We start from the raw sequence: 115,343 nt of genomic DNA, 5'->3' as shown, positions 1-115,343 counted from the left end.
ACCGCGCCGCGTACCGCAGCAGCTCCCCGTCGATCCGGTGCGGAATCCGGGGGTACTCCGTGGAGATCTGCTGAAGGTGTGACGCGTCGGACAACCGTTCCGTCCAGCGGCGGGCGAAGACCTGGCCCACTTCGAAGGGGTCGCCGCTGACCGCCGTGATGTCCTCCTCACGGTCCGCCCAGCGCTGCTCCGCACTCGTGAGCTGGGCGAGCGTCGGCAGGGACGCGGTTTCGGGGGGTTCGCCGACGGGACCGCCGCGCTCGACCCAGCCCTTGTCGGAGGACCACCGCAGCGTCGCGCTCGGCACGGGCGCCGGCGTCGCGGTGGCCCCGCCGGGCCCGGCTCCGGGGCCGCGGTTGAGGTCGGCGAGATCTTTCGGGGTGGGCACCGAAGCGCTCCGGCCACCGGCCGGCCCGCTCCCGCCGTCCCGGTCATCCGCGTCCGACCGGGCGCACCGCTCCGCAGGCACGCGCTCGGGCCGGGCCGTACCGTTCGTGCCGTTGCGCTCGTGGCCGCCGCCCCGGTCCGTCTCATGCGCGGCGGACGCCGCGGCCGCAGCCGCGGCCGCCGCGGCGACGGCGGACTCGGGCAGCGGGGCGGAGAGGATCGCGGCGATCTCCGGCCGTGGCGCGGGCGGCGCCGCGCAGGGCCCGCCGAGTTCCTTCAGGCGTACGGCGCGAGTGATCCACTCCCGGTCCAGCACGCGCCGCTCATCGGCCTCGGCGACCAGGTCCTCGGACTGGTTGTAGTCGCCGTCGGCCGCCTGGACGGCCCACAGGTGCACGGCGACGCCGTGTTCCTTGGCCGACATCAGGCCGGGCAGCAGGTCGCCGTCGCCGGTGACGAGCACGATGTCGGAGCAGGCCCGGTTGCGCGCGAGCTCGGTCAACTCCGCGTGCATCGCGGCGTCCACGCCCTTCTGGGCCCAGCGTCCGTCGCTGCGGGTCAGCGCGCCGAGCCGGACCGTGACGCGGGACATCACGCGCAGCCGCCGGTGTTCGGGCTGCGGTACGCGGTCGGGCGCGCCGTCGAACCAGTAGATGCGCAGCAACGGCCGTTCGGTGTCGGCTTCGGCGCGCTGGCGCAGACCCTGGATGAGTTCGGCGTGATCGACGGTGATGCGGGAGCGGGTGGGCTCTCCGGCGAGCAGGCTCGCGGCGGCGCCCAGCAAGTATCCGGCGTCCACCAGGACGACGCAGCGATCCACGTTCCACCCTCTTCCCTGAGGTGCTGAAGTCGGACGCCCCCCGGCTCGGCCTGTGGCACGAGGTTTTCCTACGGCTTTCCTTCGAGTCTGCCCGACCGTACGGGGGTTAACTGCCCGAACTCGATCATCGGCGTGGCGGATTCGGTGCCAACGGCGAACACACCACGTGACACACCGGATAACTGACGGTAATTGTCCAAAATGCACCCCTCGGCGTTGCGTGTAAGCCTGGTCACGGTTCCGGTCCCAGGATCCCCCTCAGGAGGCACGATCATGGCCAAAAACAAGAATCGCGACCGCAATCAGCAACAGAAGGCCGGGCAGGCCGCCGAGCGCGGCCGCCAGGAAGCCGAGAGGTCGGCGGCGGATGCCCAGGCGTCGGCCCAGCCGTTCGAGGCGACCCCGAGCGATGTTGCCCGTAAGCACCAGCGCCGTTTTGGTCACAACTGATCACTGTCGCGCAGCAGTAGAGGGGCGCACCCGTTTGGGGTGCGCCCCTCTCCGCGCTACAAGGGCCGCCGGGGCACGTCACCCGGCCGGCATCCGGGCTTTGTTCGCCGGGTGAACAAACATGGGGGCGGGCAGCCGCGGCCGCCCGCCCCGCACCGCCTCAGCCCGCCAGGCAGGACGGCCCCAGCAGCACCTTCAGGTCGCCGAAGAGCGACGGATCGGGCGTGACCCGGTGCCGGTCCAGCCGGAGCACCGTCGTCTTGCGTGTCCCCTGGAGCTTGATGCGGACCTCGGTCGCGCCGCGGTGGCTGGTGAGCACCTCGCCGAGCTTCTCGACCAGCGGCGGGGTGACCTTGACCGTGGGGATCGTGATCGTCACGGGCGCGTTGGCGCCGGCCTCGGAGAGGTCGGGGACCATCATCTCCATGGCGACCAGTCGCGGGATGTCCTCGCGCTTGTCCAGGCGTCCCTTGACGAAGACCACGGTGTCCTCGACGAGTTGGGTGGACACCAGCTGGTACGTCGCCGGGAAGAACATGCACTCGATGGAGCCGGCCAGGTCCTCGACGGTGGCGATGGCCCACGCGTTGCCCTGCTTGGTCATCTTGCGCTGGAGGCCGGAGATGATGCCGCCGATGGTGACGATCGAGCCGTCCGAGTAGTCGCCGCCGGTCAGCTGGGAGATCGCCGCGTCCGCCTTGTCGGACAGTACGTGCTCCAGGCCGAACAGCGGGTGGTCGGAGACGTACAGGCCGAGCATCTCGCGCTCCTGGGCGAGCAGGTACGTCTTGTCCCACTCGACGTCGGAGAACTCGACGTCCAGGCCGAAGCCGGGGCCGTCCTCGGAGCTGTCGTCGCCCATGCCGCCGAAGAGGTCGAACTGCCCCTCGGCCTCCTTGCGCTTGACCTGCACCACGTTGTCGATCATGGCTTCGTAGTGCGCGGTCAGGCCCTTGCGGGTGTGCCCCATCTCGTCGAACGCGCCCGCCTTGATCAAGGACTCGGTGGTGCGCTTGTTGCACACGACCGCGTCGACCTTGTCGAGGTAGTCGGGGAAGGAGGCGTACTTCCCCTTGGCCTTGCGGCAGCGGATGATCGAGTCGACGACGTTCTGGCCGACGTTGCGGACGGCGGTGAGGCCGAAGAGGATCACGTCGTCGCCCTGGGCGGCGAAGTTCGCCAGCGACTCGTTCACGTTCGGCGGGAGCACCTTGATGCCCATGCGGCGGCACTCGTTCAGATAGACCGCCGACTTGTCCTTGTCGTCGCGCACCGAGGTGAGCAGCGCGGACATGTACTCCGCGGGGTAGTTCGCCTTCAGGTAGGCGGTCCAGTACGTGACCAGGCCGTACGCGGAGGAGTGGGCCTTGTTGAACGCGTAGCCGGCGAACGGGACCAGCACGTCCCACAGGGCCTGGATCGCTTCGTCGCTGTAGCCGTTCTTGCGGGCACCGGCCTGGAAGATGGTGAAGTTCTTCGCCAGCTCCTCGGGCTTCTTCTTGCCCATGACGCGACGGAGGATGTCGGCCTCGCCGAGGCTGTACCCGGCGATGATCTGGGCGGCCTTCTGCACCTGCTCCTGGTAGACGATCAGGCCGTAGGTCAGGCCGAGGGTCTCCTTGAGCGGCTCCTCCAGCTCAGGGTGGATCGGGGTGATCTCCTGGCGGCCGTTCTTGCGCTCGGCGTAGTTGATGTGCGAGTTCATGCCCATCGGGCCCGGGCGGTACAGGGCCGATACGGCGGAAATGTCCTCGAAGTTGTCGGGCTGCATCTGGCGCAGCAGCGACCGCATCGGGCCGCCGTCGAACTGGAAGACGCCGAGGGTGTCACCGCGGCAGAGCAGTTCGAAGGTCTTGGGGTCGTCCAGCGGGACTTCCAGCAGCTCCAGGTCGACGCCCTTGTTCGCCTTCACCATCTTCAGGGCGTCGTCCATGATGGTGAGGTTGCGCAGGCCCAGGAAGTCCATCTTCAGCAGGCCGAGCGACTCGCACTGCGGGTAGTCCCACTGGGTGATGGTGACGCCGTCGGTGTGCCGCACCCAGACCGGGGCGTGGTCGATGATCGGCTCGCTGGACATGATCACGCCGGCCGCGTGCACGCCCATCTGCCGGACCAGGCCCTCGACGCCCTTGGCGGTGTCGATGACCTTCTTCACGTCCGGTTCGTTCTCGTACATCGACCGGACCTCCCCCGCCTCGTTGTAGCGGGGGTGCTGCGGGTTGGTGATGCCGTCCAGGTCGATGCCCTTGCCGAGGACGTCGGCGGGCATCGCCTTGGTGATGCGGTCGCCCATCGCGTACGGGTAGCCCAGCACGCGGGCGGAGTCCTTGATGGCGTTCTTCGCCTTGATCTTGCCGTACGTACCGATCATGGCGACCTTGTCCTCGCCGTACTTCTCGGTGACGTACCTGATCACTTCGACGCGCCTGCGCTCGTCGAAGTCGATGTCGACATCGGGCATGGAGACGCGCTCGGGGTTGAGGAACCGCTCGAAGATCAGGCCGTGGGTGACCGGGTCGAGGTCGGTGATGCCCATGGCGTACGCGACGATCGAGCCGGCCGCGGAGCCACGGCCGGGGCCCACCGCGATGCCGTTGCGCTTGGCCCACATGATGAAGTCGGCGACCACGAGGAAGTAGCCGGGGAACCCCATCTGGATGATGACGTCCATCTCGTACTCGGCCTGCTTCTGGCGGTCCTCGGGGACGCCGCCCGGGTAGCGGCGCTCCATGCCGCGGCGGACCTCCTCCTGGAACCAGGTGACCTCGGTGTACCCCTCGGGGATGTCGAACTTCGGCATGAGGTCGCGCTTCTCGAACATGCCGGTGGTGTCGATCTGCTCGGCGACCAGGAGGGTGTTGCGGCAGCCCTCCTGCCAGGCGTCCGAGGAGTCGATGGCGTACATCTCGTCCGTGGACTTCAGGTAGTAGCCGGTGCCGTCGAACTTGAAGCGGTCCGGGTCGGTGAGGTTCTTGCCGGTCTGGATGCACAGCAGGGCGTCGTGGGCGGTCGCCTCGTGCGCGTAGGTGTAGTGGGAGTCGTTGGTCACCAGCGGCGGGATGCCGAGCTTCTTGCCGATCTCCAGCAGGCCGTCGCGGACCCGGCGCTCGATCTCGATGCCGTGGTCCATCAGCTCCAGGAAGTACCGGTCCTTGCCGAAGATGTCCTGGTATTCGGCGGCCGACTTCAGGGCCTCGTCGAACTGGCCGAGGCGCAGCCGGGTCTGCAGCTCACCGGAAGGGCAGCCGGTGGAGGCGATCAGGCCCTCGGACCACTGGGAGATCGTCTCCTTGTCCATCCGGGGCCACTTCTGCAGCCAGCCTTCCTTGTACGCGTCGGAGGAGAGCTTGAAGAGGTTGTGCAGCCCGGTCTTGTTCGCCGCCCAGATCGTCTTGTGGGTGTAACCACCGGAACCGGAGACGTCGTCGCGCTTCTGGTGCGGCTGGCCCCACTGGATCTTGCGCTTGGTACGCCGCGACTCGGGCGCCACGTAGGCCTCGATGCCGATGATCGGCGTGATGCCGGCCTTCTGCGCGCTGTGGAAGAAGTCGTAGGCGCCGTGGAGGTTGCCGTGGTCGGACATGGCGATGTGCGTCATGCCCATCTCCTTGCACGCCTCGAACATGTCCTTCAGCCGCGCGGCACCGTCCAGCAGCGAGTACTGGGTGTGCACGTGCAGATGCGTGAAGGGCGGCTTGGCCACGGTGGACGACCTCCGGACGGTAGGGGTTGCGGCGCGCGCCGCCTCGATCAGGGGTGGTGGTCGGGCGACGGGCGGGCGGGGCAGGGACGGTCTCGAAGTCTACGGCCCTCCACCGACACCCCGGGGCCCCGGCACGCGGTCCGGGCGGCCGGCCGCCGGGCACCCCTGAGTAGCCTCGGCCGTTGGAAGAGACGGCACACCCGTCTGCATCACCTGCCTCAGGAGGCACACCGCGATGTCGTCCCAGCACGTCCCGGCGCCGGACGCCGATCGGCGCGGCGAGGAGATCCTCGCCGTCTTCGACACCGCCTTCGGACAGCTGCTCGCCGCCGACCCGGCGGCCTTCCGCGTCAAGTTCCGGAAGATGGCCGCGTCCGCCTTCGCCTTCTACCGGGGTACGGCCTGCCTCTTCTACCACGACCTCCAGGAACAGGGCGGCGCGGGCAGCGGCCCGTACGAGGACGAGCGGACCGGCCAGGTGTGGATCCACGGCGATCTGCACGCCGAGAACTTCGGCACGTACATGGACGCCACCGGCCGGCTGATCTTCAACGTCAACGACTTCGACGAGGCGTACGTAGGCCCCTTCACCTGGGACCTGAAGCGCTTCGCCGCCTCGGTGGCCCTGCTCGGCTACGCCAAGGCGCTGAGCGACGGGCAGATCGGCGAGCTGGTCGGCATCTACGCCACCGCCTACCGCGAGCGCATCCGCGCGCTGGCCACGGGGGCCAAGGACGACGACGTGCCGCCCTTCACCCTGGACACGGCCGAGGGCCCGCTGCTGGGCGCGCTGCGCATGGCCCGCTCGCTGACCCGGTTCGGCCTGCTGGACTCGATGACCGAGATCCGCGACTTCGAGCGCCGCTTCACCGACGGCGGCGGCACCGTCGAGCTGGACGCGGCGACCCGCTACAAGGTCCTGGCGGCCTTCGACGGCTATCTGGAGACGCTGCCCGAGTCCAGCCTGACCCGCCCGGACTCCTACCGGGTCAAGGACGTGGTGGGGCGCCGCGGCATCGGCATCGGCTCGGCGGGCCTGCCCTCGTACAACATCCTGCTGGAGGGCAACAGCGACGCCCTGGAGAACGACGTCGTGATCTACATGAAGCAGGCGCAGACCCCGGCGGTGTCGCGGCACATCACCGACCCGCGGGTGCGCGGCTACTTCCGGCACGAGGGCCACCGCACGGTGATCTCGCAGCGCGCGCTCCAGGACCACGCCGACCCGTGGCTGGGCTGGACCGAGCTGGACGGCGCCGGCCAGCTCGTGGCCGAGATCTCGCCGTACGCGGTGGATCTGGACTGGTCGGACATCGACGACCCGGCCGAGATCGCGGCGGTCGTCGCGGACCTGGGGCGGGCCACCGCGACGATGCACGCCGCCGCGGACGACGAGAGCGGCCACTCCCTGGTGCCGTTCTCCACCGAGCGCGCCATCGACGCGGCGATCGCCGCCGACGAGGAGGGCTTCGGCCGGCTCCTGGTGGACTTCGCGCACGCGTACGGGGCCCGGGCCCGCGCCGACCACCAGATCTTCGTGGACCTCTTCCGCAACGGCCGCATCCCGGGGCTGTGAGCCCGGACACCGGGTGAGCCCGGTCACGGAGTGAGCGGGGCGAGGGGCGCGGTCACGTGTTCGCGCCTCTTAGTCCCCTCTTACACCGGACCATGGCAGACTCGCTGCAATGGACATCTCGGCGGCACACCTGCGGGCACTGCGCGCGGCGCTCTTCACGGCGCTGTGCGTGACGCTGTCCGCCGCGGGCCATGTGCTGCTGTCCCGGATGCCGCTGCCCCTGACCCTCGTCGCCGCCCTCTCGGCCGCCGTCTTCACCGTCTCGTACGCGCTGGCCGGCCGGGAGCGCGGCTTCTGGCGCATCGCCGCCCTGCTCGTACCGCTGGAGCTGGCCGCCGACACGGTCTTCAGCACCGGCCAGCACACCTGCTACGGGCGGGCCGGCGGGCCGGTCACCGGTCCGCTGCGGTCCCTGGGCGTGGACCTGCTGTGCGGCGGCGGCAATGTGGGCACGCCGCTGGCGCACCTGTCCGGTGACGATCCGGCGCCCGTCTCGACCTGGCTGCTGCTGCTCGCCGCGCATGTCGCGGTGGGTCTGCTCGCGGCGGCCTGGCTGCGGCGGGGCGAGGCGGCGCTGGCCCAGCTGCTGGGGGCCGTGACCGCGTTCGCGTTCCGGCCGCTGCTGCTGGCGGTGGCGGTCGTCCGGGCGCTGCCCGTGCCGCACCGCCCGACGGCCCGGCCCACGCGTACCGAACCGGCCCCGCGGGCCGTCCCCCTCCTCGTGCACTGTGTCGTACGGCGTGGACCGCCCTGCTCCCTCGCCGCGTAGCCTTCGGGCCGCGGCTCGTCGGACAGGCACCCGTTCACACCTTTCCCAGGAGCAGGACAGTCATGAGCAACCGCAACAGCCAGGCCAACAAGCAGGCAGCCCGTGAGCGGCTGCGCGCCGAGCGCGAGCGCCAGAAGAAGAAGGAGAAGGTCCGCCGGCAGCTGACCGTCGGCGGCGCGATCGTCGCCGTGCTGGCCATCGCGGGCGGCATCGGCGTCGCCGTGGCCAACTCGGGCGGCGGCGACTCGGGCGGCGGCGCCGACAAGTGGGCCAAGGCCGCGAGCGCCAAGCTGGTCCAGCCGGCCAACACCGCCGGCAAGAACGGCACGGACATCACCCTCGGCAAGAAGGACGCCAAGCACACGCTGTCGCTCTTCGAGGACGCCCGCTGCCCCGGCTGCGCCAACTTCGAGCAGAACGTCGGCGAGACGATCCAGAAGGACCTGAAGGACGGCAAGTACAAGGCCTCCATCCACCTGGGCACCTTCCTGGACAACAACCTCCAGGGCACCGGCTCCAAAAACGCGCTCAGCGCGATGGGGGCCGCGCTCAACGTGAGCCCGGACGCGTTCCTGAAGTACAAGGAAGCGCTGTTCTCGAAGAAGTACCACCCGGAGGAGACCGGGCCGGACAAGTTCGCCGACAACGCCTACCTGCTGAAGGTGGCCGACACGGTGCCGGAGCTGAAGGGCAACGACAAGTTCGAGAGCGCCGTGAAGGCCGGTACGTACAACCGCTGGGCGCTGGAGATGTCGGAGAACTTCAACTCCTTCAAGGACGTCAAGAGCACGCCGACGGTCAAGCTGGACGACACGGTGCTGGGCACCGACTCGGCGAACGGCAAGGTCGCGCCGTCCACCCCGGACGCGTTCAACGCGGAGGTCGACAAGGCGATGAAGGGCTGACCTGAGCGTCCCTCCTTGAACACCTCTGCTTGAGCGCATCCGCTTGAGCGCATCTCCCAGAGCGCCCTTCCCGGAGCCCCGGACCGATGTCCCGGTCCGGGGCTCCGGCGTACGCCGATGCCGAATCTTGACCCTGCGGATCGCCGTGCTCATGGCAGACTCCGGGCATGGAGCGGACCGGGGCACGGCCGGGAGCGCCGTCCGGCGGACCGTCCGCCGCCGGCCCGCGCGCGGTACGCCGCCGGATACGTCCCGTCCGCCCGCTCCCCCGGCTCGGGCACTGCGTCGTACGGCGCGGCCCGCCCCGGCCCGCGACCGCCGCGTACTGACATGCACGTACCAAGGGAATCGGGACAGGGAGTCGGGAAGCACCATGAGCGACCGCAACAGCCAGGCGGGCAGGCAGGCAGCCCGCGAGCGGATCCGCGCCGAGCGTGACCGGCAGAAGAAGAAGGAGAAGGTCCGCCGGCAGCTCATCGTGGCGGGCTCGGTGGTGGGTGTCCTCGTCGTCGCCGGCGGGATCGCCTTCGGCATCATGAAGGCGAACGAGCCCACCGGGTGGGAAGCGGCCAAGGAGGCCGATCTGGTCGAACCGGCCCACACCAGCGGCAAGAACGGCACCGAGATCGTCATCGGGAAGCCGGAGGCGAAGGAGACCCTGGAGGTCTTCGAGGACATCCGCTGTCCGGCCTGCGCGAACTTCGAGCAGAGCGCGGGCCCGGCCCTCCTGAAGGGCATGGAGGACGGCCGCTACAAGATCCGTTTCACCATGTACACGTTCATCGACGGCGGACAGGGCGGCGAGGGCTCCAAGAACGCGCTCAGCGCGCTCGGCGCGGCCCTGAACGTGAGCCCGGAGGCGTTCCTCAAGTACAAGGCCGCGCTGTACTCCGAGAAGAACCACCCGGAGGAGGCCGACGACGCGTACGCCAAGGACGCGAAGCTGCTCTCGGTGGCCGACCAGGTGCCGGAGCTGAAGAACAACGAGAAGTTCCGGACGGCGGTCGAGAACGGCACGTACGACCGCTGGACGATGGAGATGACCGCGCTGTTCGGCCGCAAGGGAGTGACCGGCACACCGGCGTTCCTGCACGGTGACAAGAAGCTGAAGCTGCCGCCGGTCCCGCAGCAGCAGATGACCAAGCAGCAGTACTACGAACTCGCCACCGCCAACTTCAACAAGATGATCGACGACGAGTTCGGCCCGGCGAAGAAAGAGGAGAAGAAGTAAGGAAGGGACCGGTCCGGTGGGCGCGGCCGGTTCGGCGGACGGCGGTTTACGGATCGGCGAACTTTGTGCCGCGCCCCTCCCCTCTCGCGCTACGCGACAGTATGGTCATCCGCCGTGACCGACCATGACCAGATATCCCGCCGCACCGCCGTCACGGCGGCAGCCGCCTCCGCCGCCCTGCTGCCCTTCGCCTCCGCGAGCCCCGCCCACGCCACCGGGGCACGCGCCGCCGGCCGGACCCGTACGAGCACGCCGCGGCTCTTCCAGCACGGCGTGGCCTCCGGCGACCCGCTGCCGGACGGCGTCCTGCTGTGGACCCGCGTCACCCCCGAACCCGGCGCGGTACCCGGCTCGGGCCTCGGCCGGGACACCACGGTGGGCTGGGAAGTGGCGGCGGACCAGGACTTCGCCTCGGTGGTCGCGCGGGGAACCGCGACCGCCACGGCCGCGGCCGACCACACCGTCAAGGCCGACGTCCGCGGCCTGGCGCCCGCCACCACCTACTACTACCGCTTCACCGTCGAGAGCACCCGCTCGCCCGTCGGCCGCACCCGCACCGCCCCCGCGCACGACGCCAAGGCGCCCAACATCCGGTTCGGCGTGGTCTCCTGCGCCAACTGGGAGGCGGGCTACTTCTCCGCTTACCGGCACCTCGCGGCCCGCCCCGACCTGGACGCGGTGCTGCACCTCGGCGACTACATCTACGAGTACGCGACCGGCGGCTTCCCCGCCTCCGGCAAGGTCGTACGGCAGCACTCCCCGAAGCACGAGATCATCACGCTCGCCGACTACCGCACCCGGCACGGCGTCCACAAGACCGACCCCGACCTCCAGGCCCTGCACGCCGCGCACCCGATGATCGCGATCTGGGACGACCACGAGTTCGCGGACAACGCCTGGTCGGGCGGGGCCGTGAACCACACCCCGGGCACCGAGGGCGACTGGGCGGCGCGGATGGCCGCCGCCAAGCGCGCCTACTTCGAGTGGATGCCGGTACGGACCTCCACGGCGGGCACCACCTACCGCCGGCTGCGCTTCGGCAGGCTGGCCGATCTGCACCTGCTCGACCTGCGCTCGTTCCGCGACCAGCAGGCCGGGGTGGGCAGCGGCTCGGTGGACGACCCGGACCGTACGATCACCGGGCGGGCCCAGCTGGACTGGCTCAAGGCCGGTCTGGAGCGCTCGGACACCGCCTGGCGCCTGGTCGGCACCTCCGTGATGATCTCCCAGGTCGCCTTCGGGTCCGTACCGGCGCATCTGCTGGCGCCGCTCGCCGAACTGCTCGGGCTGCCCAAGGAGGGCCTGGCGGTCAACACCGACCAGTGGGACGGCTACACCGACGACCGGCGCGAGCTGCTCACGCACCTGCGCGACCGCGGCATCGGCAACACCGTCTTCCTGACCGGCGACATCCACATGGCCTGGGCGAACGAGGTGCCCGTCAAGGCCGCGACCTATCCGGCCGCGCCGCCGGTCGCCACCGAGTTCGTGGTCACCTCGGTCACCTCCGACAACGTGGACGACTTCCTGCACGTCGCCCCGCACACCGTCTCCCTGGTCGGCGTGGCCGCCATCCGGGCCGCGAACCGGCACGTGAAGTGGGTGGACATGGACTCGCACGGCTACGGGGTCCTGGACGTGACCGCCGAGCGCACCCAGATGGACTACTTCACCGTCTCCGACCGGGCCGATCCGCACGCGACCACGGCACCGGCGCGCTCGTACCGGACCCTCTCGGGCACCCAGCGTGTGGAGCGGGTCCGGCAGCCGGTGCGCTGACCTGCGCGTACGCGTTACAGCGAGTCGAGGAAGCCGAGGGCGACCTTCCAGGCGCTCTCGGCGGCCTCCTCGTCGTGGTCCGGCAGGCCGGGGTCGGTGAACAGGTGCCCGGCGCCCTGGTAGCGGAAGACCTCCACGTCCGCGCCGGCCCGCCGCATGCGCAGGTACCAGGCGTTCAGCCAGTCGTGCGGCTCGAACGGGTCCGGGTCCGCGACGTGCAGCTGTACGGGCAGTTCGTCGGCCGCCGCATCGTCGGCGATGTCCGAGGTGCCGTGCATCAGCAGCAGGCCGCGCGCCTTCTCGTCGGCCAGGGCCAGGTTCTGGGCGACCGCGCCGCCGAAGGAGAAGCCCGCGTAGACCACGCCCCGGTCGGAGTACGGGGCCGCGGCCACCACCGCGCGGCGCAGCAGCTCGTCCTTGCCGATCTCGTCCTTGATCACCACGCCGTCCTCGACGGTGTCGGCGGTCCGCCCGTCGAAGAGGTCCGGCACGACGACCTCGTGTCCGGCCGCGCGCAGCCGGTCGGCGGCGGCGTGCACCGCGGGCCGCAGACCGCACACCGAGTGGAACAGAACCACCGTCGAGGGTTTCGCGGACGGCGCGCACGGCGAGGCGGGCGAAGAGGCCACTGAGTTCACTTCCCTGTCATTGAATCGCACTTCCACCATCGTGCCAGTTACGGTCGGGAGGAACCGGCACGAAGCTGACCACAACTAGGAGGACCGAAGTGTCCATGGAGGACGTGCTTCGTCCGCTCATCGTCGTAGGCGGCTCCATAGTCGTGACGCTCATTCTGGGCTGGCTGGTCGATCTGGCGCTGCGCCGGGCCGACACCGCCCGCCCCGACACGCCACTGTGGGGCCTGCTGCGGCGCTGCCGCGTCCCCCTCCAAGTGGTGCTGGTGACCGCGCTGCTGCGCGGCTTCTACGACCGGACCGGTGTGAAGTTCATCGAGGAGCACGAGGGCGGTCTCGGCCAGATCCTCTCCCTGGTCCTCATCGCCGCCACCGCCTGGCTCGCCATCCGCGCGTCGGCGGCCATCGTGGAGTCCTCGTACTCCCGCTACGCGGCGGGCGCGCGGGACGCCGCCCGGGTGCGCCGGGTCCGTACCCAGGTCACCCTGATCCAGCGGGTGGTCACGGCGATCGTCATCGTCGTCGCGGCCGCCTCGATGCTGCTGACCTTCCCCAAGATGCAGACCGTCGGCCAGTCCATGCTGGCCTCGGCCGGACTGGTCGGCATCGTCGCCGGTGTGGCGGCACAGTCCACGCTCGGCAATCTCTTCGCCGGCCTGCAGATCGCCTTCGGCGACATGGTCCGCATCGGTGACACGGTGGTCGTGGACAAGGAGTGGGGCACGGTCGAGGAGATCACCCTGACCTTCCTGACCGTACGGACCTGGGACGAGCGCCGGATCACCATGCCGGTGTCGTACTTCACCAGCAAGCCGTTCGAGAACTGGTCGCGGGGCGGCGCTCAGATGACCGGCACCGTCTTCTTCCACCTGGACCACGCGGCGCCGGTGGAGAAGATGCGGCAGCGGCTGCACGAGATCCTGCAGAACAGCGCCGACTGGGACGGCCGCGGCTGGAGCCTGGTGGTCACCGACACCACCCCGACCACGATCCAGGTGCGCGCCCTGGTCACCGCCCGGGACTCGGACGCCATCTGGTCGGTGCGCTGCGAGGTCCGCGAGCGGATGATCGACTGGCTGCGCGCCGAGCACCCGTACGCGCTGCCGCGGGTCGTCACCGCCGCCGCGCCGGGCGGCGGTGAGGACGCCGCCCGGATGGCGGACGGGCAGCGGACCCCGGGGACGCTCGACAAGGGGCCGGGGCTGGACGGCTGACGGGCCGGGGCCGACGGCGCCGCGCCACGGCAGCGGTGCCCCTACGTCAACGATGCCCTCTACGGCAGCGGCGCGCCCCGCAGGCTGCGCATGTCGAGCTGGCGCAGCACCCGGTCCACGATCTCCGGGTCGGCACCCGGCTCGCTGCGGGCCGCCAGCACCTCGTGCCGGGCGGCCGAGAGCATCTCGCTCTGGATGCGCTGCACCTTCTTCATACGGGTGATGCGCTTCTCGAAGTGCTCGCGCCGGTCGTCGTCCACGATGTCCGGCGCGATGCGGGCGCCCATGTCGTACGCGCGCCGGGCGAGCTGCTCGCTGACCTCCTCCGGCAGCTCCTCGACCTCAAGGATCTCCTTCAGGCGCCGCTTGGACGCCTTGATCACCCGCAGCGCCAGCTCGTGTTCCAGCTTCTCCTCGGCCTCCGAGTCGGCCCGTACGCGCAGCTTCTTGACCAGCGTGGGCAGCGACAGGCCCTGGACGACCAGCCCGGAGAGCACCACCGCGAAGGCGATGAAGAGGATCTCGTCGCGAGCCGGGAAGTCCCCTCCGCCGTCGATCTCGTACGGAATGGCCAGCGCCAGCGCAACGGACGCCACGCCGCGCATCCCCGACCACCACATGATCACGGTCTCCCGCCAGCTCAGCGGGATGTCCTCGTCGAAGTCGCGCCGCTTGTGCATGCGCTTGGCCAGCCAGGCGGCGGGCAGCAGCCACAGCAGCCGGACGCCCACCACGACCACCACGACGGCGGCCCCGATGCCGAGCATCTCGCCCCAGCGGCCGGACGCGGCCTTGATGACGTTGTGCAGTTCCAGGCCGATCAGGCCGAAGGCGACGCCGGTGACCAGGGTGTCGACGATCTCCCAGAAGGTGTAGCCGGCCAGCCGGCCCATCACGTCGTCGGCGTCCACCGCGTACTCGGCGAGGAACAGGGCGGTGGTCAGCACCGCCAGCACACCGGAGCCCTCGAACTCCTCGGCGAGGACGTACGCGACGAACGGCACCAGCAGGGTCAGGCCGATCTGCAGCGTCGGGTCGCCCAGCAGGCCCATCAGCTTGTTGGCGGCCCAGCCCAGCACCAGGCCGACCGCTATGGCGACCACCGCGGACAGCACCAGCGAGCCGACCGCGCCGGGCACCGAGAAGGAGCCGCTGACGGCCGCGGCGAGCGCGACGTGGTAGAGCACGATCGCGGTGACGTCGTTGAACAGCCCCTCGCCCTCCAGGATGGAGACCATGCGGCGGGGCAGCCCCAGCTTGCCCGCGACGGCGGTCGCGGCGACCGGGTCCGGCGGCGCGACCAGGGCGCCGAGCACCACCGCGGCGGCGATCGGCATACCGGGGACGACGGCGTGCGCGACGGCGGCGACGGCGGCCGTGGTCGCGAAGACCAGGGCCACCGCCAGCAGGAAGATGGGCCGGATGTTGGCCGTGAACTGCCGCCAGGAGGTGCGCTGCACGGCGGCGTACAGCAGCGGCGGCAGCACCAGCGGCAGGATGTACTCCGGCGGCACCTCGACGTTCGGTACGAACGGCAGCAGCGCCAGGACCGCGCCCGCGAGCGTCATCAGGACCGGCGACGGCAGGCCCAGCCGGTCGCCGACCGGGACCATGACCACGGCCCCGAGCAGTAGGACGAACATCAGGGCCAGCTGATCCACGGTGGCGCGCTCCGGGGTCGAAATCGATCACTTTCCGCCCCAAGCCTGCCATGGAACGCGCAAAAACCGCTCGGACGAGCGTTGTGATCGCTCGTCCGTCCGGCCTACCTCAGGAAGCGCTGATCAGGCACTCTCGGCCCGCACCCGGTCCAGGGCGCGCTGGAGGTCGTCGGGATAGGCGCTCTCGAACTCCACCCGGCGGCCGTCGGCCGGGTGCTCGAAGCCGAGCCGCACGGCGTGCAGCCACTGGCGGGTGACGCCGAGGCGCTTGGCGAGCGTCGGGTCCGCGCCATAGGTCAGGTCGCCGACGCACGGGTGGCGGTGGGCGGACATGTGGACGCGGATCTGGTGCGTACGCCCCGTCTCCAGCTTGATGTCCAGCAGGCTGGCGGCGCGGAACGCCTCGATGAGGTCGTAGTGCGTGACGGACGGCTTGCCGTCGGCGGTCACCGCCCACTTGTAGTCGTGCTGCGGGTGGCGTCCGATGGGGGCGTCGATCGTGCCGCTGAGCGGGTCCGGGTGGCCCTGCACCAGGGCGTGGTAGCGCTTGTCGACCGTACGCTCCCGGAACTGCTGCTTGAGCAGGGTGTACGCGCGCTCCGACTTGGCCACCACCATCAGGCCGGAGGTGCCGACGTCCAGGCGGTGCACGATGCCCTGGCGCTCGGCGGCGCCGGAGGTCGAGATGCGGAAGCCCGCGGCGGCGAGGCCGCCGATGACGGTGGTGCCCGTCCAGCCGGGGCTGGGGTGGGCGGCGACGCCGACCGGCTTGACGATCACCACGATGTCGTCGTCGTCATGGACGATCTCCATGCCCTCGACGGGCTCGGCGACGATCTCCACCGGCGGTGCGGCCTGCGGCATCTCCACTTCCAGCCAGGCACCGCCGTGCACCCGCTCGGACTTCATCACTTCGGCGCCGTCCACCCGGACCTTCCCGCCGGCCGCCAGCTCGGCGGCCTTCGTACGGGAAAAGCCGAACATCCGGGCCAGCGCGGCGTCGACGCGCTCGCCCTCCAGGCCGTCCGGTACGGGCAGGGTGCGGATCTCGGGAATCGTGCTCACCCCACCGAGTATGGCAGTCCCCGGTGACACTCCCGCCGGGGACCGCTCGCCCACCGGTCCGTCAGCCCCCGTGGGCGGTGCCGTCGGCCCTCTGCGCGGTGCCGTCAGTCCTTGTGGACCGTGCCGTCCGGGTCCAGGCCGCGGAAGGACAGGATCACGATCAGGATGCCGCCGCAGACGATCGCCGAGTCCGCGAGGTTGAACACCGCGAAGTGGGTCGGCGCGATGAAGTCCACCACCGCGCCCTCGAAGACGCCCGGCGTACGGAAGATCCGGTCGGTCAGATTGCCGAAGGCGCCGCCCAGCAGCAGGCCGAGCGCGATGGCCCACGGCAGGCTGTAGAGCTTGCGGGCCAGCCGCGCGATCACCACGATCACGATCACGGCGATCAGGCTGAGGAAGATCGTCAGCGCTTCGCCGATCCCGAAGGCGGCGCCGCGGTTGCGGATGACCTCCAGGCGCAGCAGCGAGCCGATCACCTCGATCGGCGCGTGGTGCTCCAGCTTCGCGACCACCAGCGCCTTGCTGCCCAGGTCGAGGAGGTAGACGATGGCCGCGACCAGGAGCAGCGCGGCGATCCGCCGCTTGCCCCGCCGCGCGGTGGCGCCCGCCTCGGCGGCGCCCGCCCCCGCTTCCTGCTCCGGCCGCTGCTCCCGCGGCGCGGCCCGGTCGCCGTCGTCCTCGCATCCCGGCACCGCCGCCGCTTCCGGCTCGGATTCCGGCCCGGTCTCCGGCGTACCGGTGATGCGCTCCGCCTCTGCCACGTTGTGAGCCCCTCAGCCCGTCGAGTCCGCACGCCAGGCCGCCCCCGGCTGAGGACGAGGGTACGGCACAGGCGTACGGACACCGCCGGTACGGGGGCCATCGGCCTCGGGTGATGTCCCCGCGCCCGGCCGGGCGGCCCGGCCGGGCGGGCCGCCCGGCGCTTAGCGCCGCTCCTGCTTCTGCTTGCACTCCACGCACAGCGTCGCCCGGGGAAACGCCTGCATACGGGCCTTGCCGATCGGCTTGCCGCAGTTCTCGCACAGGCCGTACGTGCCCGCGGCCAGCCGTTCCACCGCGCGTTCGGTCTGGGACAGCATCTCGCGCGCGTTCGAGGCCAGCGCCAGTTCGTGTTCGCGGGTGATGTTCTTGCTGCCGGTGTCGGCCTCGTCGCCGGTGCCCTCGCCGGAGTCCCGCATCAGCCCGGCGAGGGCGCTCTCGGACGCCTCGATCTCCGTACGGAGCCGGGCGACCTCGCGGTCCAGCTCGGCGCGGGCCTCGGCCACCTCCTCGGGCGTCCAGGGGTCCTCGCCGGGCCGTACGGCCAGCTCGCCCGGGTCCGCGGTACGGGCCTTGGGCACCGGCCCGGTCCGGCCGGTCTGCTCCGCCTCGGCGGTCGGTGCCCCGCCCGGAGTTCGCTTCTCCACCACCGTCTTGGCTCCCGTCTTCTTCGCCGGCACCGCCTTCTCGGCGGGTGCGGTCTTCTTCGCCGCCTTCCTGGGCGCGGCCTTCCTGGCCGCGGGTCTGCCGTCAGGAAGGGGATCCCCGGCCTCCTCCAGAGCTTTCCCGGCCGCCGCCTTCCTGGCCGCCGCCTTTTTCGCGGATGTCTTCTTCGCCGTCCTCCCGGCCGCCTTTCCGGCCGCTGTCCCGGCCTCCGGCGGCTCCGGCGCTCCGTCCGGGGCGGCCTCCGCGCTCATCGCCGCGGCGGACGCCCGCTTCTTCGCCGCCGTTTCCGGCTTCCCGGCCGCGGCCTTCCCGGCAGCCGCCGTGCTCTTCTTCGCGGCGGACTTCTTCGCCACCATGGCCGCGACCCCTTCACGTATGTGATCATGCTCGCGAATCGTGACCGGAACGATAAATCGCCTCAAGGCACGCGGCAACGGGACGCACCGCCCTTTCCCACCCGGTCTCCCCACGCGGGAGCCCGGTCTGCATCGGTTGTGCCCCCCTGCCCGCCCGGTAATCCGCCAGCCCAGGGCGCGGGCGGCCGCCGGCACGGCGCGCCCGCCGCGCGGGCGCCGACTCCCGCGCCCTGCGTATCGCCATTCGGGTCACGTCCTCGGCGCCCGCTACCTCAGTCGGCGCAGCCCGGGAAACCGGTCGGTCCGCGCCGTCGGTGCCCCGTACACTGGGGGAAGCGAAAGGCGCGGATGGGACGAGTAGCGTCGTACGCAGCCATCAGCGATCCGGGGACGGTGCGAGCCCGGAGGCGTGCACGACGTGAAGATCAGCCCGGAGCCGCCGGAAGAAAACCGCAGGGGTGCCCGCAGACGGCCCCGACGGCCAGTAGAACCGGCTTCGCGGCCCTAATGAGGGGGCGGTGGACAGCGCACCGCCAAGGAGGGTGGTACCGCGGGAGCCCAGGCTCTCGTCCCTCCGGACGGAGAACGCAGCAGGTGTCCGCCGGAGGAACGCCCCGATGTCACAGCCTCAGTACCGCCAGGTACCCGCCCAGGTAGACCTGCCCGCCCTTGAGCACGCGGTGCTCGACTTCTGGCGGGAACAGAAGGTCTTCGCCCGTACCCTCCAGCAGTCCGAGGGACGGCCCGAATGGGTCTTCTACGAAGGTCCGCCGACCGCCAACGGCATGCCCGGCGCCCACCACATCGAGGCCCGCGTCTTCAAGGACGTCTTCCCCCGCTTCCGCACGATGCGCGGCTACCACGTCGGCCGCAAGGCCGGCTGGGACTGCCACGGCCTGCCGGTCGAACTGGCCGTCGAGAAGGAGCTGGGCTTCAACGGCAAGAAGGACATCGAGGCGTACGGCATCGCCGAATTCAACGCCAAGTGCCGCGAGTCGGTGACCCGCCACACCGACGCCTTCGCCGCGCTGACCACCCGGATGGGGTACTGGACGGATCTGGACGACCCGTACCGCACCATGGACCCCGACTACATCCAGTCGGTCTGGTGGTCCCTCAAGCAGGTCTTCGACAAGGGCCTGCTGGTCCAGGACCACCGCGTCGCCCCCTGGTGCCCCCGCTGCGGCACCGGCCTGTCCGACCACGAACTGGCCCAGGGCTACGAAACCGTCGTCGACCCCTCGGTCTTCGTCCGCCTCCCCCTCACCTCGGGCCCGCTCGCCGGCGAGGCGGCCCTCCTCATCTGGACGACCACCCCCTGGACCCTGGTCTCCAACACGGCGGTCGCCGCCCACCCGGACGTCACCTACGTCGTGGCCACCAACGGCGAGGAAAACCTGGTCGTCGCCGAGCCCCTCCTCGAAAAGGCCCTCGGCGAGGGCTGGGAGACCACCGGCCGGACCTTCACCGGCCGCGACATGGAGCGCTGGGCCTACCGCCGCCCCTTCGACCTGGTCGAGCTGGAGGGCGCCAACTTCGTCGTCAACGCCGAGTACGTCACCACCGACGACGGTACGGGCCTGGTCCACCAGGCCCCGGCCTTCGGTGAGGACGACCTCAAGACCTGCCGCGGCTACGGCCTGCCGGTCGTCAACCCGGTGCGCCCCGACGGCACCTTCGAGGAGGGTCTGGCCCTCGTCGGCGGCCAGTTCTTCAAGAAGGCCGACGAGCACCTCGTCGCCGACCTCGACGCCCGCGGCCTGCTCTTCAAGCACGTCGCCTACGAGCACAGCTACCCGCACTGCTGGCGCTGCCACACCGCCCTGCTCTACTACGCCCAGCCGTCCTGGTACATCCGCACCACCGCGGTCAAGGACGCCCTGCTGCGCGAGAACGAGCGCACCAACTGGTTCCCGGAGTCGGTCAAGCACGGCCGCTTCGGCGACTGGCTGAACAACAACATCGACTGGGCGCTCTCCCGCAACCGCTACTGGGGCACCCCCCTCCCGATCTGGCGCTGCGCCGAGGACCACCTCACCTGCGTGGGCTCCCTCGCCGAGCTCACCGACCTCACCGGCACCGACCACTCGAACCTCGACCCCCACCGCCCCTACATCGACGCCGTCACCTTCCCCTGCCCCACCTGCCGGGGCACCGCGACCCGCGTCCCCGAGGTCATCGACGCCTGGTACGACTCGGGCTCCATGCCGTTCGCCCAGTGGGGCTACCCGTACAAGAACAAGGAACTGTTCGAGAAGCGCTACCCGGCGCAGTTCATCTCCGAGGCCATCGACCAGACCCGCGGCTGGTTCTACACCCTCATGGCGGTCGGCACCCTCGTCTTCGACAAGTCCTCGTACGAGAACGTCGTCTGCCTGGGCCACATCCTCGCCGAGGACGGCCGCAAGATGTCCAAGCACCTGGGCAACACCCTGGACCCGATCCCGCTCATGGACCAGCACGGCGCCGACGCGGTCCGCTGGTTCATGGCGGCGGGCGGCTCCCCCTGGGCAGCCCGCCGCGTAGGCCACGGCACCATCCAGGAGGTCGTCCGCAAGACGCTCCTCACCTACTGGAACACCGTCGCCTTCCAGGCCCTGTACGCCCGCACCTCCAGCTGGGCCCCCAGCGCGTCCGACCCCGCCCCGGCCGACCGCCCCCTCCTGGACCGCTGGCTCCTGTCCGAACTGCACGCGCTCACCCAGGGCGTCACCGACGCCCTCGAAAACTACGACACCCAGCGCGCGGGCAAGCTCCTCTCCTCCTTCGTCGACGACCTCTCCAACTGGTACGTACGCCGCTCCCGCCGCCGCTTCTGGCAGGGCGACGCCGCGGCCCTGCGCACCCTCCACGAGGTCATCGAGACCGTCACCCGCCTGATGGCCCCCATCACCCCGTTCATCACCGAACGCGTGTGGCAGGACCTGATCGTCCCGGTCACCCCCGACGCCCCCGACTCGGTCCACCTCTCCACCTGGCCCGAGGCCGACCCGTCGGCGATCGACCCCGAGCTGTCGAAGCAGATGGTCCTGGTCCGGCGCCTGGTCGAACTGGGCCGCGCCACCCGCGCGGAGTCCGGCGTCAAGACCCGCCAGCCCCTCTCCCGCGCCCTGGTGGCGGCCGCCGGCTTCGAGACGCTCTCCCCCGAGCTGCGCACCCAGATCACCGAGGAACTGAACGTCTCCACCCTCGCCTCCCTCTCCGAGGTGGGCGGCTCCCTGGTGGACACCACGGCCAAGGCCAACTTCCGCGCCCTGGGCAAGCGCTTCGGCAAGGGCGTCCAGGCAGTCGCCAAGGCCATCGCCGAAACCGACGCGGCTGCCCTCTCCCTCGCCCTGCGCGAGGGCACGGCAACCATCACGGTCAACGACGAAACGGTCCCCCTCTCCCCCGACGAGGTCATCATCACCGAGACCCCGCGCGAGGGCTGGTCGGTGGCCTCCGACACGGGCGCCACCGTGGCCCTCGACCTGGAGATCACCCCGGACCTGCGCCGCGCCGGCCTGGCCCGCGACGCCATCCGCCTCATCCAGGAGGCCCGCAAGAACAGCGGCCTGGACGTCGCCGACCGGATCGCCCTGCGCTGGCAGACCACCGACGAGGAGGTCCGCACGTCCTTGACCGACCACCAGTCCCTCATCGGCGAGGAGGTCCTGGCCACCGACTTCGCCCAGGGCGAGGCCGACGACACGTACGGCCCGGCCTTCGAGGACGAGTCCCTGTCCCTGACCTTCCGCCTGCGGAAGACGGAGGCGTAGGCCCCACCGCGTAACCAACGGCCCCCGGCGCAGGACGCGTCGGGGGCCGTTGCCGTACAGGCGAAATGGGCTTTTCCGTGCCACCTATCCCTAAACGTATGGAAAGCCGCATACGGCGCGGGCTCGGGGACACGTAGGGGTCTCCCCGCAGGCGACCGAAGCCCCGGTTGCGTCCATACATTTCGGCCGCACCAGGCAACGTGGGGGTCCCCCCGGCCGGAGGCTGGGGGAGAGTGACCCCTGCGGGGCCCCGAGCCCCCACCCACCGGACAGACCGCGCAGACGCGCACCCCCACCGGACCGGACGAACGCAAAAGAACCGGGTCCCCGGGGGAAACCCCCGGGGACCCGGCCCTGATTGCCGACCACGCGCAACGCGCGCCTACGTCAGTTGTCGTCCTCGTCGATCAGGAACCCACGCATCGGCGAAGGCGCCTGCTGCATCGGCTGCTGCCCCTGCGGCCGCACCGGAGCCATCGGCTGCGTCATCGCCGGCGACATCTGCTGCTGCCCACCGTACGACGGAGCGCTCCCCGAGCCCCCACCGTGACCGCCCATCGACTGCCCGCCACCCATGGAGTGGTTGCCCCCCATGGACCCGGCGCCGGCCGAAGCCATCGACGGCGACGGCGGCAGCGAGGCGGTCGCCGGCGTCCGCGGCGGCGCCAGCGAGTCGTCGGCCTGGTTCTCCAGCTGGCGCAGCTGGCTCTCCAGGTAGGACTTCAGCCGCGTACGGTACTCGCGCTCGAAGCCGCGCAGGTCCTCGACCTTGCGCTCCAGCGTGGCGCGGGCCGACTCCAGCGACCCCATCGCGACGCGGTGCTTCTCCTGCGCGTCCCGCTCCAGCGCGTCCGCCTTGGCGCGGGCGTCCCGCTCCAGACCCTCCGCACGCGACCGCGCCTCACCAACGATCTTGTTGGCCTCGGAACGGGCCTCCGCGATCGCCTGGTCGGCGGTCTGCTGCGCGAGCGAGAGCACGCGAGCGGCGCTGTCACCGCCCGGCCCCTGACCCGGCTGCGGCAGCTGCGGGCCGCCGTGCCCACCGGGACCGCCCATCGGGCCGCCCAGCGGACCACCGGGGCCCATCGGACCCGGGCCGTGCGGGCCCTGCGGGCCGGGACCGTGGCCACCGGGCCCGGCCGGGAGCTGCGGGGCTCCTCCGGTCAGCTGCGGTGGGCCGCCCAACTGCTGCTGTTGCTGCTGTTGCTGCGGCGGCACCGGCTGCGGTCCGGATATGGCGGCGGGCACGGGAGCGCCGGGCCTGCCCTGCTGGTGCTGCTGCTGGTCCTGCTGTTGCTGGTCCTGCTGCTTGCGCATGTTCTGCTGCTGGTTCTGCGCGGCGGCCCGCGTCGCGGCGGCCAGCTTCGCGCGCAGGTCCTCGTTCTCGCGCAGCAGGCGGGTCAGTTCGGCTTCGACCTCATCGAGGAAGGCATCGACCTCGTCCTCGTCATAGCCTTCTCGGAGGCGGACGGTCGTGAACTGCTTGTTCCGCACGTCCTCGGGGGTCAACGGCATCTCTACTTCACCTCAACGTAGTCGTCGGCAATCGGCAAGACCGTATCGTTCACACCAACAACACCGACCTCACGACGGTGATCAGGATGTAGACGATGATCATCAATACGAAGAAGGACAGGTCGAGCGCCACGCCCCCGAGACGCAGCGGCGGAATGAACCGCCGCAAGAGCTTGAGTGGCGGATCAGTGACAGTGTAGGTGGCCTCCAGAACGACCACCATTGGCTTGCCGGGTTGCCATGAACGGGCGAACTGGAAGACGTAGTCCATCACCAGCCGGAAGATCAACACGATGAGGAAGCAGTACAACGCGATGTAGATCACCTGCCCAGCAATGCTCATCCGCGCTGTCCTCTCCCCTTGCCTTGCTGTCGTGTTGGGGCCTTTCGGCCTGGTGTGCCCGGTGTTGCGTCTCAGCTCTGGTTGAAGAACCCGCCCTCTGCGATGCGGGCCTTGTCCTCCGCCGTGACATCGACGTTAGCAGGAGACAACAGGAACACCTTCTGCGTCACCCGCTCGATGCTGCCGTGCAGGCCGAAGACCAGACCGGCGGCAAAGTCGACAAGTCGCTTCGCGTCCGTGTCGTCCATCTCCGTGAGATTCATGATCACCGGAGTGCCCTCACGGAAGTGTTCCCCGATGGTACGGGCTTCGTTGTAGGTCCGAGGGTGCAATGTGGTGATGCGGTAGGGCTCCCGCTCGGACACAACCTTGGGCATGATCACCGGTGCGTTCTTCTCCAGGTTCGGACGGTCGGGTGTGATGGACGCCACGGGGGCGATTCGGGCGGGTCGTCCGCTTTCGGCGGCCGGCGGTGCGGACTCACGCTGCGCGGGAGGCTGGGTGACCCGTACCGGTTCGTCCCGTTCCGGGTGCGGTTCGGTGGGTACTTGGGTCTGCTGTCGCCGTCCCCGATCGGGCTCCGGGTCAAGCTCGGGCTCGAACTCGTCGTCGGGGTCGAACCCCCGGCCGTCGTACCCATCGTCCTCCACGAGGCCGAGGTAGACCGCCATCTTGCGCATCGCGCCGGCCATTCTCTGCGTCCTCCGCTCTGTGGTGGATCGGCTCCGTCACCGGGCGCCGTGAATCCACGTGGTCTGCCCTCCTTTTGGAGGCAATGACCATATTTTGTGCTGTGGTCCGACTTGCTTGGCGACGTTACCCGAGCCGTGGTCGGACTCCGAGTACCGCGGTGCCGACGCGCACATGTGTCGCCCCGGCGGCCACGGCGTCATCAAGGTCCGCGCTCATCCCTGCTGACACCATGTTCGCAGCAGGATGGTTCCCGCGCAGGCCGGATGAGATTTCCATCAAACGCTCGAACGCCGCCCGCGGGTGCCCGGCGTACGGGCCGGCCAGCGGAGCCACCGTCATCAGACCGCCCAGGCGCAGCCCTTCGGCGTCGGCGATCGCGTCGGCGAGGGCGTCGACCCCGGCCGGGGCCACCCCGCCGCGCCGGCCGAGCCGCCCCTCGTTGTCGCCCGACTCGGCGTCAAGTCCCACCTGGATCAGGCAGCCCAGCTCCCGGCCGGCCCGGACGGCTTCCTTCGAGAGCGCCGTCACCAGCTTGACGCGGTCGACCGACTGCACGACATCGGCGTAATTGACCACAGATCGTACTTTGTTGGTCTGCAACTGTCCGACGAAGTGCCAGTTGAGGGACAGATCCGAGCACTCGGCGGCCTTCGGTGCCGCGTCCTGGTCCCGGTTCTCCGCCACGTGGCGGACACCGAGTTCGGCGAGCAGCCGGACGTCGCTCGCCGGGTAGGTCTTCGTGACCACGATGAGGGTCACGTCCGCACGCTTGCGACCGGCTTTGTCACAGGCGGTGGAGATTCGTTCCTCCACGCGCGCCAGGTTGTCGGCCAGTTCCGCCTTACGATCCGTCACAGCTCAGCATCCAGCCATACATAGCTCGCGAGCCGCCCGGTGATGCGGTCGCGCCGGTACGAGAAGTGGTCCGCCGACTCCAGCGTGCAGATGTGGGAATGTTCACCCACCTGTACGCCGTGCGCGGCCAGTTGGGCACGGACCCCGGCGGCCATGTCCACCGCGGGCGTGCCCCAGGAGGTGGTGGCCCATGCTTCGGGCACCACCGCGGCGACCTCGGCGCGCATCGCCTCGGGCACCTCGTAACAGCGCCCGCAGACCGCGGGTCCGGTACGGGCGACGATGCGCGCCGGGTCGGCGCCGAGCGCGGTCATCGCCTCGACGGTCGCCGGGACCACCCCGGCCACCAGGCCCGGGCGCCCCGCGTGGGCGGCGCCGGTGACCCCGGCGACCGGGTCGGCCAGGAGCACCGGGGTGCAGTCGGCGGTCAGCACGGCGAGGGCCAGGCCCCGGCGGGCCGTCACCACCGCGTCGACACGGGGGATCTCGGCGCCGTCGCGCCACGGTCCGTCGACCACGGCGACGTCCCGGCCGTGCACCTGGTTCATCCAGACGACCCCGGCCGGGTCCAGGCCCAGCGCCTTGGCCGCCAGCTCGCGGTTGGTCCGTACGGACTCCGGGTCGTCGCCGACCGCGCCGCCGAGGTTGAGCTCCGCATACGGAGCGGCGCTCACCCCGCCCCACCGGTCGGTGAAGGCGAAGTGCGCGCCGCTCGTGTCGTTCGTCAGCACCGGGTGCTGCTGCCCTATCACGTCGGGACTTCGGTTATTTCAGGAAGTCGGGGACGTCCAGCTCCTCGGCCGTGGTGTCCGAGTACGGACGGGCCGGCGGAACCTGCGGCGAGCTGGTCGGGGGCGGCGGCACTTCGCCCAGCGGGGACGGGTCGGCCGGGGCCGGCTCCTCGTCCCGTACGGGCACCGAGCCCAGGCCGCCGAAGGAGGACGGCCGCGGTTCGGCCTGCGGGGCCGGGCGGCCGGCGGCCGGGGCCGGCTCCTCGCGCTTGCCGGTGTTCTGGCTGCCGAGCACGGTCTGCTGACGGGCCGGCGGCTGCCCGCCGTCGAAGCCCGCCGCGATGACCGTCACCCGTACCTCGTCGCCGAGCGCGTCGTCGATGACCGCGCCGAAGATGATGTTCGCCTCGGGGTGGGCCGCCTCGCTGACCAGCTGCGCGGCCTCGTTGATCTCGAAGAGACCGAGGTCGGAGCCGCCGGAGATGGAGAGCAGCACACCGCGTGCGCCGTCGATGGAGGCTTCCAGCAGCGGCGAGGAGATCGCCATCTCCGCCGCGGCCACCGCGCGGTCGTCGCCGCGCGCCGAGCCGATGCCCATCAGGGCCGAGCCCGCCTCGGACATCACGGACTTGACGTCGGCGAAGTCCAGGTTGATCAGGCCGGGGGTGGTGATCAGGTCGGTGATGCCCTGGACACCCGACAGCAGTACCTGGTCCGCGGACTTGAACGCGTCGAGCACGCTCACCTGGCGGTCCGAGATGGACAGCAGTCGGTCGTTGGGGATCACGATGAGGGTGTCGACCTCGTCGCGCAGGCCGGCGATGCCGTCCTCGGCCTGGTTCGCGCGCCGGCGGCCCTCGAAGGTGAACGGGCGGGTGACCACACCGATCGTCAGGGCGCCCAGCGAACGCGCGATGTTGGCGACGACGGGCGCGCCGCCGGTGCCGGTGCCGCCGCCCTCTCCCGCGGTCACGAAGACCATGTCGGCCCCCTTGAGGACCTCCTCGATCTCCTCGCGGTGGTCCTCGGCCGCCTTGCGGCCGACATCGGGGTTGGCGCCGGCGCCCAGGCCACGGGTGAGTTCCCGGCCGACGTCCAGCTTGACGTCGGCGTCGCTCATCAGCAGGGCCTGTGCATCGGTGTTGATCGCGATGAACTCGACGCCCTTGAGCCCGACCTCGATCATCCGGTTGATGGCGTTCACGCCACCGCCGCCGATGCCGACGACCTTGATGACTGCGAGGTAGTTCTGCGGTGCTGCCACGTCGAAGGCCTCTCGCCTCGAGTTACGTGTCGCCGCCGCACCGGGGTGCGGTCGTCGACTGATGCCGATGGGACGGTTCGTTGTGCCGACCCGAACCCTAACGCTGAAGTTTAGGGTTACCAGTGCCTGTGTTCCTGGGACTCTTTGGAACGAGACACTAAGTCGACAAGTGGCGCACGTTCAACGAACACGCCGAACCTCCCGTTTTTCTTTTCACCCTATGTGATCACCCATAGTGGTAGCCATCCAGGGTGCTGGCCTGCGGGTACGCACGTCAACTCCCGGACACCGCGGGTGCGGTGGGCACACTCACATCGAAGTGGCGCGCGTCACGCGCCGCTTTCAGCGCGGCGGTGAGCACCTTGGCCTTGGCCGTACTGCGTTCCTCGCTCCCCCAGACGACGGTACGGCCGTTCGTCAGCCGCAGTGTGATGGAGTCGTAGGAACGCACCTGAACGGTACGAACGTCCTGGTGGACCGCCTTGGGCAGGGCGGTGACGACGGTCGCGGCCGCGCCGCGGAGCCGGTCGGCGCCGAACCTCCGCAGGCTCGGGCTGTCGCGTACGGCCATTTCCAGAAGCGGGACGCCCTTCGGGGCGGTGGCGACGGTGGCGAAACGCGTCCCTTCGGCGTCCACTTCGACGAACTTTCCGCCCGTTTGAATAAGGAGTTCCGGCTCCCTTTCGGTCACTTTCAAGCTGACCGTGTGCGGCCAGGAGCGCGACACCACAACGGACTTGATGCGCGGGAGTTCCGCGCGCAGCCGCTCGGCGATGGCCCGCTTGTCCACGGAGGCGAGGGGGACGTCCATCGGGACCGCGGCGGCCCGTACGACCTCATCCGCCGTCAGAACCTTGGTGCCGGTGGCCTTGACCTCTTCCGTGCGCAGCCAGGTGGAGCCGTAGAGGGCCCAGGCGCCGAAACCGGCCAGCAGCGCGGCGCCGGCCAGTGTGATGATCAGGACGCGGCGGGGCGGCAGCCGGAACCGGCCGCGCAGCGCGGACCCGCCGTTCTTCGGGCCGGACGACTTTCCGGATTTCCCGCCTCCGCCCCCGCCGCCGGAGCCGCCGGCCTTCCCGGAAGCGGGCGGGCGGGAGCGCCCGGGCTTCTTCTCGCCGCGCCGGGCGGTCGTCGGTCCGGCCACGCTCCCTCTCCTTCCGGCCGCCGCCCCGGGTGGGCCCGGGGCGGCGCCGCGTATTCCGTCAGCGGCCGGCGACCGCCTCGTACACCATGCCGACCAGCAGTTCGTCCGCGTCCCGGCGGCCGAACTCGGACGCCGCGCGGGACATCTCGTACAGCCGGTGCGGGTCGGCGAGCACCGGGAGCACCTGGCTCTGCACCCATTCCGGCGTCAGCTGCGCGTCGTCGATGAGCAGTCCGCCGCCAGCGTTGACCACCGGCTGGGCGTTCAGCCGCTGTTCGCCGTTGCCGATGGGCAGCGGGACGTAGGCGGCGGGCAGTCCGACGGCGGACAGTTCGGCGACGGTCATCGCGCCCGCGCGGCAGAGCATCATGTCGGCCGCGGCGTACGCGAGGTCCATCCGGTCCACGTACGGTACCGGTACATAGGGGGGCATGCCGGGCATGTTGTCCACATGCGGCAATTCGTTCTTCGGGCCGACCGCGTGCAGCACCTGGATGCCGGAGCGCTGGAGCGCGGGCACGGCGGCCTGGATGACCTCGTTCAGCCGCCGGGCGCCCTGCGAGCCGCCGGAGACCAGCAGCGTCGGCAGGTTGGGGTCCAGCCCGAAGGCGGCCCGCGCCTCGGGCCGGACCGCCGCCCGGTCCAGGGTCGCGATGGAGCGGCGCAGCGGGATGCCCACGTACCGGGCGTCGCGCAGCTTGCTGTCCGGGGTGCTGACCGCGACGTACTTGGCGTACCGCGAGCCGATCTTGTTGGCCAGCCCGGGACGGGCGTTGGCCTCGTGCACGATGATCGGCACCCCGCGCCGCTTGGCGGCCAGGTAGCCGGGCAGCGCGACATAGCCGCCGAAGCCGACGACGCAGTCCGCCTTGGTGCGCTCCAGGATCTGCTCGGCGGCCTTGATGGTGCCGCGCAGCCGCCCGGGGACGGTGATCAGTTCGGGCGTGGGCTTGCGCGGCAGTGGTACGGCCGGAATCAGGCCCAGCTCATAGCCCCGCTCCGGCACCAGCCGGGTCTCCAGCCCCTTCTCCGTGCCGAGTGCCGTGATCCCCACGGTCGGGTCCTGCCTGCGCAGGGCGTCCGCGAGGGCGAGCGCGGGCTCGATGTGGCCGGCGGTCCCCCCACCGGCGAGTACGACATGCACCGAAATTCACCGCTCTCCGGACGGCCGCTTCTTGACGCGCCGTCTCATCGTCTTCCGTCTCACCCCAGCCAGTTTCCTGCCGAAAACAGGCTGCCGCATGGCCAGTGCCGCCCGTGCAGCGGGCTCGTCACGCGCGAAGGCGATCAGCAGACCGATGGCGAACATCGTCGGCAGCAGGGCGGAGCCCCCGAAGGAGAACAGCGGCAGCGGGACCCCGGCGATCGGCAACAGACCGAGCACCGCACCGATGTTGATCACGGCCTGGGCCGTGATCCAGGTGGTCACGCCTCCCGCTGCGTACCTCACGAAGGGGTCCTCCGTGCGTCCGGCCACGCGGATACCCGCATAGCCTAGAGCCGCGAAGAGGGCGAGCACCGACAGCGTCCCCGCAAGCCCCAGTTCCTCCCCGGTGATGGCGAAGATGAAGTCGGTGTGCGGTTCAGGGAGTTCACCCCATTTTTCCATACTCGCGCCGAGCCCGGATCCGAAGAACCCGCCGGAGGCCAGCGCGTAGATGCCGTGCACGGCCTGCCAGCACTGGTCCTGCGGCCCGGGGTCGGTCGCGCCGATGCAGGCGAGCCGGGCCATCCGGTTGGCGCTGGTCTTGATCAGCAGCGCTCCTATGACGGTGGCGGCGCCGAGCACGCCCACGAAGAGCCGGGTGGGGGCCCCGGCCAGCCACAGCAGCCCGAACAGGATCGCGGTCAGGATGATCGCGGTGCCCATGTCGCCGCCGAGCATGATCAGGCCGAGCAGCAGGAAGGCCACCGGGATCAGCGGCACCAGCAGGTGCTTCCACTGCATCAGCAGCTTCTTGTCCTGCTTGCGGGCCAGCAGGTCGGCGCCCCACAGAACCAGGGCCAGCTTGCCGAACTCGCTGGGCTGCATCTGGAAGGGACCGCCCAGATTGATCCAGTTCTGGTTGCCGTTGACCGCGACCCCTATCCCGGGAATCTGGACCAGGGTCATCAGAAAGACCGAGACGGCCAGCAGCGGATACGCCAGCGTCCGGTGCACCCGGACCGTCGTCCGGGCCGCCACCAGCATCAGGATGCCGCCGAGCACCGCCGCGAGCAGTTGCTTGCGGAAGAAGTACGTCGGGGCCAGGCCGAGCTGGAGCGCCTTGATCTGGGAGGCCGAGTAGACCATCACCAGGCCGAGCACGGTGATCAGCAGACTGCCGCCGACCACCAGGTAGTAGGCGGTCAGCGGCCGGTCCCAGGCCCGTCTGAGCCGGGTGTACGACCCCCGCGGGGTGCGGGGGCCGCCGCCGCGCGCCGGGCGCGGACCGAAGCCGGTGCGCCGGGCCGGGCGCGGCGGCGCCGCCTTCGCCGATCGGGCCGTCATCGTCGTCCCCTCCACAGGTGCGCTGCGCCGTGCGTCCTCGACGGCGGCGGGGACGTACGGACTACTGTTCCTGAGCGGCCAGCGTGCGGACCGCGTCGGCGAAGGCTTCGCCCCGCTTGTTGTAGTTCAGGTACATGTCCATCGAGGCGCAGGCCGGGGCCAGCAGGACGGTATCGCCCGGCCGGGCCAGGCGGGCGGCTTCCCGGACGGCTTCGGACATCGCCCCAGTGTCGGTCCGGTCGAGGTCGACCACCGGGACATCGGGGGCGTGTCGCGCCAGGGCCTCCCGAATGAGCCCCCGGTCGGCGCCGATGAGGACCGCACCGCGCAGCCGGCCGGCCGACTTCTGTACGAGCTCGTCGAAGGTGGCGCCCTTGGCCAGGCCGCCGGCGATCCAGACGATGTGTTCGTATGCCGCCAACGATGCCTCGGTGGCGTGGGTGTTGGTGGCCTTGGAGTCGTCCACGTACGCGACCCCGGCGACGTCCGCGACGTGCTCGATGCGGTGCGCGTCCGGGTGGAAGGCGCGCAGGCCGTCCCGTACGGACTGGGGCCGCACGCCGAAGGCGCGGGCCAGGGCCGCCGCGGCGAGCGCGTTGGCGATGTTGTGCGGGGCCGCGGGCGTCACGTCCGAGACCTCGGCGAGTTCCTGCGCCTGCTGCTGCCGGTTCTCGACGAAGGCGCGGTCGACGAGGATGCCCTCGACGACGCCCAGCTGCGAGGGGCCGGGGGTGCCGAGGGTGAAGCCGATGGCGCGGCAGCCCTCCTCCACATCGGCCTCGCGCACCAGGTCCTCGGTGGCCTTGTCGGCGACGTTGTAGACGCAGGCCACCGTGTTGCCCTCGTAGATGCGGCCCTTGTCGGCGGCGTACGCCTCCATGGAGCCGTGCCAGTCGAGGTGGTCCGGGGCCAGGTTGAGGACGGTGGCGGAGTGGGCGCGTACGGAGGGGGCCCAGTGCAGCTGGTAGCTGGAGAGCTCGACGGCGAGGACGTCATACGGCTCGTCGGAGAGCACCACGTCCACCAGGGGCACGCCGATGTTGCCGACGGCGGCGGTGCGCAGTCCCTCGGCCTCCAGGATGGCGGCCAGCATCCGTACGGTCGTGGTCTTGCCGTTGGTGCCGGTGACCGCGAGCCAGGGCGGAGCGTCCGGGCCGCGCATCCGCCAGGCCAGCTCCACATCGCCCCACACCGGGACGCCGGCCGCCTCGGCGGCCTGGAAGAGCGGGCTGGTGGGCTTCCAGCCGGGGGTGGTGACGACCAGGTCGGTGCCCTCGGGAAGCGTGTCGCCGTCGCCGAGGCGGACGGTGATGCCCAGCTCCTCCAGGGGCGCGGCCTGGGCGCGCTCCCGCTCGCCGTCGCCGCCGTTGACGACGGTCACGACGGCGCCGAGGCCGGCCAGGGCGCGGGCGGCGGGAACGCCGCTGACGCCGAGACCGGCCACGGTCACCTGCTGTCCGGTCAGGTCCAACGCGCTCACTTGGCGGCCTGCCAGCCGCCGTAGAAGATGCCCAGGCCGACGATCACGCACATGCCCTGGATGATCCAGAACCGGACCACGACAAGGACTTCGGACCACCCCTTCAGTTCGAAGTGGTGCTGGAGCGGCGCCATCCGGAAGACCCGCTTGCCGGTGAGCCGGAAGGAGCCGACCTGGATGACCACCGACATGGTGATCAGGACGAACAGGCCGCCGAGCACGGCCATGAGCAGCTCCGTGCGGGAGCAGATGGCCAGCCCCGCCAGCGCGCCGCCCAGGGCCAGCGAGCCGGTGTCACCCATGAAGATCTTGGCGGGCGAGGTGTTCCACCACAGGAAGCCGAAGCAGGAGCCCATCAGGGCCGAGGCGACGACCGCCAGGTCGAGCGGGTCCCGGACCTCGTAGCAGGCGGGTCCGGCGCTGATCGCGTTGGCGCAGGACTCCTGGTACTGCCAGATGCCGATGAAGGTGTACGCGCCGAAGACCATCACCGAGGCGCCGGTGGCCAGGCCGTCCAGGCCGTCGGTGAGGTTCACGCCGTTGGACATCGCCAGGATCATGAACAGCGCCCAGATGACGAAGAGCACCGGGCCGATCTGCCAGCCGAAGTCCTGGGTGAAGGACAGCCGGTCGGAGGCCGGGGTCTGGCCGCGCATGTCCGCGAACTGGAGCGAGAGCACCGCGAAGGCGATGCCGACGATCAGCTGGCCGGCCATCTTGGCCTTGGCCCGCAGGCCCAGCGAACGCTGCTTGACGATCTTGATGTAGTCGTCGAGGAAGCCCACCAGGCCCATGCCGGCCATCAGGAACAGCACCAGCACACCGGAGAAGGTGGGGTTGCTGCTGGTGATGACCTTGGTCAGCGCGTACGCGATGAGTGTGGCCAGGATGAAGGCGATGCCGCCCATGGTGGGCGTACCGCGCTTGCTGTGGTGGTCGCGCGGGCCGTCGTCACGGATGAACTGCCCGTAGCCCTTCCTGGCCAGCAGCTTGATCAGCAGCGGGGTGCCGATCAGCGTCAGGAAGAGACCGATCATTCCGGAGAAGAGGATCTGCTTCATCGGGTGGCGGCCCCGCCCTCGACACCGTCGTCGCTCAGCAACGCCGCGGCGACCCGCTCCAGACCGACCGACCTGGACGCCTTCACCAGCACGACGTCACCCGGCCGCAGCTCGCTGCGCAACAGGTCGATCGCCGCCTGCGCGTCGGACACGTGCACCGACTCCTCACCCCACGAACCCTCGTTCTTGGCGCCCATGTCGAGCCAGGCCGCTTCCCTGCCGCCGACCGCCACGAGCTTGCTGACGTTGAGCCGGACGACCAGGCGCCCGACCGCGTCGTGTTCGGCGAGTGACTCCCCGCCGAGCTCGGCCATCTCACCGAGCACCGCCCACGTACGGCCTCCCGTTGCCTTGGAGGCTTCGCCCATCGCCACGAGCGCGCGAAGCGCCGCCCGCATCGATTCCGGGTTCGCGTTGTAGGCGTCGTTGACGACCGTCACACCGTCCGCGCGCTCGGTGACCTCCATGCGCCAGCGGGAGAGCGTGCCGGCTTCGGAGAGCGCGGCGGCGATCTCGTCCACGGGCATGCCCAACTCATGGGCGACGGCGGCCGCGGCAAGCGCGTTCGACACGTGGTGCTCACCGTACAGCCGCATGGTCACGTCGCTGCACCCGGAGGGTGTGTGAAGCGTGAAGGAGGGCTGTCCGAGTGCCGTGAGCCGGACATTCTCGGCACGTACGGCGGCGTCAGCGGACTCGCCGAAGAAGACCGTGCGGGCCTTCGTGCGGGAGGCCATGGCCCGTACGTACGGATCGTCCGCGTTCAGTACGGCGATGCCGCCCTCGTCGGCGGTGGGCAGCGCCTCGACCAGCTCGCCCTTGGCCTGGGCGATCTGCTCGCGGCCGCCGAACTCGCCGATGTGCGCGGAGCCGACGTTGAGCACCACGCCGATCCGCGGCGGGGTCAGCTCCGCCAGGTAGCGGATGTGGCCGATGCCGCGGGCGCCCATCTCCAGGACGAGGAACTTGGTGTCGGCGTCCGCGCGCAGCGCGGTCACCGGCAGCCCGATCTCGTTGTTGAGGTTGCCCACCGGGCACACGGTCGGCCCGCTGCGCGACAGCAGCTGGCCGATCAGGTCCTTGGTGCTGGTCTTGCCGGCCGAGCCGGTCAGCCCGACGACGCTGGTGCCCAGGCGGCCGACGACGGCCCGGGCCAGCGCGCCGAGGGCGGCGATCACGTCGTCCACGACGATCGCGGGGACGCCGACGGGACGGACGGCGAGGACCGCCGTGGCGCCCGCCTCGACGGCGCGCCCGGCGTAGTCGTGGCCGTCCACGCGCTCGCCGGCGAAGGCCGCGAAGAGGCTGCCGGGGCGGACCTCACGGGAGTCGAACACGACGGGGCCGGTGACCCGGGCGTCCGGGTCCGGTATGTCGTGCTGCTGCCCGCCGACGATGCTCGCGATCTCGGCGAGGGACAGGGAGATCACTTCTCACCCCCGGCCGTGGGCAGGAAGTGCCGTTCGAAGGGTTTTGCGCGCATGGCGGTGTGTCATCCCTGGTGGTTCGGCTGCTGCGAGTTCAACGAAGCCTCGATGGCCCGGCGCAGCACCTGACGGTCGTCGAAGGAGCGGACCACTCCGGCGATGTCCTGGCCCTGCTCGTGGCCCTTGCCCGCGACGATCACGGTGTCGCCGGGCTCGGCGCGGGCCACGGCGGCCGCGATGGCGGCGGCCCGCTCCTCCTCGACCAGCACGGTGCCGCGCTCGTGGACGGGCACCTCGGCGGCGCCCGCGAGCATGGTGGCGAGGATCGCGAGGGGGTCCTCGCCGCGGGGGTTGTCGGAGGTCAGTACGGCGGTGTCGGCGAGGCGGGCGACCGCCGCGCCCATCGGCTTGCGCTTGTGCGGGTCGCGGTCGCCGCCGCAGCCCAGCACGGCGTGGATGCGGCCCTCGGTGACCTTGCGCAGGGCGCGCAGCACCGATTCGACCGCGTCGGTCTTGTGGGCGTAGTCGACGACCGCCAGGTACTTCTGGCCCGCGTCGACGCGTTCCAGGCGGCCGGGGACGCCGGGCACCGCGGCGACGCCGTCGGCGGCGGTCTGCGGGTCCACGCCGGCCACGGCCAGGGCCGTGATGGCGGCCAGCGCGTTGGCGACGTTGAAGGGGCCCGGGATGGGCGCGGCGGCCCGTACGGACACGCCGTCGGGGCCCAGCACGGTGAAGGTGGAGCCGAGCGCGCCGACCTCGACGTCGGCGGCGCGCCAGTCGGCGTCCGGGTGGCCCTCGGCGGAGAACGTGGTGACCGGCACCTCGGACTCGCCGGCGGCCAGCCGCCTGCCGTACTCGTCGTCGATGTTGACCACGCCGGCCTTGCTGCGGGCCTTGGTGAACAGCTGCGCCTTGGCCTGGAAGTAGTCCTCCATCCCGGAGTGGAACTCCATGTGCTCCGGGCTGAGGTTGTTGAAGATCGCGACGTCGAAGACGCAGCCGTCGACGCGGCCGAGGACCAGCGCGTGGCTGGAGACCTCCATGGTCACCGCGCGCACGCCGCGCTCGCGCATGACCGCGAACAGCGCCTGGAGGTCGGTGGCCTCGGGGGTGGTGCGCTCGGACTTCAGGCGCTCGTCACCGATGCGGGACTCGACGGTGCCGATCAGGCCGGTCTTGCCGCCGCCCGACTTCTCCGCCGCGGCCCGCAGGCCCCCGTCGATCAGGTACGCGGTGGTGGTCTTGCCGGAGGTGCCGGTGATGCCGACCTGGAGGAGGTCCTGGCCCGGGTCCCCGTAGATCGAGACGGCCAGCGCGCCCATCCGGGCCCGCGGCTCGTCCACGACCAGGACGGGCAGACCGGTGGCGGCGGCGCGCTCGTGGCCCGCCGGGTCGGTCAGGACCGCCGCGGCGCCGAGGTCGGCCGCCTGGTTGGCGAAGTCGGCGCCGTGGAAGCGGGCGCCGGGCAGCGCGGCGTAGACGTCACCGGGGCGCACGGCCCGGGAGTCGTGGGTGATGCCGGTGACGGCGACATCGGCCGCGGCCGGCACCGGGGTGCCCAACTGCTCGGCGAGGTCCGCGAGGGGGGTGGCGCGGACCCGCTCTGGGCGGGGCGCTCCCGGGTATTCCCCGGGGGCGTCCTTCTGGGCGTTGTGGGACTGATCAGCGTGTGACACGGCGGTGAGCGTACCGGGCGCGGCGCCCTCGGGGCGAAGTGAGGGCCGGGTCCCGGAACGGTTCCCGGGGTCGGGGGTGATGGTCGTCACGGCGGTGCTGCCTCGTTTTCATTCGCCTGGCTTGAAGGTGACGGGCAGGCGCGGGGGCTGGGCGCCGCTCGGCGGGACCTGGAGCGTCTTGAGCGCGAACTCCATGACCTGCTGGTAGATCGGGCCGCATACCTGGCCGCCGAAGTAGCTGCCCTTCGTCGGGTTCTGGACGGCGCAGTAGACGGTGATACGGGGCTGGTCGGCGGGCGCGAACCCGGCGAAGGAGGCGGTGTAGCCGTGGTAGCGGCCGGTTTTGGGGTCCACCCGGTTGGACGTGCCGGTCTTGCCGCCGACGCGATATCCGTCGATCTTCGCCTTGGCGCCGGTGCCCTCCTTGTCGTCGACCACCGATTCGAGCATGGTGGCCAGCGTCCTGGCGGTCTTCTCGCTGACCACCCGGGTCTTCGCCGGCTTCGGGGCGGCCTGGTACCGGCCGTCCGGGCCGGTACTGCCCCGTACGAGCGTGGGGGCGATGCGCTCGCCGCCGTTGGCGATGGTCGAGTAGACCGAGGCGGCCTGGACCGCGTTGAGCGACAGCCCCTGCCCGAAGGGGATCGTGTACTGCTGCGAGGTGCTCCACTTCTGCGGCGGGGCCAGCAGGCCCGCGGTCTCGCCCGGGAAGCCGAGCCCGGTGGGCTTTCCGATCCCGAACTTGCGCAGGTAGGAGTAGAGCACCTGGTTGGCCTCCTTACGGGTCTCGCCGAGCTGTTCGGTGGCCAGGATGGTGCCGATGTTGCTGGACTTGGCCAGGACGCCGTTGAGGGTCAGGTGCCAGGTGGGGTGGTCGATGTCGTCCGAGAAGTTGCGGTCGCCGCGGTGCAGCCGGTTGGGCACGGTGACGCGGGTGGCGGGGGTCGCCGCGCCCTCCTCCAGTACGGCGGCCATCGACATCAGCTTGCTGGTGGAGCCGGGTTCGAAGGCGTCGGTGAGGGCGGCGTTGCCCAGCGCGTCCGGGTCGGCCTTGGAGATGTCGTTGGGGTCGAAGCCGGGCGCGTTGGCCAGGGCCAGGATCTCGCCGGTCTTGGTGTCCTGGACGACGACGTAGCCCCGGTCGGCCTGCGACTCGGCGACCTGCTTGGTGATGGCCTGCTGGGCCATCCACTGGATGTCGCGGTCCAGGGTCAGCTCTATGTCGGTGCCCGGGACGGCCGGGTGCTCCTGGGTGTCCGCGGTGGGGACGCGGCGGCCGCCGGACTGGGCGTAGACCAGCTTGCCGTCCTTGCCCGCCAGCTGCTTGTCGAGGCGGGCCTCCAGGCCGCCGCCGCCCCGGCCCTCGCTGTTGACGAAGCCGAGGACGCCGGAGGCCAGGTCCTTGTTCGGGTAGACGCGCTTGCTGTGCTTGTCCGCGAAGATCCCGACCAGCACGTTGGGCCGCGGCTTGCTCTTGGGCGCCTTGGCCGCCTTGGCGTCCAGCGCCTTGCGCAGGTCCTTGATCTGCTTCCAGACCTGCGGGGTGCGCTGCCGGGCGAGCCGTACGTAGCGGGAGCCGGGCGTGGCGAGCTTCTTGGCGAGCACGGCCCGGTCCTCGCCGAGGACCGGCGCGAGCAGCGCGGCGGCCTGCTGCGGGGCGTCCGGGATCTTGATCTTGTCGGGCGCGAGCAGGCTGGGGTCGGCGGTGATGTCGTACGCGTCCACCGTGGTCGCCAGGTCCACGCCGTCCCGGTCGGTGATCGCGCCGCGCTCGGCGGCCAGCTTGACCGGGACGTAGCGGTTGACGTTGGCCTTGGCGGCGTAGGCGCCGGCGTCCACGGCCTGCACCTGGAACAGCCGGACCACGAAGATCAGCAGGATCAGCGTGAGCGCGAGGGAGACCAGGCGCAGCCGGGGGCGCGGGCTGCCGAGCCGCAGGGTGGCGGCGCGGGGGCGCGGGGCGCGGGCGGACGGGGCGCGCTTGGCTGCGGGGCGCTGGGCGGCCGGGCGCGGACCGCTGCGGGCCTGGCCCGGGCGTGCCTGGCTGCCGCGTGGCTGGCCGGTGCGGGCCTGGTCGGCGGTTGCCTGGCCGGCGCGTGCCTGGCCGCCGCGGCCGTCGGGCGGGGTGGGGCGGGGGACGCGGCGTGCGGCCGGGGTTCCGGACGTTTTGGCGGCGGATGTTTTGGCGGGGGGCGTTTTGGCGGCGGACGGCTTCGTGCCGGACGGCTTGGCACCGGAGCCTTTGGCGCCGGAATTTTTGGCGCCGGAGCCGGAGCTCGTCGCTCCGGCGCCCCGCGGGCCGGGGCTCTTCGGGCCGGGGGTTCTCGCGCCAGTGCTCTTGGGACCGGGCGTGCCGGGCGTCCTGCCGGGCGTCCTGCCGCCCGTGCCCCTCGCTCCGGGGCCCTTCGGGCCGGAGCCCGAGCCGGAGCCGTTACCGGAGCGGGGGCCCTTGGGGTCGGTCATACGGCGTCCTCCTCCGGTGCGGCCGTCCGTACGGCGGGGGCCGCGGGCGCGGCTTCGGGCAGGGCGTCGGCGCTCTCGCACGTCACGGCGTTCTCGTACGCCACGGCACTCTCGTACGTCACGGGCTCACCTGCCGGAGGCCGTCGGAGCGGGCCCGGCCGCCGCGCCGGGGAACGGACGCCCGTGCGCGGTGAGGGCGGGCATGGGGTGGTCGGGCAGCGGCGCGTCCGGGGCGGTGGGCGCGGCGGACGGCCGCGGGCCTGCGGACGGCCGGGGGCCGGTGGCCGGTCCGGCCGCGGGGCCCGGCGCGGGCCGGGGCCCGGGGACGGCGAGCCGCGACGGGCCGGGCGCGCTCATCGGGCCCACGCCGCCGCCCGGGGCCCTGCTCGGCCTGCCCCGTACCGTGCCGTCCGGCTCCAGGAACGCCGGGCTGCCGCCCGGGACCATGCCCAGCTCGCGGGCGCGCTTCTCCAGGGCGCCGGGCGCGGAGAGGGCGTCCACCTCCTGCTGGAGCGCCTGCTGCTCGTCCTTCAGCTCGTCGGTCCGCTTCTCCAGCTTGCTCAGTTCGAAGGAGCCCTGGTTGAGCGCGGAATTGAGCAGCAGCAGCGTGATCAGTCCGGAGCCGAGGAGCACCACCACGAGGAGCACGAACGGCGTACGCGCCGGTGTGCCCCCCGGGCCGGAGGCGAACAGGCCCGAGAGCCGGCCCGGCCCCGAGCGCGCCCGCCCCGGCCGGTTCACGCGATGTCCTCGCGGATGCGCTCGGCGCCGCGCAGCCGGGCGGGGGCCGCGCGCCGGTTCTCGGCGATCTCCTCCTCGGTCGGCAGCTCGGCGCCCCGGGTGAGCAGCTTCAGACGCGGCTGGTACTGCTCGGGGACGACGGGCAGGCCGGGCGGCGCGGTGTGGGCCGCGCCGGCCGCGAGGACCTGCTTGACGATCCGGTCCTCCAGCGAGTGGTACGCGAGCACCGCGATCCGGCCGCCCACGGCGAGGGCCCGCACGGCGGCCGGCACGGCGCTCTCCACGGCGGCCAGCTCGGCGTTGACCTCGATGCGCAGCGCCTGGAACGTGCGCTTGGCGGGGTTGCCGCCGGTGCGCTTGGCGGCCTGCGGCAGCGCGTCGCGGATCAGCTCCACCAGGCGCGCGCTGTTCGTGAAGGGCTCCTTGGCGCGTTCCCGTACGACCGCCTCGACGATCCGCTTGGCCTGCTTCTCCTCCCCGTAGGCGCGCAGGATGCGGACCAGCTCGCCGGGCGGGTAGGTGTTGAGGACCTCGGCGGCGCTGATGCCGGTCGTCTGGTCCATGCGCATGTCGAGCGGCGCGTCCTGCGCGTACGCGAAGCCGCGGTCGGCCTCGTCGAGCTGCATGGAGGAGACGCCCAGGTCGAACAGGACGCCCTGGACGCGCGGGACGCCGAGGCGGTCCAGGACCTCGGGCAGTTCGTCGTAGACGGCGTGCACGAGGGTGGCGCGGTCCCCGTAGGGGGCCAGGCGCTCCCCCGCCAGCTTCAGCGCGGCCGGGTCGCGGTCGAGGGCGATCAGGCGGACGGCCGGGAACGTGGCGAGCAGCGCCTCGCTGTGCCCTCCGAGGCCGAGCGTGCAGTCGACGACGACCGCGCCGGGCTCGGCGAGCGCGGGGGCGAGCATGTCCAGACACCGCTGGAGCATGACGGGTACGTGGCGATCGTTGCTGCTCATGCGCCTTCCGATGGGGTGGGCGGCAGGTGGGTCCCCCCGGCCGCTGGCTGGGGGAATGCCGCACGTACCGCTTGGTCCCCGCCCGCTCTGAAGGGGAAGTGGCCCTCCGACGACGGGGAAGTGCCGTCGGCGGACCGGTTGGAGCGGGAGGAGGCCGAGCCGTACGTGCAGATCGCACGCGAAAGATTCGGGATCCAAGGAGAGCGTCACGCCTCCCACTTCGCGCCACTTTAGTCCACTGCCGCGCGGGGTCAATCAACCGGTTCCGCGCGTCCCGCACCGGCCACCGGAGCGTTTTCGCGGGGCTTTCGAGCGGCCCCGGAGAGTCGCGGGACAGGCCGGACGAGGGCCCCTGACAAGGGCGAAAAGGCCGCTTTCACCCGATCGGCGGCGCACGGCCGGGCGTGTGGAAAACCTCACAGGACGCCGCAGTGCCCCCGTATGCCCGCTCTCACGTGCGGCCTTACCGGCCGGTGACCCTTACCGTGTTGCTATGTCGATACCTGCCTCTCAGCCGCTGCCCCCGTCCGCCGACAGCGCCCTGGCCCCCGCGGCCGGCACGGTCACCGACCGCCTCGTGGAGGCCAACAAGCAGTACGCCGCCGCCTTCACCGACCCGGGGATGGACGCCCGGCCGGTCCTCAAGGTCGCCGTGGTGGCCTGCATGGACGCCCGTCTGGACCTCCACGACGCGCTGGGCCTCTCGCTCGGCGACTGCCACACCATCCGCAACGCGGGCGGCGTCGTCACCGACGACATCATCCGCTCCCTGACGATCAGCCAGCGGGCGCTGGGCACCCGCTCGGTCGTGCTCATCCACCACACGGGCTGCGGCCTGCTGAACCTGACCGAGGAGTTCCGCCACGAGCTGGCGGCCGAGGTCGGCCAGCGGCCCAACTGGGCGGTCGAGGCCTTCAAGGACCTCGACGAGGACGTCCGCCAGTCCATCGAGCGCGTACGGACCTCGCCGTTCCTGCTGCACACGGACGATGTGCGGGGCTTCGTCTTCGATGTGACGACCGGTCTGCTGCGGGAGGTCGCCCCGAAGTAGGCACCGGAAGGACAGCGGTGGTCCTCGGCCGGGAGGCCGTGATCCACGACAGCGGGGCCGGGCGGTCCGTCCGTCCGGTCCCGCCGTTCGCGCTGCTCCGCGGGCCGCGGCGGGGTGCCGGCGCCGGCCTGCGGGCAGCTCCGGGAGGGTGCGCGGCCGGGCGGCGCCGCCCGGCGCGCGAGTTATCCACAGGCCATGACGCGAAGCGGCGTGGACGGCGAGAATGCCTACGTGGCGTCGCCGCGGCCGAGGGGTCCGGCGGCGCACGGCGGGGAGGGCCGGTCCGTACGGAGGACGTGCGCCCGCAGTTGGGTGTCCCGCGTTCCGCGGGGCGCGGGGAAGGGCCGAGGAGGGCCGGGTGACGACCTTTGACGAGCAAGCGAGCCTTGGGGGTCCCCCCGCGCGGACGGATCCGGGCGCACGGGGCGATCTGACCACCACCGCGGAGCGGGTCCGCCGGTCGGTGGAGGGCGTGATCGAGGGCAAGCCGGAGGTCGTGCGGCTCGCGCTGACCGTGCTGCTCGCGGAGGGCCATCTGCTCATCGAGGACGTGCCGGGTGTCGGCAAGACCATGCTCGCCAAGGCGCTGGCCCGCTCCATCGACTGCTCGGTGCGGCGCATCCAGTTCACCCCCGACCTGCTGCCGTCGGACATCACCGGCGTGAGCGTCTTCGATCAGCAGCGCCGCGACTTCGAGTTCAAGCCCGGCGCGGTCTTCGCCCAGGTCGTGATCGGCGACGAGATCAACCGCGCCTCGCCCAAGACCCAGTCCGCGCTGCTGGAGTCGATGGAGGAGCGCCAGGTCACGGTCGACGGCCAGACGTACGAGCTGCCCGCCCCCTTCATGGTCGTCGCCACCCAGAACCCGGTCGAGATGGAGGGCACGTATCCGCTGCCCGAGGCGCAGCGGGACCGCTTCATGGCACGCGTCTCGATCGGCTATCCGAGCCCGGAGGCCGAGCTGCGGATGCTGGACGTACACGGCGCCGCCTCGCCCCTGGAGGACCTCCAGCCGGTCGCGCACGCCGACGAGATACTGAAGCTGATCGACGCGGTCCGCACGGTCCACGTCGCCGAACCGGTGCGCAGATACGCGGTCGACCTGGTCGCCGCCACCCGCAACCACCCCGAGCTGCGCCTCGGCGCCTCGCCGCGGGCCACGCTGCATCTGCTGCGCGCGGCGAAGGCCGCCGCGGCGCTGGCCGGCCGGGAGTACGCCCTCCCGGACGACGTGCAGGCGCTCGCGGTGGCGGTGCTCGCGCACCGGCTGCTGCCGACCGCGCAGGCCCAGCTCAACCGCCGTACGTCCGAGCAGGTCGTCGTCGAGATCCTGCGCCGCACACCGGTCCCCGACCCCTCGGCGCAGCAGTGGCCCCGGGCCCACGCGCAGCGGCCGCCCGGCATGCGGGGGTACTGATGACGGCCGGGGGGATCGAGGGCGCGCCGGAGCACGGCGGGCTGCGGGCCGCCTTCGCCGGGCTGACGACGCGCGGCCGGTCCTTCCTGGCGGCGGGCGTGGCGGCCGCCGTGTGCGCGTACGCCCTCGGGCAGACGGACCTGCTCCGCGTCGGGCTGCTGCTGGCCGCGCTCCCCCTGGTGTGCGCGATCGTGCTGCACCGCACCCGCTACCGGGTCGCGGGCAGCCGTACCCTCTCCCCCGCCCGGGTGCCGGCCACCGCCGAGTCGCGGGTGCGGCTGCGGGTGGAGAACGTCTCGCGGCTGCCCACCGGCGTGCTGATGCTCCAGGACCGGGTGCCGTACGTGCTGGGCCCGCGGCCGCGCTTCGTCCTCGACCGGGTCGAGGCCGGGGGCCGCCGGGAGGTGTCCTACCGGGTCCGTTCCGACCTGCGCGGGCGCTATCCGCTGGGGCCGTTGCAGCTGCGGCTCTCCGACCCGTTCGGGATGTGCGAGCTGACCCGCTCCTTCAGCGACCACGACACGCTGACGGTCGTGCCGCGGGTCGAGCCCCTGCCGCCGGTCCGGCTCGCGGGCGAGGCGTCCGGGTACGGCGACGGGCGGCAGCGTTCGCTCGCGCTGGCCGGCGAGGACGATGTGATCCCCCGCGGCTACCGCCACGGCGACGACCTGCGGCGCGTCCACTGGCGCTCCACCGCGCGCTACGGCGAGCTGATGGTCCGCCGGGAGGAGCAGCCGCAGCGGGCCCACTGCACGGTCCTGCTCGACACGCGGCGCACGGCCCATCAGGGCGCCGGTCCCGACTCGGCGTTCGAATGGGCGGTGTCGGGCGCCGCGTCGGCGGCGGTCCATCTTCTGGAGCGCGGTTTCTCGGTGCGCTTCCTGACCGACTCCGGCATGTCCGTGCCGGGCCCCGACGGAGCCGGCGGCTGGGCGGGCGGCGCCGAGTCCGCCGACACCGCCGGGCTCCTGCTGGACACCCTGGCCGTGGTGGACCACTCCGACGAGCCCGGCCTGGCGCGGGCCTACGACGTCCTGCGCGGCGGCAACGAAGGGCTGCTGGTGGCGTTCTTCGGCGACCTGGACGAGGAGCAGACCGCGGTGGCCTGCCGGATGCGGCAGCGCGGCGGCGCGGCGGTCGCCTTCGTGCTGGACGGCGACGCCTGGACACGGGGCACCGGGCTCCGCACCGCCGGTGGCCGCCCGCCGCTGCCGCTGGCGGAGCGGCTGCGGATGCTCCAGGAGGCGGGCTGGAAGGCGCTGCCGGTGCGGCCCGGCGACTCTCTGGCGAGGCTGTGGCGGCAGGCGGACCGGGCGGGAGGCCCGGAGAGGCCGGCGGGCGGTGTTCCGGGGGGACCGGCGGGCGGGGGGCCGGGAGGACCGGCGGACGGGGGGCCGGTTGCTCCGGTGGCGGGTACCGACGGTGACACCGGGGGACCCGGGGGCACCGGTACGGCCGAGGGCACCGGTGACACCGGTACGGCCGGGGGCACCGGTACGGCCATGGGCTCCGGGCCGGTCCCGGCGCCGGGAAGCGGGGCGGTGACATGAGCGGGCGGGCACGGCTGACGGTGTGCGCGGCGGTGGCGACGCTGTGCGCGTCCTGCGCGCTGCTGCCGCTGGTGGACCCGGTCGGCTGGATGTTGCAGGCGGCGATCCTGCTGACGATCGTGTCCGCAGTGGGCGCGCTGGCCCGCCGGGTGCCGCTGGCGCGGCCGCTGACGGTGGCGGCCCAGGTGGTGGTGGCGTTGCTGCTGCTCACCGTGCTTTTCGCGCACGACAAGGCAATCGCCTTGGTGCTGCCCGGCCCGGACGTCTTCATGGAGTTCGGCGAGCTGCTGCAGGAGGGCGTCGCCGATGTCAGCCGGTATGCCATACCGGCTCCGGTGACGGCCGGCATCCGCCTGTTGCTGGTCGGCGGGATGCTGGCGGTCGGCCTGGTCGTGGACGCGCTGGCCGTGACGTACCGCAGCGCGGCGCCCGCCGGACTGCCCCTGCTCGCGCTGTATTCGGTGGCGGCGGGCCTCTCGCAGGGCGGGGCGGGCTGGCTGTGGTTCCTGATCGCGGGGGCCGGATATCTGCTGCTGCTTCTGGCCGAGGGCCGGGACCGGCTCTCGCAGTGGGGCCGGGTGTTCGGCGGCCGGGGCACCGGCTCCGGGAGGCCGGCGTTCTCCGGCGGCCAGAGTTACGCCGGTACGGCCGGCGGCCCGGCGCAGGCCCCGGTCCGTACGGGCCGCCGGATCGGCGCGCTGGTGCTGGGCGTCGCCCTGGTGGTGCCCGCGGTGCTGCCCTCGCTCGGCGGCGGGCTGCTGGGCCAGGCGGTGGCGGGCCGCGGGCCGGGCGGCGGAGGCGGCACGATCTCCGCGGTGAACCCGCTGGTGTCCTTGCAGAACAGCCTGAACCAGCCCGAGGACCGACAGGTCCTCAACTACCGCACCACCGCCTCCGACACGCGGGACATGTATCTGCGCATCGTCGCGCTCGACCAGTTCGACGGCACGGCGTGGAAGCCGTCCGAGCGCGCCGTCAAGGACGTGCCGGACCGGCTGCCCGACCCCGCCGGACTGAGCCCGGAGGTGGACGTCACCCCCGTCAACACCAGCATTTCCACCGCTCCTTGGTATGCGCAGAACTGGCTGCCGCTCCCCTACCCCGCCTCCCGCGTGGACATCGCCGGGCGCTGGCGCTTCGAGCCGGAGGGCCGCACGCTGGTCGGCGACCGCGGGCAGAACACGCGAGGCGTGCAGTACCAGGTCGAGAGCCTGCTCGTACGGCCCACCGCGCGGCAGCTGAAGGAGTCGCCCGCGCCGCCCGCCGGGCTGGCGCGCGAGTACACCAAGGTTCCGGATTCGCTGCCCCCGGTCGTGCGCGAGACCGCGAAGCAGGTGACGAAGGGCGCCGCCACGGCGTACGAGAAGGCGGTCCGCCTCCAGGACTGGTTCTCGCTCAACGGCGGCTTCACGTACAACACGGAGGTGCGGGCCGGCAGCGGCACGGAAGCCATCGCCCGGTTCCTGGAGCAGAAGGAGGGCTTCTGCGTGCACTTCGCCTTCTCCATGGCGGCGATGGCACGCACGCTGGGCATCCCCGCCCGGGTCGCGGTCGGCTTCACCCCCGGCACCCGGCAGAGCGACGGCTCGACCTCGGTCGGCCTGAAGGACGCCCACGCCTGGCCCGAGCTGTACTTCGAGGGCACCGGCTGGGCGCGTTTCGAACCGACGCCGAGCCGGGGCTCACTGCCCGACTACACCCTCTCCGACACCCCGTCCGGCGGCGGTTCGAACGTGCCGGCTCCGCAGCCGTCGCGTTCGGCGGCGGAGTCCGCCGGACCGTCCTCCGCGCAGAGCTGTGCCCCCGCCGAGCGGCGCGTCGGCCCCTGCTGGACGCCGCCCGCCCAGTCGGCGGCCGGTCCGACCGGGGGCGGGCCGTCGCCGTGGGCCGTCGTGGCGATCGTCATCGGCGTCGTGGTCCTGCTCCTGCTGGCGGTGCTGCCGCTGCTGTGGCGGCTGCGGACCCGCTCCCGGCGCCTCGGTGGCGGCCGCCCGGGGCCGGGCACCGCGACCGCGACGGGCCCGCGCACGGCCCGCCTCGAACCGGACGGCTCCGGCCGGGACGACGGCGGTGCGCCGGAGCCCCGGAGCGGCATACCGGCCGGGACCACGCGCACGATGGCGGCCTGGCAGGAACTGGTCGATTCCGGCTGGGACTACGGCATCCTGCCGGACGAGTCGCTCACCCCGCGCAAGGCGGCGGAGCGCATCGTGCGGATAGGCGAGCTGCGGGGCCCGGCGGCGGAGGCGGCCCACCGGGTCGCGGCCTCGGTGGAGCAGGTGCTGTACGCACCGCACCCGCACCCGGCGCCCGGCCTCGCCGCCGAGGTGCACCGCGTCCGTACCGGCCTGCACGACGCCGCGTCCCGGCGCCTGCGGCTGCGCGCCCTCCTGGCGCCCCGCTCCGCCGCGCGTGCCGTGTGGGCCCTCTCGTCCCGCTGGTCGGCCTTCCTCGCCCGCTGCGCCACGAGCCCACCGGCCACCGTGGTGCGCAGAGCGGCGGGCGCCCTCCGGCTGTCCCGGGAGCGGACGTAGAAGTACGGGCTGCCGGGCGAGCGGGCGCCAGGGTACGGGCGCGAGCGGGGGCGCCCGGCGAACCGTGGGCGCCGATGACGCTCGCGGAGGGCAAGGTGGAGGCCATAGGGGACGCCAGAGGGGGACGCCTAGCGCCAGAGGGGGACGCCTAGCTGTGTACCAAGGCAACAGCAGCCTGCTAGCAACGCCCTGGCGCACGGTCCGCACCCCGCGTCAACGCCCTCCGCTTTGCTCTCGCGTATGCGACGAACGAGGCGGACCGGCGCCGGACGGGCCCGGCGCCCCGGCCGCCGCGCCCCGGCCGCCGGACTCCGGACCGGTCACCGTGTCCCGGACCGGTCACCCGTCTCCCGGACCGGTCGTCGTACCCCGACGGGTCGCCTCGGGCCGGTCGCCTTGGGCCGGTCGTCTCGGGCCGGTCGTCTCGGGCCGGTCACCGTATCCCGGACATGAGAAGCGGCCGTCCGGAATCCGGACGGCCGCTTTATCAAGTTTTCGGGCGTGGCAGGGCGAGTAGCGAGTAGGAGTTCGGGGTGGCCGGTCGGCCGGTCAGTGGCCCTGTTCGTCGCGGCGGCGCTGCCAGCGGCTCTCGATCCGGTCCATCATCGAGCGGCGCTGCCTGGCCTGGCGCCGGGCCGGACCGCCACCGGGTCCCGCGCGCCCGCCCGCCGCGGCCTGCTGTTCTCCCGGCTTGGGCGCCTTGCGCCAGCCGGTGACCGCGAGCACCGCGCAGCCGAGCATCACGAGGAAGCCGACCACGCTGATCCAGATCTGCTGGGCGACCATACCGGCCATGAGGAGCGCGATACCTACCAGGAAGCCCGCGACCGCTTGGTAGACCCGTCGCCGGGTGTACGTACGCAGCCCGCTTCCCTCAAGCGCTGTCGCGAACTTCGGATCTTCGGCGTACAGCGCTCGCTCCATTTGCTCGAGCATGCGCTGCTCGTGCTCCGAGAGCGGCACGGAGTCCTCCTACTCGTCGGTCGCGGGGGGCGACCGGGTGCGACCCTTTCAGGATAGGCAGGGAATCGCCCCCGTGAAACCCGCCCCTCTACGCCAATTCACCGTCCGGTCCGCCACGGCGGTCGGTGGTGCTTGCAGCCTGCATTCCCCACCCGCCGATCCGTCATGCCGGACGTGACACCCCCGATCATACGGGGCGAAGCGGCTGATCGGGTGGCCTGTGGCCGACTGCACGCAGAGCGTGAGCGGCTCCGGGAAGTCAGCCCCGCTCGGCGAGCACGTGCAGCTGGGTGGCGACCGAGTGGAACGCGGGGTTCTCGGCGGCGGCCGCCTCCAGTTTGAGCAGGGCGTCCATGGCGCCGGGCTCGGTGTCCACGAGCACGCCGGGCACCAGGTCGGCGAAGACCCGCACGCCGTGCACACCGCTGACCTTCAGGCCGGTGTCCGCGACCAGCCCGGTGAGCTGCTCGGCGGTGAAGCGCCGGGGCACCGGGTCCCCGTCGCCCCAGCGGCCCGCCGGGTCCGTCAGGGCGTTCCTGGCCTCGGTGAAGTGGCCCGCCAGGGCGCGGGCGAGCACGGCGCCGCCCAGTCCGGCGGCGAGCAGACTCAGGGTGCCGGCCGGGCGCAGGGCGCCGACCGCGTTGCGCACGCCCTCGGCCGGGTCGTCGACGTACTCCAGCACGCCGTGGCAGAGCACGGTGTCGTAGCCGCCGGGCTCGACCACGTCGAACAGGCCGTGGGCGTCCCCCTGCACGGCGCGCACCCGGTCGGCGACGCCCGCCTCGGCGGCCCGCCGCTCCAGGGCGAACAGGGCGTTGGGGCTGGGGTCCACGACCGTGACGCGGTGGCCGAGGCGCGCGACCGGCACGGCGAAGTTGCCCGTGCCGCCGCCGGTGTCCAGGACGTCGAGGACGTCCTGCCCGGCGGCCGCGGCCCGGCGCTCCAGGGCCTCTACGAGAACCTCCCAGACCACGGCGGTACGAAGGGATGCGCGCGGGCGCAGCGGGTCAGACACGGCGGGTGGCTCCTCGACGGGGGCATGGAACTGATGGGTACCACCCTAATGGGACGCGAGGGGGCGGCCCGGCCTGCAATGGGACGCGAGGGGGCGGCCCGGCCTGCCGTTACCGGCCGACCGGACCGAACGCCCCACCTGCCCAGCAGGCCGGACACCCCGCCTGCCAACCGGCCCGGACGCCCCACCCGCCCAGCAGACCGGACACCCCGCCTGCCAACCGGCCCGGAGACCCCACCTGCCCAGCAGACCGGACGCCCCACCTACCGACCGGCCCGGAGGCCCCGGGGCGCCGACCGGCCGGACGTCCCACGGTGCCGACCGCGCCGAACACCCCACGGTGCCGGTCGGGCCGAACACCCCACGACGCCGACCCGTCCGGACACCCGGCCCGCCCCCGTGCGTGGCCCCGTCCGCTGCCCGCCCATCACCCCGCCCGCTGGGACGGCAGCGTGGGCTGGAGGAGCAGCATCCGTTCGACCAGGCGCAGGAACATCGCCACGTCGCGGATCAGGTCGTCGGCGTCGCGTGGGCCGGCCGCGCCGGCTATGCCCGCCTCGGCGCGGGCGCGGCGCTGGGCGCCGGAGGCGAACAGGGCGCTCCACTCGGCGAGTTCGGGAGCGACCTCGGGCAGGACCTCCCAGGCGCTGCGGATGCGCTGCCTGCGGCGGAGGCTCGTCTCGGGGCGGCCGCGCACGGCGAGGACGGCGGCCGCGGTGCGCAGGGCGGCGAGGTGGGCGGTGGCGTAGCGCTCGTTGGGGGTTTCCAGGTCGCGGGCTTCGTCGATGCCGCGCTGGGCCTGGGCGAGCAGATCGAGGGCGGCGGGCGGCGCCGCCGCCCGGCGCAGGACGGGGTGGACATCGCCCGGAGGGCCGTACGCCGCGGAGCTGCCCGCGGCCGAACTGGCTGCCATGACGAACCTCCTGTCGTCGCATGACGGTTCGGGGACCGTATGGGGCCATCGTGCGGCACACCACTGACAATCGGCTCTGACCTGCTCTTTCCCTGCGTGGGCCGGGTAATTCGGGGAGATCGCGGCTTTCACCGGAAAGCGGGCGGACGGCCGGCACCCCCTTGCGGAGACATGACAAGGCTGCGCATACTTTTTGAACTGACCGGTCAGTTCAAAGGAGGGGATCGTGCACAGCACCCCGCACGGGGCGGCCGTCACCGCCACGGGACTCGGCGTCGAGGGCCCCCGCGGCTGGGCCTTCCGGGACACCGCCCTGACAGCCGGACCGGGCTCGCTGATCGCCGTCGAAGGCCCGTCCGGTTCGGGACGCACCTGCCTGCTGCTCACGCTCACCGGCCGGATGATGCCCTCCGCCGGTACGGCCGAGGTCGCCGGGCTGCCGCTGCCCAAGAAGACGGCGGCGGTACGGGCGATCACCGCACTGGCCCACGTACCCGGTGTCACGGATCTCGAACCCGCCCTGACCGTGGCCGAGCATCTGCGCGAACGCACCCTGCTCCAGCACCGGTTCGGCGATTCCCTGCGCGCGCTGCTGCGACCGCGCCGGGAGCGTACCGCGTCGGCCCGCGCCCGTACCGACGCGGCCCTGGAGGCGGCCGGTCTGGACGTGCGGGCGCTGCCCAAGGGCGTACGGACGGCCGTACGCGACCTGGAGCGCGCGGAAGCGCTGCGCCTGTCGATCGCCCTGGCGCTGGTCGGGCGGCCCCGCCTGCTCGCCGTGGACGACACCGACATGAAGCTCTCCGACGCCGAACGCGCGGACATCTGGGCGACGCTGCGCGCCCTGGCGGAGTCCGGGACGACCGTCCTGGCGGTGTGCAGCCAGGCGCCCGAGGGTGCCGTGGTGGTGCGTACCGGGACGCGCGGCGCGGGTGCGCCGGCCGGCGGCGACAACGACAGCGCGACCGCGCGCGACGACGGGAAGGGGGCGGCGGATGCGCTCGCCGAGGCTGGCCGCGCTTGAGCTGAAGCGGTTCGGGAGGGGCAAGCTGCCGATGGCGGCGCTGATCGCGCTCCTGCTGCTGCCGCTCCTGTACGGCGCGCTTTACCTGTGCTCCTTCTGGGACCCGTACGGGCGCCTGGACAAGATCCCGGTCGCGCTCGTCAACGAGGACGCGGGCGCGGAGGTCAAGGGCAAGAAGGTCGCGGCCGGTGACAGCATCGTGGACGGGCTGCGCGACAGCCACACCTTCGACTGGCACCGGGTGAGCGCCCAGGAGGCGGACCGGGGCGTCGAGGACGGCTCGTACTACCTGTCGCTGACCGTGCCCGAGGACTTCAGCAAGCGCGTCGCGTCCAGTTCGGGCGACCACCCGGAGACGGGCGCCCTACAGGTCCGCACGAACGACGCCAACAACTACATCGTCGGGCAGATCTCCCGCACGGTCTTCTCCGAGGTGCGCTCGGCGGCCTCCGCGAAGTCCTCGCGCAGCTTCTACGACAACATCTTCGTCTCCTTCTCGACGCTGCACGACAAGACGCAGCAGGCCGCGGACGGCGCCGGCCGGCTCAAGGACGGCATCGGGCAGGCCCGGGACGGCACCGGGAAGCTCAAGGACGGCCTCGGTACGGCGAAGAACGGCAGCGGCACCCTGGCCGACGGCCTGAAGGACCTCGACGCGGGCGCCGGCCGGCTCACCACGGGCACCGCCGAACTCGCCCGGGGCGCGACCGCCGCCTCCCGGGGCGCCAACCAGCTGGCCGGCGGTTCCGGCCAGGTCGCCCAGGGCACCCAGCAGCTGGCCGACAAGGTCAACGGCGTGGCGGCGGAGGTGGGGCCGTTCGTCCGGGCGCACGGCAAGGAGATCGGCCGGGTCGCCCGGGTGGTCGCCGACGGCGCGCAGGCCGTACGCGACAACCTGGACAAGCTGCCGCGCGCCGCCGACGCGGGCGCCCGGCTCTCCCGGGGGATGGCCGACCACCTCGCGGCCTTCTACCGCCAGCGCTGCGGGGACACGGCGCGGCCCGACGCCTCCTGCGCCGAGCTGAAGCAGCTCAAGGAAGAGGCGGCGCGCGCGGCGGCCAAGGCCGAGGAGATCAGCGGCTACGTACACGACCAGAAGAACCTCGACCGCCTCGCCCGCGACCTGGACTCGCTGCACCGCCTCGCGGACGAGCTGGCGCGGCGCGGCCCGGACCTCGGCGCCGACCTGGACGCCGCCGTCAAGAAGATCAACCAGCTCAACGCGGGCGCCCACCAGGTCGCCACGGGCGCCGGCAAGCTCGCCGCCGGAACCGGGAAGCTGGCGGACGGCGCGGGGCAGGCGGCCGACGGGGCCAGGAAGCTGCACGACGGCGCCGGACGCGCCGCCTCCGGCGCGGACGACCTCGACCGGGGCGTCGGCAGGCTGAAGGACGGCGCGCAGACCCTGTACAGCGGCATGTACAAGCTGTCCGACGGCTCGCAGAAGCTGGCCGGCGGCCTGCACGACGGAGTACGGCAGATCCCCGACTACGACAAGCAGGACCGGGACGCCCGTACGCGCGTCATGTCCGACCCGGTGCAGCTCGCCTCCCAGGCGACGCACCGCGCGCCCAACTACGGCACCGGTTTCGCCCCGTACTTCATCCCGCTCTCCCTCTGGGTCGGCGCGATGGTCGCCTACATGCTGATCCCGCCGCTCAACCGGCGCGCGCTCGCCATGGGCGCGGGCGCCTGGCGGATCGCGGTATCGGGATGGCTGCCGGTGTTCGCCCTCGGGGTGCTCCAGACGGCCGCCCTGATGACCGTGCTGCGCTTCGGGCTCGGCCTCCGCATGGAGCGGGCGGCCGGCACGGTCGGGTTCCTGCTGCTGGCCACGGCCTGCTTCGCGGCGATCGTGCAGTGGCTCAACGCCCGCTTCGGACCGGCCGGCCGCATCCTGGTGCTGGCGCTGCTGATGCTCCAGCTGACGTCGGCGGGCGGTACGTACCCGGTGCAGACCAGTCCCGGCTTCTTCAACGCGATCCACCCGTTCCTGCCGATGACCTACATCGTGGAGGGGCTGCGGCGGCTCATCACGGGCGGCGAGCTGACGCCCGTGTGGCAGGGCAGCGCGGTGCTGCTCGCCTTCACGGCGGCGGCGCTCGCGCTCACCGCCTGGGCGGCGCGCGGCAAGCAGGTCGTACGGCTGAAGGACCTCCACCCGGAGCTGAGCCTGTGAGCGCGCGGGCCGCCGGGGGCGGCACAATCACCCCCATGGACAGCTCCAGCACGCGCCGCCAGGCCACCCGGCGCAAGCTCTTCGAGGCCGCGGTCACGCTCATCGCCGAACAGGGCTTCTCCTCCACCACCGTGGACGAGATCGCCGACCGGGCCGGTGTGGCGAAGGGCACCGTGTACTACAACTTCGCGAGCAAGAACGAACTCTTCGAGGAGTTGCTGCGGCACGGCATCGAGCTGCTGGCCACCTCCCTCCAGGAGGCCGCGGACGGGGCCGCCGCCCGGGGCGGCACCCGGGTGGACGCGCTGGACGCGATGATCCGCGCCGGGCTGGACTTCATCGCCCGCTACCCGGCGCTGACCCAGCTGTACGTGGCCGAACTGTGGCGGACCAACCGGGCCTGGCAGTCCACGCTGATGGTGGTGCGGGAGCGCGCGATCACGGTGGTGGAGGGCGTGCTCCGGGAGGCGGTGGCGGGCGGCGAGCTGAGCGAGGACATCGACATCCCGCTGACCGCGTCCGCGCTGTTCGGGATGGTGCTGGTGGCGGCGCTGGACTGGCAGTCCTACCAGCCGCACCGGTCGATCGACGATGTGCACGCGTCCCTGTCGCGCCTGTTGCAGGGCCGGGTGAGCGGGCACCCGTAGGCGCCTCGTGCGTACAGAACGCCCGTAGGCGCCTCGTGCACGCGGAAGCGGCGGTGACCGGCACCATGTGCCGGCCACCGCCGCCGTCGTACCGGCGCGCTGCCCCGGAGCGGATCGTTCCCCCGGCGATCCGTCCAGGACAGCGCTTCCCCCGTGGGGCCCCGCTCCCCCGTGCACTCCCTCGTGGAGCCCCCGTGCTCCCCCGTCACGTCCGGGCTGCCGTGCCGTTCCGCCGCCCCGTGTCGGCGGTGCCGGCCCGGCCTCCCTTCCGTGGCCCCCACTCTTCCGTCCGCCCAGGTGGCGGCCCATCCGCGTACCTACTCATCTCAGGGACTGAGTACGGATACTCAATCCTGAGCACCGGCGCGCAGCGGCTGGCTACGATCTCCTGCGTGTCTGTACTCCCTCTCGTCTTCACCAGCGGCTGGGCCAGCGGCATCAACGCCTACGCCGTCGTCCTGCTGCTCGGCGTGCTCGGGGCGACCGGCGTCGCCGACGAGGTGCCCGAGGCCCTCCAGCGTCCCGATGTGCTGATCGCCGCGGGGGTGCTGTTCCTGTGCGAGGCCGTCGCCGACAAGATCCCGTACGTGGACTCGGTGTGGGACGCCGTCCACACGGTGATCCGGCCGGTCTCCGGCGGTGTCGTGGCGGCCCTGCTGGCCGGCCACGACGGGTCGCTGCCGCAGCTGGCGGCGGGTGCGGTGGGCGGCTCCAGCGCGCTGGTGAGCCACCTGGTCAAGGCGGGCACGCGGATGGCGGTGAACACCTCCCCCGAACCGGCCAGCAACTTCGTGCTGAGCACGCTGGAGGACCTCGGGGTCGCGGGCATCGTCGTCTTCGCGGTGTTCCACCCGGTGGCCGCGGCGGTCATCGCCGGGGTGCTGCTGGTCGGCGGGATCCTGCTGGTGGTGTTCCTGTGGTCCCGGGTACGGCGCTTCCTGCGGCGCCGGAAGCAGCGGCGCGAGGAACGGCGGGTGGCGACGGCTCGCGGGGCGGGCACGCACGGGACGGGGACGCCGGTGGCCTGAGCCGCGGCCCGGCCGTACGGGTCCGGGCCCGTCGCAGACGATCCGTGCCGGGCCCCGTGGCGGACCGCTCCGCGGCAGGCCCCGGCCGGGCTGTCGGTGCCGCCGGATAAAGTCGCAGGCATGGCACGGATTGCGGTGATCGGCGCCGGGATGGGCGCGATGGCGGCCGCCGCCCGGCTGGCCGTCGCGGGCCACCGGGTGGCGGTGTACGAACGTGACGGCACGTACGGCGGCGCGGTGCGCCGCTTCGAGCGGGCGGGCTTCGGCTTCGACACCGGCCCCGGGCTGCTGCACCTCCCGGCCGTCTACCGTGACCTGTTCGTCAAGACCGGCCGCGAGCCGCTGGAGAGCGTGCTGGAGCTGTCCCAGGTCGACCCCGCCGCCCGCCATGTCTTCGCGGACGGTACGGCCGTCTCGCTGCCGAACGCCTCCCGGGCCGGTGTCCTCGCGGCGCTCGACGGCGCGCTGGGCGCGGGCGCCGGTGAGCGCTGGAGCGACTTCCTGGGCCGCGCCCGCGAGGCGTGGGACCGCACCCGCCGGCCGCTGCTGGAGGAGCCGCTGTGGCCCGACTGGCAGGTGCTGGGGCGCGATCCGTATCCGGCGCTGCCCAGGCGCGGCCTGTTCGGGCGGCGCAGGCCCGCGGCGGACGGCACGCTCGCCGAGGTGGCGCGCCGCGAGCTGAAGGACCCCCGGCTGACCGCCCTCCTGGAGAGCTACGCCGTGGCGTACGGCTTCGATCCCCGCACCGCCCCCGCGAGCGCCGCGATCCTGCCGTACATGGAGCAGACTTTCGGAAGTTGGTATCCGCGTGGCGGCATCCGGGCGCTGGCGGACGCGCTGTACGAGCGCTGCCGGGCCCGGAAGGTGGAGTTCACCTTCGGCGCGGAGGTGACGCGCATCGTCGAGGCGGACGGCCGGGCAGCCGGTGTCGAGCTGCGCGACGGGAGCTGCGCCGAGGCGGACACGGTCGTCGCGGGCATCGCCCCCGACCGGCTGACGGCGCTCCTGAAGGGCGCCGAGCCGTGGGGCGCGGACGATGTGCGGCCCGCGGCCGACGAGCGCCGCCGAGTGCCCGGCCGGTTCACGGTCGCGCTCGCGCTGCGCGGCCCCCGCCCGGCGGACGCGGCGCACCGCACGGTGGTCCACGCGGCCGACCCCGCCGCGGAGTTGGCGGCGGTCTTCGGCGCGGGCGCGGGCACGCTGTGCGACCGCCCGACGGTGACGGTGCTGCGCCCCGACGACCCGACGTCCCGGCCCGACGACGACCACGAGGCGGTGACGCTGAGCGCCGCGGTCGCGCCGTACGGGGACCTGGCCAGGTCCTGCACCGCCGGGACCGGCGCACCGGCCGCGACGGCCGAGCCCCGAAGCGGCGTGGAGAAAGCGGCAGTTGAGGAGTCAGCCGCGCAGGCGGCCGCCGCCGACCGGCTGATCGAGGCCGCCGAAGCGGCGATACCCGGGCTGCGGGAGCGGGTGCTGTGGCGGGCCGTGCTGCCGCCCGCCGAGGGCGGGTCGGTGCCGGGCCCGGCGCTGGCCGGTGCGGGGGGCCGCTTTCTGCGCCCCGCCAACCGCACCCGCATACCGGGGCTGTACGCGGTCGGCGGCTGGACGCACCCGGGCGGCGGGCTGGCGCACGCCGGGATGTCGGGCGCCCTCGTCGCGGGCCTGATCGTGAACGGGGACGACTGGCGCGGCTCCCAGTGACCGGAGCGGGTCCCGCCCGCCCGGCAGCGTCGCCGCTCCCCGCTCAGTAGCGGTACTGCTGCCCGTCGAAGCCCTGGTTCTGCGGCGGCTGGTAGGGCGGGTACGGCTGCTCGGCGGCGGGCTCGTTGCCGCGCTGCTGGGGGACCCACACCCCGCCGGGCGGCGTCTCGCCGTACGAGGGCTGTGCCGGGTCCTGCGCGCCGGTGTACTGCTGTCCCGGGTAGGCCGGGGAGCCCCCGAAGGCGTCGGGCTGTTCGTACGGGTCGTACTGCGCGGCGTACTGCTGCGAGCCGAGGTACGGGTCGGAGTAGGGCGCCTGTTGGCCCGGCCCCTGTCCGTGGGTCTGGCCGGGGTCCTGGCTCTGGTCCTGGCTCTCCTGGCCGGTGCCGTAGGCGCTGTAGTGGTCGGCGTAGGCGTCCTGCCCGCCCTGGGCGGCGGCACCCCCGTAACCGCCGTCGTAGCCGTAACCGCCCTGGCCGTAGTCCTGGTAGCCGTCGTACGAGGCATAGCCGGGCTGCTGCGGGCGCGCGTCGGAGCTGTATATGCCGTACTGGCCGGTTTCCTCGGGGATCGGCTGGGGCGCGTAGACCTCGGTGGAGTCGGTGCCCGCGTAGCCGTCCTGGGCTCCGGTCCCGGCCGGGAAGCCGTCCTGCGGGGCGAAGGGGTCCATGCCGTCGTACGCGTCCGCGCCGGCCACCGGGGCCGGTGCCGGGGCGCCGTCCGCTCCCCCGGCGCCCGCGCTCTCCGTGGCCGGGCCGGCTTCCAGGCCGGAGACCCGGAGCGTCGGACCGGCGGCCGCGGCCCGGCCGCCGCCCCGGGCCCGGCGCCGCCGGTTGTCACCGCGCTTGCCGCCGTCACCGCGCTTGTTCCGCAGCGACCAGCCGTCGGAATAGCCGCTGCGGAAGGAGAGCGTGACGTAGGTCTGCCCGACGGCGAAGGCGATGGCGCCGACCGCTATGACGATCACCGACGGGATGACGACACCGACGACCACGCCGAGGAAGCCGGTGAAGGCCAGCAGCCGCCACTGCAGCCGGGCCTTGTACTGGAGCAGCACTTCGCCGAGGAGCCAGAGCGCGACACAGGCAAACGCGATGTACAGGACCACCCAGCCCATATACGCCCCTCTTCCGCCGCCCCACGGACGGCGTGGTGCGGCAAACCGCCGTCAGGACTGCTGGTGCAGCCCCAGGTTCTCGTAGATTTCCAGCGTCGCCGTGGAGTGGTTCAGGGTAATGAAGTGCAACCCGGGACTTCCCTCGGCCATCAAGCGCGCGCACAGCTCTGTCGCGTACTCGATGCCAATGGAGCGTACAGCCGCCGGGTCGTCCTTGACGGCGAGGATGCGCTCGGCCAGATCCGGCGGGAAAGCCGCGTTGCTGAGCTGCGCGAACCGCTCGATCTGGCGGACGTTGGTGACCGGCATGATCTCCGGGATGATGGGCGTCTCGCAACCCGCGGCGGCGACCCGGTCGCGCAGCCGCAGATAGTCCTCGGCGTAGAAGAACATCTGGGTGATCGCGAAGTCCGCGCCCGCCCGGCACTTGTCGACGAAGTGCCGTACGTCGGTGTCCCAGTCGGTCGAGCGCGGGTGCATCTCCGGGAAGGCGGCCACACCGACGCAGAAGTCGCCCGACTCCTTGATCAGCCGGACCAGTTCGGCGGCGTACAGCACGCCTTCGGGGTGCTGGACCCAGTCGCCCATCGGGTCGCCGGGCGGGTCGCCGCGCAGCGCGAGCATGTTGCGGATGCCGGCGTCGGCGTACTGCCCGATGATGTTGCGCAGTTCGGCCAGCGAGTGGTTGACGGCGGTCAGGTGGGCCACCGGGGTGAGGGTGGTGTCGGTGGCGATCCGCTCGGTGGCGCGCACGGTGCCTTCGCGGGAGGTGCCGCCCGCGCCGTAGGTCACCGAGACGAAGGTCGGTGAGACGGCTTCGATGCGGCGGATGGCGTTCCACAGCGTCCGCTCGCCCTTCTCCGTCTTCGGGGCGGCGAACTCGAACGAATACGACTGCTTGCCGGAAGCGAGCAGGTCGCGCACGGTCCGCGCGCGATCAGTCCTGGTGGAAGCTGTGCCAAGGGCCATACGTGCAGATTATCCAGCGGTGCGGCGCACACCAACCAGCCCCGACGAAATGCCCGGATAGCCGCATTCCGGTCCACGCCTTGGACACCGGACGGCCATCTCGCGTCCAGCCGGAGCTCCCGTACAGCCCGCTCACACCCCGTGGACACGCACCCGCTCACACCCCGTACGCGCGCACCCGCTTGGCCAGGTCGGCCGCGGCGGCGCCCGGGTCCTCGGCCTCGGTGACCGCCCGTACGACGACGACCCGGCGGGCGCCCGCCGCCAGCACCTCGTCCAGGTTGCCCGCGTCGATACCGCCGATCGCGAACCAGGGGCGCTCGGGGTGCCGCGCGGCGGCGTACCGGACGAGGTCCAGGCCGGGGGCGTGGCGGCCGGGCTTCGTCGGGGTGGGCCAGCACGGGCCGGTGCAGAAGTAGTCCACGCCGGGCTGGGCCAGCGCGGCGTCCACCTCCGCCTCGGCGTGGGTGGACCGGCCGATCAGCACGTCGTCGCCGAGGATCGCGCGGGCGGCGGGCACCGGCAGGTCGCCCTGGCCCAGGTGCAGGACGTCGGAGCCGATGGCGTGCGCGACGTCGGCGCGGTCGTTGACCGCCAGTAGCTTGCCGTGCCGGCGGCAGGCGTCCGCGAAGACCTCCAGGTGGGCCAGCTCCTCGCCGGCCTCCATGCCCTTGTCGCGCAGCTGCACGATGTCCACGCCCGACGCGAGCACCGCGTCCAGGAACTGCGCGAGGTCGCCCTGGCGCTTGCGGGCGTCCGTGCACAGGTAGAGCCGGGCGTCGGACAGGGCGTGGCGTGCGGTGGTCATCGGGCGGGTCCCCCCAGGTCTGGCGGCGTACGGGCCGGGCCTTCCGGCCCGTACGCCCTCGTGGTGCGAAGACGGTCGCGGCCGCGGGTGCGGCGGCGACGGCTGACGGCCGCGGGCGTCACCCGCGGCCGCGTGCGGGTCGGGCGCGGCTAGACGGCGAGCGCCTGGGCCCGGCGCTTCACCTCCGTACCGCGATTCTCACGCAGGGCCTGGGCGGGGGTGCCGGGCAGGGTTTCGTCGGCGGTGAAGAGCCACTCCAGCATCTCCTCGTCGGTGAAGCCGTCGTCCCGCAGGAGCGTGAGCGTCCCGACGAGCCCCTTGACGACCTTGCCGTCCTTGATGAAGTCGGCCGGCACGTGAAGGGCACGGTTCTCGCCACGGCGCACCGCGATCAGCTGGCCCTCCTTCACCAGCTGCCGCACACGCGTCACCTCGACGCCGATCATCTCGGCGATGTCGGGGAGGGTGAGCCAGGCGGGAACGAGTCCATCGATCTTTGCGTCAATCTCGGTCACGGGACAAGCCTGCCACCTCCCACTGACAGCCGGTAGCGGGGCATCGCCATCGGTGCAGGCCGGCACCCGTACGAGAGACCGGCCGAGGCCCCTGGCCGAGCCCGTCACCGGGCCCCGGACCGCCGCCGCCAGCGGGTCGGCCGCCTCCTTCAGCCGGATTGGCCCCCTCCTTCAGCCGTTCAGACCGCCGCCGACTTCAGCGGTACGGACGCGTCCGCCGCCAGCCGCCGGTCAAGCGCCGCGCCCCGCTCGATGAGCTTGCGCCCCTGCGCCAGGTCGCGCGGCCGGCCCACCGCCAGCAGCGCGACGAGCACGCCGTCGCGCAGCCAGATCACCGACCAGGCCGCGCTCTCCGGGTCACCGCGCCAGACCGTCTCGTCGGCCCCGGTGTGGTGCCCGGCGTACTGCACGAAGCGGCCGAACTGCTCGGACCAGAAGTACGGGACCGGGTCGTACACCGGGCCCTCGGCCGCGCCGCGGACGATGGTGGCGGCGACCGTGCGCGGGCCCTGGAGGGCGTTGTCCCAGTGGTGGACGAGCAGGCGGCTGCCGTAGCGGGCGGACGGGAAGGAGGCGCAGTCGCCGACCGCGTACACGTCGGGCAGCGAGGTGCGCAGCCGCTCGTCGGCCAGTACGGAGCGGTCCTCGGGCGACAGTTCGACGCCGGAGCCGGCCAGCCAGGCGGTAGCGGGCCGGGCGCCGATGCCGACCACGACCGCGTCGGCGGCGAGCGTCGCGCCGTCGGCGAGCGTGACCGTCCCCTCGGTGAGGGCGGCGACCCGGGCGTTGATGCGCAGCCGGGCGCCGCTGTCCTCGTACCAGGCCGCCATCGGGGCGGCCACCTCGGCGGGCAGCGCCCCGGCCAGCGGCCGGTCGGCGGCCTCGACGACGGTCACCCGGCAGCCCGCCTCGCGTGCCGCGGTGGTGAACTCCGCGCCGATCCAGCCCGCGCCGACCACCACGACCTCGCGCTGCTCGGCCAGCACGGGCCGCAGCCGTTCGGCGTCGTCGATGGTGCGCAGCACATGCACGTCCGGCAGGCCGTCGCAGCCGGGCAGGGTGACCGGTTCGGCACCGGTCGCGATCACCAGATGGTCGTACGGGACCGGTCCGGCATCGGTCTCGACCACCTTCGAGGCGGGCGCGAGCCCGGTGGCGTGCCGGCCCAGCACCAGGTCGATGCCGAGCGCCTCGAAGTCCACGTCGAAGGTGGAGCCGTCGGCCTTGCCGAGCAGCACGGCCTTGGACAGCGGCGGGCGGTCGTACGGCCGGTGCGGCTCGTCGCCGAGCACCGTGATCACTCCGCGCCAGCCCTGCTCGCGCAGGGCGACGGCGGTCTGCACACCGGCCAGGCCGGCGCCGACGATGACGACGCGCCGGGCGCGTTCGGCGGCGCGCTCGGCGGGTTCGCCGCCCGGGCGCGCGGGGGCGGGGTCCTGGGGCTGCGTCTGCTCGGTCACCCGATCACTCTAGGACGGCGTGTCGCGCGACCCCGAGATGCGCGCAACGAGATCTATGACACAACGTCACGGCCGGTCACCCTCGGGTGGCCGCGCGGCGCCCCGCTTCCCTGACCCGTTCCCCGGCTCCGGCGCTCCCTTACGGCGCGTCGGCGGCCCGTACTAGGGTTGCGGGGAACGCACTCGCGGGAGCCCGGACGCACCGGGCTGAGAGGGAGGCTGCTGCGGCCTCCGACCGTACGAACCTGATCCGGGTCATGCCGGCGAAGGGAGGGGCTGGACGCCCATGCATCCACCTGTACAGCCGTCCGCGGGGACCTCGGTGCCCGCTTCGGTACCGACGTCCCCGGACGTACTCGTCATCGGCGGCGGCATCATCGGACTGGTCACGGCCTGGCGGGCGGCCCGGCGCGGGCTGCGCACCGCCGTCGCCGACCCGGCGCCCGGCGGCGGCGCCGCCCAGGTGGCGGCCGGCATGCTGGCCGCCGTCACCGAACTGCACTACGGCGAGCAGACACTGCTCGGCCTGAACCTCGCCTCGGCGCACCGCTATCCGGACTTCGCCGCCGAGCTGACCGAGGCGAGCGGCCGGGACCTCGGCTACCGCCGGTGCGGCACGCTGGCCGTCGCGCTGGACTCCGACGACCGCGCCCTTCTGCGCGATCTGCACGCCCTCCAGCTCCGCAGCGGACTGGACTCCGAGTGGCTGAGCGGGCGCGAGTGCCGGCGCCTGGAGCCGATGCTCGCGCCGGGCGTGCGCGGCGGCCTGCGGGTGGACGGGGACCACCAGGTCGATCCGCGCCGGCTGGCCGCCGCGCTGCTCACCGCCTGCGAGCGGGCCGGGGTCGCCTTCCACCGCACCACCGCCGAGCGGCTGACCGTCGGGCGGGGCCGCGCCACCGGCGCGGAACTGGCCGACGGGAGCCGGGTCGCGGCCGGGCAGGTCGTGCTCGCCGCGGGCAGCCGGAGCGGGCAGCTGGCGGGCGTTCCCGAGGACGTGCTGCCGCCGGTCCGGCCGGTCAAGGGCCAGGTGCTGCGGCTGCGCATGCCCGGCGGGCTGCCCGGCGGCGTCCCGTTCCTGTCCCGCACCGTACGGGCCGTGGTGCGCGGCGGCCCGCTCTACCTCGTACCGCGCGAGGACGGCGAGCTGGTCGTCGGCGCCACCACCGAGGAACTCGGCTGGGACACCACCGTCACCGCGGGCGGGGTCTACGAACTGCTGCGGGACGCCCATGAACTGGTGCCCGGCATCACCGAGCTGCCGCTGGTCGAGACCCTCGCCGGGCTGCGCCCCGGCTCGCCCGACAACGCGCCGCTGCTCGGCCCGACCGCGCTGCCCGGCCTGCTGCTGGCCACCGGCCACCACCGCAACGGCGTGCTGCTGACGCCCGTCACCGGCGATGTGATGGCGGCGGCGCTGACCGGCGGCCCGCTGCCGGAAGAGGCCCTGCCGTTCGCGCCGGACCGCTTCCCGCCGCAGCCGTACGGTGCCCGGCCGGGCGCCGCGCCCACGCCCACGCCCGTCCCCGCCCCTCAGGAGCAGCCCGCATGACCGTCCGCACGTCCATCAGCGTCTCCGTGAACGGCGAGATCCGCGAGATCCCCGGCGGGCTCACCCTGGACCGGCTCGTCGCCGGGCTCACCACGGCCTCCAGCGGCGTGGCCGCCGCCGTCAACGAGACGGTGGTGCCGCGCGGCCAGTGGCCCGCCACCCCGCTCGGCGACGGCGACCGCGTCGAGGTCCTCACCGCGGTCCAGGGAGGCTGATCCGCAGCCATGGCCGACGATCTCTTCACCATCGCCGACACCGCCTTCGACTCCCGTCTGATCATGGGCACGGGCGGGGCGCCCAGCCTGGACATCCTGGAACGGGCGCTGCTCGCCTCCGGTACGGAGCTGACGACGGTCGCCATGCGCCGTCTGGACCCGACCGTGCAGGGCTCGGTGCTGTCCGTCCTCCAGCGGCACGGCATCCGCGTCCTGCCGAACACGGCCGGCTGCTTCACCGCCGGCGAGGCCGTGCTGACCGCCCGGCTGGCGCGCGAGGCGCTGGGCACCGACTGGATCAAGCTGGAGGTGGTCGCCGACGAGCGCACCCTGCTGCCCGACCCCATCGAGCTGCTGGACGCCGCCGAGACCCTGGTGGACGACGGGTTCACGGTGCTGCCGTACACCAACGACGACCCGGTGCTCGCCCGCAGGCTGGAGGACGTGGGCTGCGCGGCGATCATGCCGCTGGGCGCCCCCATCGGCTCCGGCCTCGGCATCCGCAACCCGCACAACTTCCAGCTGATCACCGAGTGGGCCGGGGTCCCGGTGATCCTGGACGCGGGCGCGGGCACCGCCTCGGACGCGGCGCTCGCCATGGAGCTGGGCTGTGCCGGGGTGATGCTGGCGACCGCGGTGACCCGCGCGCAGGAGCCCGTCCTGATGGCGGAGGCGATGCGGCACGCGGTCGAGGCCGGCCGGCTGGCGTACCGGGCGGGCCGGATACCGCGCCGCCACTACGCGGAGGCCTCCTCGCCCACCGAGGGCGTCGCCGTGCTGGACCCGGAGCGGCCCGCCTTCTGAGGCGCGACGGGCGGCATTCCCGTACGGGCGGCACCCGTACGGGAGTGTCGCCCGGCGGCTGCCGCCCGTGCCCGGCGAAACGGACGTCCGGCGCGTACCGGTCCGGCCCGCGGCCCGTCCCTGTCACCGTTCGGTCGCAGAAAGGCGCTGGTGGCAGGCGGGGCGTGGGTCATCACAGCAGCGGCTCGTAGACTCCTCTGCCGTGGATACGACCCTTCAGGACCCCCTGGTCGGGCAGCTGCTCGACGGCCGCTACCAGGTGCAGGCGCGCATCGCCGCCGGCGGCATGGCCACGGTCTACCGGGCCATGGACACCCGGCTGGACCGGGTGCTCGCCCTGAAGGTGATGCACCCGTCGCTGGCGGCCGACGCCGCGTTCGTCGACCGCTTCATCCGCGAGGCGAAGTCCGCGGCCCGCCTCGACCACCCCAATGTCGTCGGCGTGTACGACCAGGGCACCGACGGTACGTATGTGTACCTGGCCATGGAGTACGTCGCGGGCTGCACGCTGCGCGACGTACTGCGGGAGCGCGGCGCCCTCCAGCCGCGCGCCGCGCTGGACATCCTGGAGCCGATGCTGGCCGCGCTGGGCGCCGCCCACCGGGCCGGGCTGGTGCACCGCGACGTGAAGCCGGAGAACGTGCTGATCGGCGACGACGGCCGGGTCAAGGTGGCCGACTTCGGTCTCGTACGGACCGTGGGCACGAGCACCACCGCCTCGACCGGCTCGGTCCTGGGCACCGTCTCCTACCTGGCGCCCGAGCAGATCGAGGAGGGCAGCGCGGGGCCGCCCGCGGACGTGTACGCCTGTGGTGTCGTGCTCTTCGAGATGCTGACCGGCGGCAAGCCGCACGCCGGCGGCAGCGCGGCCCAGGTCCTCTACCAGCACCTGCACGAGGACGTGCCGCCGCCGTCCACGTACGCGCCGGAGCTGGCGCCGCAGCTCGACGACCTGGTCGCCGCGGCCACCGCGCGCCGCCCCGAGCTGCGCCCGCAGGACGCGGTGACGCTGCTCGCGCAGGCCCGCACGGTCCGCGCCGACCTGACCGACGCGCAGCTGGACGCGGTGCCGCCGCAGGCCAGGGAGGTGCCGGAGGGCGGCTCCGGCGCGGGCTCCGAGGACCGTACGAGCGTGCTGCCGCGGCCGGTCGCCGTGCAGCCGCCGCTGCCGCTGGAAGCGCCGCTGCCCTCCGAGGAGCCCTTGAACCGGACCAGCCGGCTGGAGCTGCCGCCGGCGGATCCGGCTTCGGCGGCCGAGGCGACCACCCGGCTGCGGCCGGCCGCCCCGGCCCGGTCCGGGGCGGTGGCCGGGCTGCTGCGGGCCCGGCGCAAGACCGTTTCCGTCGTGGCGGCGGTGCTGCTCGTCCTGGGGGTGGGAGCGGGCGTCTGGTACATCAACTCCGGCCAGTTCACCACCGTCCCGGCCGTCCTGGACATGACACAGGAGAAGGCGGAGCGGACGCTGCGGGCCGAGGGCCTGAACGTGGAGGTGAAGCGCGCCTTCAGCCCGAACGTGGAGCGCGGCCACGTCATGGCCACCGACCCGGAGAACGGCAAGCGCATCCGCGGTACGGGCACGGTCACCATCACCCTGTCCAAGGGCCCGGAGATCGTCCAGGTGCCCGAACTGGCGGGCACGCCGGTCGCCGACGCCAAGCGCAAGCTGCGGGACCTGGGGCTGACCGTCGGCACGGTGCGCAAGGAGTTCTCCGACGAGGTCGCCAAGGGCTCGGTGATCGCCACCGACCCGGCGGCGGGCAGCAAGCGCCGCCCGGACACCGCCGTCGCGCTGACCGTCAGCCGGGGCGCCGCGGTGGACGTGCCGGACGTGACCGGCCGGGACCGGGCGGACGCCGAGGCCACGCTGCGCGGCGCGGGCTTCGAGGTGAAGATCGCGGACGGTACGGTGCACTCGCCGCACGAGGCGGGCAAGGTCGCCCGGCAGTCGCCGGGCCAGGGCGGCAAACAGGGCAAGGGCGACACCGTCACGCTCACGCTCTCCTCGGGCCCGGAGATGGTCACCGTCCCGGACGTGACGGGCAAGAGCACCGACGAGGCCAAGCAGGCGCTGACCGGCGCGGGCTTCGAGGTCGAGGTCAAGAAGCCGTTCCTGTTCCCGCGCGACAAGGTCGAGAGCCAGTCGGTGGCGGGCGGCGCGCAGGCGGCCAAGGGCAGCAGGATCACGATCCGGCTGGAGAGCGCGCTGTGAGCGCGGGCGCGAGGCGTGCGGCGGGCACCGGCGTGGACGCGGGCGCGCGGTACATGTGCCCGCGCGGGCTCGGCCGCGTGTGAACCGCCGCCCCGCGCGCCCACTGTGAGCAAGGACGCCCGCCCGCGCGCCGGGCGGGCGCCGCGCACCTGGCACCCTTGACGGGTGAGCACTTCCCCCTCCCCGCAGCACGCCCGTGAGCGCAATCCGGTCGGCAGCCACGTGCCGGTGGCCGGCGGCCTGGCCAAGACCGGCATCCCGTACGCCCGTGACATCGGCGGCGAGGCCGTGCAGGTCTTCGTCGCCAACCCGCGCGGCTGGGCCACCCCGGCCGGTGTCCCGCAGCAGGACGAGGCGTTCCGGGAAGCGTGCGAGCAGGCGGCGATCCCGGCGTACGTGCACGCCCCCTACCTGATCAACTTCGGCTCGCACAACGCGGAGACGGTCGAGAAGTCCGTGGTCTCGCTGCGCCACTCGCTGCTGCGCGGCCGGGCGATCGGCGCGCTGGGCGTGGTGGTGCACACCGGCTCGGCGACCGGCGGACGGCCGCGCGCGGAGGCGCTGGCGCAGGTACGCGAGCGGGTGCGCCCGCTGCTGGACGAGCTGACGCACGACGACGACCCGTGGCTGCTGCTGGAGCCGACGGCGGGGCAGGGCGCGTCGCTGTGCGCGCTGGCCGAGGACCTGGGCCCGTACTTCGACGCGCTGGACCGGCACCCGAAGCTGGGCGTCTGCCTGGACACCTGCCACGCCTTCGCGGCCGGGCACGACATGGCGGCGCCCGGCGGGACGAAGGCGCTGCTGGACGAGCTGGTCGACACGGTGGGCGAGGGACGGCTGAAACTGATCCACGCCAACGACTCCAAGGACGTCGTCGGCGCCCACAAGGACCGCCACGAGAACATCGGCTCCGGGCACATCGGCGCGGACCCGTTCGGCGAGCTGTTCCGGCACCCGGCCACGCCGGGCGTGCCGCTGGTGATCGAGACACCGGGCGGCAAGGAGGGCCACGCGGCGGACGTGGCGCGCCTGAAGGAGCTGCGGCACCCGGCCTGAGGTGGCAGCCTGGCGTACCGATGCACCAGGCACACGACGAGCACGAGCACGAGCACGGCGGGCACGCGGCGTCCGGCTGGGGCGCCGCGGCCCGCGCCACGCTGCACTGCCTGACCGGCTGCGCCCTCGGCGAGATCCTGGGCATGGTCGTCGGTACGGCCCTGAGCTGGCACAACGCCCCCACGATGGTGCTCGCGGTGGTGCTCGCCTTCGTCTTCGGCTACGCCCTCACACTGCGCGGTGTGCTCGGCTCCGGACTGGGCCTGCGGACCGCCGTACGGGTCGCGCTGGCCGCCGACACGCTGTCCATCGCGGTCATGGAGCTGATCGACAACGGTGTGATCGCGCTCGTCCCCGGAGCGCTGGACGCCGCGCTGTCCGACGCCCTCTTCTGGTGGACGCTGGCCCTGTCACTGGTCCTGGCCTTCGTCGTGACCACGCCGGTGAACCGCTGGATGATCTCCCGCGGCAAGGGACACGCCGTAGCACACCGCCACCACTGAGCGCGGCCCGGTTTCCGGCCGTTCCCGGACCGGCCGCGACGGCCGCCGGACGGCCGGGCGCGCTACAGCTCCGGCCCGTCCCCCGGCTCCTCCTGGTACGAGTAGCGCTGCTCGCGCCACGGGTCACCCAGGTTGTGGTAGCCGCGCTCCTCCCAGAAGCCGCGGCGGTCGGCCGTCATGTACTCGATGCCGCGCACCCATTTGGGCCCTTTCCAGGCGTACAGGTGCGGGACGATCAGCCGGACCGGGAAGCCGTGCTCGGCGGTGAGCGGTTCGCCGGAGCGGTGGGTGGCGAACAGGCACTTGGCGTCGGCGAAATCGGCCAGTTTCAGATTCGAACTGAATCCGTATTCGGCCCACACCATCACGTGGGTGACATCCGGGGCCGGTGGCGCGAGATCGAGGATGGTACGGGTGGACACGCCGCCCCATTCGGCGCCGAGCATGCTGAACTTCGTGACGCAGTGCATGTCGGCGGCCACGGTGGTATAGGGCAGCGCCGAGAATTCCTCGTGCGTCCAGCAGTGCTTGTCGCCGTCCGCGGTGGCGCCGAAAGCCCGGAACTCCCAGCGTTCCGGCCGGAATTTCGGCACCGGGCCGTAATGCGTGACCGGCCATCCCCGTTGCAGTCGCTGCCCCGGAGGCAGCTGAGGATGCTCCGCTTCGCGGCTTTCGGGCTGACCCATGCTCCCCATGGTGTCAGACCCTCGGGGGTGCCGGTGACCAGGGCGGCAGCGATTCGGGCAACTCGTACTAAGCGTGCACTTACTGGACGCCCCGCGCGCGACGGTGCAAGGATGCGCGGCACCTGCCAGTACCCGCGTGGAAGGAGCCCGCCGTCATGCAGGGCGACCCCGAGGTCATCGAATTCCTCAACGAGCAGCTGACCGCCGAGCTGACCGCGATCAACCAGTACTTCCTGCACGCGAAGATGCAGGAGAACTTCGGCTGGCACAAGCTGGCCAAGTACACCCGGCACGAGTCGTTCGACGAGATGAAGCACGCGGAGATCCTCACGGACCGCATTCTCTTCCTGGACGGGCTGCCCAATTACCAGCGGCTCTTCCACGTCCGGGTGGGGCAGACGGTCACCGAGATGTTCCAGGCGGACCGGCAGATCGAGGTGGAGGCGATCGACCGGCTCAAGCGGGGGATCGAGCTGATGCGGGCCAAGGGGGACATCACGTCGGCCAACATTTTCGAGAGCATCCTGGCCGACGAGGAGCACCACATCGACTATCTGGACACCCAGCTCGATCTGGTCGAGAAGCTGGGCGAGCCGCTCTACATCGCCCAGGTCATCGAGCAGCCGGACAGCTGAGGCGGCCCGGCAAACCGTTCCTGCGAGGCCACGGCCGGGCCGATGTCAGGCCGCTTCCGGCAGGGCGTCGGGCAGCGTCTCCGGGACCGCGCCGGTCGTGCCGTAGGTTCCGCGCGCTCCGGCGGCGGTCGGCGCCTCGGCGCCCAGCGGTTCCGGCGCGCCCTGGTCGATCAGCTCGCGCCGGGGGCATGCGCCCCGGCCGAGCAGCGCCTGGATGCGGCGTACGCAGCCGCCGCAGTCGGTGCCGGCCTTGCAGGCGGAGGCTATCTGGCGCGGGGTGCAGGCGCCGGATTCCGCGTGGTCACGGACCTGCTGCTCCGTGATGCCGAAGCACGAGCAGACGTACACGCGGGTCACCTCCGTCGACCTGTTCCGCGGTGAGGTTACCCTTACCTTACCCGGGACGGAAGAGCGGTAACAACGGCGATGGGGCGCGGATCCCTGTGATCCGCGCCCCATCGAGCGTCCGCGGGCCCCGCCGGGCTACTGGTCCCGGTACATCTCCGCCACCAGGAACGCCAGGTCCAGCGACTGGCTGCGGTTGAGCCGCGGGTCGCAGGCGGTCTCGTAGCGCTGGTGAAGGTCGTCGACGAAGATCTCGTCGCCGCCGCCGACGCACTCGGTGACATCGTCGCCGGTCAGCTCGACGTGGATGCCGCCCGGGTGCGTACCGAGGCCCTTGTGCACCTCGAAGAAGCCCTTGACCTCGTCCAGCACGTCGTCGAAGCGCCGGGTCTTGTGACCGGAGGCGGCCTCGAAGGTGTTGCCGTGCATCGGGTCGCAGATCCAGGCGACCTTGGCGCCGGAGGCGGTGACCTTCTCGACCAGCTCGGGCAGCTTGTCGCGGATCTTGTCCGCGCCCATGCGGGTGATGAAGGTCAGCCGGCCCGGCTCGCGCTCCGGGTCGAGGCGCTCGATGAGGGTGAGCGCGTCCTCGGCGGTCGTCGTCGGGCCCAGCTTGACGCCGATCGGGTTGCGGATGCGGGAGGCGAACTCGATGTGCGCGCCGTCCAGTTGGCGGGTGCGCTCCCCGATCCAGACCATGTGTCCCGACACGTCGTACAGCTTGCCGGTACGGGAGTCCGTACGGGTCAGCGCGGACTCGTAGTCCAGCACGAGCGCCTCGTGGGAGGAGTAGAACTCCACCGTCTTGAACTCCTCCGGGTCCACCCCGCAGGCGTTCATGAAGTTCAGCGCCCGGTCGATCTCGCGCGCCAGCGCCTCGTAACGCTGCCCGGACGGGGAGGACTTCACGAAGTCCTGGTTCCAGGCGTGCACCTGGCGCAGGTCGGCGTAGCCGCCGGTGGTGAAGGCGCGCACCAGGTTCAGCGTCGCGGCGGAGGCGTGGTACATCCGCTTCAGGCGCTGCGGGTCCGGGATGCGGGCCTCGGCGGTGAACTCGAAGCCGTTGACGGAGTCGCCGCGGTAGGTCGGCAGCGTCACGCCGTCGCGGGTCTCGGTCGGCTTGGAGCGCGGCTTGCTGTACTGGCCGGCGATCCGGCCCACCTTGACGACCGGGACCGACCCGGCGTACGTGAGGACCGCGCCCATCTGGAGCAGGGTCTTGAGCTTGTTGCGGATGTGCTCGGCCGAGACGGCGTCGAACGCCTCCGCGCAGTCGCCGCCCTGGAGCAGGAACGCCTCGCCCCGGGCGACCGCGCCCAGGCGCTCACGCAGCTGGTCGCACTCGCCGGCGAAGACGAGCGGCGGATAGGACTCCAGCTCGGCGATCACATCGCGCAGAGCCTCTTGGTCCGGCCATTCGGGCTGCTGCGCCGCGGGCAGGTCTCGCCAGGTGTTGCCACCGGCGTGGATTTCAGCGTTCACGGTCACGCGTCAAACTTTACGGGGTCAGGACAGGGGTCCAGCTCGCCGACCGGGATGTGAGACGAAGGTCCCACTGTTCGTGGACCGCCGGGGGGCGCGGGGCCGGCCCGGTGGCGCGCCCGCGCACGGCCTCAGTCCGGTACGGAGTCCTCGGGGGTGCCCCGGGCGATGGCGGCCAGCGCGGCCAGCGCGTACGCCAGCTCGTCGGCGGCGGGGGCCGCGAGGGCGACGCGGACGGCGTTCGGGGCGGGCGCGGCGCCGTGCGCGCCCTCCGGGCCGACGGCGAACGCGGCGGCCGGTGTGACGGCGATGCCGCGCCGCGCGGCGGCCGCGAGGAAGGTCTCGGCGCGCCACGGCGCGGGCAGCTCCCACCAGGCGAAGTAGGCGGCCGGGTCGGCATGGACGCGGAATCCGGCCAGCCGCTCGCGGACGAGGGCCTGCCGGGCGGCGGCGTCCCGGCGCTTGGCCTCCACGATCGCGGTGACCGCGCCGTCGCGCAGCCAGCGGACCGTGGCGTTCAGGGCGAAGGCGCCGGCCGTCCAGCCGCCGGAGCGCAGAGCCGCTGCGACCCGCTCGGCGCGGGCGGGCGGCGCCAGGACCAGGCCGACGGTCAGGCCGGGCGACAGGCGCTTGGAGAGGCTGTCGATCAGGAGCGTGCGTTCGGGGGCGAGCGCGGCCAGCGGCGGGAGGCCGGCCTGCCGGTCGTCGTCGAGCAGGAAGGACCAGACGGCGTCCTCGACGGCCCACAGGTCCAGCGCGCGGAGGGTGTCGGCCAGCTCGGCCCGGCGCTCGGCCGGCATGGTCACGCCGAGCGGGTTGTGCAGCGTCGGCTGGAGGTAGACGGCGTGCAGCGGGGCGCCGCGGTGGGCGGCCCGTACGGCGTCGGGCAGCAGTCCGTACGCGTCGCCGGCCAGTGGTACGAGGGTGACGCCCAGCCGGGCGGCGACCGACTTGACCAGCGGATATGTGAGCGCTTCGACGCCCAGGCGCCCGCCGGGCGGCACCAGCGCGGCGAGCGCGCCGGCGATGGCCTGGCGCCCGTTGCCCGCGAACAGCAGGCCGTCCGGGTCGGGCCGGAAGTCCCCGCGGGCCAGGAGGGCGGCGCAGGCTTCGCGAGCGGCCGGGGAGCCGGTGGCGGGGGCCACCGTCAGGGCCGCGCTCAGCACGTCGGGGCGCAGCAGGGGCGCCAGGCCCTGGGCCAGGAGGGCGGCCTGCTCGGGGACCTCGGGGTAGTTCAGTTCGAGGTTGACGCGGGGGCGGCGGGCCGGGTCGGCGGGCTCGGCCAGCGCGGGTCCGGGGCTGTGCTGTGCGGCGCGTACGTACGTGCCGCGGCCGACCTCGCCGACGGTCAGCCCGCGGCGGGCCAGTTCCCGGTAGACGCGGGTGGCGGTGGAGTTGGCGATGCCGTGGGCGCGGGCGAAGGCGCGCTGGGTGGCGAGCCGGTCGCCGGGGCGCAGCCGCCCGGCGGTGATGTCGGCCGCGACGGCGTCGGCGATGCGCTGGTAGTCCTCCACCGGCCCTCCTCCTCAGAGCGGGTTAATTGCACCGAGAGCAATGTTTTTATTGCACCGAGATAATGCGCCTCGTAGCATCGGGCCGTCAACAGGCCACCGGGCAAGTTCCAGGGAACAGGGGCGAGTTGTGCTGCGTACCGCTGCCGTCAACGGCATCACTCTCACATACGAGGACACCGGCGAAGCGGACGGCGCGACCGTCCTCCTCGTCCACGGGCACCCCTTCGACCACACGATGTGGGCCCCGCAGACCGCCGCCCTGGCCGCCGCCGGCCACCGCGTCCTCGTCCCCGACCTGCGCGGCTACGGCGCTTCACAGGTCGTGCCGGGCACCACCCGCCTGGAGGTCTTCGCGGCCGACCTCGCCGCGCTGCTCGACCACCTGCACGTGACGGAGCCGGTCGTCCTCGGCGGTCTGTCGATGGGCGGCCAGATCGCCATGGAGTGCGCCCGCGGCTTCCCCCACCGACTGCGCGCCCTGGTCCTCGCGGGCACCTTCGCCCACGCCGAGACACCCGAGGGCCGCCGGGCCCGCAACGCCATGGCCGACCGGCTGCTGCGCGAAGGCATGGACGGATATGCGGAAGAGGTCCTCGACAAGATGATCGCGCCGCGCACCATTGCCGGGCGGCCCGCGGTGGCGGAGCACGTGCGCCGCATGATGCGCGGCACACCGCCCGAGGGCGCCGCCGCCGCGCTCCGGGGCCGCGCCGAACGCCACGACTACACCGGTACGCTCGCCCGGCTCGCCGTCCCGGCCCTGGTGGCCGTCGGCCGCGACGACACGTACACGCCGGTCGCCGACGCCGAGTTCCTGCGCGCCCGCATCCCGGACGCCCGTCTCACGGTCGTCGAGGACGCCGCCCACCTGCCCAACCTGGAGCAGCCGGACGCCTTCAACGCGGCGCTCACCGCCTTTGTCGCGGCGCTCCCGGAACGCGTCGGGTAGGGTGACCCGCATGTACGCGCATCCGGCAACGATGGCCTGGTGGTGGACCGCTCATCCGGCGGCCCACTGATCGCGCGTACGCACCGACATCGCGAAGGCCGCCCGAGGGGCGGCCTTTCCGCTTGTCCGGGCCGTTCCCTCCCCTCCTGGAAGGAACCGCCGACATGCCTCGCCCCACCCATGACATCCTGCGGCGTCTGCTGTCCCCCGGCTGCCCGCCGTTCGCCCTGCTGCGCCGCCGCACACCCGGCCGGCCCGCCGCCGACACCGTCGAGGTGCTGGTCGGCGAGGTGACCGAGGTGCCGCGCCTCGCGGACATCCCGCTCGGGGAAGGCGTGCCGGAGGGCGGCACGGCGACCACCGACGCGCTGGCGCTCGTACCGTTCCGGCAGATCCGCGAGCGGGGCTTCGACGTCCGCGACGACGGCACACCGCTGGCCGTGCTGCGCCCGGACGAGGCGTACGAGCTGCCGCTGGACGAGGTGCTGGCGCAGCTGCCCGCGCACGAGGTGCGGGTCGAGGACGGCGCCTTCGACGTCAGTGACGACGCGTACGCCGGGATCGTCGGGCGCGTCCTGAAGGACGAGATCGGCACCGGGGAGGGCGCCAACTTCGTCATCCGGCGCACCTTCCAGGGCGGGATCCCGGGCTTCGGCGCGGCCGACGCGCTGGCCCTGTTCCGGCGGCTGCTGGCGGGTGAGCGCGGCGCGTACTGGACGTATGTCGTCCACCGGCCGGGGCTGCGCACGCTGGTCGGCGCCAGCCCCGAGGTGCATGTGCGGATGTCCGGCGGGACGGTCGTGATGAACCCGATCAGCGGCACCTACCGCTACCCGGCCGGCGGCCCGAGCCCCGAGCACCTGCTGGAGTTCCTCGGCGACCGCAAGGAGGTGGAGGAGCTGTCCATGGTCGTGGACGAGGAGCTGAAGATGATGTGCACCGTCGGCGACAAGGGCGGTGTGGTGGTCGGGCCGCGCCTGAAGGAGATGGCGCACCTCGCGCACACCGAGTACGAGCTGCGCGGGCGCTCCTCGCTGGATGTGCGCGAGGTGCTGAAGGAGACGATGTTCGCGGCGACCGTGGTCGGCTCGCCGGTGCAGAACGCCTGCCGGGTGATCGAGCGGCACGAGGTGGGCGGCCGGGGCTACTACGCCGGGGCGCTCGCGCTGATCGGCCGGGACGCGGGCGGCGCGCAGACGCTGGACTCGCCGATCCTGATCCGTACGGCCGACATCGACGCCGGCGGCGGGCTGCGGGTCGCGGTCGGCGCCACCCTCGTACGGGCCTCCGACCCGCGCGGCGAGGTGGCCGAGACGCACGCCAAGGCCGCCGGGGTGCTCACCGCGCTCGGCGTGCGCCCCGCGCCGGACCGTACCGAGGACGCCGCCGGACGGCCGCGGCTGGCCGACGACCCGCGGGTGCGGGCCGCCCTGGACGCCCGGCGCGCGGATCTCGCCCCCTTCTGGCTGCGGATGCAGAGCAGCGCGCCGGCCGCCGCGCTGTCCGGCCACGCGCTGGTGATCGACGCGGAGGACACCTTCACCGCGATGCTGGCGCACCTGCTGCGCACCTCCGGGCTGACGGTGACGGTGCGCCGGTACGACGAGCCGGGGCTGCGGGAGGCCGCGGCGGCCCACGAGGGGCCGATCGTGCTCGGCCCGGGGCCCGGCGACCCGTCGGACACCGCCGACCCGAAGATGCGCCTGCTGCGCCCGCTGGCGGCGGAGCTGGTCCGCGACCACCGGCACGGCCTGCTCGGGGTCTGCCTCGGCCACGAGCTGATCGCCGCCGAGCTGGGCCTGGAGATCGTGCGCAAGGAGGTGCCGTTCCAGGGCGCGCAGGAGCGCATCGACTTCTTCGGCCGCCCGGAGACGGTCGGCTTCTACAACACCTTCACGGCCCGCTGCGACGAGCCGACGGTGGCGGAACTGGCCATGCACCGCGTCGAGCTGAGCCGGGACGCGGCGACCGGGGAGGTGCACGCGCTGCGCGGTCCGGGCTTCGCGGGGGTGCAGTTCCACCCCGAGTCCGTGCTGACCCTGGACGGGGCCGGGATCACCGCGCGGCTGCTGGCCGCTGTCCTGGTGTGACGAGGGTGTTCTCGTTGACGCGGCCGGCCAGGTAGTCCTCGACGTTGCGTGCGGTGGCGTCGATGATCTGGCCGACCGCGTCCTCGGTGAAGTACGCCTGGTGTGAGGTGACCAGCACGTTCCCGAAGGTCATCAGGCGGGCGAGGGTGTCGTCGTGGATGACCTCCAGCGACTTGTCGAAGAAGAACAGCCCGGCCTCCTCCTCGTAGACGTCCAGGCCGACCCCGGCGAGCCGCCCCGCCTTGAGGGTCTCCACGAGCGCCGCGGTGTCCACCAGGCCGCCGCGGCTGGAGTTGACCAGGATCGCGTCGTCCTTCATGGCGGCCAGCGCGGCGGCGTCGATGAGGTGGCGGGTCGACTCCATCAGCGGCACGTGCAGGCTGATCAGGTCCGATTCGGCGAACAGCCGGTCCAGCGGGACGTACTTCATGCCCAGCTCGACGCAGCGCGGGTTCTCGGCGATGTCCCAGCCCAGCAGGTTCATCCCGAAGCCGTGCGCGATACGGGTGAACGCCTCGCCGATCTTGCCGGTACCGAGCACGCCGGCGGTGCGGCCGTGCAGGTCGCGGCCGAGCAGCCCGTCCAGGCGGAAGTCGAAGTTGCGGGTCCGGTTGGCGGCCCGGACGATCCGCCGGTTGACGGCCATGGCCAGGCCCCAGGCGAACTCCGCGACCGAGTACGGCGAGTAGGAGGAGACCCGGCCGACGGTCACGCCGAGGTCGGCCGCGGCCTCCAGATCGATGTTGTTGTAGCCGGTGGAGCGCTGGGCGATCATCTTGGTGCCGCCGGCGGCCAGCTCCTGGAGCACCTCGGCGCGCAGCTCCGCGTTGACGCTGACGCTGACGACCTCGTAGCCCGCGGCGATGGGGGCGGTGTCGCGGTTGAGGAAGACGTCGAGACAGCGGACCTGGTGGCGGCCGGCGAAGGCCTTCACCAGCAGCGGCCGCTCGTCCGCCTGCACGCCGAATGCGATGATCTCCACGGTGTCTCCCGACGTTGCCGGTCACTCGGTCCGGTCACCGACGCCCCTTTTCCGCCGCTCCAGGCAGGTTAAGGGCATATGCGGTGTCACGGCCGAATATACGGCTCCGGGCCCGGCCGGGCCGTCCGGGCGCCGGGCGCGGCGGGATCCGGCGCCGCGACGGCGTGCCGGCACCGGCACAAGGCCCGCTCAGCCGAAGAAGACCCCGGCTTCCGCGTACAGCTTCGGGTCGACGGTCTTGAGCTTCGCGGTGGCCTCCGCCAGCGGCACCCGCACGATGTCGGTGCCGCGCAGCGCGACCATCGTGCCGAAGTCGCCGTCCCGCACCGCGTCGATCGCGTGCAGGCCGAAGCGGGTGGCCAGCCAGCGGTCGAAGGCGCTGGGCGTGCCGCCGCGCTGGGTGTGGCCGAGCACCGTCGTCCGGGCCTCCTTGCCCGTACGGTCCTCGATCTCCTTGGCCAGCCACTCGCCCACACCGGTCAGCCGCACATGCCCGAAGGAGTCCTTGGTGCCGTGCTTGAGGACCAGGTCGCCGTCCTTGGGCATGGCGCCCTCGGCGACCACCACGATCGGCGCGTAGCGGACCTTGAAGCGGGACTCGATCCAGCCGCAGACCTGGTCCACGTCGAAGCGCTGCTCGGGGATGAGGATGACGTTGGCACCGCCGGCCAGCCCGGAGTGCAGCGCGATCCAGCCCGCGTGCCGGCCCATCACCTCGACGACCAGGACGCGCATGTGCGACTCGGCGGTGGTGTGCAGCCGGTCGATGGCCTCGGTGGCGACGCCGACGGCGGTGTCGAAGCCGAAGGTGTAGTCGGTGGCGGACAGGTCGTTGTCGATGGTCTTGGGCACGCCGACGCAGGGGATCCCGTACTCGCCGGAGAGCCGGGCGGCGACGCCGAGGGTGTCCTCGCCGCCGATCGTGATCAGCGCCTCGACCTCCTCCTTGGCGAGGGTCTCGCGGATCCGGCGGATGCCGTCCTCGTGCTTGAGGGGGTTGGTCCGCGAGGAGCCGAGGACCGTGCCGCCGCGCGGCAGGATGCCGCGTACGGCGGGGATGTCGAGCGGCACCGCGTCGTCCTCCAGCGGCCCGCGCCAGCCGTCCCGGAAGCCGACGAAGCCGTAGCCGTACTCCTGGACGCCCTTGCGCACCACGCCCCGGATGACCGCGTTCAGACCGGGGCAGTCACCGCCGCCGGTCAGTACTCCGACCCGCATCGCTTCTTCACCTTCATCCCGTCAGGGGCCGCGCACCCGCCGGTGGCCGCGCGCGGCCGTGCTGTGCCGACGCCGGTCACGCTAACGGCGCGGGGCGTCACCCAGGGATGGGGCGGGAAGCGAATTCCCCGGAAATGCCGGGGAGTTGGCGCGATGCGTTCACTCGTACGAGCGCATGGCGCAGGGCGCGTACGGTGTCCCGCGCGCCGCACGGGCGGCACCGCGCCCCTGGCGGCGCGGGCTCACGCCTCGTCCAGGCCGCGTTCTATCGCGTACCGGACCAGCTCGACGCGGTTGTGCAGCTGGAGCTTGCCCAGGGTGTTCTGGACGTGGTTCTGGACCGTGCGGTGCGAGATGACCAGCCGCTCGGCGATCTGCTTGTACGACAGGCCCTTGGCGACCAGGCGCAGCACCTCGGTCTCCCGCTCGGTCAGCCGGGGCGCGCCCGGCTCGTCCTCGGCGGCCGGGGCGGGCTCGGTCGCCAGCCGGCGGTACTCCCCCAGGACCAGTCCGGCCAGGCCGGGCGTGAACACCGGGTCACCGGCCGCCGTACGCTGCACCGCGTCCAACAGCTCGTCCGTGCTGGCCGACTTGAGCAGATAGCCCGTCGCGCCGGACTTGACGGCCTCCAGCACATCGGCGTGCTCGCCGCTGGCGGACAGCACCAGCACCCGCAGCGCCGGGTTGGCGCCGACCAGCTCCCGGCAGACCTCCACGCCGGGCAGGCCCGGCAGATTCAGGTCCAGCACCAGGACGTCGGGCGCGGCGGCCTGCGCGCGGCGCACCGCCTGCGGCCCGTCCCCCGCGGTGGCCACCACCTCGAACCCGGCCTCGGCCAGGTCGCGGGCGACCGCGTCCCGCCACATCGGGTGGTCGTCGACCACCATCACCTTCACGCCGCGCGCCTCGCTCATGCCGTGCTCCTCCCCCGCTTCCCGCCCCCGGGCACCGCACCGCCCTTGGGGACCTTCAACTCCACTTCCGTGCCCTGGCCGGGGACCGAGATCCAGTCGGCGCTGCCGCCCAGGTCGCGCAGGCGGCCGCGGATCGACAGGGCGACCCCGAGGCGGCCCTCGCGCTCGGCGTCCGCGAGCCGCCCCTCGGGGATGCCCGGGCCGTCGTCCCGCACGGTCACGATCACCTCGTCCGGCTCGTCCTCCACCAGGATCCACGCCTGTGCCGTGGCACCCGCGTGCACCCGCACATTGTCCAACGCGGCACTGACAGCGGCGGCCAGCTCCGCCGCGGCGGCGGCCGGGAGCACCACGGGCGCGCCGGGCTCGGAGAACGTGACGCGCGCGCCGGCGTGCGGTGCCAGCAGGGCCCGTACGTCGCAGGGGCCCGCGTCGGGGCCGTCCTCGGCGCACGGCACCGGTGCGGCCAGCGCCTCCTCCGGGGTGCGGACCGTATCGTCCGCGGTGCCGGGGACGGCCGCGCGCGGCGGGACCAGACCGCTGGAGACCAGCGTGCGCAGCGCGATCTCCTGCTCGCCCGCCATCCGGCCCAGCTCGGCCGCCTCGCCGCCGATCGCGGCGCCGCGCCGCTGCACCATGGCCAGGACCTGGAGGACGCTGTCGTGGATGTCCCGGGCCAGCCGTTCCCGCTCGCGGGTGGCGGCCTCGATCTGGAGCGCGCGGGCGAGGGTGCGCTCACTGGCGCGGGCCACTTCGACCACGTAGCCGATGGCGACGCTGGCCACCCACACCAGCACCACGTTGTGGATGGTGTCGCGGGCGAGTTCCTGGCGCTCGACCAGGTTGACCACGGCGACCAGCGCGGAGGCCACCGCGGCCCAGCGCCAGCCGCCCTTGATCGCGAAGCCGAGCACCGCGCCCGCCGTCCAGATGGAGGGCAGGGTCGCCGCGCCGTCCATGATCCGCTCATGGCTGTCCGCCACGAGGGTGAGCAGGATGCCGCCGAGCGCGAAGGACAGGTCGCCGATGAGGAAGGCGCGGGTACAGCGCTCCGCCGAGGTCGTACGGCGCCAGGTGAAGGCCATCCACACGGTCAGCGCCGTCATGTAGGCGGCGGCGACGAGGGGGTGGGCGTACTTCTTGTAGGAGACCACGAACAGGACCAGGACGTAGGCCAGGGTCAGGACGCGGTAACCGGTCAGCGCCCGCCACAGCGGGAGCTCCACGGACATCCGGACCGGCCGCTGGGGCCGTCCCGTGCCCCGGCCCGCCGTCTCCCCGGCCGCGGACCGTATCTGTGCCTCTGCCATTTCGCCCCCACCCCTGTGCCGGGGCGCGACTACGCCCCGGATCCGGTCCGGCCCTGCTGCTCCGGCTGCCCCTTGCCGGTCCTGGCCGCCTTTTCGGCCTTCTCGGCCTTCTCGGCCTCGGCCTTCTTCTTGGCCGCCTCCGCGATCTGCCGCTTGGCGGCGGTCGCGTAGATGTCCACGTACTCCTGGCCGGACAGCTTCATGATCTCGTACATGACCTCGTCGGTCACCGAGCGCAGGATGAAGCGGTCCCCCTCCATGCCGTGGTACCGGCTGAAGTCCAGCGGCTTGCCGATGCGGATGCCCGGCCGGATCATCTTCGGCATGATCTTGCCGGGCGGCTGCACCTTCTCCGTGTCGATCATCGCGACGGGGATGACCGGGGCGCCGGTGGCCAGCGCCACCCGGGCCAGGCCGCCCGGCTTGCCGCGGTAGAGGCGGCCGTCCGGCGAGCGGGTGCCCTCCGGATAGATGCCGAACAGCTCACCGCGCTCCAGCACCTCGATGCCGCTCTTGATCGCCGCCTCGCCCGCGCCGCGCGCGCCCGAGCGGTCCACCGGCAGCTGGCCGACGCCCTTGAAGAAGGCGGCGGTCAGCTTGCCCTTGACGCCCGGGGTGGTGAAGTACTCGGCCTTGGCGATGAAGGTGACCTTCCGGTCGAGCACCGCGGGCAGGAAGAAGGAGTCCGAGAAGGACAGATGGTTGCTCGCCAGGATCGCGGGTCCCGTCGCGGGGATGTTCTCCAGGCCCTCCACCCAGGGACGGAAAGCCAGCTTCAACGTCCCGCCGACGGAAAACTTCATTGCGCCGTAGATCAACCCACTGCCTCCTGTGTCTGACGCAAAGACCTTAACCTGCCCCGCCGCGCCCCTCTCCTCGAAGGTCCGGCCCACCGGCGGCGGACGGGCCCCGCCGGGTACCGTGCGGGGCCCGGGGCGCCTCCCGGCAGCGGCCGGGGCACGGGGTGCCTTTGGACCTATCCGCCCGGCGCCGCTCCGCGTACGCTTCCAGTAACCCGCACGAACCGTTGCCGCCCGGCCCTCACCGATCGGAGTCCCCCGGTGCCGCTGCTTCCCGGAGCCGAGCCGTTCCGCCGCGACGGCGGCCCGACCGGCGTCCTCGTCTGCCACGGGTTCACCGGCTCCCCCCAGTCCGTCCGCCCCTGGGCCGAGTATCTGGCCGACCGCGGCCTGACCGTCTCGCTGCCGCTGCTGCCCGGGCACGGCACCCGCTGGCAGGACATGCAGCTCACGACCTGGCAGGACTGGTACGCCGAGGTCGACCGCGAGCTGCGGTCGCTGCGCGAGCGGTGCGAGCGGGTCTTCGTGTGCGGCCTGTCGATGGGCGGCGCGCTGGCGCTGCGGCTGGCCGCCCAGCACGGCCCCGCCGTCAGCGGCCTGGTCCTGGTCAACCCCGGCAACAAGGTGCACGACGCGGCCGCCCCGCTGCTGCCGGTGCTGCGGCACGTGGTGCGGACGACCAAGGGCGTGGCGGACGACATCGCCAAGCCCGGCGCCCACGAGCTGGGCTACACCCGGGTGCCGCTGCACGCCGCGCACTCCCTGCGCCGCTTCTTCCAGGTCGTCGACGCCGAACTGCCCCGGGTGACCCAGCCGTTGCTGGTGCTGACCAGCCCGCAGGACCACGTCGTGCGGCCCGCCGACTCCGAGCGCATCCTGAGCCGGGTGTCGTCCACGGACGTACGGCAGACGCTGCTGGAGCGCAGCTACCACGTCGCCACGCTCGACCACGACGCCGAGCGGATCTTCCAGGACACCTACGACTTCATCGCCCGCCTGGCGCCGAGCGTGCGCGGGGGCGTGGAGAGTGAGGAGACGGCCCCCAGTGGTGGAGCGTAGCCCCCGCGACCCCCGCGACCCGCTGGACGAGGAAGCCGCCTGGGCCGAGATAGTGGCCGGCTACGGCGAGGCGCCCGCCTTCCCGGATGAGGACGGGCCGGTCGCCGGCCCGGACCGCGGCGGTGCCGGCGCCCCGTCCGGCGACCGCTCTCCCGGTGAGCGAGCTTCCGGCGACCGTGCTTCCGGCGACCGCGTTTCCGGTACGGGCACGGACCGCGCGGACCGCGGCCGTACGGACGAGGACCGCCCGGACGGTACGGCGCGGGCCGACGGGAAGCCGCCCGAGAAGGCGGGCCCGGGGCGTGCGGACGGTGACGACGCCGGCCTGACGGTCGAGGACCGGCCGCGCAGCGAGCCCTCCCCCGGCGCGCCCGGCCGGCCCGGCGGCGGCCCCGTCGGCGGTTCCGTGGTCTTCGCGCCCGGCGTCGGGCCGCGCGACTGGTCGGCGCGCGAGGCGTCCGACGGCGACTTCGACGACACCGACGAGGGCCACTTCGAGCCGCCCGAGCCGCCTCCGCTGCCCAAGGCCGACGTGACGGCCAAGTTCGCCTGGATCGCGGTGCTCGGCGGGCCGCTGCTGCTCGTGCTCATGGTGCTGTTGCAGCAGCCCGTCACATGGTGGATCACGCTGCTGGGCATCGGCGGCTTCCTGGGCGGCTTCGCCACGCTGGTGGCCCGGATGAAGCACGACGACGAGGACGAGGACGACCTGCCGGGCGGCGGCGCGGTCGTCTGACCGCGCCGTACCGCCGTACCGCCGTACCGCCTTCCTTCGGGCGGTTTAGCCCCGCCCGCCGGGTGTCCTGACCGTCGGTGACCCTCCGACCGGAGATGATCACGCCGAGTGTCCGGCCGTGTCTCCGGGAGGCCCCCATGCGTCATCCGCTCGCGTCGTCATGCCCACGCCCACGCCGTCGTTCCCGGGTGGCCGCGGCCGCCGCCACCGCCGCCGCGGTCACCGGACTGCTGGCCACCGCCCCGGCGGCGGCCACCGTGCCGCAGGCGCGGCAGCCCGCCGGGCCGGGGGCCGTGGTCTCCCTCGGCGACTCCTACATCTCCGGCGAGGCCGGGCGCTGGGCGGGCAACTCCGACGCCAACCCGGCCAACTTTCCCCGTATCGACGCGCTCGGCCCCACCGCGTACCACGACAACGCGCGCGGCACCGCCGAGCGGATCCCGAAGTGCCACCGCTCGCGCTCCGCCGAGATCCACCTCGGGCTGCCCGGCACCGAGAGCGAGAATCTGGCCTGTTCCGGCGCCCGTACCGACTCCTTCCTCGCCCCGCGGGGCGTCGCCAAGCCGGGCCTGGACTTCTCGGACGCGGCGGGCGTGCCGGGCCAGGCCAAGCAGCTGGAGGAGTACGCCCGCGACCACCCCGTGCGGATGGTCGCGGTCTCGGTCGGCGGCAACGACTTCCGCTTCGGCGACGTGGTCCAGTCGTGTGTGCTGGCGTATCTGAGTCCGCTGCCGAAGTCGTGCAGCCAGGACGCGGCCAACCGCGCCCGGTTCACCGACCGGGCGGTCGAGCAGCGGGCGGGCGACATCGCGGGCGGGCTGCGGAACGTACAGCGGGCGATGCTGCGGGCGGGCTACGACCCCGACGAGTACGACGTGATCGTGCAGAACTACCCGGCGCCCATCCCGCACGGCCGCGACTTCCGCTACCCGGCGCCGCTGGGCGCGCGCCAGACGCTGGGCGGCTGCGCGTTCACCGACCGGGACGCCGACTGGGCGGTGGACAGCGTGCTGCCCGCGGTCAGCCGCGCGGTCGAGCGGGGCATCGACAGGAGCGGGCTGACCAACGTCCATTTCCTCGACCTGACGCACAGCTTCGACGGTCACCGCCTGTGCGAACGGGGCGTCGGGCTGGTCGATCCGGTGCGCGGCACGGTGAGCCGGTGGACCGACCCGGGGGCGTCCGACAAGACGGAGTGGATCAGCTGGGTACGGACGATCAGCGCGGTGCTGCCGCCGTTCCAGGTGCAGGAGGCGCTGCACCCCAACCACTGGGGCCAGTTGGCGCTGCGCAACTGCCTGCGGCAGGCGTACGCCGGCCTCGACTCGGCCAAGGCCCCCAAGAGCCGGCTCACCTGCACCGGCGGCGGCCCGGGCCGCAACGAGCGCGGGGAGCCGCGGATGAAGCTGTCCTGAGGGGTGCCGGGCGCGGCTACCCGGCGGCCGGGACCCGGAGGGCGGCCAGCACCGGCAGGTGGTCGCTCGCCGCGAGGAGGTCGCCGTGGCTGACGCCCGGCAGATCGCGCGGCACACCGCAGCCCAGCACCTCGACGCCCTCGGTGGTGAACACGGCGTCGATGCGCTGGTGGGGGTCGTGGGGTGTGGAGGTGAACTCCCCGCCCCACGGTGCCGCCGCCCAGGCGTCGGTGAGCGCGCCCGCCAGCCGCCGGAAGGCGCGCCCGTCCGGCCGGTCGTTCAGGTCACCGGCCGCGACGGCGTACGGGGTGTCCAGCGCGCTCAGCCGCTCCAGCAGCAGGCCCGCCTGGTCGTAGCGCTCGGCCGCCTGGAGGCTGAGGTGGCAGCTGAGCAGGCCGAGCCGGGCGCCCCCGATCCGTACCACCGCGGTCGCGAAACCGCGCTGGTGCAGGCCGGGGGTGCGGGGCAGCAGCACGTCCTCCGTGCGCTCCACATGGGCGCGCAGCGTGGACAGGATCATCGGGCCGGCCGCGGTGGCGCCGCCCGTCACATGCACCAGGCCGGTGGCCCGGCAGAGCTTCGCCACGCTCTTGCGCCAGCGGAAGAAGCGCGGCGCCTCCTGGACGAACACGAGGTCCGGGGCGCAGGCCCGGATCACCCGGGCCAGCGCCGTACGGTCGTCGCGCAGCGAGCGGACGTTGTAGCTCAGCACGCGGAGCACGGCCGAGCCGCTCCGCTTCGCTCCGCCTCCGCTCGATGCGGAGTCCTCGGGAGCGGAGCCCGGCTCGGTCCGGGAGGCGGGCAGCGCGGCCGGCACCGCGGGTCAGCCCTGGCGTGCCAGGTCGGCGGCGCCGACCAGTCCGGCCTTGCCGCCGAGCTGGGCGGCGAGCACCTGGGCGTGCGGGCGCCACTGGTTGCCGACCAGCCAGCGGCGGAAGGACTTGCGGATCGGGTCGAGGACCAGTTCGCCCTCGTCCGAGACGCCGCCGCCGACGATGAAGGCGGACGGGTCGAAGAGCGAGGCCAGGTCGGCGAGGCCGGCGCCGGCCCAGCGGGCCAGCTCGCGGAAGGAGTCGATGGCGACCGGGTCGCCCCGGCGGGCGGCCTCGCTCACATGCCGTCCCTCGATGCCCTCGGAGGTGCCGTCGCCCATGGCGAGCAGGATCTCGGCGTTCTCCGGGGTGGCGAAGGCGCGCTGGCGGGCGTAGCGCAGCAGGGCGCGGCCGGAGGCGTACTGCTCCCAGCAGCCCTGGCTGCCGCAGCCGCACAGCAGGCCGTCCGGCACCACGCGGATGTGGCCGAACTCGGCGGCGACGCCGAACCGGCCGCGGCGCAGCTTGTTGCCGATGATGATGCCGCCGCCCAGGCCGGTGCCCAGGGTGATGCAGATGACGTCGCTGTGGCCCTGGCCGGCGCCGAAGCGGTACTCGCCCCAGGCCGCCGCGTTGGCGTCGTTCTCGACGACGACGGGCAGGCCGACGCGCTGCTCGACCTTGTCCTTCAGCGGCTCGTGGCGCCAGTCGATGTTCGGTGCGAACAGGACGGTGGCCCGCTTCTCGTCCACATAGCCGGCGGCTCCGATGCCGACGGCCTCGACCTGGTGGTCCGCGCTGATCGTGCGGACCGCGTCGGCGATGGCCTCCGTCAGCTCGTCGGTGGCCTGCGGGGTCGGCACCTTGCACGTTTCGAGGATCGTGCCCTCTTCGTCGACCACGCCGGCCGCGATCTTCGTGCCGCCGATGTCGACGCCGATGGTGAGTCCCATGTGTCCCTCAGTTATTGGTCGTACCCCGCCGCGTACAACGGTACCGGAGCGGAGGGCGCCATCCGCGCCCTCCCGACCAAGAGGGGCCGCCCGCCCGCCTCAGTCCAGGTCGATCCGCTCGGTGCCGGCCGGGCCGTCGTCGTCCCGGCGGGGGCCGTCCGTGGTGTCCCGCTTGTCGCGGATGTCGTGGACGGTACCGCCGTCCCGGCCGGTCTCCGGGTCTGCCGCGTCGCGCGGGTCGGCCGCCGCGGCCTCGCCGGCGGCCTCGCGGGTCCAGCGGCGTTCGCTGCTCTGGACGGCCGAGCGGTAGGCGGCCAGCAGCTCGGAGCCGGCGGCTGCGAGGTGGTCGAAGACCTCCGGATTGCGCTCGACGACCGGCTCCACGGCGGCCTTGGCCTGCCGGAACAGCTGCTGTACGGCGCCCTGCGCGGCCATTCCGGCGAGCGCGCCCGGCAGCTGGATGCCGGCGAGCTTGTCCGTGACGGCATCGGCGAGGCGGCGCAGTTCCTCGGCGGCGCTGCCCGGCGGCGGGCCGTACTGCGCGCGGCGGCGGGCCTTCTCGGCCGCCAGGTCCTCGGCACAGGCCGTCTCCCAGGCATCGGCGTCGAACCGGTCCGTACGGTCGGCGGGGCGCTCGGTGGCATCGCTCATGGCGGACTCCTGCGGCGAGGCGGTTCGGCCGCCGCGCGGGCGCGGCGGATTCGAGGCGGTGCTGCTTCTCCCGACGTTACCCGAACGGCGGTGTGCCGTTCACAGACCGCGCGGCCAGAGGGCGGGGTCGGGGGTGAAACGGATGTGCAGCGCGCCGTCGCGCAGCCCCGCCCCGGAGACCGAGCAGCGGCGCAGCGCGGAGGGCAGGGTGCGTATCCGCCGGAAGCGGCCGGCGGTCACGATCACCTCGTCGCCGCGCCGCAGCAGCCCGAGCCCGTCGCGCTCGGCGCCCGGCAGCGGCACCCGCCACACCAGCAGGCCGTCCGAGGCGAGCCGGTCCTCCACGGTCCACGGGTCCCCGGCGCCCGCGGGCGCGGCCGGTTCCCCGGCAGCGCCGCTGTTCAGCGCGTCCAGTTCCTCGACGCCCTCGGGGTCGCGGCCCAGGTGCGGCACCTCGACGACGGGCGTCTCGGGGAACTCCTCGCGCAGCGCCTTGAGCGCGCTCTGCTGCTGTCCGGACAGCCCGGCCAGGAAGGGGTCGGACGAGCCGGTGGGCAGCAGCCGGTTGGCGACGACGGCGTCGGTGCGGTGCCCGTACAGGGCGAGGCCCGAGCGCACCTCGCGCAGGTCGGCGACGGCACCCGGGGCCGCCTCGGTGACGATCCGTACGGTCGTGCCGGGGTGGTCGATGACGGCCTGTACGGCGGCGAGTTCGTGCTCCCAGCGCTCGGCGGCCTCGTACAGCTTCTGCGTGGGCAGCTGCACGCCCGCCAGCTGGGCGAGCACCGGCCGCAGCGCGCGGGCGGCCTGGCGCTCGGGCGGCAGCAGGCGGCGCAGGTAGCGGCGGGCCTGCTCGGGCAGGGCGAGCAGGGCGACGGTGTCGGCGGCGGGCGGCATGTCGACGACGACCGTGTCCGGGCCGTCGGGCTCCCCGCCCGCCTGGTGGGCCGCGCGCAGTTCATGGAGGAGGGCGAACGCCTCGGCGCCGGGGAGTTCGGTCAGTTCGTCCTCGTCCAGGGGCGCGGCGCCGAGCAGGTCGAGGGCGGATTCCGCGCGCTCCTGGAAGGCCAGCGCCTCGCGGCGGAAGTGGTCACCGGCGTCCACGCAGCGCACGTGCAGGCCGGGGACGACGGGCACCGGGCCGTCGCCGGGGCGGACGGGCCGGATGCCCAGGACGCGTTCCGCCGCGCCGCCGCGGGCGGTGAGCAGCAGGACGCGCCCGCCGCGCCGGGCACCGGCCAGGGCGGTCGCGGCGGCGAGGGTGGTGCGGCCGGCGCCGCCGGGACCGGTGACGAGGACGGTGCGCATGGTCAGAGGCTCTTGGCCTCGCCGGCGGCCGGGGCCGCGGGGCCGCTCTCGACGCGCTTCTTCAGCCCGTCCAGCGCGCGGTCGATGATGACCTTCTCCGCCTTGCGCTTGATCATGCCGAGCATCGGGATCTTGACGTCCACGGTCAGCTGGTACGTCACTTCGGTGTGCGCGCCGCCGGCCAGCGGGACCAGCCGGTAGGAGCCGTCGAGGGTGCGCAGCATCTGGGACTTCACCAGCGACCAGCTGACCTCGTGGTCGCTGATCCAGTCGTAGGCGAGGGTGTGGTCGTCCTTGATCGCGCCGGCGTCCAGCAGCAGCCGGACCTGCTCGGCGCGGCCCTGCTCGTCCTTGCTGAGGATCTCGGCTTCCTTCACCTCGCCGGTCCAGTCCGGATAGCGGGCAAAGTCGGCGATCACTCCCATCACCTCGGCGGGTGCCGCCTCGATCGTGATGCTAGAGCTGGTGTGTTCGGCCATCGCCGTGACTCCTCCATGCCGATTCGTGCCGGTCCGCCAGACGCGTATCCCTGCTGCTGAAGGCTACCGCGCGGGGAGAGCGCCCCGGACAGGCTCCCCGCCCGTCCCGGCCGCCCCCGGGAAGGGCCCCGGCAAGACCGTCACCACTCCATGACGTACGGCGTTCCCGTCGCGTTGAAGTGCCCGACGTTCACGCACTCGGTGGCGCCGACGCGGACCCGCGGGGCCAGCGGCTGGTGCACGTGCCCGAACAGCGCGTAGCGGGGGCGGGTGCGGCGGATGGCGTCCAGGAGGGCGGAGCTGCCGCGCTCGAAGCGCCGGGCGACGACGTCGTAGCACAGCTCGGGGACGTCCGGCGGGATGTGGGTGCACAGCACGTCCACCTCGCCGACCGCCTCGATCTTGGCGGCGTACTCTTCGTCGCTGATCTCGTAGGGGGTCCGCATGGGAGTCGTCAGCCCGCCGCCGACGAAGCCGAAGACCCGGCCGCCGATCTCCACCCGCTCGCCGTCCAGGACGGTGGTGCCGGGCCGCGCGTATTCGGGCCACAGGTGCGGGAGGTCCACGTTTCCGTACGTGGCGTACGTCCGGTCCGGGAAGGCGGCGAACAGTTCGGCGTACTGCCGGCGGACGGCCGCCTCGATGACGGCCATCCGGCCGCCGCCTTCGCGTTCGATGTCGCCCCACAGCCGACGGCCCAGCGCACGTGCTTCCTCGAAGCGGCGGGCGGTACGCAGCTCGACCAGCCGGTGGGCGTTCTCGACGCCGAAGAGGTCGGGGAAGATGCCGCGCGAGTGGTCGGCGTAGTCGAGGAAGAGGACGAGGTCGCCCAGGCAGACCAGGGCGTCGGCCCCGTCGCCCGCCCTGGCGAGGTCCGGTCCGTTGCCATGTACGTCACTGACCACATGCACGCGCATGACGTCACCCTAGATCGAATGGCGTACCGCCGGGAGAGGGGTCCGACCTGCGGTTACTTCCCGGTCACCGAAAGCCTGGTCTAGTCTGCGCTGAGCAGTCCCCAGGCGTGTCCGAAGGTGCGGCACACCGCTGTGACGCATCGAACATCTGGGCGTACACCCCTATCCCAAAAGCAATACCGGTGGGTAACGTCCGGGCAGTCCACCACCCCCCCCTGCCTGATCATGGACCGCAGCCGGCCGGCACACAGCGTCGTGAGGCCGGCGCCAATGAGGAGCAGCAGTCTTGCGCGAGTTCAGCCTTCCGGCCCTGTACGAGGTCCCCGCGGACGGCAACCTGACGGATCTGATCCGCCGCAATGCCGCGCAGCACCCCGATGTCGCCGTCCTGGGCCGCAAGGTCGACGGGCGGTACGAGGACGTCACGGCCACCGAGTTCCTCGCCGAGGTGCGGGCCGTCGCCAAGGGCCTGATGGCCACCGGGATCCAGGCGGGCGACCGGATCGGCCTGATGTCGCGCACCCGCTACGAGTGGACGCTGCTGGACTTCGCGATCTGGAGCGCGGGCGCCGTCACCGTCCCGGTCTACGAGACCAGCTCCGCCGAGCAGGTGCAGTGGATCCTCGGCGACTCCGGCGCGGTGGCCTGCCTGGTGGAGACGCCCGAGCAGGAGGCCGCCGTCGAGTCCGTACGGGACCGGCTGCCCGCGCTGGAGAACATCTGGCAGATCGAGCGGGACGCGATCGCCCGGCTGCGCGCGGCCGGCGAGGGACTCACCGACGCGGAGGTCGACGAGCGCAGCGCCCTCGCCGACGCCGACTCCCCCGCCACCATCGTCTACACCTCCGGCACCACCGGCCGCCCCAAGGGCTGTGTGCTCACCCACCGCAGCTTCTTCGCCGAGTGCGGCAACGTCGTCGAGCGCCTCAAGCCGCTCTTCCGCACCGGCCACTCCTCGGTGCTGCTCTTCCTGCCGGTGGCGCACGTCTTCGGGCGGCTGGTGGAGGTGGCCTCGGTCATGGCGCCCATCAAGCTCGGCCACGCCCCCGACATCAAGAACCTCACCGACGACCTCGCCGCCTTCCGCCCCACGCTGATCCTCGGCGTCCCCCGGGTCTTCGAGAAGGTCTACAACTCGGCGCGGGCCAAGGCGCAGGCCGAGGGCAAGGGCAAGATCTTCGACCGGGCCGCCGACACGGCCATCGCCTACAGCCGCGCGCTGGACACCCCGGCCGGGCCCGGCCTCGGCCTGAAGCTCAAGCACAAGCTGTTCGACACGCTGGTCTTCGGCAAGCTGCGCGCGGTGCTCGGCGGCCGGGCCACCCACGCCATCTCCGGCGGCGCGCCGCTGGGCGAGCGGCTGGGCCACTTCTACCGCGGCATCGGGTTCACGGCCCTGGAGGGCTACGGCCTGACGGAGTCCTGCGCGGCCACCGCCTTCAACCCGTGGGACCGGCAGAAGATCGGCACGGTCGGCCAGCCGCTGCCCGGCTCGGTGGTCCGCATCGCCGACGACGGCGAGGTGCTGCTGCACGGCGAGCACCTGTTCACCGAGTACTGGAACAACGAGGCCGCGACCAAGGAAGCGCTCTCCGACGGCTGGTTCCACACCGGTGACATCGGCACCCTGGACGAGGACGGCTACCTCGCCATCACCGGCCGCAAGAAGGAGATCCTGGTGACGGCGGGCGGCAAGAACGTCGCCCCGGCCGTCATCGAGGACCGCATCCGCGCGCACGCGCTGATCGCCGAGTGCATGGTGGTCGGCGACGGCCGCCCGTTCGTCGGCGCGCTGGTCACCCTGGACGAGGAGTTCCTGCCGCGCTGGGCGGCGGAGAACGGCCGCCCGGCCGGGCAGGGCGTCGCCGAGCTGAGCGAGGACCCGGAGCTGCTGGCCGCGGTGCAGCGGGCGGTGGACGACGGCAACGCGGCTGTCTCCAAGGCCGAGTCGGTACGCAAGTTCCGCATCCTGCCGACGCAGTTCACCGAGGAGTCCGGGCATGTGACGCCGTCGCTGAAGCTGAAGCGGAACGTGGTGGCGAAGGACTTCGCGGACGAGATCGAGGCGATCTACCGCCCGTAGCGGGCGGCGGGACGTGGCGGCGAAGGCCGGGCGCGCTGGTTCCTCCGGCCCGCCCGGCCTTCGCGTACCCAGCCTCCGCGCAGACGGCCGTCCCCCGTACCGCCGCGCATACCGCTTACAGCAGTTCCTTCAGCCGCTCCGCCAGCAGGTCCCAGCGCCACTTCTCCTCCACCCAGGCCCGGCCGCGCTCGCCCATCCGGCGGCGGGCGTCCGGGTCCTTGAGGAGGGCGATGACGCGCTCGGCCGCGACCGTCGGGGAGCCGCCCGGGACGACGTACCCCGTCTCGCCGTCCAGCACCGCGTCCGGCGCGCCGCCGGAGTCGCCCGCGACGACCGGGAGTCCGGTGGCGGACGCCTCCAGGTAGACGATGCCCAGGCCCTCGACGTCCAGCCCGCCGCGCCGGGTGCGGCACGGCATCGCGAAGACGTCGCCCGCGCCGTAGTGGGCGGGCAGTTCCTCCCACGGCACGGCCCCGGTGAAGCGCACCGAGTCCGCGACGCCCTTCTCCTGGGCGAGCGCGTGCAGCTGCTTCTCGTACGGGCCGCCGCCGACGATCAGCAGCACCGCGTCCGGTACCTCGGCCAGGACGCGCGGCATCGCCTCGATCAGGGTGTCCTGCCCCTTGCGCGGCACCAGCCGGGAGACGCAGACGACGACCGGCCGCCCGGCGAGCCCGAGCCGGGCCCGTACCGCGTCGCCGCCCGAATCGGGGTGGAAGGTCTTCTCGTCCACACCGGGCGGCAGTTGGACCATGCGGCGGGCGGCGGCCGGGGTCAGCGCGCCGGCGATCCGCGCACGGGTGTACTCGCCGAGGTAGGTGATCGTGTCGGTGCCCTCGCCGATCCGCCGCAGCAGCTGGCGGGAGGCGGGCAGCTGCGCCCAGCCCGCCTCGTGCCCGTGCGTGGTGGCCACGATCCGGCGCGCGCCCGCCCGGCGCAGCGCCGGGGCCATCAGACCGAGCGGCGCCGCGGCCCCGAACCACACCGAGGAGCAGCCGTGGCGGCGCAGCAGGGCGGTGGCGGTGCGGGTCACCCGGGGCGTCGGCAGCAGCATCGTCGCGCGGTCCCGTACGACGTGGAAGGGCTGCTCGGCGTCGAAGCGGGCGGTGGCGGCGACGCCCTCCTCGCTCCGCTTCCAGGTGGAGGCGTAGACCACCACCCGGTCCGGGTCCAGGCGCAGCGCCATGCTGTGCAGGAAGGCCTGGATGCCGCCGGGGCGGGGCGGGAAGTCGTTCGTGACGATCAGCGTCTTGTCCATTGCCCTCGCACAGTACCGGGTCACCGGACACGGCCGGTGGGGGCGGCCCCGGCACGGACGTGTCTCGTCTACGGTCGTGAGAGGCCGTCGGGCGCGCGTCCGGGCGCGGACGGCGCAAGGACGGCGGAGAGCGACGGAGGACGGCGGGCGAGGTGCCGATGACCAGGACCGGGGGACGGCCCCCGTGGGACGCCGTGCGCTCCCTGGCGCCGCCGGTGGCGGTGTGGGCGGCGACCCGGGCGGCGCTCCTGCTGTGCGTGTTCAAGGTACTGGTGGTCCCGGGGCCCGACGTGACCAGCGACATCTCGGGCATCTACCACGGCTGGTCCGAGGTCCTGAAGTCCGGCAGCTTCCCGCGGGACGACGTGACCTGGCAGTACCCGCCGGCGGCCGCGCTCGCCGTGCTCTCCCCCGGCCTGCTGCCCTTCCTGGACTACGCCTCGGCCTTCTTCCTCCTGGCCTGCGCCGCCGACGCGGCCGCCTTCGCGCTGTTCCTGTACGCGGGCCGGCGGCCGGGCAAACGCCTCACCGGCGCCTGGGTGTGGACCGCGGGCGTCGCCCTGCTGGGCCCGACCGCGTACTCCCGGTACGACCTGATGGTCACGGCCGTGGCCGTCGCCGCGCTGTTCGCCGCCGCCGGCCGGCCGCGCGTCTCCGGCGCCCTGGTCGCCTTCGGCGCGCTGCTGAAGGTCTGGCCGGTGCTGCTGCTGGCCGGCGCTCCTCTGCGCGGCCGCCGGGCGCGCGAGTTGTGGGGCGCTGCGGCCGTCGGCGCGCTCGCGATCACGCTGCTGCTCGTCGCCTGGGCCCCTGGCGGGCTGGCGTTCCTCACGTTCCAGCGCGACCGGGGTACGGAAGTGGAGTCGCTGGGCGCGCTCGTCTTCCACCTCGCCCGGCAGTTCGGCTGGGACGGCGAGGTGCTGCTGAACTACGGCTCGGTGGAGTTCGTCGGCCCCTACGTACCGCTGGTCAGCTCCCTGGCGCTGGTCCTGACCGCGGCGGCCTTCGGCTGGCTGCTGCTGTGGCGGCTGCGCGCGCGGCGGTTCACGTCCGCCACGCTCGCCGACGCCGCCTTCACCGCCGTCCTCCTCTTCGTCACCACCAGCCGGGTCATCAGCCCGCAGTACATGATCTGGCTGGTCGGTACGGCGGCCGTGTGCATGACGCTGCGGGCGAGCCGGATGGCGCTGCCGGCCGTGCTGGTGCTGCCGGCGACCGGGGCGACGCTGCTGGAATTCCCCGTCCGGTTCGCGGAGGTGGTGACCAGTCAGGGTGCCGGCGTCGTCCTGCTGACCGTACGCAACGGCCTGCTGGTGGCCGCCTCGCTGACCGCCTGCCGCGCGCTGTGGCGCTCGACGGTCACCGGGCCACGGCGGCGGCGCGCGGACGGCACCCGCCGGCGGACCGCCGGGAAGGGGCACGGGCCGGACGCCGAGCCGGAGCCGGGCACCGTCGCCGCGTCCCGTACAGAGGAGGCCTTCCCGGCACCCGCGCCGTCCGTCAGCCCAGCTGCTCCGCCACATACGCCCGCCACCGCCGGGTGAACTCCGCCGGGCTGACGCCCAGCTGGTCCCGCATCGCCCGCCCGGCGCTCTCCGTGCCGCCGCGGCCCGCCGCCCGGTAGAACGCGCCGAGCTTCCGCTCGCCCCACCGGTCGGCGATCATGCGGCAGGCCAGCCAGCCGCTCTCGTACGCGCGGGCCAGCTGCCGCGCGCTGCGGCTGAAGCGGAAGTCGCCGTCGGCCGGGAGCCGGGACGGCGGGGCGCCGGTGGCGACCGCGTGGGCCAGTTCGGGGGCGGTGGTGGGGGCGGGGCGGCCGCCGCCGCGGTAGGCGGCCCAGTCGGCGAAGCCCTCGGAGAGCCACATCGGGGTGGCGGACGTGGTGGCCGTGCGCGTCGCGACGTGCGTGGCCTCGTGTGTCAGCACGACCTGCCGGCCGGCCGCGGACAGTTCCCCGTACGCCTCCGGGTTGACGACGACCCGGTCGGCGGGGGCCGCCGCGGCCGGGCCCGGCTCGCCGGTCGTCACGGCCGCTATGCCCCGGTAGCCCGCCGGGTCGGAAGCGTTCAGCAGCTCCGCCATCCGCTCCAGCGACTGCGGCGCCTCGACCACCACCCGCCCGGCCCACTTCCCGGGCCACGCCTTGCCGACGGCGGGCACCGCCGCGTCCGTACGCTCGGCCAGTTCGCGCAGCGCCGCCGTGCCGCGCCCGACCCCGAGGACCAGGCTGTGCCGCCCCCGGACGACCTCGACCGGCCCCTGGTCCCACAGCCGGCGCGCGCTGCGCCGCCCGCTCGTGGCGCCGTCCGAGTCCGAGCTGATCCGCCACCGGCCGCCCCGGTCGGTGAGGGTCAGGTACTGGACGGCGGTGACCGGCGCGCTGTCGTACCCGGTGAGCCGGTAGCGCAGCCGTACCTCGGCCGCGACCCGCCGCCCGTCCGCGCCGACGGCCGGGGGCAGCCCGAACGCGTCGGTCCGCACCAGTTCGTACGACCAGGCGGCCAGCGGCACCCGCGCGAGGTTGGCGAACATCCGCCGCTGCTCGGCGCGGTACCCGGACGCGCGGGGGTCGACCGAGGCGAGGAAGGCCGCGGTGTCGCGGTTCCGTACGGCCGCGGCGCGCTGGTCCAGCATCCGCTGGATGCCCGGCGGGGCGGTCTGCGCGCCGGCCGGGTCGTCGCAGCCGGTGAGGAGTGCCAGCAGCGCGAGCGGCAGGGCCGCGCACAGCACCGCCCTGATGTCCCGTACCGCCCGCCGCCGCACCTGATGACCTGCCACGCGGCTGATCGTAAGCACCGTCCCGGAGCGCGCACAGGGGTCAGGGGCGGGTTACGGACGAGATCGGCATCATGCCGACGGGGTCGGACCGGACCCGTGCGCCCGGATGCGGCGCGTGCACCACCTGTCCGTTGCCCACATACATGCCGACATGGCTGGCATCGTCCCGGTAGATGACCAGGTCTCCCGGCCTGGCCTGGCTGACCTGAACCTGCCGTCCCGCGCCCCGCTGGGCTTGCGAGGTACGCGGGATGGAGACTCCGGCGCGCGCGTAGGCCCACTGCATCAGCCCAGAGCAGTCGAAGGCGCTCGGGCCGGACCGCCCCCACGCGTACGGCGTGCCGATCGCCGCGCGCACCGCCTGGACGGCGGCCCCGGCGCGGCCGGAGGAGTGCGCCGCCCCGGACAGGTCGGGCAGCGACCGCCCGAGGCCGCGGTTCGCCCGGTCGAAGGCCGCCCGGTCGGCGCCGGTCAGCGCGTTCAGCAGGCGCTGCGCGGCGGCCAGCTTGTGCTCGATGTCCTTCTTGTGGCGCGCGACTTCGCGCCGGCTCGCCTCCAGGTCCGTCAGCTTGCCGGCCGCCGCCCGGCGCTGTTGCTCCAGTCCGCGCTGGGCGCCCTGGAGTTCGCGCAGCTGCCCCGCCTGGTTGCCGTGGACGCGGTCGAGGACGGAGGCCTTGTCGAGGTAGCTCGCCGGGTCCTCGGACAGCATCAGCTTCAGGGCCGGGTCCAGGCCGCCGGAGCGGTACTGGGCGGAGGCGATGGCACCGAGCCGGGCGCGCAGCCTGTTGACGCGCTCCTGGCCGCGGGCCACCCGGTCCTGGAGGGCGGTGACGTCGCCGCGCAGCTTCCGGGTCCGTTCGGAGGCCCCGTTGAACTCCTCGGTGACCTTCTCGGCCTGTTCGTAGAGAGCGCCGACGCGCGAGGTGACCTCGCCGGGCGCCGGAGCCGGTGCGGCGCTCGCCCCGGCCGCCGACAGGGCCGCGGCCGCGGTGATCGCGGCGGCGGACAGGACGGTGACCCTGGTCGCACCGGCCAGGCCGGACTGTGAGACACGGCGGTGGGACGCCACGAGAGCCGCACTCCCTTCCGTGCAGCCGCTGCCGCCCGGGCGGACGGTCGATGACCGGCGGCTGCGAGGGCAGACAGTAACGGCGCCGGTGGCCCGTATCCAAAGACCCGCAACCCGCCCTGCCGGTACGCAAAAAGCCGCCCCGCCGGTGACTGCGCAGGTCACCGGCGGGGCGTGAAGTCAGCGGCGGCCACCGCAATTCGCCCGATCGGGCGGCAGCGGCGGCCGGTTCCCGCGGCGGCGGGAACCGGGCCGGTCCGCGTCAGACGCGGACGCCGAACTGGAAGGGCATGTTGTTGATCGACTCGTAGCGCACGGACGCGCCCGGCTTCGGCGCGTGCAGCACCTGGCCGTTGCCCGCGTACAGGCCGATGTGGTGCAGGTCGCCGTAGAAGAGGACCAGGTCGCCCGGCTTGAGGGCGCTCTGCGAGCCGATGCGGGTACCGGCGTTGGCCTGCGCCTGGGAGGTGCGCGGCAGCGACTGGCCGGCCTGCTGGTACGCCCAGGAGGTCAGGCCCGAGCAGTCGAAGGAGGACGGACCGGTGGCGCCCCACACGTAGGGCGAGCCGATCTTGGAGGCGGCGGCGGCCAGCGCGGCGGCGCCACGGCCCGAGGCCGGGGTGTCGTTGCCCAGGTCGGGGCGCTCGTTGCCGCGGCTGGAGCGGTTCTTCTGCGCCTCCTCCTTCTGGAGCGCCTCCTTCTCCTTGGCGGTCAGGGTGTTGAGCAGTTCCTGCGCCTTGGCGAGCTTGCCCTTGATCTCGTCCTTCTTCTCACCCAGCGCCTTGCGGGTGTCGGAGAGGTCCTGGATCTTGGACGCGGCCTCCGCGCGCTCCTGCGCGAGCTGCCGCTGCTTGTCCGCGATGGTCTTCAGCTGCTCGGCCTGCTTGCCGCTCAGCTGGTCGAGCGTGGCGGCCTTTTCGAGGTAGGTGTCCGGGTCGCCGGACAGGAACAGCTGCACGGACGGGTCTATGCTGCCGCTGCGGTACTGGCCGGAGGCGACCGAACCGAGGCCCTTGCGGAGCTGGTTCAGCTCTCCCTGGCCGCGGGCGACCTTGTCCTGGAGGCTGTCCACCTCCTTCTGCAGCTTCTCCTGGTCCTCCTTGGCCCCGTTGTACTTCTCGGTGGCCTGCTCCGCCTGCTCGTAGAGCTTGTCGACCTCCGACTTGACCTCTTCCTTCTTGGGCTTCGGGTCGGCGTGGGCGGCCTGGGACGAGAGTGCGACGGCCGCCGCTGCGGTCGCGGTGAGCACGGTGACACGAGTGCGGCTCGGCTGCTTGGGTCGACGGTGGGACGCCACGGAGGCGAGCTCCTTCTTCCTTCAGCCGCCTACCGGGAAGTGGGGGTAGCTGCACCCCGGCTCCGCGTCAACGTCGCGGACTCGGCGGTTCCTTCACTGTTCACCCCGGATGGATGATCAACTGCATGAAGGGTTGAGGCCTGACCTTAGTAACCGTCTTGTGATCGCTTCAAATCCTCACCGGAAAAAACTCCTGGATGGTCCTCATCCTTTACCAACATCACACAGGCAGTAGCGGTCACTTGACACTCAGGCACGAACGGCAGGCATGAGATACCCCGTTGATGGGTACACCTTTACCTCCGCATCGCACGCCGCTCCGGCCTCGGACCCCCCGGCGGCGCTTCCACGGAACATATCTCCCACACCACCTCGGACGTCCTGTGTTCGGGACAAGTCGTACAGGTGTTACGGGTCGTACGGGTCTGACGAGTCGTACGGGTCGTACGGATTTCGCCGGCGGGCCGCACGACGCGAAGCGCTGCCGGCCGTTCAGATGCGGGCGAGCCGCTTGAGCAGCAAGGCGGATGCCACCGGCCGCGCCCCCGCCTTGGCGACGCCGTCGGCCACCTCGCGGTCGGTGGAGACCACCACCACCGGGCGGCCGGGCGGCTCGGCTCGTACGAGCTGGCGAATCAGCTCATCGGCCGTCACACCCGGCTTGCTGAACAGGACCCTTACCCCGCGCGGCGGCGCGAGCAGCACCGGCGCGGCCAGCTCGGCGCCGTCGAAGACGCACGTCATCTCCGCGCCAGTCTGGGCGGCCAGCACCGCGAGGCCGCCCAGCAGCCGCAGCCGCTGCTTGTCCAACGGCATCGTGGGATAACCGGTCTTGGTGACGTTGTAGCCGTCCACCACCAGATGGGCCTGCGGCAGCGCCAGCAGTTGGTCCAGCAGCGCGGGGTCGGTCTCCGACAGCGCGCGCGTGGCGATGTCCTTCGGCGTCATCTTCCCCGGCGCCACGGCATCGACCGTATCGGCCGGGTGTGTATCGGCGGGCGGCAGCGCCAGTTCGCGACGCAGCCCCTGGGCCGCGTCCAGCACGGTGTCCAGCAGCAGCCGCAACCGCATGTCCTCGACGCTGCGGCCCTCCCGCGTGGCACGGCGGCTGGCCTCCAGCAACGCCTCGACCTCCGCGATCCGGCCCCTGAGGCGGCGCGCCTCACTGTCGGCCGCGCTCTTCTCCTGCGCGGCGGCGGCCCGTACGGACTCCGTCTCGGCCGCGGCCTTGCGCGCCGCCGCCTCACCGCGCTTGACGTCGCTGAGCGCGCTGCGCAGCTTGCGCTGCAACGACTCGTTCTCCTTGCGCAGCGCGTCCAGGTCGCCGCGGACGCGCTCGGCCTCGCTCCGGGCCTGCGCGCGGACCTGCGCCAGTTCCTCGCGCAGCGCCGCCAGCTCGCGCTCCGCCTCCTCGCCGGCCCGCTCGGCGCGGGCGCGCTGCGCCTCCTCGCCGGCCGCCGCGACGAGCTTGACCCAGCCCTCGGGGCGCAGCACATAGGCCGCCGCCGCGACGTCCAGCGGGTCGGCGGCGGCGGGCGGGGTGCCGCTGTCCAGCGCCTCGGCCAGCTCCGGCTGGGCCTCGCGCAGCCGGCCCGCGATCCGCTGCCGGAAGACCGTGTCGTTCTCCAGCGCCGCGGCCATCGCGTTGCCCGCGAACTTGGCGCGGCGGCTGGGGGTGAACCGGGCGTACTGCCGCAGCGGCGGCGGAAGTTCGGTGACCGTCAGGCCGCCGAAGGCCTCCGCGGTGAGCGCCACGACCCGGCGCCGTACGCCCTCGGGCAACGGACGGTCGAGCACCTCGTCCGCCGCGGCCGCACCGGCCTCGGCATCGCGCTCCGCCCCCGCAGGCCCATCTGGACGCTCCACCACTGCTGCATCGCTCCGATCTCAGGCGCTCGACTCAGGCGCTCGCGCCCGGACGGTCCACCAGCTCGATCTGGTCGACCGCGTTGCACCAGCGGCAGCGCACCGACTCGATGCTCTCACTGCGCACCTCCCGCTCCTCCACCTTCGCCTCCCCGGCCAGGTCGAAGTGGAGGTACTCCACGGTCTCGGACCGGCGGGTCACGTCGAAGCGCGTCAGGTTGCCGCACAGCGTGCAGCGCCACCGGGTCCCGGCCGTCGGCATGGGAACAGCCATGGTGTCGTCCTCTTTCGTCGCTCGGCCGAGCGGGGCTCGTGCTGTCGTTCGGGGGCTTCCCGCGGTGCGCCGTCGGACTGCGGAAGTACGCGGGGTACTGCCCGTACCCTACGGCCTGACGCCGGTGCGGCGCGGGCCCCGCCCGGGAGCCGGGACGCGGCGAGGCGCTCTGTCCCGAATGCCCCTATTGAGCCATGATCACTTCATGACGGCCCCGCCCCTGATCCCCCGGACGCCCCGCGTCCGCTCGGTGCTGACCGTGTTCTCCCGCATGACGAACGTCCTGATCGCCGTGTGCTGTGTCCTCTTCGTCATCGGTCCCGCCTCCGGCCTCAACGGCATATACGGCACCGGCGACGCCGTCGTCCAGGCGCAGACCGTGTACTTCGAACGGTGGGGCGTCATCCCGCGCGACCTGTGGAGCGGCTCGCCGCGCGCGCTGCTCACCCCGCTGACCGCCCTGTTCATCCACGGCAGCTGGCTGCACCTGCTGGGCAACGTGCTGTTCCTGTACGTCTTCGGCGGCATGGCCGAGAGCCGCATGGGCCGCCTGCCGTTCACCCTCTTCTACCTCGTCACCGGCTACCTGGCCCTGATGGGCTACGCGGCCGCGCACGCCGCGTCCGGCCAGACCCTGGTCGGCGCCTCGGGGGCGATCTCCGGGGTGCTGGGGGCCTTCCTGTACCTGTTCCCCAAGGCCCGCGTCACCAGTCTCTACCCGTTCCTCCTCTTCCTGCCGCTGCGCTTCCCCGCCTGGATCGTGCTGCTCTTCTGGTTCCTCCTCCAGTGGCTCGCCGCGCAGCGCGACCCCAGCACCCCGGGCGTGGCCTACCTGGCCCATGTCGTGGGCTTCGCGGTGGGCTTCCTCTACGCCTGGGTGCGCTACCGGCCGGCCCCCCGTCCGCCGCGGGGCGCCGCCGCGGCCACGGGTAGTGTGGGGTCCGCCGGAACGGCGAAGCAGCAGGCGACCGAGGGAGAGAGCCAGCCGTGATCACTTCGATCGTGCTCATCAAGACCAGCGTGGACCGCATCCCGGAGATCGCGGAGAAGATCGCCGCGCTGGAGGGCGTCAGCGAGGTCTACTCGGTCACCGGTGCGCACGACCTGATCGCGATGGTGCGGGTCGCCCAGCACGACGAGCTGGCGGATGTCATCCCCGGCCGGATCAGCAAGATCCCGGGCGTCGCCTCCACCGAGACGCACATCGCCTTCCGTACGTACTCCCAGCACGACCTGGAAGCGGCCTTCGCCATCGGCCTGGACGCCTGACCGGCGCGGGCGGCTGTGCCCGCCCGCGCCGGCGTCACCCGCGTCGCGGCGCCCGGACAGCGGAGCGCCGCGGCGAGGTGGTCTGTTTACGCCGCCGCCGCGGTGTCCGGCACGCAGCGCCCGTCCTCGGTGCGGTAGCTCCACCGCGCACCGTCCCTGACCAGCTCCTTGACCGCCCGTACGAAGCGGTCCACGTGCTCGTCGGGCGTACCGACGCCGAAGCTCACCCGGATGGCGTTCAGGCTCTTCTCCTCCGGCGCGCCCTCCGGCGCACCGCACTCGCCGGGCGCCTGCGACTGCGCGCCCAGCAGGGTCCGTACGAGCGGGTGCGCGCAGAACAGCCCGTCGCGCACGCCGATCCCGTACTCCGCCGAGAGGGCCGCCGCGAAGTGCGAGCTGTTCCAGCCCCGGACCACGAAGGAGAGCACCCCCACCCGCGGCGCGTCGTCCCCGAACAGCGACAGCACGGTCACCTCGGGCACCTCGGCGAGGCCCGCCCGCACCCGCTCGACCAGGTGCTGCTCCCGGGCGACCAGGTTCTCGAAGCCCGCCTCGGTGAGGGCCTTGCAGGCGGCGGCGACGGCGTAGGCGCCGATGACGTTGGGCGAGCCGGCCTCGTGGCGGGCGGCGGTGGTGTGCCACTCGACGTCCACCCCGCCGTCGCCCCGGCGGGCGACCGTACGGCTGGCGCCGCCGCCCGCGAGGTACGGCTCCGCCTCCTGGAGCCAGTCCGCGCGCCCGGCCAGCACACCGGCGCCGAACGGCGCGTACAGCTTGTGGCCGGAGAAGGCGACCCAGTCCACGTCCAGTTCCGCGATGTCGACCGGGTGGTGCGGGGCGAGCTGGGCGGCGTCCAGCACGATCCGCGCGCCGTGCGCGTGCGCCGCTGCGGCCAGCTCCCGTACCGGCCACAGCTCACCGGTCACATTGGACGCACCCGTCACGCACACCAGGGCGTTCGCGTACGGCTCGCGCTCCGCGAGCGCCCGCTCCAGCGTGTCCACCGCCTGCCCCGGCGTACGCGGCGCGTCCAGGTACGTCACCTCGACGTCCGCGCGCTGCTCCCAGGGCAGCAGCGAGGCGTGGTGCTCGGTCTCGAAGACGAACACCCGGGTCCGCGCGGGCAGCGCCGCGGCCAGCAGGTTGAGCGAGTCGGTGGTGGAGCGGGTGAAGACCACCTGGTCCCCCTCCCGCGCCCCGAGGAAGCGGGCCACCTCCGCCCGGCTGTTCTCGAACAGGTCGGTGGACAGCTGCGAGAGGTAGCCCGCGCCGCGGTGCACGCTGCCGTAGTACGGGGCGTACGCGGCCACGTCGTCCCAGACCCGCTGCAACGCCGGGGCGCTGGCGGCGATGTCCAGCGCCGCGTACTCGACCTCGCCGCCGGTGACGAGCGGGACCAGGACGTCGCGCCCCAGCACGGGCAGCGGGGCGCAGACGGCGGCATCGGTGGCGGCAGCGGAAACAGGCATGGCGAACTCCCGTAAAGGCATGGCGAATTCACTGCGGGGCACGCACGCAGAAGCGGGGCCCACCGGCAGTGGAGAAAGAAAAAGGGGGTGCGGGAACGGGCCGGACGGCCCTAACGCATTCGCTGCATCATGAGAGATCTCCCTCAAGGACCAGGATCCCTGGCACGAGGGATCCGCGCTTGCCGCAGACCTCGCTGCCTGCGGCCTGGTCATCACCCGGGGCACCCCGCCACGGACGGAGGGTTGCCGGACAGCGGGCCGGGGCCGTAGTCGCTGTCACTCGTGACCTGCGCAGCATCATGCCACACGATCGGACGCGCGCAAGGCCCGGTCCGCATCCCGGACCGGGCCCCGCGTCACTTCAGCGCCGTCTCAGACGCTTCTCAGGCGTTGCTGGCCGCCACCCACCGCTCCAGAGCCCGGCGGGCCGCGCCGGAGTCGATGGCCTCGGCGGCCCGCTCGATGCCCGCCGCGATCTGTTCGGCCAGCGGCGCCCCGGTCGGCGCCAGCGCCACCAGCGCCGCCGCCGAGTTCAGCAGCACCGCGTCGCGCACCGGCCCCTCCTCGCCGCCCAGCAGGCGGCGCGCCACGTCCGCGTTGTACGAGGCGTCGGCGCCGCGCAGCGCCTCCACGGGCACCAGGCCGATCCCCACGTCCCGCGGGTCGAAGGTCTCCTCCCGTACGGCGCCGTCGCGCACCACCCACACCTTGGAGGTGGCGGTCGTCGTCAGCTCGTCCAGCCCGTCGTCGCCCCGGAAGACCAGCGCGGAGGAGCCGCGCTCGGCCAGCACCCCGGCCAGGATCGGCGCCATCCGCGCGTCGGCGACGCCGGTGGCCTGCGCGCGGACCTTCGCCGGGTTGGTCAGCGGGCCCAGCACGTTGAAGGTCGTACGGATGCCCAGCTCGCGCCGTGCGGCGGCGACGTGCCGCAGCGAGGGGTGGAACTTCACCGCGAAGCAGAAGGTGATGCCGGCCTCCTCGGCCACCTCGACGACCCGGCGCGGCGTCAGGTCGAGGTTCACGCCCAGCTTCTCCAGCACGTCGGACGCGCCGCTGGCCGACGAGGCGGCGCGGTTGCCGTGCTTGACGACCTTCGCGCCGGCGCCGGCCACCACGATCGAGGACATGGTGGAGATGTTGACGGTCTTCGCGCCGTCGCCGCCGGTGCCGACGATGTCCACGCTGGGACCCGGCACCTCGATGAGGTTGGCGTGCGCGTACATCGTCCGGACCAGGCCGGAGATCTCGGCGACGGTCTCGCCCTTGGCGCGCAGCGCCACCGCGAACCCGGCGATCTGCGCGTCGGTGGCCTCGCCGCGCATGATCCGGTCCATCGCCCACGCGGTGTCGTCGGCGCTGAGGTCGCGGCCCTGGAGGAGGGCGTCGAGGACGGCCGGCCAGGTGTGGGCCGCCACGCTGTCGCCGCCGTTCGGGGTCGCAACGTTCATGGTCCACACTCCTGGATTCGTGTCCTGCTGGTGCGCAAAACCCTATCCGGCACGCGGGCATGCCGAAGGGCCCCGTCCAGTCCTCGAACGGGGCCCTCTGGGTGGCGTACTTACGCGGTGGTACTGCCGTGCGTCACACGGCGGGGATCAGTGGTGGCCGTGGCCGCTGGTGATCTCCTTGTACTCCTCCGGGGTCGGCTTCGGGATGACGTTGCCCTCGCCGTAGTAGCCCTTCGAGAGCTTGGCGCGCAGCTTCGTCGACCGCTTGACCTTCCGCTCGACACCGTTCTCGTCGACCTCCGGGCCGATCTCGAACGGCTTGGGCTGCTCGTGCTGGGTGAGGGTGTGCAGCTGCTCCTGGTTGAGCGGCTCGTGCACCTCGATGAACTCACCGTGCGGCAGCCGCTTGATGATGCCGGACTCGCGTCCGTGCAGCACCTTGTCGCGGTCGCGGCGCTGGAGGCCCAGGCAGATCCGCTTGGTGACGATGAAGCCCAGCACCGGACCGACGAAGAACGCGATCCGCACGAACCAGGTGATCGAGTTGATCGACAGGTGGAAGTGGGTGGCCCACAGGTCGTTGCCACCGCCGACCAGCATCACCAGGTACGCGATCAGCCAGGCCACACCGAAGCCGGTACGGGTCGGGGCGTTGCGCGGGCGGTCCAGGATGTGGTGCTCGCGCTTGTCGCCGGTGACCCAGGACTCGACGAACGGGTAGACCGCGATCGCCACCAGCACCAGCGGGAAGATCAGGATCGGGATCAGCACACCGAAGTTGATGGTGTGGCCCCAGATGTCCCACTCCCAGCCGGGCATCACACGGACCAGACCCTCGGCGAAGCCCATGTACCAGTCGGGCTGGGCGCCGGTGGACACCTGGTCGGGCCGGTACGGGCCGATGGCCCACACCGGGTTGATGCTGGCGACCGCCGCGATCACCGAGATCACGCCGAAGACCAGGAAGAAGAAGCCTCCGGCCTTGGCCATGTAGACCGGCAGCAGCGGCATGCCGACGACGTTCTTGTTGGTCTTGCCGGCACCCGGGAACTGCGTGTGCTTGTGGTAGAAGACCAGGATCAGGTGCGCCACCAGCAGGCCGAGCATGATGCCCGGCAGCAGCAGCACGTGGATCGTGAAGAACCTCGGGATGATGTCGTGTCCCGGGAACTCCCCGCCGAAGATGAACATCTGCAGGTACGAGCCGATGAGCGGCATCGCCAGGATGACACCCTCGATGAACCGGACGCCGGTGCCGGAGAGCAGGTCGTCCGGCAGCGAGTAGCCGGTGAAGCCGGTGAACATGCCGAGCACCAGCAGCAGGAAGCCGAACAGCCAGTTGACCTCGCGCGGCTTGCGGAAGGCGCCGGTGAAGAACACCCGCATCATGTGCACCATCATGCCGCCCAGGAAGACCAGGGCCGCCCAGTGGTGGATCTGCCGGATGAGCAGACCGCCGCGCACGTCGAAGCTGATGTCCAGCGTCGACTCGAACGCCTGCGTCATCCGGATCCCGTGCATGGGCACGTACGAGCCGTGGTAGGTCACCTCGGCCATGCTCGGGTGGAAGAACAGCGTCAGGTAGACGCCGGTCAGGATGATGATGATGAAGCTGTAGAGGCAGATCTCGCCCAGCATGAAGGACCAGTGGTCCGGGAAGATCTTGCGCATGTTGGCCTTGGCGAGGCTGTAGATGCCCAGCCGGCCGTCCGCCCAGTCGGCGATCCGCTCGCCCCGCGGCGCCTGGCCGCGGCGCGTGGTGGTCGCGCTCGTCTCGTTACTCATCCGCGCTCCCAGAAGCTCGGGCCGACGGGCTCCGCGAAGTCGCTTACGGCTTCGAGGAAGCCGTCCTTCACCGTGATGTGCAGCTGCGGCAGGGCGTGTCCGGCGGGGCCGAAGATGACGCGTCCGCCGTCGGACAGGTCAAAGGTCGACTGGTGGCAGGGGCACAGCACGTGGTGCGTCTGCTGCTCGTACAGGCTGATCGGGCAGCCCACGTGGGTGCAGATCTTCGAGTAGGCGACGATGCCCTCGTGCGACCAGTCCAGTTCCTGCTTGTCCTTGATGTTCTGCGGCTGGATCCGCACGAGCATCAGGGCGTCCTTGGCGATCTTGGTGTTGAACTCCTCGTCGTCCTCCTCCAGGCCCTCGGGCTTGGCGAACGTCAGGGAGCCGACCGCGATGTCCTCGGGACGCAGCGGGAGGTTGGTGGACTGGTTGACCAGGCGGACGCCCTTCTTCCAGCCCGTCGTGCGCAGCTTCTTCTCCGGCAGCGGACCGAGGTCGCGCAGCAGCACGACACCGGACAGCGGCACCACGGCCAGCGCGCCGAACATGGTGTTGCGGATCAGCTTGCGGCGGCCGAAGCCGGACTCCTTGGCACCCTGCCGGAAGTCCTCCATGACCTTGGCCTTGACCTCGGGGGCCGCCTCGATCGGGTGCCGGTCGTCGGCGACCTCCTCGTCCGACATCAGCGTGCGGGCCCAGTGGACCGCGCCGGCGCCGATGCAGAAGAGGGCCACACCCAGCGTCAGGCCCAGCGCGAAGTTCAGCGCGCTGACGTGGCCGAACGGCCAGATGTAGACGATCTTGTCGACCGGGAAGATCACGTACGAGGCGATGAAGCCGATCGTCGCCAGCATCGACACCGTGAACAGCAGCGCGACGGTGCGCTCGGAGCGCTTCGCGGCCCGCTCGTCGATGTCCTGGATGCGGTGCTCGTGGGGCGGCAGCCCCGGGTCGGCGAAGGGGTTGTCCGCCGTGTCCACCGCGCCGCCGTGAGCCGTTTCCCGCTCACCGGGGAGGTTCTTTTCTGGCACGTCTTCGTGTCGTCCAGTCTCACTCATGACTTCTTGGCCTTCGTAGTCCGGGCTGCGACCCAGATGGCGACCGCGATCAGCGCGCCCAGGCCGGCGATCCAACCGAAGAGGCCCTCGGTGACAGGTCCGAGACCGCCCAGGCCCAGACCACCGGGGCTGGGGGTGTCGTCGCTGTTGACGGCGCCGAGGTAGGACACGATGTCCTTCTTGTTCTGCGGGGACAGCGAGCCGTCACCGAACGAAGGCATGTTCTGCGGGCCGGTTTCCATGGCCTCGTAGATGTGCTTCGGGTCCACGCCCTCAAGCGTCGGTGCGAACTTGCCGTTGGTCAGGGCACCGCCCTTACCGGTGAAGTTGTGGCACTGCGCGCAGTTCGTACGGAACAGCTCACCGCCCTTGGCGATGTCCGCGCCGTCCTTGCTGTACTGGTCCTTGCTCGGCACGTTCGGACCGGCACCCAGCGACGCGACGTACGCGGCGAGCTGGTCGATCTCGGCCTGGCTGTAGATGTTCTTCTTCCGCGGCACCTGGGCGCCGGGCTGCTGCGCCGGCATCCGGCCGGTACCGACCTGGAAGTCGACGGCGGCGGCGCCCACGCCGACCAGGCTCGGGCCGTCGGAGGTGCCCTGACCGCCGGTGCCGTGGCAGCTGGCGCAGCCGACGGCGAAGAGCTTCTTGCCCTCCTTGATGGCAAGAGACTGGGCGGTGTCATCGGCCTGGGCCTTGTCCGCAGGCGCGAACGCGGCGTACAGCCCCCCAGTGACCGCCAGCGCGAAGAGTAGGACGACGAGCGCCGCCAGCGGATGGCGCCGTCGTGCGGAGAGCTTTTTCACGGATTACCCCGGTGTCAGGATCTTCTGCGTCGATGCTTTGGCTATGTCTGTCTGAAGTGCGGTTCCGGTACGGGACCGGTCACCGGATCAGGTAGATCGTGGCGAAGAGGCCGATCCAGACGACATCGACGAAGTGCCAGTAGTAGGACACGACGATGGCCGCGGTGGCCTGTTCGTGGGTGAACCTCTTGGCCGCGTACGTCCTGCCCAGGACCAGCAGGAAGGCGATGAGTCCGCCCGTCACGTGCAGTCCGTGGAAGCCGGTGGTCAGGTAGAACACCGAACCGTACGGGCTGGACGAGAGCGAGAGGCCCTCCTCCTTGACCAGATCGGTGTACTCGAAGACCTGACCCCCGATGAAGATCGCCCCCATGATGAAGGTGATCACGAACCAGGTCCGGAGCTTCTTGACATCGCCGCGCTCGGCCGCGAACACACCGAGCTGGCAGGTCAGCGAGCTGAGTACCAGGATCGTGGTGTTCGTCGCGGAGAACGGAAGATTCAGCGCATCGGCGGATTCCTTCCAAAACTCGGCCCCGGTCACCGATCGGAGGGTGAAGTACATCGCGAAGAGGGCCGCGAAGAACATCAGCTCGGAACTCAGCCAGATGATGGTTCCGACGCTGGTGAGGTTCGGCCGATTGACCGACGGGTGCGCGTGCCCGGTTTCTACTGTCGTTGCTGTCGCCACGACCGACATTATGTCGGTCGCTTATCCCGCCCTCACTCCGGGGGGTGCCGTTCGGTGTGTCAAGGGCGTATGCCCTGCTCGTACGGCCCACTCCGGACGTCGCCCGAAGGGGGTAGGCGCTGCCCGCCGGGTGGCGGTGCGCCCCCGCCGTGACCAGTCCTGACGGCGCGTCGGCCGGATCTTGGATCGCGCCGAACCCTCCTGCGCACGGCCGTACGAGCAGTAGCATCCGCGCAGGAGGCACCTCCCGGCGGTGGCCGGGCGTGGCCCCGTCCGAAGCCGTACTGCCGAGATGCGTGGAGGAACGATGCAGGCGACTGCCACGGTGCTGGTTTACAGCGACAACGCCGACACCCGCGAACAGGTACGGCTCGCGACGGGCCGCCGGCCTGCCGCCGACGTGCCGCCGGTGGAGATCCTGGAGTGCGCGACCCTGCCCGCCGTCCTGGAGGCCCTGGAGCAGGGCGGCATCGACGCGTGCGTGCTGGACGGGGAGACCGCGCCGGCCGGGGGCATGGGCGTGTGCCGGCAGATCAAGGACGAGATCTTCCACTGCCCGCCGGTGCTGGTGCTCATCGGGCGCCCGCAGGACGCCTGGCTGGCGACGTGGAGCCGCGCCGACGCCGCTGTGACGCACCCTGTGGACCCGGTGGCCTTCACGGACACCCTGGCCGGGCTGCTGCGCCGCAGGCTCCTGACGGGGGCCTGAGCGGCCGCCTGAGGGCCGTCCTGAGGGGTCCTCAGACCTGGGGGCGCAGCCGGGCAGCATTCTCAGGACCCGGCCGCTGCTCCTGCTCGCCCGTGGTGCTGGGCCTGTTCTTGTCCAGCGCGCTGCCCGCGCGCCATTCCTGCCACGTCAGGTTCCAGTCGCCGAAGCCGTTGTCGAAGGGCGTCATGGTCTCGCCGCCGCTGTTGACGACCTTGACGAGGTCACCGACCCGCACGGTGTCGAAGAACCACTTGGCGTTCTCGGTGTTCATGCCGGTGCAGCCGTGGCTGACGTTGGCGGCGCCCTGCGACCCCACGGACCAGGGCGCCGCGTGGACGTACTCGCCGCTCCAGGTGACCCGGGTGGCCCAGTAGACCGGCAGGTCGTAGGAGTCGGAGCTGCCGGACGGGATGCCGATCGTGTCGCCGCGCATCCGGACGAAGCCCTCCTTGCCCAGCACCACCTTGGTGCCGTTGCGGGTGGAGTAGCCCGGCTTGCCGGTGGTGACGGGGATGGTGTTGATCACCTCGCCGTTGCGGGTGACCGTCATGGTGTGCGCCGCGGCGTCCGTGACCGCCTCCACCCGGTCCCCCGTACGCAGCTTCACGGGCTTGGCGGGGCCCCCGTACAGCCCGCCGGAGATCTTCAGGCCCTCCAGGTTGCTGTGCACCTCCACGGCGGCGTGCGCGGGCCAGTACTCCTTCGGCCGGAAGTGCAGCGTCTTGCTGTCGACCCAGTGCCAGGATCCCTCGACGCGCGGGGTGGACTCGACCTTGAGCGCGCCCTCCACGACGGCGCGCGCCCTGGGGTCCTTGACCGGCTTGCTCAGCTGCGCCGTGACGGGCTGCCCCACCCCGTACGTGCCGTTGTCGGGACCGAACGTGACGTTCAGCCGGTCGCCGGTGTCCTTGGTGTCGATCTGGAGGATCTTGCGGCCGGGCGCGCCGTCCTCGTCCTCGGTGCTCACCCGCACCGTGTAGCGCGTGCCGGCGGCCAGCGGGACGGTGGTGTGCCACTGCTTGCCGTCCGCGGCCAGTTCGCCCCTGATGTAGCGGCCGGAGGCGTCGGTGGCGGTCACGTCCGTGATCCGGGCCTCGTCACCGGTGGTGGTGACCTCCAGCGGCTTGTCCGGGTCGGCCTTCTCGTCGCCGCCGGGCGCGTTGGACGAGATCTGCTCGGCCGCGTCGTACGGCGCTTCCGAGAGCGGGTCCGCGTCCGGACCGCCGCAGGCGGTGGCGCCCGCGGCCAGGGGCGCCAGCAGGAAGGCGCAGCCCAGCGCCGTCCGAAGGCGTGGTCGGTGGCTCATGCCCCCAAAGTAGGAAGGTTCGGCCGCCACGGCGCGCTGGAGGACTGCAAACGGGCGGGCCCGGACACCTGGTGAGGTGTCCGGGCCCGCCCGGTGCGTGGGAACCGCTTACTGCGTGCGGTTCTCGCCGCGGTAGTACTCGAAGACCCAGCCGAACAGACCGATCAGGATGACCGGGGCCGAGAAGTAGAGCAGCCACCAGCCGAAGACGACGCCCAGGAAGGCGAGCGCGCCGCCGACGCCAAGGGAGAGCGGCTGCCAGCTGTGCGGGCTGAAGAAGCCCAGCTCACCGGCGTCGTCGGAGACCTCGGCCTCGTCGTTGTCCTGCGCTCCGGCGTCCACCCGCCGGGCCGTGAAGGCCAGGTAGTAGCCGATCATGATGCACAGACCGAACGCGAGGAACAGCGCGGTGGTGCCCGCCGGCTCCTTCGACCACACGCCATAGACGATCGCCATGGCGAGGACGAAGACGGAGAGCCAGATGAACATCTTGCCCTGGATCTTCACTTGCCGACCTCCTTGCCACCGGCCAGCGCGGTGTCCTTCTGGCCCTCGTTCTCCAGGGCCTCCAGCGCCGCGATCTCCGGGTGGTGCAGGTCGAACGCCGGGGATTCACTGCGGATGCGCGGCAGGGTGAGGAAGTTGTGCCGCGGCGGCGGGCAGGAGGTCGCCCACTCCAGCGAGCGGCCGTAGCCCCAGGGGTCGTCGACCTCGACCTTCTTGCCGTACTTGGCCGTCTTCCACACGTTGTACATGAACGGCAGCATCGACAGGCCCAGCAGGAACGAGGCGATGGTCGAGATCGTGTTCAGCGTGGTGAAGCCGTCGGCGTTCAGGTAGTCCGCGTAACGGCGGGGCATGCCCTCGGCGCCCAGCCAGTGCTGGACGAGGAAGGTGCCGTGGAAGCCGACGAACAGCGTCCAGAACGTGATCTTGCCGAGGCGCTCGTCCAGCATCTTGCCGGTGAACTTCGGCCACCAGAAGTGGAAGCCGGCGAACATCGCGAAGACGACGGTGCCGAAGATGACGTAGTGGAAGTGCGCCACGACGAAGTACGAGTCCGAGACGTGGAAGTCCATCGGCGGCGAGGCCAGGATGACGCCGGTCAGACCACCGAAGGTGAAGGTGATCAGGAAGCCGACGGCCCAGAGCATCGGCGTCTCGAAGGACAGCGAGCCCTTCCACATCGTGCCGATCCAGTTGAAGAACTTCACACCGGTCGGTACCGCGATGAGGAACGTCATGAACGAGAAGAACGGCAACAGGACGCCGCCCGTCACGTACATGTGGTGCGCCCACACGGTGACCGAAAGGCCCGCGATCGAAATCGTCGCCGCGATCAGACCGATGTAACCGAACATCGGCTTCCGGGAGAAGACCGGAATGACCTCGGAAATGATGCCGAAGAACGGCAGCGCGATGATGTACACCTCGGGGTGGCCGAAGAACCAGAAGAGGTGCTGCCACAGCAATGCGCCGCCATTGGCCGCGTCGAATACATGCGCCCCGAATTTACGGTCCGCCTCCAGGGCGAACAGCGCGGCGGCCAGGACCGGGAAGGCCAGCAGGACCAGCACACCGGTCAGCAGGACGTTCCAGGTGAAGATCGGCATCCGGAACATCGTCATGCCGGGAGCGCGCATGCAGATGATCGTGGTGATGAAGTTGACCGAGCCGAGGATCGTACCGAAGCCGGAGAAGGCCAGACCCATGATCCACATGTCGGCGCCGACACCCGGCGAGCGGACCGCGTCCGACAGCGGCGAGTAGGCGAACCAGCCGAAGTCGGCCGCGCCCTGCGGGGTCAGGAAGCCGGCCACCGCGATCAGCGAGCCGAAGAGGTACAGCCAGTACGCGAACATGTTCAGCCGCGGGAACGCCACGTCGGGCGCGCCGATCTGCAGCGGCATGATCCAGTTCGCGAAACCGGAGAACAGCGGCGTCGCGAACATCAGCAGCATGATCGTGCCGTGCATCGTGAACGCCTGGTTGAACTGCTCGTTCGACATGATCTGCGTGCCGGGACGAGCGAGCTCGGCGCGCATCAGCAGGGCCATCAGGCCGCCGATGCAGAAGAACGCGAACGAGGTGACCAGGTAGAGCGTACCGATGGTCTTGTGGTCAGTGGTCGTCAGCCAGCTCACCACGACGGAGCCGGGAGACTTCTTGCGTGCGGGCGGTGCTGCCTCAGCCGTTGCGGCGGCGGCACCCTGAGGTTCGTTGAGGATGCTCACTTGTTGTTGGTCTCCGCGTTCCTGGCGTGATCCGTCTGCTTGATGCCCGACGGCAGGTAACCGGTCTGGCCCTTCTTCGCCAGTTCCTTCAGGTGCTCCCGGTACTTCTCGGGGGAGACCACCTTGACGTTGAAGAGCATCCGGGAGTGGTCGACGCCGCAGAGCTCGGCGCACTTGCCCATGAAGGTGCCCTCCTTGTTGGGGGTCACCTCGAAGACGTTGGTGTGGCCGGGAATCACGTCCTGCTTCATCAGGAACGGCACCACCCAGAACGAGTGGATGACATCACGCGACGTCAGGACGAACTGAACCGTCTCGCCCTTGGGCAGCCACAGCGTCGGGCCGGGGTTGCCGGTCTGCGGGTTCCGCGTGCCCGGGATGCCCTCGTCGTACACGCCGTCGGCGCCGGCGGGGACGTTCTTCTTCCACTTGTCCGGGATCGCGGAGAGTTCCTTGGAGTTGATGTTCGTGGTGTCGGCCTTGCCGTCCACGTTCTCCAGGTAGTTGAACGCCCAGCTCCACTGATAGCCCACCACGTTGATGACGTGGTCGGGCTTCTTCGAAGTCTTGAGGAGTTCGCTCTCATCGCGCGCGGTGAAGTAGAAGAGCACCGCGATGATGATGAACGGAACGATGGTGTACAACGCCTCGATGGGCATGTTGTACCGCGTCTGTGCGGGGACCTCCACCTTGGTCCGGCTGCGGCGGTGGAAGATCCAGCTCCAGATGATCAGGCCCCACACCAGCACGCCCACTGCGAGGGCGGCGGCCCAGGAGCCCTGCCAAAGGGAGAGGATCCGCGGCGCCTCTTCAGTAGCCGGATTGGGCATGCCGAGGTTGGGAAAGTCCTTGTATGTGCAACCGGTCGCGGTTGCCAGGACCAGTCCCGCAGCCAGCACCTGCGGCAGCTTCCGCCGCATCGGGCGCCGCGACGAGCGGTCGGAGCCGTTGGGACTCACGTAGCGCCTTCCCGAGAGTCTCGCCCGCGAGACCGGCTGCGGCCGTCTCGCTGGTCGGTCGCCGGCCCTGGCACGGGCAGGGGTTTGGATGTTTATGCGGACCAAACCCTACTGGACGCTATTTGGGGTCGCGCGGGGAGGGTGCCCAACGCGCCGCACCGCCCTCCGAAGGGGTGGCTGCGGCATCCGGGGGACGGCCCCCGCGCGCCGGAATGCCGGGCTCCGCGGGTCATCTGACGCCGCGCCCGGCGCCCGGACCCGAACACGCTAGCGTCGGGGGCGTGTCCTACTTCGACGCCGCCTCGGCCGCTCCCCTGCACCCGGTCGCCCGTGAGGCCCTGCTCGCCTCGCTCGACGAGGGCTGGGCCGACCCGGCCCGCCCCTACCGCGAGGGCCGCCGCGCCCGGCTGCTGCTGGACGCGGCACGGGAAGCGGCGGCGGAGGCCGTCGGCTGCCGGCCCGACGAGCTGGTTTTCACCCCTTCGGGGACGCAGGCGGTGCATTCGGCCATGTCCGGCACGCTCGCCGCGCGTCGGCGTGTCGGCCGCCATCTGGTCCACTCCGCGGTCGAGCACTCCTCCGTCCTGCACGCCGCCGCGGCCCACGAGGCGGCGGGCGGCACGGTGACCGAGGTCGGCGTGGACCGTACGGGCCGGGTGGCCGCCGGGGAGCTGGCCGCCGCGCTGCGCCCGGACACCGCGCTCGCCGTCCTCCAGTCCGCCAACCACGAGGTGGGCACCGAGCAGCCCGTGGAGGAGGCCGCCGCGGCCTGCCGGGAGGCGGAGGTGCCGCTGCTGGTGGACGCCGCCCAGTCGCTGCCCTGGGGCCCGGTGGGCGGCGCCTGGTCGCTGCTGACGGGCAGCGCCCACAAGTGGGGCGGGCCGCCCGGCGTGGGGCTGCTGGCGGTCCGCAAGGGCACCCGGTTCGCGCCGCAGGGGCCGCAGGACGAGCGCGAGTCCGGGAGGGTACCGGGCTTCGGGAACCTGCCCGCCGTGGTCGCGGCGGCCGCGTCGCTGCGCGCCGTACAGGCCGAGGCCGCGGCCGAGGGGGCACGGCTGCGGGAGCTGGTGGACCGCATCCGCGCCCGGGTGGCCGCGGCGGTGCCGGACACCGAGGTCGTCGGCGATCCGGTGCGCCGGCTCCCCCACGTGGTGACCTTCTCGTGTCTCTATGTCGACGGAGAGACACTGCTGCACGAGCTGGACCGGGCGGGCTTCTCCGTCTCGTCCGGCTCGTCCTGTACGTCCAGCACCCTGACGCCGAGCCATGTGCTGCGGGCGATGGGCGTGCTGTCGGAGGGCAACGTACGGGTGTCGCTGCCGCCCGGCACCGCCGGGTCCGACGTCGACCGCTTCCTGGAGGTCCTCCCGGAGACGGTCCGTTCCGTACGGGAACAGCTGGGCGCCCCGGCGGCGGCCGGGCCGGAAGCAGCCGGATCGGATGCCGCCGCGACGGTCGTGGACGCGCTCGGCAAGCGCTGCCCGCTGCCCGTCATCGAGCTGGCGAAGGTGATCGGCGACGTGCCGGTGGGCGCCACGCTGACCGTCCTGGCGGACGACGAGGCGGCGCGGCTGGACATTCCGGCGTGGTGCGAGATGCGGGGCCAGGAGTACGTGGGCGAGCGGGCGGCGGAGCGCGGCGCCGCGTACGTGGTGCGGCGCCGCGTCTGAAGAGGGGCCGGACGCGGCGGGCCGTCCCGGCCCCGCCGCCCCGCCCGGCGACCGGATCAGGCCAGATGCGCCCGGATCTCTTCGGCGGCCTCGTGGCCGTACGCCTTGGTGAAGCGGTCCATGAAGTGGCTGCGGTGCAGCTCGTACTCCTGGGTGCCGACGGTCTCGATGACCAGGGTCGCCAGCATGCAGCCGGTCTGCGCGGCGCGCTCCAGGCCGACGCCCCAGGCCAGGCCGGACAGGAAG

100 protein-coding genes and 2 riboswitches (2 of these 102 cut by a window edge) are annotated in these 115,343 nt (G+C 72.4%); of the genes, 36 read left to right on the top strand and 64 right to left on the bottom strand.

Annotated features, from left to right (window positions below; genetic code table 11):
* A protein-coding gene (locus tag CP973_RS11220; RefSeq protein WP_150239799.1) for an NYN domain-containing protein crosses the window boundary here: on the bottom strand, positions 1–1,207 show its 5' portion. 119 nt of this gene lie to the left of the window's left edge; only the first 1,207 of its 1,326 coding nucleotides appear in the window; its start codon is at positions 1,205–1,207; its stop codon lies off the left edge, out of view.
* A 273-nt stretch (positions 1,208–1,480) separates the two neighbouring features.
* Here CP973_RS11220 and CP973_RS39950 point away from each other — a divergent pair, with 273 nt between their 5' ends.
* A complete protein-coding gene (locus CP973_RS39950) occupies positions 1,481–1,657 on the top strand; it encodes a hypothetical protein (protein ID WP_167538316.1) in 177 nt (58 codons plus the stop codon).
* Positions 1,658–1,817: 160 nt separating this feature from the next.
* Here CP973_RS39950 and dnaE read toward each other — a convergent pair whose 3' ends face one another.
* Positions 1,818–5,360: a DNA polymerase III subunit alpha gene (gene dnaE, locus CP973_RS11215; protein ID WP_150239797.1), complete on the bottom strand. Its 3,543-nt coding sequence runs from the start codon at positions 5,358–5,360 to the stop codon at positions 1,818–1,820.
* A gap of 235 nt (positions 5,361–5,595) precedes the next feature.
* Between dnaE and CP973_RS11210 the strand changes: the two genes are divergently transcribed.
* The 5 genes from CP973_RS11210 to CP973_RS11190 all read left to right on the top strand — a co-directional run bounded on the left by CP973_RS11210 (position 5,596) and on the right by CP973_RS11190 (position 11,620).
* Complete coding sequence (locus CP973_RS11210; RefSeq protein ID WP_150239795.1) at positions 5,596–6,936, top strand: DUF2252 domain-containing protein; 1,341 nt, start codon at positions 5,596–5,598, stop codon at positions 6,934–6,936.
* Positions 6,937–7,045: 109 nt separating this feature from the next.
* Positions 7,046–7,705, top strand: coding sequence for a hypothetical protein (locus CP973_RS11205; RefSeq protein ID WP_150239793.1), 660 nt, complete (start codon positions 7,046–7,048; stop codon positions 7,703–7,705).
* A gap of 62 nt (positions 7,706–7,767) precedes the next feature.
* Entirely contained in the window at positions 7,768–8,610 is an 843-nt protein-coding gene (locus CP973_RS11200; protein ID WP_150239791.1) for a thioredoxin domain-containing protein, read from the top strand.
* A gap of 373 nt (positions 8,611–8,983) precedes the next feature.
* Positions 8,984–9,841, top strand: coding sequence for a thioredoxin domain-containing protein (locus CP973_RS11195; RefSeq protein WP_150239789.1), 858 nt, complete (start codon positions 8,984–8,986; stop codon positions 9,839–9,841).
* A gap of 114 nt (positions 9,842–9,955) precedes the next feature.
* The gene (locus CP973_RS11190) at positions 9,956–11,620 is read left to right on the top strand and encodes an alkaline phosphatase D family protein (protein WP_150239787.1); all 1,665 of its coding nucleotides are present in this window, start codon (positions 9,956–9,958) and stop codon (positions 11,618–11,620) included.
* A gap of 14 nt (positions 11,621–11,634) precedes the next feature.
* Here CP973_RS11190 and CP973_RS11185 read toward each other — a convergent pair whose 3' ends face one another.
* Positions 11,635–12,249, bottom strand: a complete 615-nt coding sequence (locus CP973_RS11185) for a dienelactone hydrolase family protein (protein ID WP_150239785.1) — start codon at positions 12,247–12,249, stop codon at positions 11,635–11,637.
* Positions 12,250–12,353: 104 nt separating this feature from the next.
* On the opposite strand from CP973_RS11185, the gene CP973_RS11180 reads away from it, so the two are divergent.
* Positions 12,354–13,469 (top strand): mechanosensitive ion channel family protein, encoded by a 1,116-nt coding sequence (locus CP973_RS11180; RefSeq protein ID WP_244409380.1) that lies wholly within the window; start codon positions 12,354–12,356, stop codon positions 13,467–13,469.
* A 59-nt stretch (positions 13,470–13,528) separates the two neighbouring features.
* Here CP973_RS11180 and CP973_RS11175 read toward each other — a convergent pair whose 3' ends face one another.
* From CP973_RS11175 to CP973_RS41575, 4 genes are all read right to left on the bottom strand, one after another.
* Positions 13,529–15,130, bottom strand: a complete 1,602-nt coding sequence (locus tag CP973_RS11175) for a Na+/H+ antiporter (protein WP_150239781.1) — start codon at positions 15,128–15,130, stop codon at positions 13,529–13,531.
* Between the two features lie 123 nt (positions 15,131–15,253).
* Entirely contained in the window at positions 15,254–16,195 is a 942-nt protein-coding gene (locus CP973_RS11170; protein WP_150239779.1) for an RluA family pseudouridine synthase, read from the bottom strand.
* 104 nt (positions 16,196–16,299) lie between these two features.
* Positions 16,300–16,959, bottom strand: coding sequence for a signal peptidase II (gene lspA, locus CP973_RS11165; RefSeq protein WP_150239777.1), 660 nt, complete (start codon positions 16,957–16,959; stop codon positions 16,300–16,302).
* Between the two features lie 162 nt (positions 16,960–17,121).
* A complete protein-coding gene (locus CP973_RS41575; protein ID WP_341874809.1) occupies positions 17,122–17,607 on the bottom strand; it encodes a TraR/DksA family transcriptional regulator in 486 nt (161 codons plus the stop codon).
* Positions 17,608–17,611: 4 nt separating this feature from the next.
* Between CP973_RS41575 and CP973_RS41570 the strand changes: the two genes are divergently transcribed.
* Both CP973_RS41570 and ileS read left to right on the top strand, forming a co-directional pair.
* Positions 17,612–18,004: a hypothetical protein gene (locus tag CP973_RS41570; protein WP_341874808.1), complete on the top strand. Its 393-nt coding sequence runs from the start codon at positions 17,612–17,614 to the stop codon at positions 18,002–18,004.
* 592 nt (positions 18,005–18,596) lie between these two features.
* Positions 18,597–21,737, top strand: coding sequence for an isoleucine--tRNA ligase (gene ileS / locus CP973_RS11145; protein WP_150239773.1), 3,141 nt, complete (start codon positions 18,597–18,599; stop codon positions 21,735–21,737).
* A 387-nt stretch (positions 21,738–22,124) separates the two neighbouring features.
* Here ileS and CP973_RS11140 read toward each other — a convergent pair whose 3' ends face one another.
* The 17 genes from CP973_RS11140 to rsmH form a co-directional block, all read right to left on the bottom strand.
* Positions 22,125–23,252, bottom strand: coding sequence for a DivIVA domain-containing protein (locus tag CP973_RS11140; RefSeq protein WP_150239771.1), 1,128 nt, complete (start codon positions 23,250–23,252; stop codon positions 22,125–22,127).
* Positions 23,253–23,301: 49 nt separating this feature from the next.
* Positions 23,302–23,595 (bottom strand): YggT family protein, encoded by a 294-nt coding sequence (locus CP973_RS11135; protein ID WP_003986336.1) that lies wholly within the window; start codon positions 23,593–23,595, stop codon positions 23,302–23,304.
* Positions 23,596–23,666: 71 nt separating this feature from the next.
* The gene (gene sepF / locus CP973_RS11130) at positions 23,667–24,287 is read right to left on the bottom strand and encodes a cell division protein SepF (RefSeq protein WP_030371863.1); all 621 of its coding nucleotides are present in this window, start codon (positions 24,285–24,287) and stop codon (positions 23,667–23,669) included.
* A 124-nt stretch (positions 24,288–24,411) separates the two neighbouring features.
* Entirely contained in the window at positions 24,412–25,143 is a 732-nt protein-coding gene (locus CP973_RS11125; RefSeq protein WP_150239769.1) for a YggS family pyridoxal phosphate-dependent enzyme, read from the bottom strand.
* Positions 25,140–25,895, bottom strand: coding sequence for a peptidoglycan editing factor PgeF (gene pgeF, locus CP973_RS11120; RefSeq protein WP_425281956.1), 756 nt, complete (start codon positions 25,893–25,895; stop codon positions 25,140–25,142). Before pgeF ends, CP973_RS11125 begins: the two co-directional genes overlap by 4 nt.
* 13 nt (positions 25,896–25,908) lie before the next feature.
* Positions 25,909–27,138, bottom strand: coding sequence for a cell division protein FtsZ (gene ftsZ, locus CP973_RS11115; RefSeq protein WP_150239765.1), 1,230 nt, complete (start codon positions 27,136–27,138; stop codon positions 25,909–25,911).
* A 274-nt stretch (positions 27,139–27,412) separates the two neighbouring features.
* Positions 27,413–28,282 (bottom strand): cell division protein FtsQ/DivIB, encoded by an 870-nt coding sequence (locus CP973_RS11105; protein ID WP_150239761.1) that lies wholly within the window; start codon positions 28,280–28,282, stop codon positions 27,413–27,415.
* Positions 28,283–28,340: 58 nt separating this feature from the next.
* Positions 28,341–29,426 carry an undecaprenyldiphospho-muramoylpentapeptide beta-N-acetylglucosaminyltransferase gene (murG, locus tag CP973_RS11100; RefSeq protein ID WP_150239760.1) on the bottom strand — a complete coding sequence of 362 codons (1,086 nt, stop codon included), beginning with the start codon at positions 29,424–29,426 and terminating at the stop codon, positions 28,341–28,343.
* Between the two features lie 6 nt (positions 29,427–29,432).
* Complete coding sequence (ftsW, locus tag CP973_RS11095) at positions 29,433–30,773, bottom strand: putative lipid II flippase FtsW (RefSeq protein ID WP_150239758.1); 1,341 nt, start codon at positions 30,771–30,773, stop codon at positions 29,433–29,435.
* Between the two features lie 61 nt (positions 30,774–30,834).
* Positions 30,835–32,253, bottom strand: a complete 1,419-nt coding sequence (gene murD, locus CP973_RS11090; RefSeq protein WP_150239756.1) for a UDP-N-acetylmuramoyl-L-alanine--D-glutamate ligase — start codon at positions 32,251–32,253, stop codon at positions 30,835–30,837.
* Entirely contained in the window at positions 32,250–33,314 is a 1,065-nt protein-coding gene (gene mraY / locus CP973_RS11085; protein ID WP_030676116.1) for a phospho-N-acetylmuramoyl-pentapeptide-transferase, read from the bottom strand. Before mraY ends, murD begins: the two co-directional genes overlap by 4 nt.
* The gene (locus CP973_RS11080; RefSeq protein ID WP_150239754.1) at positions 33,311–34,744 is read right to left on the bottom strand and encodes a UDP-N-acetylmuramoyl-tripeptide--D-alanyl-D-alanine ligase; all 1,434 of its coding nucleotides are present in this window, start codon (positions 34,742–34,744) and stop codon (positions 33,311–33,313) included. Before CP973_RS11080 ends, mraY begins: the two co-directional genes overlap by 4 nt.
* A gap of 62 nt (positions 34,745–34,806) precedes the next feature.
* Positions 34,807–36,510: a UDP-N-acetylmuramoyl-L-alanyl-D-glutamate--2,6-diaminopimelate ligase gene (locus CP973_RS11075; RefSeq protein ID WP_150239752.1), complete on the bottom strand. Its 1,704-nt coding sequence runs from the start codon at positions 36,508–36,510 to the stop codon at positions 34,807–34,809.
* A gap of 18 nt (positions 36,511–36,528) precedes the next feature.
* Complete coding sequence (locus CP973_RS11070) at positions 36,529–38,883, bottom strand: peptidoglycan D,D-transpeptidase FtsI family protein (RefSeq protein WP_244409378.1); 2,355 nt, start codon at positions 38,881–38,883, stop codon at positions 36,529–36,531.
* Entirely contained in the window at positions 38,880–39,005 is a 126-nt protein-coding gene (locus CP973_RS41380) for a hypothetical protein (RefSeq protein ID WP_280119004.1), read from the bottom strand. The genes CP973_RS11070 and CP973_RS41380 overlap by 4 nt, the downstream gene beginning before the upstream one ends.
* 4 nt (positions 39,006–39,009) lie before the next feature.
* Positions 39,010–39,624 carry a cell division protein FtsL gene (gene ftsL / locus CP973_RS11065; RefSeq protein ID WP_150239751.1) on the bottom strand — a complete coding sequence of 205 codons (615 nt, stop codon included), beginning with the start codon at positions 39,622–39,624 and terminating at the stop codon, positions 39,010–39,012.
* Positions 39,621–40,580: a 16S rRNA (cytosine(1402)-N(4))-methyltransferase RsmH gene (gene rsmH / locus CP973_RS11060; protein WP_150239750.1), complete on the bottom strand. Its 960-nt coding sequence runs from the start codon at positions 40,578–40,580 to the stop codon at positions 39,621–39,623. The genes ftsL and rsmH overlap by 4 nt, the downstream gene beginning before the upstream one ends.
* 493 nt (positions 40,581–41,073) lie before the next feature.
* Between rsmH and CP973_RS11055 the strand changes: the two genes are divergently transcribed.
* The 4 genes from CP973_RS11055 to CP973_RS11040 all read left to right on the top strand — a co-directional run bounded on the left by CP973_RS11055 (position 41,074) and on the right by CP973_RS11040 (position 47,132).
* Positions 41,074–41,631 (top strand): beta-class carbonic anhydrase, encoded by a 558-nt coding sequence (locus CP973_RS11055; protein ID WP_030593051.1) that lies wholly within the window; start codon positions 41,074–41,076, stop codon positions 41,629–41,631.
* A gap of 358 nt (positions 41,632–41,989) precedes the next feature.
* A complete protein-coding gene (locus CP973_RS11050) occupies positions 41,990–43,048 on the top strand; it encodes an AAA family ATPase (RefSeq protein ID WP_244409376.1) in 1,059 nt (352 codons plus the stop codon).
* Positions 43,048–44,598, top strand: a complete 1,551-nt coding sequence (locus CP973_RS11045; protein ID WP_167538314.1) for a DUF58 domain-containing protein — start codon at positions 43,048–43,050, stop codon at positions 44,596–44,598. Before CP973_RS11050 ends, CP973_RS11045 begins: the two co-directional genes overlap by 1 nt.
* Positions 44,595–47,132: a transglutaminase TgpA family protein gene (locus tag CP973_RS11040; protein WP_167538313.1), complete on the top strand. Its 2,538-nt coding sequence runs from the start codon at positions 44,595–44,597 to the stop codon at positions 47,130–47,132. The genes CP973_RS11045 and CP973_RS11040 overlap by 4 nt, the downstream gene beginning before the upstream one ends.
* A 549-nt stretch (positions 47,133–47,681) precedes the next feature.
* On the opposite strand, the gene CP973_RS11035 is transcribed toward CP973_RS11040, so the two are convergent.
* The 3 genes from CP973_RS11035 to CP973_RS11025 form a co-directional block, all read right to left on the bottom strand.
* On the bottom strand, positions 47,682–48,095 hold the full coding sequence (locus tag CP973_RS11035) for a DUF3040 domain-containing protein (protein ID WP_150239749.1): 414 nt from the start codon (positions 48,093–48,095) through the stop codon (positions 47,682–47,684).
* 259 nt (positions 48,096–48,354) lie between these two features.
* A complete protein-coding gene (locus CP973_RS11030; RefSeq protein WP_150239747.1) occupies positions 48,355–49,110 on the bottom strand; it encodes a methyltransferase in 756 nt (251 codons plus the stop codon).
* Between the two features lie 427 nt (positions 49,111–49,537).
* Positions 49,538–50,023 (bottom strand): SAV_6107 family HEPN domain-containing protein, encoded by a 486-nt coding sequence (locus CP973_RS11025; protein ID WP_003983728.1) that lies wholly within the window; start codon positions 50,021–50,023, stop codon positions 49,538–49,540.
* A gap of 226 nt (positions 50,024–50,249) precedes the next feature.
* On the opposite strand from CP973_RS11025, the gene CP973_RS11020 reads away from it, so the two are divergent.
* The 5 genes from CP973_RS11020 (at position 50,250) to CP973_RS11000 (ending at position 56,605) form a co-directional block, all read left to right on the top strand.
* Positions 50,250–51,047, top strand: coding sequence for an ATP-binding cassette domain-containing protein (locus CP973_RS11020; protein ID WP_150239745.1), 798 nt, complete (start codon positions 50,250–50,252; stop codon positions 51,045–51,047).
* Positions 51,019–53,226, top strand: a complete 2,208-nt coding sequence (locus CP973_RS11015) for a YhgE/Pip domain-containing protein (protein WP_150239743.1) — start codon at positions 51,019–51,021, stop codon at positions 53,224–53,226. The genes CP973_RS11020 and CP973_RS11015 overlap by 29 nt, the downstream gene beginning before the upstream one ends.
* Positions 53,227–53,261: 35 nt before the next feature.
* Complete coding sequence (locus CP973_RS11010) at positions 53,262–53,873, top strand: TetR/AcrR family transcriptional regulator (protein WP_150239742.1); 612 nt, start codon at positions 53,262–53,264, stop codon at positions 53,871–53,873.
* Between the two features lie 392 nt (positions 53,874–54,265).
* Positions 54,266–54,901 (top strand): DUF4126 domain-containing protein, encoded by a 636-nt coding sequence (locus CP973_RS11005; RefSeq protein ID WP_150239740.1) that lies wholly within the window; start codon positions 54,266–54,268, stop codon positions 54,899–54,901.
* Positions 54,902–55,021: 120 nt separating this feature from the next.
* Positions 55,022–56,605 carry a phytoene desaturase family protein gene (locus tag CP973_RS11000; protein ID WP_150239739.1) on the top strand — a complete coding sequence of 528 codons (1,584 nt, stop codon included), beginning with the start codon at positions 55,022–55,024 and terminating at the stop codon, positions 56,603–56,605.
* A gap of 43 nt (positions 56,606–56,648) precedes the next feature.
* Here CP973_RS11000 and CP973_RS10995 read toward each other — a convergent pair whose 3' ends face one another.
* The 5 genes from CP973_RS10995 to CP973_RS10975 all read right to left on the bottom strand — a co-directional run bounded on the left by CP973_RS10995 (position 56,649) and on the right by CP973_RS10975 (position 61,474).
* On the bottom strand, positions 56,649–57,722 hold the full coding sequence (locus CP973_RS10995; protein ID WP_150239737.1) for a hypothetical protein: 1,074 nt from the start codon (positions 57,720–57,722) through the stop codon (positions 56,649–56,651).
* 51 nt (positions 57,723–57,773) lie between these two features.
* Entirely contained in the window at positions 57,774–58,691 is a 918-nt protein-coding gene (gene metF / locus CP973_RS10990) for a methylenetetrahydrofolate reductase [NAD(P)H] (protein ID WP_150239735.1), read from the bottom strand.
* 157 nt (positions 58,692–58,848) lie between these two features.
* Positions 58,849–59,499, bottom strand: coding sequence for a thiamine phosphate synthase (gene thiE / locus CP973_RS10985; RefSeq protein WP_150239733.1), 651 nt, complete (start codon positions 59,497–59,499; stop codon positions 58,849–58,851).
* A gap of 149 nt (positions 59,500–59,648) precedes the next feature.
* A complete protein-coding gene (locus CP973_RS10980; protein WP_150239731.1) occupies positions 59,649–60,014 on the bottom strand; it encodes an Rv2175c family DNA-binding protein in 366 nt (121 codons plus the stop codon).
* A gap of 179 nt (positions 60,015–60,193) precedes the next feature.
* The gene (locus CP973_RS10975) at positions 60,194–61,474 is read right to left on the bottom strand and encodes an NAD(P)/FAD-dependent oxidoreductase (RefSeq protein ID WP_425281955.1); all 1,281 of its coding nucleotides are present in this window, start codon (positions 61,472–61,474) and stop codon (positions 60,194–60,196) included.
* A 175-nt stretch (positions 61,475–61,649) separates the two neighbouring features.
* A riboswitch (TPP riboswitch) is annotated at positions 61,650–61,763 on the top strand.
* On the opposite strand from CP973_RS10975, the gene thiO reads away from it, so the two are divergent.
* From thiO to CP973_RS10945, 6 genes are all read left to right on the top strand, one after another.
* Positions 61,761–63,026 (top strand): glycine oxidase ThiO, encoded by a 1,266-nt coding sequence (gene thiO, locus CP973_RS10970; protein ID WP_150239729.1) that lies wholly within the window; start codon positions 61,761–61,763, stop codon positions 63,024–63,026. Its footprint overlaps the riboswitch before it by 3 nt.
* Positions 63,023–63,241, top strand: coding sequence for a sulfur carrier protein ThiS (thiS, locus tag CP973_RS10965; RefSeq protein ID WP_150239727.1), 219 nt, complete (start codon positions 63,023–63,025; stop codon positions 63,239–63,241). Before thiO ends, thiS begins: the two co-directional genes overlap by 4 nt.
* A 9-nt stretch (positions 63,242–63,250) precedes the next feature.
* The gene (locus tag CP973_RS10960) at positions 63,251–64,045 is read left to right on the top strand and encodes a thiazole synthase (protein WP_150239725.1); all 795 of its coding nucleotides are present in this window, start codon (positions 63,251–63,253) and stop codon (positions 64,043–64,045) included.
* Positions 64,046–64,247: 202 nt separating this feature from the next.
* Positions 64,248–66,254: a Stk1 family PASTA domain-containing Ser/Thr kinase gene (gene pknB / locus CP973_RS10955; RefSeq protein ID WP_150239723.1), complete on the top strand. Its 2,007-nt coding sequence runs from the start codon at positions 64,248–64,250 to the stop codon at positions 66,252–66,254.
* Positions 66,255–66,419: 165 nt separating this feature from the next.
* Positions 66,420–67,310 (top strand): deoxyribonuclease IV, encoded by an 891-nt coding sequence (locus tag CP973_RS10950; protein ID WP_150239721.1) that lies wholly within the window; start codon positions 66,420–66,422, stop codon positions 67,308–67,310.
* A gap of 20 nt (positions 67,311–67,330) precedes the next feature.
* Positions 67,331–67,813 (top strand): DUF4396 domain-containing protein, encoded by a 483-nt coding sequence (locus CP973_RS10945; RefSeq protein WP_150239719.1) that lies wholly within the window; start codon positions 67,331–67,333, stop codon positions 67,811–67,813.
* Positions 67,814–67,875: 62 nt separating this feature from the next.
* Here the strand turns inward: CP973_RS10945 and CP973_RS10940 are convergent, their stop codons facing one another.
* Positions 67,876–68,499: a sulfite oxidase-like oxidoreductase gene (locus CP973_RS10940; RefSeq protein WP_425281954.1), complete on the bottom strand. Its 624-nt coding sequence runs from the start codon at positions 68,497–68,499 to the stop codon at positions 67,876–67,878.
* A 155-nt stretch (positions 68,500–68,654) separates the two neighbouring features.
* Here CP973_RS10940 and bfr point away from each other — a divergent pair, with 155 nt between their 5' ends.
* Positions 68,655–69,134 carry a bacterioferritin gene (gene bfr, locus CP973_RS10935; protein WP_003983710.1) on the top strand — a complete coding sequence of 160 codons (480 nt, stop codon included), beginning with the start codon at positions 68,655–68,657 and terminating at the stop codon, positions 69,132–69,134.
* A gap of 45 nt (positions 69,135–69,179) precedes the next feature.
* Here bfr and CP973_RS10930 read toward each other — a convergent pair whose 3' ends face one another.
* From CP973_RS10930 to CP973_RS10920, 3 genes are all read right to left on the bottom strand, one after another.
* Entirely contained in the window at positions 69,180–69,482 is a 303-nt protein-coding gene (locus CP973_RS10930; RefSeq protein WP_150243431.1) for a (2Fe-2S)-binding protein, read from the bottom strand.
* Between the two features lie 135 nt (positions 69,483–69,617).
* The gene (locus CP973_RS10925) at positions 69,618–70,967 is read right to left on the bottom strand and encodes a class II 3-deoxy-7-phosphoheptulonate synthase (protein WP_030593119.1); all 1,350 of its coding nucleotides are present in this window, start codon (positions 70,965–70,967) and stop codon (positions 69,618–69,620) included.
* Positions 70,968–71,092: 125 nt separating this feature from the next.
* Positions 71,093–72,475, bottom strand: coding sequence for an aminotransferase-like domain-containing protein (locus CP973_RS10920; RefSeq protein ID WP_150239714.1), 1,383 nt, complete (start codon positions 72,473–72,475; stop codon positions 71,093–71,095).
* A 127-nt stretch (positions 72,476–72,602) separates the two neighbouring features.
* On the opposite strand from CP973_RS10920, the gene CP973_RS10915 reads away from it, so the two are divergent.
* Positions 72,603–73,424, top strand: a complete 822-nt coding sequence (locus tag CP973_RS10915) for an alpha/beta fold hydrolase (protein WP_150239712.1) — start codon at positions 72,603–72,605, stop codon at positions 73,422–73,424.
* Positions 73,425–73,588: 164 nt separating this feature from the next.
* Positions 73,589–75,514, top strand: coding sequence for an anthranilate synthase family protein (locus tag CP973_RS10910; RefSeq protein WP_150239710.1), 1,926 nt, complete (start codon positions 73,589–73,591; stop codon positions 75,512–75,514).
* Here CP973_RS10910 and CP973_RS10905 read toward each other — a convergent pair.
* From CP973_RS10905 to CP973_RS10885, 5 genes are all read right to left on the bottom strand, one after another.
* Entirely contained in the window at positions 75,480–76,496 is a 1,017-nt protein-coding gene (locus CP973_RS10905; RefSeq protein WP_150239708.1) for a 2-hydroxyacid dehydrogenase, read from the bottom strand. The two genes, CP973_RS10910 and CP973_RS10905, sit on opposite strands and share 35 nt — an antisense overlap.
* 189 nt (positions 76,497–76,685) lie before the next feature.
* Positions 76,686–77,714, bottom strand: coding sequence for a 6-phosphofructokinase (locus tag CP973_RS10900; RefSeq protein ID WP_150239706.1), 1,029 nt, complete (start codon positions 77,712–77,714; stop codon positions 76,686–76,688).
* Between the two features lie 242 nt (positions 77,715–77,956).
* Entirely contained in the window at positions 77,957–78,628 is a 672-nt protein-coding gene (locus CP973_RS10895) for a response regulator (RefSeq protein WP_150239704.1), read from the bottom strand.
* Entirely contained in the window at positions 78,625–79,860 is a 1,236-nt protein-coding gene (macS, locus tag CP973_RS10890; RefSeq protein ID WP_150243429.1) for a MacS family sensor histidine kinase, read from the bottom strand. Before macS ends, CP973_RS10895 begins: the two co-directional genes overlap by 4 nt.
* A gap of 107 nt (positions 79,861–79,967) precedes the next feature.
* Complete coding sequence (locus CP973_RS10885) at positions 79,968–80,741, bottom strand: lysophospholipid acyltransferase family protein (RefSeq protein WP_150239702.1); 774 nt, start codon at positions 80,739–80,741, stop codon at positions 79,968–79,970.
* 258 nt (positions 80,742–80,999) lie between these two features.
* On the opposite strand from CP973_RS10885, the gene CP973_RS10880 reads away from it, so the two are divergent.
* From CP973_RS10880 to CP973_RS10870, 3 genes are all read left to right on the top strand, one after another.
* Positions 81,000–81,797 carry an alpha/beta hydrolase gene (locus tag CP973_RS10880; RefSeq protein WP_150239700.1) on the top strand — a complete coding sequence of 266 codons (798 nt, stop codon included), beginning with the start codon at positions 81,000–81,002 and terminating at the stop codon, positions 81,795–81,797.
* Positions 81,784–82,533: a hypothetical protein gene (locus CP973_RS10875; protein WP_150239698.1), complete on the top strand. Its 750-nt coding sequence runs from the start codon at positions 81,784–81,786 to the stop codon at positions 82,531–82,533. Before CP973_RS10880 ends, CP973_RS10875 begins: the two co-directional genes overlap by 14 nt.
* Positions 82,534–82,721: 188 nt before the next feature.
* Positions 82,722–83,948 (top strand): SGNH/GDSL hydrolase family protein, encoded by a 1,227-nt coding sequence (locus tag CP973_RS10870; RefSeq protein ID WP_150239696.1) that lies wholly within the window; start codon positions 82,722–82,724, stop codon positions 83,946–83,948.
* 16 nt (positions 83,949–83,964) lie between these two features.
* Here the strand turns inward: CP973_RS10870 and CP973_RS10865 are convergent, their stop codons facing one another.
* The 6 genes from CP973_RS10865 to CP973_RS10840 all read right to left on the bottom strand — a co-directional run bounded on the left by CP973_RS10865 (position 83,965) and on the right by CP973_RS10840 (position 89,056).
* Positions 83,965–84,765 (bottom strand): endonuclease/exonuclease/phosphatase family protein, encoded by an 801-nt coding sequence (locus CP973_RS10865; RefSeq protein ID WP_425281953.1) that lies wholly within the window; start codon positions 84,763–84,765, stop codon positions 83,965–83,967.
* Positions 84,766–84,771: 6 nt separating this feature from the next.
* Positions 84,772–85,713 (bottom strand): ROK family glucokinase, encoded by a 942-nt coding sequence (locus tag CP973_RS10860; RefSeq protein ID WP_150239692.1) that lies wholly within the window; start codon positions 85,711–85,713, stop codon positions 84,772–84,774.
* 99 nt (positions 85,714–85,812) lie between these two features.
* On the bottom strand, positions 85,813–86,364 hold the full coding sequence (locus CP973_RS10855) for a DUF5304 domain-containing protein (protein WP_150239690.1): 552 nt from the start codon (positions 86,362–86,364) through the stop codon (positions 85,813–85,815).
* A gap of 99 nt (positions 86,365–86,463) precedes the next feature.
* Positions 86,464–87,672 (bottom strand): ArsA family ATPase, encoded by a 1,209-nt coding sequence (locus CP973_RS10850; RefSeq protein WP_150239688.1) that lies wholly within the window; start codon positions 87,670–87,672, stop codon positions 86,464–86,466.
* 2 nt (positions 87,673–87,674) lie between these two features.
* Complete coding sequence (locus CP973_RS10845) at positions 87,675–88,151, bottom strand: SRPBCC family protein (RefSeq protein ID WP_150239686.1); 477 nt, start codon at positions 88,149–88,151, stop codon at positions 87,675–87,677.
* Positions 88,152–88,291: 140 nt separating this feature from the next.
* Positions 88,292–89,056: a metallophosphoesterase family protein gene (locus CP973_RS10840; protein ID WP_150243427.1), complete on the bottom strand. Its 765-nt coding sequence runs from the start codon at positions 89,054–89,056 to the stop codon at positions 88,292–88,294.
* Positions 89,057–89,354: 298 nt separating this feature from the next.
* On the opposite strand from CP973_RS10840, the gene CP973_RS10835 reads away from it, so the two are divergent.
* Entirely contained in the window at positions 89,355–91,151 is a 1,797-nt protein-coding gene (locus CP973_RS10835) for an AMP-dependent synthetase/ligase (RefSeq protein ID WP_150239684.1), read from the top strand.
* A gap of 115 nt (positions 91,152–91,266) precedes the next feature.
* Here CP973_RS10835 and CP973_RS10830 read toward each other — a convergent pair whose 3' ends face one another.
* Positions 91,267–92,409: a glycosyltransferase family 4 protein gene (locus tag CP973_RS10830; RefSeq protein WP_150239682.1), complete on the bottom strand. Its 1,143-nt coding sequence runs from the start codon at positions 92,407–92,409 to the stop codon at positions 91,267–91,269.
* A gap of 158 nt (positions 92,410–92,567) precedes the next feature.
* Between CP973_RS10830 and CP973_RS10825 the strand changes: the two genes are divergently transcribed.
* Complete coding sequence (locus tag CP973_RS10825) at positions 92,568–93,950, top strand: glycosyltransferase family 87 protein (protein WP_150239680.1); 1,383 nt, start codon at positions 92,568–92,570, stop codon at positions 93,948–93,950.
* On the opposite strand, the gene CP973_RS10820 is transcribed toward CP973_RS10825, so the two are convergent.
* The 5 genes from CP973_RS10820 to CP973_RS10800 form a co-directional block, all read right to left on the bottom strand.
* Positions 93,907–95,184, bottom strand: coding sequence for a hypothetical protein (locus CP973_RS10820; RefSeq protein WP_150239677.1), 1,278 nt, complete (start codon positions 95,182–95,184; stop codon positions 93,907–93,909). The two genes, CP973_RS10825 and CP973_RS10820, sit on opposite strands and share 44 nt — an antisense overlap.
* Positions 95,185–95,224: 40 nt before the next feature.
* A complete protein-coding gene (locus CP973_RS10815; RefSeq protein ID WP_150239675.1) occupies positions 95,225–96,253 on the bottom strand; it encodes a C40 family peptidase in 1,029 nt (342 codons plus the stop codon).
* A gap of 262 nt (positions 96,254–96,515) precedes the next feature.
* Positions 96,516–97,550 (bottom strand): C40 family peptidase, encoded by a 1,035-nt coding sequence (locus CP973_RS10810; RefSeq protein ID WP_150239673.1) that lies wholly within the window; start codon positions 97,548–97,550, stop codon positions 96,516–96,518.
* Between the two features lie 492 nt (positions 97,551–98,042).
* Positions 98,043–99,419: an NYN domain-containing protein gene (locus CP973_RS10805; RefSeq protein WP_425281952.1), complete on the bottom strand. Its 1,377-nt coding sequence runs from the start codon at positions 99,417–99,419 to the stop codon at positions 98,043–98,045.
* Between the two features lie 31 nt (positions 99,420–99,450).
* Complete coding sequence (locus tag CP973_RS10800) at positions 99,451–99,690, bottom strand: hypothetical protein (protein ID WP_150239669.1); 240 nt, start codon at positions 99,688–99,690, stop codon at positions 99,451–99,453.
* Between the two features lie 271 nt (positions 99,691–99,961).
* On the opposite strand from CP973_RS10800, the gene CP973_RS10795 reads away from it, so the two are divergent.
* Together CP973_RS10795 and CP973_RS10790 are read left to right on the top strand one after the other, a co-directional pair.
* Positions 99,962–100,681, top strand: coding sequence for a rhomboid family intramembrane serine protease (locus tag CP973_RS10795; RefSeq protein WP_150243425.1), 720 nt, complete (start codon positions 99,962–99,964; stop codon positions 100,679–100,681).
* Positions 100,678–100,959, top strand: coding sequence for an Lrp/AsnC family transcriptional regulator (locus CP973_RS10790; protein ID WP_030593194.1), 282 nt, complete (start codon positions 100,678–100,680; stop codon positions 100,957–100,959). Before CP973_RS10795 ends, CP973_RS10790 begins: the two co-directional genes overlap by 4 nt.
* 86 nt (positions 100,960–101,045) lie before the next feature.
* Here CP973_RS10790 and CP973_RS10785 read toward each other — a convergent pair whose 3' ends face one another.
* From CP973_RS10785 to ctaE, 6 genes are all read right to left on the bottom strand, one after another.
* Positions 101,046–102,428, bottom strand: coding sequence for an aminotransferase class V-fold PLP-dependent enzyme (locus CP973_RS10785; protein WP_150239667.1), 1,383 nt, complete (start codon positions 102,426–102,428; stop codon positions 101,046–101,048).
* A gap of 170 nt (positions 102,429–102,598) precedes the next feature.
* Positions 102,599–102,716: riboswitch (SAM riboswitch) on the bottom strand.
* A gap of 95 nt (positions 102,717–102,811) precedes the next feature.
* Complete coding sequence (gene trpD / locus CP973_RS10780) at positions 102,812–103,876, bottom strand: anthranilate phosphoribosyltransferase (RefSeq protein WP_150239666.1); 1,065 nt, start codon at positions 103,874–103,876, stop codon at positions 102,812–102,814.
* 147 nt (positions 103,877–104,023) lie between these two features.
* Positions 104,024–105,661 carry a cytochrome bc1 complex cytochrome b subunit gene (gene qcrB / locus CP973_RS10775; protein ID WP_150239664.1) on the bottom strand — a complete coding sequence of 546 codons (1,638 nt, stop codon included), beginning with the start codon at positions 105,659–105,661 and terminating at the stop codon, positions 104,024–104,026.
* A complete protein-coding gene (qcrA, locus tag CP973_RS10770) occupies positions 105,658–106,722 on the bottom strand; it encodes a cytochrome bc1 complex Rieske iron-sulfur subunit (RefSeq protein ID WP_150239662.1) in 1,065 nt (354 codons plus the stop codon). The genes qcrB and qcrA overlap by 4 nt, the downstream gene beginning before the upstream one ends.
* Positions 106,719–107,528 (bottom strand): cytochrome bc1 complex diheme cytochrome c subunit, encoded by an 810-nt coding sequence (gene qcrC / locus CP973_RS10765; protein WP_150239660.1) that lies wholly within the window; start codon positions 107,526–107,528, stop codon positions 106,719–106,721. The genes qcrA and qcrC overlap by 4 nt, the downstream gene beginning before the upstream one ends.
* 79 nt (positions 107,529–107,607) lie before the next feature.
* Entirely contained in the window at positions 107,608–108,228 is a 621-nt protein-coding gene (ctaE, locus tag CP973_RS10760) for an aa3-type cytochrome oxidase subunit III (protein ID WP_003982402.1), read from the bottom strand.
* Positions 108,229–108,526: 298 nt separating this feature from the next.
* Here ctaE and CP973_RS10755 point away from each other — a divergent pair, with 298 nt between their 5' ends.
* Positions 108,527–108,928, top strand: a complete 402-nt coding sequence (locus CP973_RS10755) for a hypothetical protein (protein ID WP_150239658.1) — start codon at positions 108,527–108,529, stop codon at positions 108,926–108,928.
* 31 nt (positions 108,929–108,959) lie between these two features.
* Here CP973_RS10755 and CP973_RS10750 read toward each other — a convergent pair whose 3' ends face one another.
* From CP973_RS10750 to ctaC, 4 genes are all read right to left on the bottom strand, one after another.
* A complete protein-coding gene (locus CP973_RS10750) occupies positions 108,960–110,234 on the bottom strand; it encodes a L,D-transpeptidase (RefSeq protein WP_150239656.1) in 1,275 nt (424 codons plus the stop codon).
* A gap of 108 nt (positions 110,235–110,342) precedes the next feature.
* Positions 110,343–110,741 (bottom strand): cytochrome c oxidase subunit 4, encoded by a 399-nt coding sequence (locus CP973_RS10745; protein WP_030593216.1) that lies wholly within the window; start codon positions 110,739–110,741, stop codon positions 110,343–110,345.
* A complete protein-coding gene (ctaD, locus tag CP973_RS10740) occupies positions 110,738–112,468 on the bottom strand; it encodes an aa3-type cytochrome oxidase subunit I (RefSeq protein WP_053698177.1) in 1,731 nt (576 codons plus the stop codon). The genes CP973_RS10745 and ctaD overlap by 4 nt, the downstream gene beginning before the upstream one ends.
* Entirely contained in the window at positions 112,465–113,427 is a 963-nt protein-coding gene (gene ctaC / locus CP973_RS10735; RefSeq protein ID WP_150239654.1) for an aa3-type cytochrome oxidase subunit II, read from the bottom strand. The genes ctaD and ctaC overlap by 4 nt, the downstream gene beginning before the upstream one ends.
* A gap of 281 nt (positions 113,428–113,708) precedes the next feature.
* Between ctaC and CP973_RS10730 the strand changes: the two genes are divergently transcribed.
* Positions 113,709–115,097, top strand: a complete 1,389-nt coding sequence (locus CP973_RS10730; protein ID WP_150239652.1) for a cysteine desulfurase/sulfurtransferase TusA family protein — start codon at positions 113,709–113,711, stop codon at positions 115,095–115,097.
* Between the two features lie 56 nt (positions 115,098–115,153).
* Here CP973_RS10730 and CP973_RS10725 read toward each other — a convergent pair whose 3' ends face one another.
* Positions 115,154–115,343: the 3' end of a carbohydrate kinase family protein gene (locus tag CP973_RS10725; protein ID WP_150239650.1), read on the bottom strand. It continues 785 nt past the right edge of the window; 190 of the gene's 975 nt are visible here — the last part of the coding sequence; its start codon lies off the right edge, out of view; the stop codon is at positions 115,154–115,156.

This window comes from Streptomyces albofaciens JCM 4342, from assembly GCF_008634025.1.
GTDB lineage: Bacteria > Actinomycetota > Actinomycetes > Streptomycetales > Streptomycetaceae > Streptomyces > Streptomyces albofaciens.
Note: the sequence above shows the minus strand (reverse complement) of the source record. Positions and strands in the feature narration are given on the sequence as shown.

What these genes read in the sequence shown, in the direction of transcription:
- CP973_RS39950 (WP_167538316.1), top strand. Translation starts at nt 1,481, where the DNA reads ATGGCCAAAAACAAGAATCGCGACCGCAATCAGCAACAGAAGGCCGGG.
- CP973_RS11210 (WP_150239795.1), top strand. Translation starts at nt 5,596, where the DNA reads ATGTCGTCCCAGCACGTCCCGGCGCCGGACGCCGATCGGCGCGGCGAG.
- CP973_RS11205 (WP_150239793.1), top strand. Translation starts at nt 7,046, where the DNA reads ATGGACATCTCGGCGGCACACCTGCGGGCACTGCGCGCGGCGCTCTTC.
- CP973_RS11200 (WP_150239791.1), top strand. Translation starts at nt 7,768, where the DNA reads ATGAGCAACCGCAACAGCCAGGCCAACAAGCAGGCAGCCCGTGAGCGG.
- CP973_RS11195 (WP_150239789.1), top strand. Translation starts at nt 8,984, where the DNA reads ATGAGCGACCGCAACAGCCAGGCGGGCAGGCAGGCAGCCCGCGAGCGG.
- CP973_RS11180 (WP_244409380.1), top strand. Translation starts at nt 12,354, where the DNA reads ATGGAGGACGTGCTTCGTCCGCTCATCGTCGTAGGCGGCTCCATAGTC.
- ileS (WP_150239773.1), top strand. Translation starts at nt 18,597, where the DNA reads ATGTCACAGCCTCAGTACCGCCAGGTACCCGCCCAGGTAGACCTGCCC.
- CP973_RS11140 (WP_150239771.1), bottom strand. Translation starts at nt 23,252, where the DNA reads ATGCCGTTGACCCCCGAGGACGTGCGGAACAAGCAGTTCACGACCGTC.
- CP973_RS11135 (WP_003986336.1), bottom strand. Translation starts at nt 23,595, where the DNA reads ATGAGCATTGCTGGGCAGGTGATCTACATCGCGTTGTACTGCTTCCTC.
- sepF (WP_030371863.1), bottom strand. Translation starts at nt 24,287, where the DNA reads ATGGCCGGCGCGATGCGCAAGATGGCGGTCTACCTCGGCCTCGTGGAG.
- ftsW (WP_150239758.1), bottom strand. Translation starts at nt 30,773, where the DNA reads ATGACGGCCCGATCGGCGAAGGCGGCGCCGCCGCGCCCGGCCCGGCGC.
- mraY (WP_030676116.1), bottom strand. Translation starts at nt 33,314, where the DNA reads ATGAAGCAGATCCTCTTCTCCGGAATGATCGGTCTCTTCCTGACGCTG.
- CP973_RS11070 (WP_244409378.1), bottom strand. Translation starts at nt 38,883, where the DNA reads ATGACCGACCCCAAGGGCCCCCGCTCCGGTAACGGCTCCGGCTCGGGC.
- rsmH (WP_150239750.1), bottom strand. Translation starts at nt 40,580, where the DNA reads ATGAGCAGCAACGATCGCCACGTACCCGTCATGCTCCAGCGGTGTCTG.
- CP973_RS11055 (WP_030593051.1), top strand. Translation starts at nt 41,074, where the DNA reads ATGTCGATACCTGCCTCTCAGCCGCTGCCCCCGTCCGCCGACAGCGCC.
- CP973_RS11045 (WP_167538314.1), top strand. Translation starts at nt 43,048, where the DNA reads ATGACGGCCGGGGGGATCGAGGGCGCGCCGGAGCACGGCGGGCTGCGG.
- CP973_RS11040 (WP_167538313.1), top strand. Translation starts at nt 44,595, where the DNA reads ATGAGCGGGCGGGCACGGCTGACGGTGTGCGCGGCGGTGGCGACGCTG.
- CP973_RS11025 (WP_003983728.1), bottom strand. Translation starts at nt 50,023, where the DNA reads ATGGCAGCCAGTTCGGCCGCGGGCAGCTCCGCGGCGTACGGCCCTCCG.
- CP973_RS11015 (WP_150239743.1), top strand. Translation starts at nt 51,019, where the DNA reads ATGCGCTCGCCGAGGCTGGCCGCGCTTGAGCTGAAGCGGTTCGGGAGG.
- CP973_RS11010 (WP_150239742.1), top strand. Translation starts at nt 53,262, where the DNA reads ATGGACAGCTCCAGCACGCGCCGCCAGGCCACCCGGCGCAAGCTCTTC.
- CP973_RS11000 (WP_150239739.1), top strand. Translation starts at nt 55,022, where the DNA reads ATGGCACGGATTGCGGTGATCGGCGCCGGGATGGGCGCGATGGCGGCC.
- CP973_RS10995 (WP_150239737.1), bottom strand. Translation starts at nt 57,722, where the DNA reads ATGGGCTGGGTGGTCCTGTACATCGCGTTTGCCTGTGTCGCGCTCTGG.
- metF (WP_150239735.1), bottom strand. Translation starts at nt 58,691, where the DNA reads ATGGCCCTTGGCACAGCTTCCACCAGGACTGATCGCGCGCGGACCGTG.
- thiE (WP_150239733.1), bottom strand. Translation starts at nt 59,499, where the DNA reads ATGACCACCGCACGCCACGCCCTGTCCGACGCCCGGCTCTACCTGTGC.
- thiO (WP_150239729.1), top strand. Translation starts at nt 61,761, where the DNA reads ATGCATCCACCTGTACAGCCGTCCGCGGGGACCTCGGTGCCCGCTTCG.
- thiS (WP_150239727.1), top strand. Translation starts at nt 63,023, where the DNA reads ATGACCGTCCGCACGTCCATCAGCGTCTCCGTGAACGGCGAGATCCGC.
- CP973_RS10960 (WP_150239725.1), top strand. Translation starts at nt 63,251, where the DNA reads ATGGCCGACGATCTCTTCACCATCGCCGACACCGCCTTCGACTCCCGT.
- CP973_RS10945 (WP_150239719.1), top strand. Translation starts at nt 67,331, where the DNA reads ATGCACCAGGCACACGACGAGCACGAGCACGAGCACGGCGGGCACGCG.
- CP973_RS10940 (WP_425281954.1), bottom strand. Translation starts at nt 68,499, where the DNA reads ATGGGTCAGCCCGAAAGCCGCGAAGCGGAGCATCCTCAGCTGCCTCCG.
- bfr (WP_003983710.1), top strand. Translation starts at nt 68,655, where the DNA reads ATGCAGGGCGACCCCGAGGTCATCGAATTCCTCAACGAGCAGCTGACC.
- CP973_RS10910 (WP_150239710.1), top strand. Translation starts at nt 73,589, where the DNA reads ATGCCTCGCCCCACCCATGACATCCTGCGGCGTCTGCTGTCCCCCGGC.
- CP973_RS10900 (WP_150239706.1), bottom strand. Translation starts at nt 77,714, where the DNA reads ATGCGGGTCGGAGTACTGACCGGCGGCGGTGACTGCCCCGGTCTGAAC.
- CP973_RS10895 (WP_150239704.1), bottom strand. Translation starts at nt 78,628, where the DNA reads ATGAGCGAGGCGCGCGGCGTGAAGGTGATGGTGGTCGACGACCACCCG.
- macS (WP_150243429.1), bottom strand. Translation starts at nt 79,860, where the DNA reads ATGTCCGTGGAGCTCCCGCTGTGGCGGGCGCTGACCGGTTACCGCGTC.
- CP973_RS10885 (WP_150239702.1), bottom strand. Translation starts at nt 80,741, where the DNA reads ATGAAGTTTTCCGTCGGCGGGACGTTGAAGCTGGCTTTCCGTCCCTGG.
- CP973_RS10860 (WP_150239692.1), bottom strand. Translation starts at nt 85,713, where the DNA reads ATGGGACTCACCATCGGCGTCGACATCGGCGGCACGAAGATCGCGGCC.
- CP973_RS10855 (WP_150239690.1), bottom strand. Translation starts at nt 86,364, where the DNA reads ATGAGCGATGCCACCGAGCGCCCCGCCGACCGTACGGACCGGTTCGAC.
- CP973_RS10850 (WP_150239688.1), bottom strand. Translation starts at nt 87,672, where the DNA reads ATGCGCACCGTCCTCGTCACCGGTCCCGGCGGCGCCGGCCGCACCACC.
- CP973_RS10845 (WP_150239686.1), bottom strand. Translation starts at nt 88,151, where the DNA reads ATGGCCGAACACACCAGCTCTAGCATCACGATCGAGGCGGCACCCGCC.
- CP973_RS10830 (WP_150239682.1), bottom strand. Translation starts at nt 92,409, where the DNA reads ATGGACAAGACGCTGATCGTCACGAACGACTTCCCGCCCCGCCCCGGC.
- CP973_RS10825 (WP_150239680.1), top strand. Translation starts at nt 92,568, where the DNA reads ATGACCAGGACCGGGGGACGGCCCCCGTGGGACGCCGTGCGCTCCCTG.
- CP973_RS10800 (WP_150239669.1), bottom strand. Translation starts at nt 99,690, where the DNA reads ATGGCTGTTCCCATGCCGACGGCCGGGACCCGGTGGCGCTGCACGCTG.
- CP973_RS10795 (WP_150243425.1), top strand. Translation starts at nt 99,962, where the DNA reads ATGACGAACGTCCTGATCGCCGTGTGCTGTGTCCTCTTCGTCATCGGT.
- CP973_RS10785 (WP_150239667.1), bottom strand. Translation starts at nt 102,428, where the DNA reads ATGCCTGTTTCCGCTGCCGCCACCGATGCCGCCGTCTGCGCCCCGCTG.
- trpD (WP_150239666.1), bottom strand. Translation starts at nt 103,876, where the DNA reads ATGAACGTTGCGACCCCGAACGGCGGCGACAGCGTGGCGGCCCACACC.
- qcrB (WP_150239664.1), bottom strand. Translation starts at nt 105,661, where the DNA reads ATGAGTAACGAGACGAGCGCGACCACCACGCGCCGCGGCCAGGCGCCG.
- qcrA (WP_150239662.1), bottom strand. Translation starts at nt 106,722, where the DNA reads ATGAGTGAGACTGGACGACACGAAGACGTGCCAGAAAAGAACCTCCCC.
- ctaE (WP_003982402.1), bottom strand. Translation starts at nt 108,228, where the DNA reads ATGTCGGTCGTGGCGACAGCAACGACAGTAGAAACCGGGCACGCGCAC.
- CP973_RS10755 (WP_150239658.1), top strand. Translation starts at nt 108,527, where the DNA reads ATGCAGGCGACTGCCACGGTGCTGGTTTACAGCGACAACGCCGACACC.
- CP973_RS10750 (WP_150239656.1), bottom strand. Translation starts at nt 110,234, where the DNA reads ATGAGCCACCGACCACGCCTTCGGACGGCGCTGGGCTGCGCCTTCCTG.